105 protein-coding genes, 4 tRNA genes and 3 pseudogenes (2 of these 112 cut by a window edge) are annotated in these 114095 nt (G+C 64.8%); 80 read left to right on the forward strand and 32 right to left on the reverse strand.

Annotated features, from left to right (window positions below; all coding sequences use genetic code 11):
* The 3 genes from CXK94_RS14870 to CXK94_RS14880 form a co-directional block, all read right to left on the reverse strand.
* Positions 1-503: the 5' portion of a hypothetical protein gene (locus tag CXK94_RS14870; RefSeq protein WP_102894947.1), read on the reverse strand. It extends 445 nt beyond the left edge of the window; only the first 503 of its 948 coding nucleotides appear in the window; it begins with the start codon at positions 501-503; the stop codon falls past the left edge of the window.
* 9 nt (positions 504-512) lie between these two features.
* Positions 513-2228, reverse strand: a complete 1716-nt coding sequence (locus tag CXK94_RS14875) for a proline--tRNA ligase (protein ID WP_102894948.1) — start codon at positions 2226-2228, stop codon at positions 513-515.
* Positions 2229-2390: 162 nt separating this feature from the next.
* On the reverse strand, positions 2391-3644 hold the full coding sequence (locus CXK94_RS14880) for an OprD family porin (protein ID WP_102894949.1): 1254 nt from the start codon (positions 3642-3644) through the stop codon (positions 2391-2393).
* Positions 3645-4080: 436 nt separating this feature from the next.
* Between CXK94_RS14880 and CXK94_RS14885 the strand changes: the two genes are divergently transcribed.
* Both CXK94_RS14885 and CXK94_RS14890 read left to right on the forward strand, forming a co-directional pair.
* Complete coding sequence (locus CXK94_RS14885; RefSeq protein WP_037038293.1) at positions 4081-4503, forward strand: HIT family protein; 423 nt, start codon at positions 4081-4083, stop codon at positions 4501-4503.
* Between the two features lie 2 nt (positions 4504-4505).
* The gene (locus CXK94_RS14890; RefSeq protein WP_037038294.1) at positions 4506-4712 is read left to right on the forward strand and encodes a SlyX family protein; all 207 of its coding nucleotides are present in this window, start codon (positions 4506-4508) and stop codon (positions 4710-4712) included.
* A gap of 306 nt (positions 4713-5018) precedes the next feature.
* On the opposite strand, the gene CXK94_RS22800 is transcribed toward CXK94_RS14890, so the two are convergent.
* Together CXK94_RS22800 and CXK94_RS14900 are read right to left on the reverse strand one after the other, a co-directional pair.
* Positions 5019-5624, reverse strand: a complete 606-nt coding sequence (locus CXK94_RS22800; protein WP_102894950.1) for a cold-shock protein — start codon at positions 5622-5624, stop codon at positions 5019-5021.
* A gap of 277 nt (positions 5625-5901) precedes the next feature.
* Positions 5902-6372, reverse strand: a complete 471-nt coding sequence (locus CXK94_RS14900) for a Dps family protein (protein ID WP_037038296.1) — start codon at positions 6370-6372, stop codon at positions 5902-5904.
* Positions 6373-6765: 393 nt separating this feature from the next.
* Here CXK94_RS14900 and aspS point away from each other — a divergent pair, with 393 nt between their 5' ends.
* The 17 genes from aspS to nadA all read left to right on the forward strand — a co-directional run bounded on the left by aspS (position 6766) and on the right by nadA (position 21899).
* Positions 6766-8541, forward strand: a complete 1776-nt coding sequence (gene aspS, locus CXK94_RS14905; protein WP_102895035.1) for an aspartate--tRNA ligase — start codon at positions 6766-6768, stop codon at positions 8539-8541.
* Positions 8542-8702: 161 nt separating this feature from the next.
* The gene (locus CXK94_RS14910; protein WP_037038297.1) at positions 8703-9452 is read left to right on the forward strand and encodes a YebC/PmpR family DNA-binding transcriptional regulator; all 750 of its coding nucleotides are present in this window, start codon (positions 8703-8705) and stop codon (positions 9450-9452) included.
* 161 nt (positions 9453-9613) lie between these two features.
* A complete protein-coding gene (gene ruvC / locus CXK94_RS14915) occupies positions 9614-10138 on the forward strand; it encodes a crossover junction endodeoxyribonuclease RuvC (RefSeq protein ID WP_037038299.1) in 525 nt (174 codons plus the stop codon).
* A gap of 174 nt (positions 10139-10312) precedes the next feature.
* Positions 10313-10918, forward strand: coding sequence for a Holliday junction branch migration protein RuvA (gene ruvA, locus CXK94_RS14920; protein ID WP_037038301.1), 606 nt, complete (start codon positions 10313-10315; stop codon positions 10916-10918).
* 3 nt (positions 10919-10921) lie between these two features.
* Entirely contained in the window at positions 10922-11974 is a 1053-nt protein-coding gene (ruvB, locus tag CXK94_RS14925; protein WP_037038303.1) for a Holliday junction branch migration DNA helicase RuvB, read from the forward strand.
* A 51-nt stretch (positions 11975-12025) separates the two neighbouring features.
* Positions 12026-12469 (forward strand): tol-pal system-associated acyl-CoA thioesterase, encoded by a 444-nt coding sequence (ybgC, locus tag CXK94_RS14930; protein ID WP_037038304.1) that lies wholly within the window; start codon positions 12026-12028, stop codon positions 12467-12469.
* 2 nt (positions 12470-12471) lie between these two features.
* Positions 12472-13164 (forward strand): protein TolQ, encoded by a 693-nt coding sequence (gene tolQ / locus CXK94_RS14935; protein ID WP_102894951.1) that lies wholly within the window; start codon positions 12472-12474, stop codon positions 13162-13164.
* Between the two features lie 11 nt (positions 13165-13175).
* The gene (gene tolR, locus CXK94_RS14940) at positions 13176-13616 is read left to right on the forward strand and encodes a protein TolR (RefSeq protein ID WP_037038306.1); all 441 of its coding nucleotides are present in this window, start codon (positions 13176-13178) and stop codon (positions 13614-13616) included.
* Positions 13616-14590 carry a cell envelope integrity protein TolA gene (gene tolA, locus CXK94_RS14945; RefSeq protein WP_037038307.1) on the forward strand — a complete coding sequence of 325 codons (975 nt, stop codon included), beginning with the start codon at positions 13616-13618 and terminating at the stop codon, positions 14588-14590. Before tolR ends, tolA begins: the two co-directional genes overlap by 1 nt.
* Entirely contained in the window at positions 14587-15888 is a 1302-nt protein-coding gene (gene tolB, locus CXK94_RS14950) for a Tol-Pal system beta propeller repeat protein TolB (RefSeq protein ID WP_102894952.1), read from the forward strand. The genes tolA and tolB overlap by 4 nt, the downstream gene beginning before the upstream one ends.
* 48 nt (positions 15889-15936) lie before the next feature.
* Positions 15937-16440, forward strand: coding sequence for a peptidoglycan-associated lipoprotein Pal (gene pal / locus CXK94_RS14955; protein WP_011913905.1), 504 nt, complete (start codon positions 15937-15939; stop codon positions 16438-16440).
* A gap of 6 nt (positions 16441-16446) precedes the next feature.
* Positions 16447-17253 (forward strand): tol-pal system protein YbgF, encoded by an 807-nt coding sequence (ybgF, locus tag CXK94_RS14960; protein ID WP_037038308.1) that lies wholly within the window; start codon positions 16447-16449, stop codon positions 17251-17253.
* Between the two features lie 119 nt (positions 17254-17372).
* A complete protein-coding gene (gene queE, locus CXK94_RS14965) occupies positions 17373-18020 on the forward strand; it encodes a 7-carboxy-7-deazaguanine synthase QueE (RefSeq protein ID WP_037038309.1) in 648 nt (215 codons plus the stop codon).
* Positions 18021-18077: 57 nt separating this feature from the next.
* Entirely contained in the window at positions 18078-18752 is a 675-nt protein-coding gene (gene queC / locus CXK94_RS14970) for a 7-cyano-7-deazaguanine synthase QueC (protein ID WP_037038310.1), read from the forward strand.
* A gap of 70 nt (positions 18753-18822) precedes the next feature.
* A tRNA-Lys gene (locus CXK94_RS14975) sits at positions 18823-18898 on the forward strand.
* Positions 18899-19098: 200 nt separating this feature from the next.
* A complete protein-coding gene (locus CXK94_RS14980) occupies positions 19099-20598 on the forward strand; it encodes an acetyl-CoA hydrolase/transferase family protein (RefSeq protein WP_037038311.1) in 1500 nt (499 codons plus the stop codon).
* A 242-nt stretch (positions 20599-20840) separates the two neighbouring features.
* On the forward strand, positions 20841-21899 hold the full coding sequence (nadA, locus tag CXK94_RS14985) for a quinolinate synthase NadA (protein ID WP_102894953.1): 1059 nt from the start codon (positions 20841-20843) through the stop codon (positions 21897-21899).
* A 76-nt stretch (positions 21900-21975) separates the two neighbouring features.
* On the opposite strand, the gene CXK94_RS14990 is transcribed toward nadA, so the two are convergent.
* The gene (locus tag CXK94_RS14990; RefSeq protein WP_102894954.1) at positions 21976-23406 is read right to left on the reverse strand and encodes a M48 family metalloprotease; all 1431 of its coding nucleotides are present in this window, start codon (positions 23404-23406) and stop codon (positions 21976-21978) included.
* 108 nt (positions 23407-23514) lie between these two features.
* Between CXK94_RS14990 and CXK94_RS14995 the strand changes: the two genes are divergently transcribed.
* Together CXK94_RS14995 and CXK94_RS15000 are read left to right on the forward strand one after the other, a co-directional pair.
* On the forward strand, positions 23515-23766 hold the full coding sequence (locus CXK94_RS14995; protein ID WP_102894955.1) for a sulfurtransferase TusA family protein: 252 nt from the start codon (positions 23515-23517) through the stop codon (positions 23764-23766).
* A gap of 18 nt (positions 23767-23784) precedes the next feature.
* Positions 23785-24852 (forward strand): AI-2E family transporter, encoded by a 1068-nt coding sequence (locus CXK94_RS15000; protein WP_102894956.1) that lies wholly within the window; start codon positions 23785-23787, stop codon positions 24850-24852.
* A gap of 43 nt (positions 24853-24895) precedes the next feature.
* Here the strand turns inward: CXK94_RS15000 and CXK94_RS15005 are convergent, their stop codons facing one another.
* Both CXK94_RS15005 and CXK94_RS15010 read right to left on the reverse strand, forming a co-directional pair.
* Positions 24896-25369: a peroxiredoxin gene (locus tag CXK94_RS15005; protein WP_102894957.1), complete on the reverse strand. Its 474-nt coding sequence runs from the start codon at positions 25367-25369 to the stop codon at positions 24896-24898.
* Positions 25370-25387: 18 nt separating this feature from the next.
* A complete protein-coding gene (locus CXK94_RS15010) occupies positions 25388-25948 on the reverse strand; it encodes a glycine cleavage system protein R (protein ID WP_037038315.1) in 561 nt (186 codons plus the stop codon).
* A gap of 230 nt (positions 25949-26178) precedes the next feature.
* On the opposite strand from CXK94_RS15010, the gene dapA reads away from it, so the two are divergent.
* From dapA to CXK94_RS15030, 4 genes are all read left to right on the forward strand, one after another.
* Positions 26179-27057: a 4-hydroxy-tetrahydrodipicolinate synthase gene (gene dapA / locus CXK94_RS15015; protein WP_037038316.1), complete on the forward strand. Its 879-nt coding sequence runs from the start codon at positions 26179-26181 to the stop codon at positions 27055-27057.
* Between the two features lie 16 nt (positions 27058-27073).
* Positions 27074-28174, forward strand: coding sequence for an outer membrane protein assembly factor BamC (gene bamC / locus CXK94_RS15020; RefSeq protein ID WP_102894958.1), 1101 nt, complete (start codon positions 27074-27076; stop codon positions 28172-28174).
* Positions 28175-28266: 92 nt separating this feature from the next.
* Positions 28267-29136, forward strand: a complete 870-nt coding sequence (locus tag CXK94_RS15025; protein ID WP_102894959.1) for a phosphoribosylaminoimidazolesuccinocarboxamide synthase — start codon at positions 28267-28269, stop codon at positions 29134-29136.
* Between the two features lie 92 nt (positions 29137-29228).
* Positions 29229-29318: transfer RNA gene (locus CXK94_RS15030), tRNA-Ser, on the forward strand.
* Between the two features lie 147 nt (positions 29319-29465).
* On the opposite strand, the gene CXK94_RS15035 is transcribed toward CXK94_RS15030, so the two are convergent.
* Positions 29466-30107: an HD domain-containing protein gene (locus tag CXK94_RS15035; RefSeq protein WP_102894960.1), complete on the reverse strand. Its 642-nt coding sequence runs from the start codon at positions 30105-30107 to the stop codon at positions 29466-29468.
* Positions 30108-30220: 113 nt separating this feature from the next.
* Here CXK94_RS15035 and CXK94_RS15040 point away from each other — a divergent pair, with 113 nt between their 5' ends.
* The gene (locus CXK94_RS15040) at positions 30221-31207 is read left to right on the forward strand and encodes a GlxA family transcriptional regulator (protein ID WP_102894961.1); all 987 of its coding nucleotides are present in this window, start codon (positions 30221-30223) and stop codon (positions 31205-31207) included.
* Between the two features lie 138 nt (positions 31208-31345).
* Here CXK94_RS15040 and CXK94_RS15045 read toward each other — a convergent pair whose 3' ends face one another.
* Positions 31346-31798 carry a carboxymuconolactone decarboxylase family protein gene (locus CXK94_RS15045; protein WP_037038321.1) on the reverse strand — a complete coding sequence of 151 codons (453 nt, stop codon included), beginning with the start codon at positions 31796-31798 and terminating at the stop codon, positions 31346-31348.
* A gap of 27 nt (positions 31799-31825) precedes the next feature.
* Positions 31826-32107: a cupin domain-containing protein gene (locus CXK94_RS22660; protein WP_336436166.1), complete on the reverse strand. Its 282-nt coding sequence runs from the start codon at positions 32105-32107 to the stop codon at positions 31826-31828.
* 239 nt (positions 32108-32346) lie between these two features.
* Here CXK94_RS22660 and CXK94_RS22665 point away from each other — a divergent pair, with 239 nt between their 5' ends.
* Entirely contained in the window at positions 32347-32571 is a 225-nt protein-coding gene (locus CXK94_RS22665; RefSeq protein WP_256046045.1) for a LysR family transcriptional regulator, read from the forward strand.
* Positions 32564-33265: a LysR substrate-binding domain-containing protein gene (locus CXK94_RS15055; protein ID WP_256046044.1), complete on the forward strand. Its 702-nt coding sequence runs from the start codon at positions 32564-32566 to the stop codon at positions 33263-33265. Before CXK94_RS22665 ends, CXK94_RS15055 begins: the two co-directional genes overlap by 8 nt.
* Before the next feature lie 175 nt (positions 33266-33440).
* On the opposite strand, the gene CXK94_RS15060 is transcribed toward CXK94_RS15055, so the two are convergent.
* The 5 genes and pseudogenes from CXK94_RS15060 to CXK94_RS15075 all read right to left on the reverse strand — a co-directional run bounded on the left by CXK94_RS15060 (position 33441) and on the right by CXK94_RS15075 (position 36130).
* Positions 33441-33986 carry a carboxymuconolactone decarboxylase family protein gene (locus CXK94_RS15060; RefSeq protein ID WP_102894962.1) on the reverse strand — a complete coding sequence of 182 codons (546 nt, stop codon included), beginning with the start codon at positions 33984-33986 and terminating at the stop codon, positions 33441-33443.
* A gap of 187 nt (positions 33987-34173) precedes the next feature.
* The gene (locus tag CXK94_RS22670; RefSeq protein WP_256046042.1) at positions 34174-34482 is read right to left on the reverse strand and encodes a nitroreductase family protein; all 309 of its coding nucleotides are present in this window, start codon (positions 34480-34482) and stop codon (positions 34174-34176) included.
* A 139-nt stretch (positions 34483-34621) separates the two neighbouring features.
* Positions 34622-34801: pseudogene (locus CXK94_RS22675) on the reverse strand (nitroreductase family protein); the annotation flags it as partial.
* Positions 34802-34911: 110 nt separating this feature from the next.
* Positions 34912-35442 carry a cytochrome P460 family protein gene (locus CXK94_RS15070; protein WP_256046041.1) on the reverse strand — a complete coding sequence of 177 codons (531 nt, stop codon included), beginning with the start codon at positions 35440-35442 and terminating at the stop codon, positions 34912-34914.
* A 91-nt stretch (positions 35443-35533) separates the two neighbouring features.
* Positions 35534-36130 carry a cytochrome P460 family protein gene (locus CXK94_RS15075; protein WP_102894964.1) on the reverse strand — a complete coding sequence of 199 codons (597 nt, stop codon included), beginning with the start codon at positions 36128-36130 and terminating at the stop codon, positions 35534-35536.
* A gap of 181 nt (positions 36131-36311) precedes the next feature.
* Here CXK94_RS15075 and CXK94_RS15080 point away from each other — a divergent pair, with 181 nt between their 5' ends.
* From CXK94_RS15080 to CXK94_RS15205, 25 genes are all read left to right on the forward strand, one after another.
* A complete protein-coding gene (locus tag CXK94_RS15080) occupies positions 36312-37286 on the forward strand; it encodes an AraC family transcriptional regulator (RefSeq protein WP_102894965.1) in 975 nt (324 codons plus the stop codon).
* 292 nt (positions 37287-37578) lie between these two features.
* The gene (gene mhpB, locus CXK94_RS15085; RefSeq protein WP_037040644.1) at positions 37579-38529 is read left to right on the forward strand and encodes a 3-carboxyethylcatechol 2,3-dioxygenase; all 951 of its coding nucleotides are present in this window, start codon (positions 37579-37581) and stop codon (positions 38527-38529) included.
* A 16-nt stretch (positions 38530-38545) separates the two neighbouring features.
* Entirely contained in the window at positions 38546-39403 is an 858-nt protein-coding gene (locus CXK94_RS15090) for an alpha/beta fold hydrolase (protein WP_102894966.1), read from the forward strand.
* Positions 39404-39757: 354 nt separating this feature from the next.
* Positions 39758-40552 carry a 2-keto-4-pentenoate hydratase gene (mhpD, locus tag CXK94_RS15095; RefSeq protein ID WP_037040649.1) on the forward strand — a complete coding sequence of 265 codons (795 nt, stop codon included), beginning with the start codon at positions 39758-39760 and terminating at the stop codon, positions 40550-40552.
* A gap of 30 nt (positions 40553-40582) precedes the next feature.
* A complete protein-coding gene (locus tag CXK94_RS15100) occupies positions 40583-41524 on the forward strand; it encodes an acetaldehyde dehydrogenase (acetylating) (RefSeq protein ID WP_037040651.1) in 942 nt (313 codons plus the stop codon).
* Positions 41525-41534: 10 nt separating this feature from the next.
* Positions 41535-42551, forward strand: coding sequence for a 4-hydroxy-2-oxovalerate aldolase (dmpG, locus tag CXK94_RS15105; protein WP_102895036.1), 1017 nt, complete (start codon positions 41535-41537; stop codon positions 42549-42551).
* 98 nt (positions 42552-42649) lie between these two features.
* Entirely contained in the window at positions 42650-44617 is a 1968-nt protein-coding gene (locus CXK94_RS15110; protein ID WP_102894967.1) for a methyl-accepting chemotaxis protein, read from the forward strand.
* A 276-nt stretch (positions 44618-44893) separates the two neighbouring features.
* Positions 44894-45934: a WD40/YVTN/BNR-like repeat-containing protein gene (locus CXK94_RS15120; RefSeq protein ID WP_256046040.1), complete on the forward strand. Its 1041-nt coding sequence runs from the start codon at positions 44894-44896 to the stop codon at positions 45932-45934.
* A gap of 35 nt (positions 45935-45969) precedes the next feature.
* On the forward strand, positions 45970-48345 hold the full coding sequence (locus tag CXK94_RS15125; protein WP_102894970.1) for an efflux RND transporter permease subunit: 2376 nt from the start codon (positions 45970-45972) through the stop codon (positions 48343-48345).
* A gap of 65 nt (positions 48346-48410) precedes the next feature.
* Positions 48411-49994: a DUF1302 family protein gene (locus CXK94_RS15130; protein ID WP_102894971.1), complete on the forward strand. Its 1584-nt coding sequence runs from the start codon at positions 48411-48413 to the stop codon at positions 49992-49994.
* Positions 49995-50014: 20 nt separating this feature from the next.
* Positions 50015-51286: a DUF1329 domain-containing protein gene (locus tag CXK94_RS15135; RefSeq protein ID WP_102894972.1), complete on the forward strand. Its 1272-nt coding sequence runs from the start codon at positions 50015-50017 to the stop codon at positions 51284-51286.
* Positions 51287-51434: 148 nt separating this feature from the next.
* Positions 51435-52541 (forward strand): alcohol dehydrogenase catalytic domain-containing protein, encoded by a 1107-nt coding sequence (locus tag CXK94_RS15140; RefSeq protein WP_180984430.1) that lies wholly within the window; start codon positions 51435-51437, stop codon positions 52539-52541.
* Positions 52542-52600: 59 nt separating this feature from the next.
* Complete coding sequence (locus tag CXK94_RS15145) at positions 52601-53140, forward strand: cupin domain-containing protein (RefSeq protein ID WP_102894974.1); 540 nt, start codon at positions 52601-52603, stop codon at positions 53138-53140.
* A 442-nt stretch (positions 53141-53582) separates the two neighbouring features.
* Entirely contained in the window at positions 53583-54581 is a 999-nt protein-coding gene (locus tag CXK94_RS15150) for an AraC family transcriptional regulator (protein WP_102895037.1), read from the forward strand.
* 148 nt (positions 54582-54729) lie between these two features.
* Positions 54730-56064: a Rieske 2Fe-2S domain-containing protein gene (locus CXK94_RS15155; protein ID WP_102894975.1), complete on the forward strand. Its 1335-nt coding sequence runs from the start codon at positions 54730-54732 to the stop codon at positions 56062-56064.
* 53 nt (positions 56065-56117) lie between these two features.
* Positions 56118-56978 (forward strand): alpha/beta fold hydrolase, encoded by an 861-nt coding sequence (locus tag CXK94_RS15160; protein ID WP_037040660.1) that lies wholly within the window; start codon positions 56118-56120, stop codon positions 56976-56978.
* Complete coding sequence (locus tag CXK94_RS15165; protein WP_256046038.1) at positions 56975-58384, forward strand: amidase; 1410 nt, start codon at positions 56975-56977, stop codon at positions 58382-58384. Before CXK94_RS15160 ends, CXK94_RS15165 begins: the two co-directional genes overlap by 4 nt.
* A 451-nt stretch (positions 58385-58835) precedes the next feature.
* Positions 58836-59864 carry an FAD-binding oxidoreductase gene (locus tag CXK94_RS15170; RefSeq protein WP_102894977.1) on the forward strand — a complete coding sequence of 343 codons (1029 nt, stop codon included), beginning with the start codon at positions 58836-58838 and terminating at the stop codon, positions 59862-59864.
* 10 nt (positions 59865-59874) lie between these two features.
* On the forward strand, positions 59875-61197 hold the full coding sequence (locus CXK94_RS15175) for a M20 family metallopeptidase (protein WP_037040671.1): 1323 nt from the start codon (positions 59875-59877) through the stop codon (positions 61195-61197).
* Positions 61198-61207: 10 nt separating this feature from the next.
* Positions 61208-61957 (forward strand): aspartate/glutamate racemase family protein, encoded by a 750-nt coding sequence (locus tag CXK94_RS15180; RefSeq protein WP_102894978.1) that lies wholly within the window; start codon positions 61208-61210, stop codon positions 61955-61957.
* A gap of 7 nt (positions 61958-61964) precedes the next feature.
* A complete protein-coding gene (gene iaaH, locus CXK94_RS15185) occupies positions 61965-63416 on the forward strand; it encodes an indoleacetamide hydrolase (RefSeq protein ID WP_256046036.1) in 1452 nt (483 codons plus the stop codon).
* An 18-nt stretch (positions 63417-63434) separates the two neighbouring features.
* Positions 63435-64193, forward strand: coding sequence for an SDR family NAD(P)-dependent oxidoreductase (locus CXK94_RS15190; protein WP_037040675.1), 759 nt, complete (start codon positions 63435-63437; stop codon positions 64191-64193).
* 38 nt (positions 64194-64231) lie between these two features.
* Positions 64232-65191: a VOC family protein gene (locus CXK94_RS15195; protein ID WP_102894980.1), complete on the forward strand. Its 960-nt coding sequence runs from the start codon at positions 64232-64234 to the stop codon at positions 65189-65191.
* On the forward strand, positions 65188-66036 hold the full coding sequence (locus CXK94_RS15200) for an alpha/beta fold hydrolase (RefSeq protein WP_102894981.1): 849 nt from the start codon (positions 65188-65190) through the stop codon (positions 66034-66036). Before CXK94_RS15195 ends, CXK94_RS15200 begins: the two co-directional genes overlap by 4 nt.
* 2 nt (positions 66037-66038) lie before the next feature.
* Entirely contained in the window at positions 66039-66482 is a 444-nt protein-coding gene (locus CXK94_RS15205; RefSeq protein ID WP_102894982.1) for a lipocalin-like domain-containing protein, read from the forward strand.
* A 63-nt stretch (positions 66483-66545) separates the two neighbouring features.
* On the opposite strand, the pseudogene CXK94_RS15210 reads toward CXK94_RS15205, so the two are convergent.
* A pseudogene (locus tag CXK94_RS15210) lies at positions 66546-66931 on the reverse strand (LysR substrate-binding domain-containing protein).
* 63 nt (positions 66932-66994) lie between these two features.
* Complete coding sequence (gene aceE / locus CXK94_RS15215) at positions 66995-69640, reverse strand: pyruvate dehydrogenase (acetyl-transferring), homodimeric type (RefSeq protein ID WP_102894983.1); 2646 nt, start codon at positions 69638-69640, stop codon at positions 66995-66997.
* Between the two features lie 309 nt (positions 69641-69949).
* Here aceE and CXK94_RS15220 point away from each other — a divergent pair.
* The 9 genes and pseudogenes from CXK94_RS15220 to pcaD form a co-directional block, all read left to right on the forward strand.
* A pseudogene (locus CXK94_RS15220) lies at positions 69950-70157 on the forward strand (pirin family protein); the annotation flags it as partial.
* Between the two features lie 218 nt (positions 70158-70375).
* Entirely contained in the window at positions 70376-71002 is a 627-nt protein-coding gene (gene ycaC, locus CXK94_RS15225; protein WP_102894984.1) for an isochorismate family cysteine hydrolase YcaC, read from the forward strand.
* Positions 71003-71145: 143 nt separating this feature from the next.
* A complete protein-coding gene (locus tag CXK94_RS15230; protein WP_037040702.1) occupies positions 71146-71709 on the forward strand; it encodes an NADPH-dependent FMN reductase in 564 nt (187 codons plus the stop codon).
* Positions 71710-71728: 19 nt separating this feature from the next.
* On the forward strand, positions 71729-72673 hold the full coding sequence (locus CXK94_RS15235; RefSeq protein WP_102894985.1) for a pirin family protein: 945 nt from the start codon (positions 71729-71731) through the stop codon (positions 72671-72673).
* Positions 72674-72939: 266 nt separating this feature from the next.
* Positions 72940-73335 (forward strand): CBS domain-containing protein, encoded by a 396-nt coding sequence (locus tag CXK94_RS15240; protein WP_256046035.1) that lies wholly within the window; start codon positions 72940-72942, stop codon positions 73333-73335.
* Between the two features lie 197 nt (positions 73336-73532).
* Positions 73533-74390 (forward strand): CoA transferase subunit A, encoded by an 858-nt coding sequence (locus CXK94_RS15245; protein ID WP_102894986.1) that lies wholly within the window; start codon positions 73533-73535, stop codon positions 74388-74390.
* On the forward strand, positions 74387-75169 hold the full coding sequence (locus tag CXK94_RS15250) for a CoA-transferase subunit beta (protein ID WP_102894987.1): 783 nt from the start codon (positions 74387-74389) through the stop codon (positions 75167-75169). Before CXK94_RS15245 ends, CXK94_RS15250 begins: the two co-directional genes overlap by 4 nt.
* On the forward strand, positions 75166-76371 hold the full coding sequence (pcaF, locus tag CXK94_RS15255) for a 3-oxoadipyl-CoA thiolase (RefSeq protein ID WP_037040731.1): 1206 nt from the start codon (positions 75166-75168) through the stop codon (positions 76369-76371). The genes CXK94_RS15250 and pcaF overlap by 4 nt, the downstream gene beginning before the upstream one ends.
* 174 nt (positions 76372-76545) lie before the next feature.
* Complete coding sequence (gene pcaD / locus CXK94_RS15260; protein WP_037040734.1) at positions 76546-77349, forward strand: 3-oxoadipate enol-lactonase; 804 nt, start codon at positions 76546-76548, stop codon at positions 77347-77349.
* On the opposite strand, the gene CXK94_RS15265 is transcribed toward pcaD, so the two are convergent.
* From CXK94_RS15265 to CXK94_RS15275, 3 genes are read right to left on the reverse strand one after another with little or no spacing between them, the layout of a single operon-like run.
* Complete coding sequence (locus CXK94_RS15265) at positions 77326-77661, reverse strand: DUF3325 domain-containing protein (protein ID WP_102894988.1); 336 nt, start codon at positions 77659-77661, stop codon at positions 77326-77328. The two genes, pcaD and CXK94_RS15265, sit on opposite strands and share 24 nt — an antisense overlap.
* 1 nt (position 77662) lies before the next feature.
* The gene (locus CXK94_RS15270) at positions 77663-79225 is read right to left on the reverse strand and encodes a PepSY-associated TM helix domain-containing protein (protein WP_102894989.1); all 1563 of its coding nucleotides are present in this window, start codon (positions 79223-79225) and stop codon (positions 77663-77665) included.
* Entirely contained in the window at positions 79222-79524 is a 303-nt protein-coding gene (locus CXK94_RS15275; protein ID WP_051497194.1) for a hypothetical protein, read from the reverse strand. The genes CXK94_RS15270 and CXK94_RS15275 overlap by 4 nt, the downstream gene beginning before the upstream one ends.
* 274 nt (positions 79525-79798) lie before the next feature.
* Here CXK94_RS15275 and CXK94_RS15280 point away from each other — a divergent pair, with 274 nt between their 5' ends.
* A complete protein-coding gene (locus CXK94_RS15280) occupies positions 79799-82165 on the forward strand; it encodes a DNA polymerase II (protein ID WP_102894990.1) in 2367 nt (788 codons plus the stop codon).
* Positions 82166-82421: 256 nt separating this feature from the next.
* On the opposite strand, the gene CXK94_RS15285 is transcribed toward CXK94_RS15280, so the two are convergent.
* From CXK94_RS15285 to CXK94_RS15300, 4 genes are all read right to left on the reverse strand, one after another.
* On the reverse strand, positions 82422-83972 hold the full coding sequence (locus tag CXK94_RS15285; RefSeq protein ID WP_102894991.1) for a phospholipase D family protein: 1551 nt from the start codon (positions 83970-83972) through the stop codon (positions 82422-82424).
* Between the two features lie 72 nt (positions 83973-84044).
* The gene (locus tag CXK94_RS15290; RefSeq protein WP_037044464.1) at positions 84045-84389 is read right to left on the reverse strand and encodes a YdbL family protein; all 345 of its coding nucleotides are present in this window, start codon (positions 84387-84389) and stop codon (positions 84045-84047) included.
* Between the two features lie 8 nt (positions 84390-84397).
* On the reverse strand, positions 84398-84589 hold the full coding sequence (locus CXK94_RS15295; protein WP_037044466.1) for a YnbE family lipoprotein: 192 nt from the start codon (positions 84587-84589) through the stop codon (positions 84398-84400).
* A 30-nt stretch (positions 84590-84619) separates the two neighbouring features.
* Positions 84620-87181: a YdbH domain-containing protein gene (locus CXK94_RS15300; RefSeq protein ID WP_102894992.1), complete on the reverse strand. Its 2562-nt coding sequence runs from the start codon at positions 87179-87181 to the stop codon at positions 84620-84622.
* Between the two features lie 559 nt (positions 87182-87740).
* Between CXK94_RS15300 and CXK94_RS15305 the strand changes: the two genes are divergently transcribed.
* Together CXK94_RS15305 and rmuC are read left to right on the forward strand one after the other, a co-directional pair.
* Entirely contained in the window at positions 87741-88088 is a 348-nt protein-coding gene (locus CXK94_RS15305) for a sel1 repeat family protein (protein ID WP_102895038.1), read from the forward strand.
* A 73-nt stretch (positions 88089-88161) separates the two neighbouring features.
* Positions 88162-89667 (forward strand): DNA recombination protein RmuC, encoded by a 1506-nt coding sequence (gene rmuC, locus CXK94_RS15310; protein ID WP_102894993.1) that lies wholly within the window; start codon positions 88162-88164, stop codon positions 89665-89667.
* Positions 89668-89849: 182 nt separating this feature from the next.
* Here the strand turns inward: rmuC and CXK94_RS15315 are convergent, their stop codons facing one another.
* Together CXK94_RS15315 and CXK94_RS15320 are read right to left on the reverse strand one after the other, a co-directional pair.
* Positions 89850-91097 (reverse strand): MgtC/SapB family protein, encoded by a 1248-nt coding sequence (locus tag CXK94_RS15315; RefSeq protein ID WP_102894994.1) that lies wholly within the window; start codon positions 91095-91097, stop codon positions 89850-89852.
* A gap of 786 nt (positions 91098-91883) precedes the next feature.
* Positions 91884-95351 (reverse strand): hybrid sensor histidine kinase/response regulator, encoded by a 3468-nt coding sequence (locus tag CXK94_RS15320; protein ID WP_102894995.1) that lies wholly within the window; start codon positions 95349-95351, stop codon positions 91884-91886.
* A gap of 254 nt (positions 95352-95605) precedes the next feature.
* Between CXK94_RS15320 and CXK94_RS15325 the strand changes: the two genes are divergently transcribed.
* The 4 genes from CXK94_RS15325 to CXK94_RS15340 all read left to right on the forward strand — a co-directional run bounded on the left by CXK94_RS15325 (position 95606) and on the right by CXK94_RS15340 (position 98926).
* Positions 95606-96166, forward strand: a complete 561-nt coding sequence (locus CXK94_RS15325; RefSeq protein ID WP_102894996.1) for a GNAT family N-acetyltransferase — start codon at positions 95606-95608, stop codon at positions 96164-96166.
* A gap of 312 nt (positions 96167-96478) precedes the next feature.
* Positions 96479-97195 (forward strand): AzlC family ABC transporter permease, encoded by a 717-nt coding sequence (locus tag CXK94_RS15330; RefSeq protein ID WP_102894997.1) that lies wholly within the window; start codon positions 96479-96481, stop codon positions 97193-97195.
* Positions 97192-97518: an AzlD domain-containing protein gene (locus CXK94_RS15335; protein ID WP_037044482.1), complete on the forward strand. Its 327-nt coding sequence runs from the start codon at positions 97192-97194 to the stop codon at positions 97516-97518. Before CXK94_RS15330 ends, CXK94_RS15335 begins: the two co-directional genes overlap by 4 nt.
* A gap of 52 nt (positions 97519-97570) precedes the next feature.
* Positions 97571-98926 (forward strand): acyltransferase, encoded by a 1356-nt coding sequence (locus tag CXK94_RS15340; protein ID WP_037044485.1) that lies wholly within the window; start codon positions 97571-97573, stop codon positions 98924-98926.
* 242 nt (positions 98927-99168) lie between these two features.
* Here CXK94_RS15340 and rdgC read toward each other — a convergent pair whose 3' ends face one another.
* A complete protein-coding gene (gene rdgC / locus CXK94_RS15345) occupies positions 99169-100089 on the reverse strand; it encodes a recombination-associated protein RdgC (RefSeq protein WP_037044488.1) in 921 nt (306 codons plus the stop codon).
* Between the two features lie 213 nt (positions 100090-100302).
* Between rdgC and CXK94_RS15350 the strand changes: the two genes are divergently transcribed.
* Together CXK94_RS15350 and CXK94_RS15355 are read left to right on the forward strand one after the other, a co-directional pair.
* Positions 100303-100378 (forward strand) — tRNA-Val (locus tag CXK94_RS15350).
* 13 nt (positions 100379-100391) lie between these two features.
* A tRNA-Asp gene (locus tag CXK94_RS15355) sits at positions 100392-100468 on the forward strand.
* A 92-nt stretch (positions 100469-100560) separates the two neighbouring features.
* Here the strand turns inward: CXK94_RS15355 and CXK94_RS22680 are convergent.
* Both CXK94_RS22680 and CXK94_RS15365 read right to left on the reverse strand, forming a co-directional pair.
* Positions 100561-100899: a hypothetical protein gene (locus tag CXK94_RS22680; protein WP_256046295.1), complete on the reverse strand. Its 339-nt coding sequence runs from the start codon at positions 100897-100899 to the stop codon at positions 100561-100563.
* 2 nt (positions 100900-100901) lie between these two features.
* Entirely contained in the window at positions 100902-101462 is a 561-nt protein-coding gene (locus CXK94_RS15365) for a DUF2478 domain-containing protein (protein ID WP_037044494.1), read from the reverse strand.
* Positions 101463-101792: 330 nt separating this feature from the next.
* On the opposite strand from CXK94_RS15365, the gene CXK94_RS15370 reads away from it, so the two are divergent.
* Positions 101793-102533 (forward strand): FKBP-type peptidyl-prolyl cis-trans isomerase, encoded by a 741-nt coding sequence (locus tag CXK94_RS15370; RefSeq protein WP_037044497.1) that lies wholly within the window; start codon positions 101793-101795, stop codon positions 102531-102533.
* A gap of 76 nt (positions 102534-102609) precedes the next feature.
* On the opposite strand, the gene bfr is transcribed toward CXK94_RS15370, so the two are convergent.
* Both bfr and CXK94_RS15385 read right to left on the reverse strand, forming a co-directional pair.
* The gene (bfr, locus tag CXK94_RS15375; RefSeq protein WP_037044500.1) at positions 102610-103080 is read right to left on the reverse strand and encodes a bacterioferritin; all 471 of its coding nucleotides are present in this window, start codon (positions 103078-103080) and stop codon (positions 102610-102612) included.
* Between the two features lie 1037 nt (positions 103081-104117).
* Complete coding sequence (locus CXK94_RS15385) at positions 104118-104336, reverse strand: bacterioferritin-associated ferredoxin (RefSeq protein ID WP_102894998.1); 219 nt, start codon at positions 104334-104336, stop codon at positions 104118-104120.
* Between the two features lie 178 nt (positions 104337-104514).
* Between CXK94_RS15385 and CXK94_RS15390 the strand changes: the two genes are divergently transcribed.
* The 8 genes from CXK94_RS15390 to lysS all read left to right on the forward strand — a co-directional run.
* The gene (locus CXK94_RS15390) at positions 104515-105678 is read left to right on the forward strand and encodes a GGDEF domain-containing protein (RefSeq protein WP_102894999.1); all 1164 of its coding nucleotides are present in this window, start codon (positions 104515-104517) and stop codon (positions 105676-105678) included.
* 74 nt (positions 105679-105752) lie between these two features.
* Entirely contained in the window at positions 105753-106292 is a 540-nt protein-coding gene (locus tag CXK94_RS15395) for a YaeQ family protein (protein ID WP_037040513.1), read from the forward strand.
* A 34-nt stretch (positions 106293-106326) separates the two neighbouring features.
* Positions 106327-108042 (forward strand): single-stranded-DNA-specific exonuclease RecJ, encoded by a 1716-nt coding sequence (gene recJ / locus CXK94_RS15400; protein ID WP_102895000.1) that lies wholly within the window; start codon positions 106327-106329, stop codon positions 108040-108042.
* Positions 108043-108170: 128 nt separating this feature from the next.
* The gene (locus CXK94_RS15405) at positions 108171-110264 is read left to right on the forward strand and encodes a molybdopterin oxidoreductase family protein (RefSeq protein ID WP_102895001.1); all 2094 of its coding nucleotides are present in this window, start codon (positions 108171-108173) and stop codon (positions 110262-110264) included.
* A 93-nt stretch (positions 110265-110357) separates the two neighbouring features.
* Entirely contained in the window at positions 110358-111467 is a 1110-nt protein-coding gene (locus CXK94_RS15410) for an NADH:flavin oxidoreductase/NADH oxidase (protein WP_037040517.1), read from the forward strand.
* Positions 111468-111494: 27 nt separating this feature from the next.
* The gene (locus CXK94_RS15415; protein ID WP_102895002.1) at positions 111495-112217 is read left to right on the forward strand and encodes a tellurite resistance TerB family protein; all 723 of its coding nucleotides are present in this window, start codon (positions 111495-111497) and stop codon (positions 112215-112217) included.
* A gap of 132 nt (positions 112218-112349) precedes the next feature.
* Positions 112350-113445, forward strand: a protein-coding gene (gene prfB, locus CXK94_RS15420) for a peptide chain release factor 2 (protein ID WP_102895003.1) whose coding sequence is annotated in 2 segments (ribosomal slippage) — positions 112350-112421 and positions 112423-113445 — 1095 coding nt in all. Because the reading frame shifts where the segments join, the coding sequence is not laid out codon by codon here.
* Positions 113446-113507: 62 nt separating this feature from the next.
* Positions 113508-114095 carry the beginning of a lysine--tRNA ligase gene (lysS, locus tag CXK94_RS15425; protein ID WP_037040519.1) on the forward strand. Its footprint extends 915 nt past the window's final position, so the window shows 588 of its 1503 coding nt (coding positions 1-588); its start codon is at positions 113508-113510; the stop codon falls past the right edge of the window.

A 114095-nucleotide genomic window follows, 5' to 3' on the forward strand; every position in this document is an offset into this window, starting at 1 on the left:
GAGTATTCGAGTCTCGCATCCCGACGCTGCTCGTCGAGGCTGGCAAGGTTTTGCTGGGAGCGGCCGTTGGATTCGACATTCATGAACGGGTTGATGCCGGCGAAGCCGTAACTGATCCAGTCGCGCGTGGCGCTCTCCGGTATGTTGCCGAGCATCACCACGTTGAGCACGTTGGCGCCGATTCCGGCGACCACCGCGACCACGCCCAGGGGGATTTCATACAGCTCGCGCCAGGGCTGGTAGGGGGTGTAGCGATCATAGCGACGGGTGACCTCGAAATCGGTGACTTCGAAGGTCTTCTGTTCCTGAACCCGAATGCGGCGCTGGGGCAGTTCCAGTACCTGCGGCTCACCGAGCTCGATGCGCAGGCTGTGGTCGAGCAACGTACGTTCGGTGCGCGCCTCGTATTCGCTGCGTTGCGGCAGGTGGTTGGCGCAGCCGCCAAGAAGAAGCGCCGCGCAAAGCGCGGCGCCGGTTGAAGCGACTACATGTCGGTTGAGCATGATTTCCGGTCAGCGATGAACACGCGAATTGATGAAGGGCAGAATGTCGGCAGCGGCGACGGCCTGTGGCTGGGCGTCTCGACGGTGCTTGTACTCCAGGGTGCCGTCGGCCAGCCCGCGATCGCTGATGACGATGCGGTGCGGAATGCCGATCAGCTCCATGTCGGCGAATTTGACGCCCGGACTGGTCTTCTTGTCACGGTCATCGAGCAGGACTTCATAGCCGGCTGCGATGAGCTCGGCATACAGCTTGTCGGTCGCCTCGCGAACCGCTTCGGTCTCGTACTTCATCGGGACCAGCGCGATCTGGAAGGGCGCCAGGGCGTCCGGCCAGAGAATGCCGCGTTCGTCGTAGTTCTGCTCGATGGCGGCGGCGACCACGCGGGACACGCCGATGCCGTAGCAGCCCATGATCAGCGTCACCGGCTTGCCGTTCTCGCCCATCACCTGGCAGTTCATGGCTTCGCTGTACTTGGTGCCGAGCTGGAAGATGTGCCCGACTTCGATGCCGCGCTTGATCACCAGGCTGCCCTGGCCGTCCGGGCTCGGGTCGCCGGCGACGACGTTGCGCAGATCGGCGACCTGCGGCAACGGCAGGTCGCGCTCCCAGTTCAGGCCGAAGTAGTGCTTGTCGTCGATGTTGGCGCCGGCGCTGAAATCGCTCATCAGGGCGACCGAGCGATCGATGACGCAGGGAATCGGCAGGTTCAGCGGCCCCAGCGAGCCGGGACCCGCGCCGATCGCGGCGCGAATTTGCGCATCGGAGGCGAATGCCAGCGGGCTGGCGACCTGTTCCAGGTTGGCGGCCTTGATCTCGTTCAGCTCATGGTCGCCACGCACGATCAGGGCGACCAGCTGGCCTTCCTCGACGCCCTGTACCACCAGCGTCTTGATGGTCTTCTCGATCGGCAGGCCGAACTGCTCGACCAGCTCGATGATGGTCTTGGCGTTCGGCGTGTCGACCAGGCGCAGCTCTTCGCTGGCGGCCGCACGCTCGCGCTCGCGCGGGATGGCCTCGGCCTTCTCGATGTTGGCGGCATAGTCGGAGCTGTCGCTGAAGGCGATATCGTCTTCACCGGACTCGGCCAGCACGTGGAATTCATGGGAGCCGGTGCCGCCGATGGAGCCGGTGTCGGCCTGCACCGGGCGGAAGCCCAGGCCCAGGCGGGTGAAGATATTGCAGTACGCCGTGTGCATGCGGTCGTAGGTTTCCTGCAGCGACGCCTGGGAAAGGTGGAAGGAGTAGGCGTCCTTCATCAGGAATTCGCGCCCACGCATCAGGCCGAAGCGCGGACGGATCTCGTCGCGGAACTTGGTCTGGATCTGGTAGAAGTTGATCGGCAGCTGCTTGTAGCTGTTCAGCTCGTTGCGCGCCAGGTCGGTAATGACCTCTTCGTGGGTCGGGCCGACACAGAATTCGCGATCATGGCGGTCCTTCAGGCGCAGCAGCTCGGGGCCGTACTGCTCCCAGCGGCCGGACTCCTGCCACAGTTCGGCCGGCTGAATGGCCGGCATCAATACTTCCAGGGCGCCGGCCTTGTTCATCTCCTCGCGGACGATGGCCTCGGCCTTGCGCAGGGCGCGCAGCCCCATCGGCATCCAGGTATACAGACCGGAAGCCAGCTTGCGAATCATCCCGGCACGCAGCATCAACTGGTGACTGATGACCACTGCATCGGATGGAGTTTCTTTGAGGGTCGAGAGCAGGAACTGACTGGTGCGCATGTGGCCGTTATGTCCTTGCAGAGGCTGGAATTTGGCTCGGCATTGTACGGCGCGCGGGGTGCGGCGTACAGGATGCGGGAAGGCGCTTGACAGGATGGTGAAACGAAAGAGCCCGGCTTGCGCCGGGCTCCGCCCTTGCATCGATACGTCTGGGCGCCTGGGTTACAGGATGCTCAGCGGGTATTCGATGAATGCGCGGATCTCGTTCAGGTCCGGGCTGTAGTAGTCACGCATGTCGCTGTTGGAGCGATAGATCGAGTTGCGCAGTTTCAGCGACAGGTCCTTCACCGGACCGCTCTGGACTACATACTGGATCTGGTTGAAGAACTCGCGTTCCTTGCCTTCGCCGGTGCCGGTATCGACATTGTCGCCGTAGACATAGGCGGTTTTCCAGAACAGCCCCGGAACGCCGTAGCCGCTGAAGTCCAGCTCGTAGCTGGCTTGCCAGGAGCGCTCGTCCTTGGAGTTGAAGTCGGAATAGTAGGAGTTGGCTACCCAGATGGAGCTGCCGCCATCGCCGATGTCATATTCATAGTTGCCGTCGCCGGTCACGCGCTGATGGGCGAGGATAAAGGCATGCGCGCCAACGGAGTACTTGGCCGACAGGCTCCAGATCGTGGTGTCCTGGGTCTCGCCAAAAGCTCGCTTGTCGTACTTGTTGTCGTAGATGTTGAAGTCGAAGGCAAGCGATTGATCACCGAAGGGCATTACGTAGTTAACGTTTGCATACTTCTTCTTGGCGATATCTTCGTTGTCGGCGTAATACAGCGAGGCGCTCAGATTGTCGGTGAAGGCATAGGTACCGCCGACAACATCGATGCTCTTGAGCGTCAGGTCGAGATAGTTGAGCGAGTCGCGGCTCGAGGACTGCATTGCACTATCGGCGGTGAAGCGGCCGGCGTTCAGTTCCAGGCCTTCGATCTCGTTGCTGGTGATCAGCGTGCCGGTGAAGGACTCGGGCAGCAGACGGGAGTCGTCATAGGCAAGAACCGGCAGCGACGGGAACTGGTTACCGTACTTGATCACGGTATTGGAGAACTGCACTTTTACCGCGGCGCCAGCCTGGGACAGGTCGCGTTCAGGGTCGCCATCGGAATCGCGCTCGAACATGGCGCCATAGGTGTGGCCACGGCCACCGTCGAGACGAACGCCAAGAATGCCGTAGGCATCGACACCTACGCCAACGGTGCCTTGGGTGAAGCCCGATTCGAAGGTGGTGATGAAGCCTTGACCCAGGCTCCTGGCATCTGCGGTGCCGTCCTTGTAATCGCGGTTGAAGTAGGTGGTGCGCAGCAGCAGATCAAGATTTGCGTCTTCGACGAAGCCCTTGGCTTCCGATTGCTGGCTGGCGAATGCCATTTGGGAGGTGCCCGCCGCTACGGCCAGGGCGATTACGCTCCACTTCATCACTTTCATTGGTGATTGCTCCTTTGGTTTTAAACGGTGCTTACTCTTTCGCCCGTGAGCGAAAAAGATGCAACTTCTTGGGTTCCGATCAGGCTTTTATCAGATAGAGAGCTGTGCTCAGCATAAAGCCACTCAGAGAATGTACTGTTTAGCTCTAGTCGTGCGCTAGAGCAAGCAGCGCTTTATCTGCTGTGGCGTTTTGAAGCCGTGTTCGCGAAGAACTCAGCAAGAAACGTACTCAAATTGAAAATAGCGTTTTTTGCGGGTTTCCCCAGGGTTTTGATCGGGCGAGCGCACTTGAATGGGGCGTGTGATCGGCTCTGCTGCGCTTCATTGGTGCGGCTGCCGGTGGGTTCTTGTCGCGCCGCAGGCATGGGGTATCCTTTCGTGATCGGGGCAGCGCTGCCTGCGCTGTTCGTATTTTTATGTCGAACGGGAGAGCCCTATGTTCGTTCTCGATTCACGCCTGGAGCAGGATACCTTGCCGCTGGGTGACTTTCCGCTCTGCCGGTTGCTGTTGATGAACGATGCGCAGTACCCCTGGTTCATCCTGGTGCCGCGGCGTGAGGAGGTCAGCGAGTTGTTTCAGCTCGATGCCGCGGATCAACAGGCCCTGTGGCGGGAAACCACCTCGCTGGCCGAGACGCTGAAGGACACCTTCGGTGCGGACAAGATGAACATCGCGACGCTCGGCAATGTAGTCGGGCAGTTGCATATGCATGTCATCGCCAGGCGTCGGAGCGATGCGGCATGGCCGGCGCCGGTCTGGGGCCGGCAGCCGGCGAAGCCTTATAGCGCCGAGCAAGTGGCGGCCATTCGGGAAAAGCTCAGGCTGGTACTGACCGATCACTTCCGTTTTGGAGAATGACTATGGATCTGGAGTCGCGTGTGGCCGATCTGGAGGCTCGTCTGGCGTTTCAGGACGATACGATCCAGACCTTGAACGACGTATTGGTCGACCAGCAGCGGGTCATCGAGCGCATGCAGTTGCAGATGGGCGCATTGGCCAGGCGCCAGGAGGAAATGCAGAGCACGCTGGATGCGGGCGAGGATGAGGCGCCGCCGCCGCATTATTGAGTGGCGGGGCCAAGGACTTGGACGGCGGGGTCGCGAACGCACAGGCTTGCCTGAAGCGCCTGGCTAACAGCCACTGTTCGAGCGGTCGGCGCTCTCGGGTAGCTGGCGCTGAGCGCAGCGAAGCCCAACAGGCACGGGTTTGGTGTGTTGGGCTTCGTCGCTTCGCTCCTCAACCCAACCTACGCCCGACCCAACCTGCGGCGCCGATGTAACAGGCAAATGCGGCATGGCCTTTTCGTAGGGTTCGCAATGCGCAGCGCCAGGCCTCGGCGCTGCGTGCTGTGCGTGGTGCGTCCTGCGGGTTGATCAGCGGCCAGGCTGCACGGGGATGACGTCCTCGGCCTGCAATCCCTTGTCGCGCATCATGATGGTGAATTCCACGCGCTGGCCTTCGACCAGTACGCGGTGCCCCTCGCCGCGAATGGCGCGAAAGTGTACGAACACATCGTCGCCGCTATCCCGCGAGATGAAGCCGAATCCTTTCGAGGTGTTGAACCATTTCACCGTGCCGGTCTCGCGACCGACGCTGGACGGCGTGCTTGCGCGCGTCCGCGCCGCGGGTTGCCCGCCGCTGACCTGGATCGTGGCCAGGTGCAGCAGTACCGCGACGAAGGCGAGCAGCAGGCTGGCCAGGGTGGCTGGTTGGCCGGCGATTTCCGGCAGCGGGGCGAGCAGGACGGCAGCCTGGAGTACGACTGCGAGTACCAGTAGCAAGGACACCGCGACGATTACCGGGCGGGTGCGGGCGTCAGCCAGCTGGGCGGAAGGGATGAACTGGGCATTCAGCAAACCGAGCATCAGCAGGCACAGGGCTTCGGGTTGTAGCAGGAGCGGCAGGCCGCCGCGCAGACTGGGTACAAATGACAACAGCAGGGCGATGGCGCCCGCCAGGACATGGACAATCTTAAGCATTCTTATAGGACTCACGGTTGATAACACGACAGGAAAAGCGGCAGTTACCGGAGCCTCGTGGTGGAGGGCTCGCCAGGCAGGAGCGAACACTGTCTGGCGAATCGCTGGCCCGGACTGCAGCGCGGCGTATTTAACAGCAAAGGGCGGGGCTGCTCAAATCAACGCCTGTGGCTGAAGGTGCCTTGGCGGCCGGGGCGGGAGCGGTTCGTCGCGGGGTGGCGTTGGTCGCGGGCAGGGCGGGGCGCTCGAGTGCGCCCCGTCCATCTTGCTCGACTGCTCAGGCGGCCAGCAGGCTGCGCAGCATCCAGGCGGTTTTTTCGTGGCTTTGCATGCGCTGGGTCAGCAGGTCCGCGGTCGGCTCGTCGCTGGTCTTGTCCAGCAGCGGGAAGATGCCGCGGGCGGTGCGCACGACCGCTTCCTGGCCTTCGACCAGCAGCTTGATCATTTCTTCGGCGGCAGGAACGCCTTCTTCTTCCTTGATCGAGGACAGGCGGGCATAGGCGGAGTAGGTGCCCGGTGCCGGGAACCCCAGGGCGCGGATGCGTTCGGCGATGTCGTCCACCGCCACTGCCAGTTCGGTGTACTGCGTCTCGAACATGGTGTGCAGGGTGTTGAACATCGGGCCGGTGACGTTCCAGTGGAAATTGTGGGTCTTCAGGTACAGGGTGTAGGTGTCGGCGAGCAGGCGGGACAGGCCTTCGGCGATGGCTGCGCGGTCCTGTTCGGCGATGCCGATGTTGATTTCCATGTGTTCTCTCCTGATGGGCTGGTGCGTAGGTCTGTTTCGCCGCGGGCGAAACGTCAACAGACCCGCTAGTTATGCCAGAAAAACGCCCCGCGTTGTGAAGCGATGCGGCCCCTGGGCTTGATATTCGTCAATAGGGAGGCGTGCCCTCGGGCAGAGTTCAATCATCGGCCCATGGTCAATCGCCTGATCGGCCGGGTCGACGGCTGCGCCGTGACGATTATGCGGATATAATCCCGCCCTTGTGCCCGGTGGCTCGACAGTCATGCTGCAGAGTCCGGCGGCATGGCGGGCAGCGACTGAATGCCCCGCGCGCGCAGGCACGGCTACGGTGCCGTCTGTCTGTCGCGGCTCGAGCGCCCCAACGAATTCAAGATACGAGAAGCGAACACCACCATGATGCGCAGCCACTATTGCGGCCAACTGAACGAAAGCCTGGACGGCCAGGAAATCACTCTTTGCGGCTGGGTCCATCGCCGTCGTGACCACGGCGGGGTGATCTTCCTCGATGTACGCGATCGTGAAGGCCTGGCCCAGGTGGTCTTCGACCCGGATCGCGCCGAGACCTTCGCCGCTGCCGACCGCGTGCGCAGCGAATACGTGATCAAGGTGACCGGCAAGGTGCGCCTGCGCCCCGCCGGTGCGGTCAACCCGAACATGGCGTCTGGTGCCATCGAGGTGCTGGGCTACGAGCTGGAAGTGTTGAACGATGCGGAAACCCCGCCGTTCCCGCTCAACGAATACAGCGATGTGGGTGAGGAAACCCGCCTGCGCTATCGCTTCATCGACCTGCGCCGCCCGGAGATGGCCGAGAAGCTCAAGCTGCGCTCGCGCATCACCGCCAGCATCCGCCGCTACCTGGACGAGAACGGTTTCCTCGACGTGGAAACGCCGATCCTCGGCCGCCCGACTCCCGAAGGTGCGCGTGACTACCTGGTGCCCAGCCGCACCCATGCCGGCAACTTCTTCGCCCTGCCGCAATCGCCGCAACTGTTCAAGCAGCTGCTGATGGTGGCCGGCTTCGACCGCTACTACCAGATCGCCAAGTGTTTCCGCGACGAAGATCTGCGTGCCGATCGCCAGCCGGAATTCACCCAGATCGACATCGAGACCAGCTTCCTCGACGAGGCGGACATCATCGGTATCACCGAAGGCATGATCCGCAAGCTGTTCAAGGAAGTGCTGGGCCTGGAGTTCGGCGAGTTCCCGCACATGCCGTTCGACGAGGCCATGCGCCGCTACGGCTCGGACAAGCCGGACCTGCGCATCCCGCTGGAGCTGGTTGACGTTGCCGACCAGCTGAATGCGGTCGAATTCAAGGTCTTCAGCGGTCCGGCCAACGATCCGAAGGGCCGCGTCGCCGCCCTGCGCGTACCGGGCGCGGCGAGCATGCCGCGCAGCCAGATCGACGACTACACCAAGTTCGTCGGCATCTACGGCGCCAAGGGGCTGGCCTACATCAAGGTCAACGAGCGCGCCAAGGGTGTCGAGGGCCTGCAGTCGCCGATCGTCAAGTTCATCCCCGAGGACAACCTCAGCGTGATCCTCGATCGCGTCGGCGCGGTGGACGGCGACATCGTGTTCTTCGGCGCCGACAAGGCGAAGATCGTGTCCGAGGCGCTGGGCGCGCTGCGCATCAAGCTCGGCCATGACCTCAAGCTGCTGACCTGCGACTGGGCGCCGCTGTGGGTGGTCGACTTCCCGATGTTCGAAGAGAACGACGACGGTTCGCTGAGTGCGCTGCACCACCCGTTCACCGCGCCCAAGTGCTCCCCGCAGGCGCTGGAGGCCGACCCGGCCGCCGCGCTCTCGCGCGCCTACGACATGGTGCTCAACGGCACCGAACTGGGTGGCGGTTCCATCCGTATCCACCGCAAGGAAATGCAGCAGGCGGTGTTCCGCATCCTCGGCATCGACGAGGCGGAACAGGAAGAGAAGTTCGGCTTCCTCCTCGATGCGCTGAAATACGGTGCGCCGCCGCACGGTGGCCTGGCCTTCGGCCTGGATCGCCTGGTGATGCTGATGACCGGCGCGCAGTCGATCCGCGAAGTGATCGCCTTCCCGAAAACCCAGAGCGCCGCGGACGTGATGACCCAGGCGCCGGGTGCGGTGGACAACAAGGCATTGCGCGAGCTGCACATCCGTCTGCGCGAGCAGCCCAAGGCGGAGTAAGCGCTATCCGGAGCCCGGTTCGGCCGGGCTCCTTCGCCTCGCGGCGCTGCTGCGTCGGGGCGAAACATGGCGATACCCGGGGTTGGGGCGCTGCCTCGGCCATGGTCGCAGGAGTTGCGGCCGGGTATCGGTCTTCGATCAGATAAGAAGTGGAGTGAGTTATGGCTGGTCATTCCAAATGGGCCAATATCAAGCACCGCAAGGAGCGCCAGGATGCCAAGCGGGGCAAGATTTTCACCAAGTTGATCCGCGAACTGACCGTGGCCGCCAAGCATGGCGGCGGCATTCCGGCGGACAACCCGCGTCTGCGCCTGGCCGTGGACAAGGCGCTGACCGCCAACATGACCCGTGACACCATCGACCGCGCCATCGCCCGCGGTGCCGGTTCCAGCGATGCCGACAACATGGTCGAGCTGAGCTACGAGGGCTACGCCCCCAGCGGCGTGGCGATCATCGTCGAGGCCATGACCGACAACCGCAACCGTACCGCCGCCGAAGTGCGCCATGCCTTCAGCAAGCATGGCGGCAACCTCGGTACCGATGGTTCGGTGGCCTACATGTTCGACCGCAAGGGGCAGATCAGCTATGCCCCGGGCGTCGACGAGGATGCGTTGATGGAGGCTGCGCTGGAGGCGGGAGCCGACGATGTGGTCAGCCAGGACGACGGTTCGGTCGAGATCTATACCAGCTTCGCCGATTTCCTCGCGGTCAACGAGGCGCTGACCGAAGCGGGGTTCAAGGGCGACGAGGCCGAGGTGGCGATGGTCCCGTCGATCGCGGCACCGATCACCGATGTCGAGACGGCACAGAAGGTGCTGCGCCTGATCGATGCGCTGGAAGATCTGGACGACGTGCAGAACGTCTACCACAACGCCGAGATTTCCGACGAGATCATGCAGCAACTGGGCTGAGCCGTCGGATGTTGAAAAGACCGGGAGTCGCCTGTGCGCTTCCGGTTTTTTTATGGCGCCGAATGGGTCGCTCATGGCGCATCATGTGACGGCGCCGGTGGCGTTGCGGGTGGCGCCTCCGTATACTCGCTCACTGGATAAATAGACAGCACGGCCACGGCATGACGCTGATTTTGGGAATCGACCCCGGCTCGCGGATCACCGGCTATGGCGTGGTGCGCGATACCGGCCGCGGTTGCGAGTACGTCGCCTCCGGCTGCATTCGCACCGGCAGCGGCGAATTGGCCGAGCGGCTGCAGGCGGTGTTCTGCGGCGTCAGTGAAGTGATTCGGAGCTACGGCCCGGTGACCATGGGTATCGAGCAGGTGTTCATGGCGCGCAACGCCGATTCGGCGCTCAAGCTCGGCCAGGCGCGAGGCGCCGCCATCGTCGCCGGTGCCGAGGCGGGCCTGCAGATCGCCGAGTACACCGCCACCCAAGTCAAGCAGGCCATCGCCGGCACGGGCGGCGCGGACAAGCAGCAGGTGCAGATGATGGTCATGCACCTGCTCAAGCTGGTGCAGAAACCGCAGATCGACGCCTCCGATGCCCTGGCCATCGCCCTGTGCCATGCGCATCACCGGCAGAGCCTGATCCCTCATGGGCTGGTCGGCGCCAAGCGGCGCGGCGGGCGTCTGCGGCTGTAGTCGTCATCGTCCGCCATGGGCCGCACGTTGGACGCGGGATCACATGTAGGCGCGGGCCATGCCCGCGATTCGCGCGCATGGCGCGCTCCTACGAAGTAATCTCTGCCTTCCGAAGGCGGAAACAATTCGATTGGCCGGGAGCAGGGGCTTCGCGGTCGTGGAGGAAGCGGGACTGTGATCGGACGTTTGCGTGGCACCCTGGCGGAGAAGCAGCCGCCGCACCTGATCCTTGATGTGAACGGCGTCGGCTACGAAGTCGAGGTGCCGATGACGACGCTCTATCGTCTGCCCGTCGCAGGCGAGCCGGTGACCCTGCATACCCATCTGGTGGTGCGCGAGGATGCACAGCTGCTCTATGGCTTCTTCGAGAAGCGCGAGCGCGAACTGTTTCGCGAGTTGATCCGCCTCAACGGGGTGGGGCCGAAGCTGGCGCTGGCGCTGATGTCCGGGCTCGAAGTGGACGAGCTGGTGCGCTGCGTACAAGCCCAGGACACCTCGGTGCTGGTCAAGATCCCGGGCGTCGGCAAGAAGACCGCCGAGCGCCTGCTGGTCGAACTCAAGGACCGCTTCAAGGCCTGGGAAAGCATGCCGGCCATTGCCACCTTCGTCGTGGAACCCAACAGCAAAACGGCAGTCTCAAGCGCCGAGAACGATGCGGTCAGCGCGCTGATCTCCCTGGGCTTCAAGCCGCAGGAGGCCAGCCGCGCGGTATCCGCCATACAGGAAGACGGTTTGAGCAGTGAAGAATTGATCCGCCGAGCCCTCAAGGGCATGGTGTAAGGCATGATCGAAGCCGATCGTCTTGTCACCGCCAGCAGTCGCGACCGCGACGAACAGCTGGACCGTGCCATCCGCCCGCTGAAGCTGGCCGACTACATCGGCCAGCCGGTCGTGCGCGAGCAGATGGACCTGTTCATTCGCGCCGCCAAGGGCCGCGGCGAGGCGCTCGACCACACCCTGATCTTCGGCCCGCCCGGGCTCGGCAAGACCACCCTGGCGAACATCATCGCCGAGGAAATGGGGGTGTCGATCAAGAGCACCTCGGGGCCGGTGCTCGAGCGTCCGGGCGATCTCGCCGCCTTGCTGACCAATCTCGAGGCCGGCGACGTGCTGTTCGTCGACGAGATCCATCGCCTCTCGCCGATCGTCGAGGAAGTGCTGTATCCGGCGATGGAGGACTTCCAGCTGGACATCATGATCGGCGAGGGGCCGGCGGCGCGCTCGATCAAGCTCGACCTGCCGCCGTTCACCCTGGTCGGGGCGACCACCCGCGCCGGCATGCTGACCAACCCGCTGCGCGACCGTTTCGGCATCGTCCAGCGCCTGGAGTTCTACTCCACCGAGGACCTGGCGAGCATCGTCAGCCGCTCCGCCGGCATCCTCGGGCTGCCCACCGAGCCCGAGGGCGCCTTCGAGATCGCGCGGCGTGCGCGCGGCACGCCGCGGATCGCCAACCGCCTGCTGCGGCGGGTGCGGGATTTCGCCGAAGTGCGTGGCAAGGGCGAGATCACCCGGCAGATCGCCGACCTGGCCTTGAACATGCTGGACGTCGACGAGCGTGGCTTCGATCATCAGGATCGTCGTCTGCTGCTGACGCTGATCGAGAAGTTCGATGGCGGGCCGGTGGGCGTCGACAGCCTGGCGGCGGCGATCAGCGAGGAGCGACATACCATCGAGGACGTGCTCGAGCCCTACCTGATCCAGCAGGGCTACATCATGCGCACCCCGCGTGGGCGCGTGGTGACGCGGCATGCCTATCTGCATTTCGGTCTGAACCTGCCGAAGCGCATGAACGATGCCCCGATGCCGGACCTGTTCGGCGACGACATGGTTTGAAGAAAATTTTGTTCTCTTACCCGATTGGCATTTACAGGGCCGAGCACTAGTATGCGCGCGCAAGCCGGAGCTGAAATCTTCACCCACCGCTGTCGAGTCTATTACGAGGACACCGATGCGGGCGGCATTGTCTACTACGTCAACTACCTCAAATTCATGGAGCGAGCTCGTACCGAGCGGTTGCGCAGCCTGGGATTCGCCCAGTCGCAGCTGGCCGGCGAGGACTTGCTGTTCGTCGTGCATTCATGCCAGGCGCGCTACTTCGCGCCGGCGCGCCTGGACGACGAGTTGCTGGTGAGCGCCGAGGTGGTCGAGCTGAGTCGTGCCAGCCTGCGTTTTCGTCAGCAGGTTCGCCGCGCGGTGGATGACGTGTTGCTGTGTGAAGGGCAGGTGCTGGTGGCCTGCGTGCGTGCCGAAAGTTTGAAACCCCGAGCCATTCCCGAAGCGCTGCGCACAGCCTTCGCCGGCGCGGGTCTATCCCCTGCAGGAGAGTGAGCGTGGAAGCCAACGTCGACCATATGTCCATGTGGAGCCTGATCAGCAACGCCAGCTTCGTGGTGCAGCTGGTCATGCTGATCCTCGTCGCCGCATCGGTGACCTCGTGGATTCTGATTTTTCAGCGCGGCAACATGCTGCGCGCCGCGAAGCGGTCGCTGGATGCGTTCGAGGAGCGTTTCTGGTCGGGCATCGACCTGTCCAAGCTCTATCGCCAGGCTGGCAGCAATCCGGACCCGGATTCGGGGGTCGAGCAGATCTTCCGTGCCGGGTTCAAGGAGTTCTCCCGCCTGCGCCAACAGGCGGGCGTCGATCCCGATGCGGTGATGGATGGCGTCAACCGTGCCATGCGCGTGGCCATCTCGCGCGAGGAGGAGAAGCTCGAGCAGAGCCTGCCGTTCCTCGCCACCGTCGGTTCCACCAGTCCCTACATCGGCCTGTTCGGCACCGTCTGGGGGATCATGAACTCCTTCCGCGGGCTGGCCCAGGTCCAGCAGGCGACCCTGGCGACCGTCGCCCCCGGTATCGCCGAGGCCCTGATCGCTACCGCGATCGGCCTGTTCGCCGCGATTCCCGCGGTCATCGCCTATAACCGCTTCGCAGCGCGTGGCGAGATGCTCATCGGTCGCTACTACACCTTCGCCGACGAGTTCCAGGCCATCCTTCATCGCAAAGTCCACACCACCGAAGACTGAGGCCCACGGCCATGGCCAGAATCCGCAACAGACGCAAGCCCGTCGCCGAGATGAACGTGGTGCCCTACATCGACGTGATGCTGGTGCTGCTGGTGATCTTCATGGTGACGGCGCCGATGCTCAACCAGGGCGTCAAGGTCGACCTGCCCAAGGTCAGCAGCGAGGTCCTGCCGCAGGACAACGACAAGCAGGTGCTGACCATCTCCATCAAGGCCGACAAGACCTACTACTGGAACGTCGGCAGCGAAGTGGATACCGAGAGCAAGGGTAACGAAGCCGTCGCGCTGGAAGACATGACCCGGGCGGTGGTGGCGATCATGCGCCAGCGGCCGGATACCCAGGTGTTCATCCGCGGCGACAAGGCCGTGGACTATGGCTCGGTCATGGCGGCCATGGGCGGCCTGCAGAGTGCCGGCGTGGGCAACGTCGGCCTGATCACCGAGGCCCCTTGATGCAGCAGCGTGAGTCGTCGCCTTCGCAGAGCTACTTCTGGCCGACCGTGCTGGCGGTCGGCCTGCACGTCATCATCTTCGGCATGCTCTTCGTCAGCTTCGCCATGACGCCCGAGCTGCCGCCGTCCAAGCCGATCGTGCAGGCTACGCTGTATCAGTTGAAGTCGCAGAGCCAGGCGACCACGCAGACCAACCAGAAGATCGCCGGCGAGGCCAAGAAGACCGCCGCCAAGCAGTTCGAAACCGAACAGATGGAGCAGCGCAAGCAGGAGCAGGAGAAGCAGGCGGCGGCCAGGGCTGCGGAACAAAAGAAAGCCGAGGAGGCTCGAAAGGCCGAAGCGGCGAAAGCGGCGGCCGAAAAGGCGGCTGCGGCGAAGAAGGCTGAAGAGGCCAAGAAGGTCGAACAGCAGAAGCAGGCCGAAATCGCCAAGAAGAAAGCTGCAGAAGAGGCGGCCAAGAAGAAGGCGGCCGAAGAGGCCAAGCGCAAAGCGGCGGAGGAAGCCAAGAAGAAAGCGGCGGCGGAGGCTGCGAAGAAAAAGGCGGCCGAAGAGGCGAAGAAGAAGGCCGCTGCCGAAGCGGCGCGCAAGGCGGCGGAAGACAAGAAGGCCCAGGCGCTCGCCGAACTGCTGTCCGACACCACCGAGCGCCAGCAAGCGATGGCCGACACCCAGGGCGACCAGGTGGCCGGCAACTTCGACGACCTGATCCGCCTGCGTGCGGCAGAGGGCTGGACCCGGCCGCCATCGGCGCGCAACAACATGACGGTTCAGCTCCAGGTCAACATGCTTCCGGATGGCACCATCACCAACGTCAGCGTCTCGAGATCGAGCGGTGACGTGCCATTCGACAACTCTGCGGTAGCCGCAGTGAAGAACATCGGACGGCTGACGGAAATGCAGGGGCTCAGTCCCCAGGAATTCCAGCCCTATCGGTCATTCAAAATGACATTTACGCCTGAGGACCTAGCGTTGTGATCAACTCCCTTCGAGGTTTACTTGTCCTGCTCTGCTGCCTGCTGGGAACGGCTGTGGCACAGGAGAAAAACATCGTCGTCACCAGCGGCGCCGACCGGGCCATCCCCATCGCCGTGGTGCCCTTCGGCTGGCAGGGCGGCACCGTGCTGCCCGAGGACATGGCCGAGATCGTCGGCAATGACCTGCGCAACTCCGGCATCTTCCAGCCGATACCGCGGCAGAACATGATCAGCATGCCGACCCGCGGCAGCGAGATCATCTACCGCGACTGGAAGGCGCTGGGCGCCCAGTACGTGATGGTGGGCAACATCGAGCCGGCCGGTGGCCGCCTGCAGGTGCGCTACGAGGTGTTCAACGTCGCCACCGAGCAGCAGGTCATGAGCGGCACCGTCGGCGGCAGCCAGGACCAGCTGCGCGACATGGCGCACTACGCGGCGGACCAGTCGTTCGAGAAGCTCACCGGCATCAAGGGGGCGTTTTCCACTCGCCTGCTGTACGTCACCGCCGAACGTCTGGGCGGCACGAATACCCGCTATACCCTGCAGCGTTCCGATTACGACGGTGCCCGCGCGGTGACCCTGTTGCAGTCGCGCGAGCCGATTCTCTCGCCGCGCTATTCGCCGGATGGCCGTCGCATCGCCTATGTCTCGTTCGAGCAGAAGCGCCCACGTATCTTCATCCAGCACATCGACACCGGCCGGCGTGAGCAGATCACCAATTTCGAGGGGCTGAACGGTGCGCCGGCATTCTCGCCGGACGGCAATCGCCTAGCCTTCGTGCTGTCCAAGGACGGCAACCCGGAGGTCTACGTGATGGATCTCGGCTCGCGGCAGATGCAGCGCCTGACCAATCACTACGCCATCGACACCGAACCCTTCTGGGGCGCCGACGGTCAGACCATCTATTACACTTCCGACCGGGCCGGCAAGCCGCAGGTCTACAAGCAGCGGCTGGGCAGCAATGCGGCGGAGCGTGTGACCTTCGTCGGCAACTACAATGCCAACCCGAAGCTGTCGGCCGATGAAAAGACGCTGGTGATGATCCATCGCCAGGATGGCTACACCAATTTCAAGGTTGCCGCGCAGGACCTGCAGCGCGGCAACCTGCGGATACTTTCGGATACCAGTCTGGATGAGTCGCCCACTGTCGCGCCTAATGGCACCATGCTAATCTACGCCACCCGCCAGCAGGGCCGGGGAGTCTTGATGCTCGTGTCCATCAACGGACGCGTTAGGCTCCCGCTTCCTACAGCTCAAGGCGAAGTCCGAGAGCCGTCCTGGTCCCCTTACCTGAACTGATGCGGTATCAACGCTTTTTTAACCAAAACACACCTGGGGTTGTTACAGATGGAAATGCTGAAATTCGGTAAGTTCACCGCTCTGGCTCTGGCCATGGCTGTTGCTGTCGGTTGTTCCTCCAAGGGCGGCGACGATTCGGGCGAAGGTTCGGGCGCGATCGATCCGAATGCCGGTTACGGTGCCGATTCGGGCGCCATCGACGGCAGCATGAGCGAAGAAGCCGCTCTGCGCGCCATCACCACCTTCTACTTCGAGTACGACAGCTCCGACCTGAAGCCGGAAGCCATGCGCGCTCTGGACGTCCACGCCAAGGACCTGAAAGGCAACGGCGCTCGCGTCGTGCTGGAAGGCCACACCGACGAGCGTGGTACCCGCGAATACAACATGGCTCTGGGCGAGCGTCGTTCCAAGGCCGTTCAGCGCTACCTGGTCCTGCAGGGCGTTTCCCCGGCTCAGCTGGAACTGGTTTCCTACGGCGAAGAGCGTCCGGTCGCCATGGGCAACGACGAGCAGTCCTGGGCCCAGAACCGTCGCGTCGAACTGCGTAAGTAATTCGTCATGCGCAAGTACCGTCACGCTCTGACTTTCACAGTACTCGGTCTGCCGCTCGCCGCGGTGGCTCAAGTGCCGGTTGTGGATTACGAACAGGGTGCCGCCAGTGGCGGCTCCGGTTATTCCACGGCCGCGCCGAGTGGTGACGGTGCCTATGCCGGAGGTGGAGCTGCTGCTCCGTCTTCGGCGCAGGGCATGCTCTTCCTGCAGCTGCAGCAGATGCAGGAAGAGATCGCGCAGCTGCGCGGCATGCTCGAGGAACAGCAGAATCAGATCCAGCGCCTGCAACAGGAGGGGCTGGAACGCTATCAGGATATCGATCGACGTCTGTCGAGCGGAGCGGCCGGTGTGAACCAGGCGGCGCCTGCACCCACGCCCAGCACGGCTGGTGCCGGGGCTCCGGCGGCCAGTCAGGCCCAGGCCGGGAGCCAGGCGGGTGATCCTGAGCAGGAGAAACTGTACTACGATGCCGCCTTCGATCTGATCAAGGCGAAGGATTTCGACAAGGCGAGCCAGGCATTCGCGGCTTTCCTGCGCAAGTATCCCAATAGCCAGTATGCCGGCAACGCCCAGTACTGGCTGGGTGAGGTGAATCTGGCCAAGGGCGACCTGCAAGGTGCCGGGCAGGCATTCGCCAGGGTCAGCCAGGCCTATCCGCAGCACAGCAAGGTGCCGGATTCGCTCTACAAGCTGGCCGATGTCGAGCTGCGGCTTGGCAATCGTGACAAGGCCCAGGGGATTTTGCGCCAGGTCATTGCGCAATACCCGAATACTTCGGCCGCACAACTGGCACAGCGTCAACTCAATCGCTGACGACAACGGCGTATACGGATGAAACCCGCCCATCGAGCGGGTTTTTTCGTTTAGAATCGCCACCCTTTTTCCCGCAACGGAGGCGGATGGCCTGTTTAGCCGTCACGCCCGTGGCTGATATGCACCAGACCCTGCGAATTACCGAGATTTTCTACTCGCTGCAGGGGGAAACACGTACCAGTGGCCTGCCCACCGTGTTCGTACGCCTGACCGGCTGCCCCCTGCGCTGTCAATATTGCGATACCGCCTACGCCTTCAGTGGCGGAGAGTTGATGTCGCTCGACGCGATCATCGAGCGCGTCGCCGCCTGCAATCCCCGCTATGTCTGCGTCACCGGCGGCGAGCCGCTGGCCCAGCCGAACTGCCTGCCGTTGCTGCGGCGGCTGTGCGATGCCGGATACGAGGTGTCGCTGGAGACCAGCGGGGCGCTCGACATTTCCGCCGTGGACGAGCGGGTCAGCCGGGTGCTGGACCTGAAGACGCCGGGCTCGGCCGAGGTGCAGCGCAATCGCTACGAGAACATCGCTTCCCTGACGTCCAACGACCAAGTGAAGTTCGTCATCTGCTCCCGCGAGGATTACGACTGGGCCGTCTCCAAGCTGATCGAGTATCGCCTGGACCGGCGGGCCGGTGAGGTGCTGTTCTCGCCCAGCCATGGCCAGGTGGACGTGCGGGCGCTGGCGGACTGGATCGTCGCGGACAACCTGCCGGTGCGCCTGCAGCTGCAGTTGCACAAGATCATCTGGAACGATGCGCCGGGACATTGAGTCGTTCAGCTCCGGCCGGTTTCATCCGGGCGCAGCATTCGTTGTGAGGATCGCCAAATGAATGAGAAGAAAGCCGTCATCCTGTTGTCCGGTGGGCTCGATTCGGCCACGGTCGTGGCCATTGCGCGGGACCAGGGGTATCGCTGCTACAGCATGAGCTTCGACTACGGGCAGCGGCATCGGGCCGAGTTGCAGGCCGCCGAGCGGGTTGCCCGGCAGCTGGGCGTGGTCGAGCACAAGGTCATAGGGCTCAACCTGAACGGCATCGGCGGATCGGCGCTGACCGACGACAGCATCGACGTGCCGGAAGCACCCAGCGAAGGGATTCCGGTGACCTACGTGCCGGCGCGCAACACCGTGTTCCTCTCGCTGGCGCTGGGTTGGGCCGAGGTGCTCGGCGCGCGGGACATCTTCATCGGTGTCAACGCGGTCGACTATTCGGGCTATCCGGATTGCCGTCCCGAGTTCGTCGAGGCGTTCGAGCGCATGGCCAATCTGGCGACCAAGGCCGGGGTCGAGGGGCGGGGCTTCCATATCCAGGCGCCGTTGCAGAGCCTGAGCAAGGCACAGATCGTCCAGGCTGGGGTGCGCTTGGGGGTTGATTACGCAATCACGGTGTCCTGCTACCAGGCGGACGAGGATGGACGGGCCTGCGGCAAGTGCGACAGCTGCCGCCTGCGTGCGGCGGGTTTCGCCGAGGCCGGGGTGGCCGACCCGACCCGTTATCGCTGAAGGCGGGCTAAATCTTTTTTAAAAAAAACTTTGATTTCATCAATCAAATCAGTATCATGCGCCCCGCATCGGGTCGTTAGCTCAGTTGGTAGAGCAGTTGGCTTTTAACCAATTGGTCGTAGGTTCGAATCCTACACGACCCACCATATTCTCTTCGTGAGAAACGAAAAGCCGGATATCCAGCAGGGTATCCGGCTTTTTTCATATCCGCAGTCTTGAATTGGATAGTCTGACTACCTTGGTCGGTTATAAGCGGCATATTTCACTACGACCTTAGTAGATGGGCCAAGCCTTTTTAAACGTAATAGACTGCGGCCTTCCGATACTCCGTTGGTTCGAGGCTCAAATGTCTTATTCTGATCGCATCCGCTTGTCCTCTCTGCAGAGCAAGGTCATGAGCGCCCACGAGGCCGCTACCTTTATTCGCGACGGCATGACCGTCGGCATGAGCGGCTTCACCCGTGCAGGCGAAGCCAAGGCAGTGCCCCTCGCGCTGATCGACCGTGCAAAGGACGAGAAGCTGCAGATCAGCCTGGTCACCGGCGCCAGCCTGGGTAACGACCTGGACGGGAAAATGGCCTCTGCCGGCCTGCTGGCCCGCCGCATGCCGTTCCAGGCCGATCCGGTTCTGCGCAAGGCCATCAACCAAGGCGAGGTCATGTTCATCGACCAGCACCTGTCGCACACCGTCGAGCAGATGCGCAACCACCAGATCAAGCGTCCGGACGTCACCATCATCGAAGCCCTGTGCATCACCGAGCAGGGGCACATCGTCCCCACCACGTCGGTGGGCAACTCGGCGAACCTGGCCATGTTTGCCGATCAGGTGATCATCGAGCTGAACATGGCGCACCACCTGAACCTGGAGGGTCTGCACGACATCTACTTCCCGGGCGAGCGTCCGAACCGTGGTCCGATCCCGCTGACCAAGGTCGACGACCGCATCGGCACCGCGGCCATTCCGGTCGATCCGGCCAAGATCGCCGCGATCGTCATCACCGAGCAGCCGGATTCCTATTCCACCGTCACCCCGCCGGATGAAGAGACCCAGGCCATCGCCAATCACCTGGTCGAGTTCTTCAAGAACGAAGTGGCGGCCGGTCGCATGGCCAAGAACCTCGGCCCGATGCAGGTCGGTATCGGCAATATCGCCAACGCCGTGATGTGCGGCCTGATCGATTCGCCGTTCGAAGATCTGGTGATGTACTCCGAAGTGCTGCAGGACTGCACCTTCGAACTGATCGACGCCGGCAAGATGAAGTTTGCCTCCGGTTGCTCCATCACCCTGTCCGAGCGTTGCAACGATCGCGTGTTCGGCAACCTGGAGAAGTACAAGGACAAGCTGGTGCTGCGTCCGCAGGAGATCTCCAACCATCCGGAACTGGTGCGCCGTCTCGGCATCATCGGCATCAACACCGCGCTGGAGTTCGACATCTACGGCAACGTCAACTCCACCCACGTGGGCGGCACCAAGATGATGAATGGCATTGGTGGTTCGGGCGATTTCGCACGCAACGCGCACCTGGCCATCTTCGTGACCAAGTCGATCGCCAAGGGCGGCAACATTTCCAGCGTCGTGCCGATGGTCGCCCATGTCGACCATACCGAGCATGACGTGGAGATCCTGGTTACCGAGCAGGGCCTGGCCGACCTGCGTGGCCTGGCTCCGCGTGAGCGCGCACGCGTCATCATCGACAACTGCGTGCACCCGTCCTACCGCGACGCGCTGAACCGCTATTTCGACGCCGCCTGCGAGAAGGGCGGTCAGACTCCGCACCTGCTGCGCGAAGCGATGGAGTGGCACATCAATCTGGAAGAACGTGGTCACATGCTCAAGGGCGACTGACCCAAACGAACCGCCGGCTGATGCCGGCGGTTTTTTTTTGAGGCCAAAAAACGCTGCCTCGCTCTTTCTATACCCGCTTTCCCTTTTGCAGACGCTTCGGCTAGTATTCGTGCCCCCTTGTAACGGCCGGGCAGCGAGCCTGCATCCCCGCATCTCCCTGTTCCTCGCCTCGTCCGAGCGACCCGATTGACCGGGTTATACTCGGCGCATCATGCAAACACGTGCTGGCAGGACCCGCGACCATGACGCAGATACCCGAACGCATTCTTGTGCAGGCTCACCTGGCGGCCAAGCAACCCAAGCCGTTGACGCCCGAGCAGGAAGCGCAATTGCGCCACGACATCGCCGCCGAACTGAAGCGGCAGAATGCTGTGCTGGTGGCGCATTACTACACCGATCCGGTGATCCAGGCGCTGGCCGAGGAAACCGGCGGTTGTGTCTCGGACTCGCTCGAGATGGCGCGTTTCGGCAACGAGCATGCGGCGCAGACCGTAGTGGTCGCCGGTGTCAAATTCATGGGCGAGACGGCGAAGATCCTCAATCCGGAAAAGCGCATCCTGATGCCGACGCTCGAGGCGACCTGCTCGCTCGACCTGGGCTGCCCGGTGGAGGAGTTCTCCGCCTTCTGCGACCAGTACCCGGAGCGTACCGTGGTGGTCTATGCCAATACCTCGGCGGCGGTCAAGGCGCGCGCGGACTGGGTGGTGACCTCCAGTTGTGCGCTGGAGATCGTGGAAAGCCTGATGGATAACGGCGAGAAGATCATCTGGGCGCCGGACAAGCATCTGGGCACCTATGTGCAGCGCGAGACCGGGGCCGACATGCTGCTCTGGGATGGCGCCTGCATCGTCCATGAGGAATTCAAGGCCAAGCAACTGGCCGACATGAAGGCCCTGTATCCGGACGCGGCGATCCTGGTGCACCCGGAATCCCCCGAGGCGGTCATCGAACTGGCCGATGCGGTGGGTTCCACCAGTCAGTTGATCAAGGCCGCGCAAACGCTGCCGCACCAGACGTTCATCGTCGCGACCGATCGTGGCATCTTCTACAAGATGCAGCAGCTCTGCCCGGAGAAGACCTTCGTCGAAGCGCCGACCGCCGGCCAGGGGGCGACCTGTCGTAGCTGCGCGCATTGCCCGTGGATGGCGATGAATACGCTGGAGCGTACCCTGGAATGCCTGCGCACCGGCAGCAACGAGATCTTCGTCGATCCGGCGCTCGTACCGCGTGCGGTCAAGCCGCTCAAGCGCATGCTCGACTTTACCCATGCGGCGCGGCTCAAGCAGGCCGGCAACGCCTGATCGGGGCGCTAGAAAAGCGGGGCGGGTCTATCCCGCCCTTTTTCGTTTCGCTGCAAGCGTATGAGCGATTTCGACCTCAGCGCAGCATTTCATCGACCATGCGTTTTTCGTCGGTCAGCTGTTTCTGACGAGCATCGATGCGGGATGCGAGCTGGAAATTACTGGCACGACGCTTGGCGAGGCCAAGCTGTTCGATTGCCTGGTCGTAATCGCCCACCAATGCGAAATACTCCGCGCGCGCCTGGTGCAGGCCGACGATGTTGCCGCTGAGTCCGCGTACCTCGGCCACCTGATACCAGATGTCCGGGTCCTTGCTCCGCTGTTCGACCAGGCGGTCGAGTTCGCGTTCGGCCTGCTGTGTCTGGCCCTGTTTCATCGACAGGTCGATCTGCATCTGCCGCACCGGATAGTTGCCCGGATAGAGTTGCAGCATTCGCTGCAGGCGGGCATCCGCCTGCTGCAGGCGATTGGAGGTTATGTCCAGTTCGATCTGCGCCAGGTTGTAGATCAGGTCGTCCGGCTCCTTGGCGAGCAGCGGCTCCAGGCTGCTACGCGCCTCCTCGAGCTGGCCGCCCTTGATCTGGGCCAGCGCCAGGCCGTAGCGGGCGGCATCGAGCCCGGGGTTCTCGTTGAGCATGGCGCGGAAGCGCTTGGCGCCGACGCCGGGCGTGCTTTCGAATTTCAACTGCGTGCGCGCCCGTATCAGCTGGTAGCGCAGGCTGTCCTGGGCGCCGCCCGCGGGGTACTGTTCGGCGCGGTTGGTGGTGTCGGCGATGCGCGACTCGCTTACCGGGTGGGTGAGGAGGAATTCCGGCGGCTTCTGGTCGTAGCGGTACTGGCGCAACAGACGCCCGAACATGGAGGGCATCGCGCGCGGGTCGTAGCCGGCTTTTTCCAGGTTGACGATGCCGATGCGATCGGCTTCCTGTTCGTTCTGCCGCGAAAAACGCCGCTGAGCCTGGATGGCGGCGGCCTGGCTGGAGACGATCGCGGCGATGCCGGCATCGCCGGCTCCGGCTGCCGCTGCGACGACACCGGCGAGCATGGCCGCCATCATCGGGATCTGCATGCGCTGCTGGGCTTCGAGCCCGCGGGCGAAATGGCGCTGCGAGAGGTGCGCCAGTTCGTGGGCCAGTACCGAGGCGTATTCGGCTTCGGTCTGGGCGTGGATGAACAGGCCTCCGTTGACCCCGATGATCCCGCCTGGCGCGGCGAAGGCATTGAGTTGCGGGCTATCGAGCAGCACGAACTCGAGGCGGCGGTCCTGCAGCTGGCTGGTCTCGGCGAGACGATACACGCTGCTCTCGACATAGTCCTTGAGCAGCGGATCGGAAAGCTGTTGCACCTGTCCGCGCAACAGGCTCAGCCAGGCCCGCCCGAGCTGGTGCTCCTGTTCCGGTGAGACGATGCCGGAGCTCGAATCGCCCAGCGACGGCAGGTCGTCGGGCAGTGCAGGTTGGGCGATCAGGCAGGCGAGCGTCAGCAGGGTAGGGCGCAGGAATTTCATCCAGACAAGCTCATGAACGTGAGGACGCTACTGTAGCCTTGACCTTGACCGGCTGGCCAGAGGCCCTCTGTGCTAGGTATCCTGCGTGACTTTTCTGCGGAGACGACCATGACTGACGTGCCCCCCGGCAATATCGAGTGCGATGCCGAGCTGGATGCTGTCGGGCTCGATTGCCCGATGCCCCTGCTCAAGGCCAAGTTGGAGCTCAATCGCCTGGCCAGCGGTGCGGTACTCAAGGTCATGGCCAGTGATCCGGGCTCGCAACGCGATTTTCGCAGCTTCGCCAAGCTGGCCGGTCATGCGTTGCTGCATGAAGAGGTCGAGGACGGCATTTATCGTTACTGGCTACGCAAAGCCTGATTCGTTTCGAGGGGTTTCATGCTCAAGGTCCTGCGCGGTTGGGTGCATCGCTACTTCTCCGATGAAGAGGCGGTCGTGCTCGCGGTCCTGTTGTTCCTGGCATTCGCCGCGGTCCTGACGCTCGGCAACATGCTGGCGCCGGTGCTGGCCGGTCTGGTGCTGGCGTTTCTCATGCAGGGGCTGGTGGGGTTGCTCGAGCGTCTGCGGGTGCCGCATCTGCTGGCGGTCTGGCTGGTTTTCCTGATGTTCATCGGGGTGCTGGTGGTGTGCATCCTGTTCATCGTGCCGCTGCTCTGGCAGCAGGTGCTGACGCTGTTCAACGAGCTGCCGCGCATGCTGGTGGAATGGCAGTCCCTGTTGCTGCTGTTGCCGGAGCGCTATCCGCAGCTGGTCAACGAGGACCAGGTGCTGCGCGGGATCGACTTCATGCGCGGGGAGATCGGCCGCTATGGCCAGGTCATGCTGACGTCGTCGCTGTCTAGCCTGCCGCTGTTGATCGGGTTGATGATCTACCTGGTGCTGGTGCCGATCCTGGTGTTCTTCTTCCTCAAGGATCGCCAGCAGATCAGTGACTGGATCAAGGGCTACCTGCCCCGCGAGCGCGGCCTGATCACCCAGGTCTCCCAGGAAATGAACCTGCAGATTGCCAACTACATTCGCGGCAAGGCCATCGAGATACTGATCTGCGCCGTGGTGTCCTACGTGGTGTTCGCGGCGCTGGGGCTGAATTACGCCGCGCTGATGGCCATGCTGGTCGGCGTATCGGTGGTGGTGCCCTACATCGGCGCCACCGTGGTGACCATTCCCATCGCGCTGATCGCCTTGTTCCAGTGGGGTGTGGGCGACCAGTTCATCTACCTGATGGTCGCCTACACGATCATCCAGGCGCTCGATGGCAACGTGCTGGTGCCGCTGCTGTTCTCCGAGGCGGTGAACCTGCATCCGGTGGCGATCATCTGCGCGGTGCTGCTGTTCGGCGGGCTCTGGGGCTTCTGGGGCGTGTTCTTCGCGATCCCGCTGGCAACCCTGTTCAAGGCCGTGCTTTATGCCTGGCCGCGCAATGCGCCGCCGGCGCTGCCGGAGTGAGTCTGTAGAAAGAAAGGGGCCGGCTGATGCCGGCCCTTGTCGTTCAACCCTGGTTCAATGCCTGCGCGGCCTGTAGCACCGCTTCGACATGGCCGGGCACCTTGACGCCGCGCCACTGCTGGCGCAGCACGCCGTTGCGGTCGATGAGGAAGGTGCTGCGGTCGACCCCCAGGTATTCCTTGCCGTAGAGCTTCTTCAGCTTGATCACGTCGAACAGCTGGCAGAGCTGCTCGTCCTTGTCGCTGATCAGCTCGAACGGGAAGCCTTGTTTGGCGCGGAAATTCTCGTGGGTCTTGAGGCTGTCGCGCGACACGCCGAAGACCAGGGTGTTGGCCGCGAGAAAGGCCTGGTGCTGGTCGCGAAAACCCTGGCCCTCGGTGGTGCAGCCCGGGGTGTTGTCCTTCGGGTAGAAGTACAGCACCACCTGCTTGCCGACGAGCGACTCGAGGCTGACCTGCTGGCCGCTGGTGGCCTGGGCCTGGAAGGGCGGGACGGGCTGGTCGAGTTCGACGGCCATATGGACTCCTTGTAGGTCTTACGGATTCTGCGGACGCCAGGGTTCGATCAATGCGTCGAGGTTCAGCGCGTCGGCGAAATCGAGGAACTGGTCGCGCAGCCAGCTGATCTGGGTGCCGGCGGGGAGGGTGACCGTCAGGGTGGCATTGAGCATGGTGCCGCCGGTCTGGGGCGCCTGGTAAGTGTCGCAGGTCAGGCTTTCCAGCTCGACACGGTGGTCGATGAAGAACTGGCACAGTTCGTTGAGGATGTCCGGGCGGTACGCCGCGCTGACGTAGGCTACATAGGGCAGCGCCTGCGGGCGGCTTTCCAGCGCCTCGCTGCGCACCACGTTGGCGGTGAAGGCGTGCTTCTTGGCCAGCCCGGGCAGCGCGGTCTCCATGCGGGCCAGCGCATCCCAGCTGCCGGCGACTTCCAGGACCAGCGCACTGCACTCGCCATGGCGCGTCAGCCGGGTGCTGACTACGGCGCAGCGGTTCTCGTTGGCGGCCCGGCAGAGCACGTTGGTCAGCTCCATGGGGTTGGCGCCGAGGGCGCTGATGACGAGAAATTGTTCGCGGGGTACGGGCGGGGTGGACATGCAGCATTCCTGGCGGTGGTGAATCGGTCGGCCAGCCAAGCCGAAAACGGCTAAGGGTAGCGAAAAGCGCGCCACGAGGGAATGTGTATCGGCAAATGAGCGGCACCGCTCCGTTGCGTGCCCGGGCATGGCGGCCGGCGTTGCGCGCCGTGTTTGCAGGCCACTCGCAAAGCGCCTGGGAGCCTTGTACCATTACGGCTCTTTTAATTATTCCGGCAGGAGTGGTTTGCATGATTGCGGGCAGTATAGTGGCGCTGGTCACGCCCATGGATGCGCAGGGCGGCCTGGACTGGGACAGCCTGAGCAAGCTGGTGGATTTCCATTTGCAGGAAGGCACCCATGCAATCGTTGCTGTCGGGACCACGGGTGAATCGGCCACGCTGAGTGTCGCCGAACACATCGAGGTGATCCGGCGGGTCGTCGACCAGGTCAACGGTCGCATCCCGGTGATCGCCGGTACCGGCGCCAACTCCACCAGCGAGGCCGTCGAGCTGACCGAGAACGCCAAGTCCGCCGGCGCCGATGCCTGCCTGCTGGTGACACCGTACTACAACAAACCGACCCAGGAAGGCCTGTACCTGCACTTCAAGCACATCGCCGAAGCCGTGGCGATCCCGCAGATCCTCTACAACGTGCCTGGGCGTACCGTATGCGACATGCTGCCGGATACGGTCGAGCGGCTGTCGAAGGTGCCGAACATCATCGGCATCAAGGAAGCCACCGGCGACCTCAAGCGCGGCCAGGAAGTGCTGGATCGCGTCAGCAAGGATTTCCTCGTCTATTCCGGTGACGATCCGACTGCCGTCGAACTGATGCTGATGGGCGGCAAGGGCAATATCTCGGTGACCGCCAACGTCGCGCCGCGCGCGATGAGCGACCTCTGCAAGGCCGCGATGGCCGGTGACGCCGAGACGGCGCGCGCCATCAACGAGCGTCTGATGCCACTGCACCGCGCCCTGTTCCTCGAAGCCAACCCGATTCCGGTCAAGTGGGCGCTGCACGAGATGGGCCTGATGGGCAACGGCATCCGCTTGCCGCTGACCTGGTTGAGCCAGAGCTTCCAGGAACCGCTACGCCAGGCAATGCGCCAAACCGGTGTGCTGGCTTAATAACAAAGGAATACGCATGAAGCGACTGGCCGGACTCTCGACCCTTGCTCTGATCATCTCTGCCACCAGCGGTTGCGGCTGGCTATGGGGCGAAGACGGATACTTCCGCGATCGCGGAAGCGACTATCTCTCGGCGCGCCAGGTCGCGCCGATGCAGGTGGCGGTCGAGGGCGAGATCCGTCCGCTCGACCCGCTGCTACCGATTCCGCAGCAGGTCGCCGACAGCACCGTCAGCGGCGAGTATGAAGTGCCGCGCCCCCAGCGTTTGCAGGTCGCGGCCGATATCAGCGATTTCAGCATCCAGACCTCTGGCGATTCTCGCTGGCTGGTCGCGCAGCATACGCCTTCGCAAGTATGGAATGCGGCACGGCAATTCTTCACCGACAATGGTTTCAGCCTTGCCGAAGAGCGTCCGCAGACAGGCGAATTCAGCACCGCCTGGCAGCGCAGCGAGCAGCTCGACCAGGCCCTGGTGCGCAACCTGGGCATCCAGGACAGTGAAACCCGCGTGCGCGTACGCGTCGAGCCGGGCGTGCAGCGCAACACCAGCGAGATCTTCCTGGTCAGCGTCAAGCGTCCTGCCGGCAGCACCACCGACGTGGCCTGGCCGGAAACCTCCAGCAACAAGGAACTCGATCGCGTGCTGCTCGACGAGCTGCAGGCCAGCCTGAACCGCAGTGCCCAGGCAGGCGGTTCCGTATCGCTGCTGGCCGAGCGTGATTTCGACGCGCCGAGCCGGGTCAGCCTGATCGAAGACGGCAACGGCAACCCGGTGTTGCAGCTCGATAGCGATTTCGATCGTGCCTGGTCCAGCATCGGCCGTGCCCTGCAGGCCAGCGATGTACGGGTCGACGACCTGGATCGCAGCCTGGGCGTGTATTACGTCAACCTGGCCGAGGGCGCCGTGAATGCGGACGACAAGCCTGGCTTCTTCGCCCGGCTGTTCGGCGGTGCGCCGGACAAGGACGAGATCGAGGCGCGCGCCGAGCGCTATCAGCTTCGCCTGACACGCGCCGCCGACAGCATCCAGGTGACGCTGGACAAGAGCATCGATAGCGTCGCGCCGGCCGATGTCGCCCGCCGCGTGCTCAACCTGATCAAGGACAATCTGGGCTGAGTGAACCGCAGCCCATGCTCCGATCCAATAGGCGAAACCCCGGGTTTCGCCTGTTTCGTTTCTGATGACCTGCTAACTGCGGAAATTGCCCCATGACCACTCCCACCGCCCTCAGCCTGAAGAAAATCTACTCGGGCAAGGTTCGCGACCTCTACGAGATCGACGAAAAACGCATGCTCATGGTCGCCACCGATCGCCTTTCGGCGTTCGACGTGATCCTCGCCGAGCCGATTCCGGAGAAGGGCAAGATCCTCACCGCCATCTCCAACTTCTGGTTCGACAAGCTCAAGGACCTGGTGCCCAACCATTTCACCGGTGACAGGGTCGAGGACGTGGTGCCGGCTGCCGAACTGCCGCTGGTCGAAGGACGAGCGGTGGTGGCCAAGCGCCTCAAGCCGGTCGCGGTGGAGGCCATCGTGCGCGGTTACATCGCCGGTTCGGGCTGGAAGGAATACCAGAAGAGCGGCACCGTTTGCGGCATCCAGTTGCCGGCCGGGTTGAAGGAGGCGGCCAAGCTGCCGCAACCGATCTTCACCCCGTCGACCAAGGCGGCCGTCGGCGATCACGACGAGAACATCTCCTTCGAGCAGTGCGAAGCCATCGTCGGCAAGGAACTGGCGGCCAAGGTGCGCGACGTCTCCATCGCGCTGTACAGCGCGGCGGTCGAATACGCCGCCACCCGCGGCATCATCATCGCCGACACCAAGTTCGAGTTCGGCCTCGACGAAGACGGCACCCTGACCTTGATGGACGAGGTGCTGACGCCCGATTCGAGCCGCTTCTGGCCGGCCGACAGCTACGAAGAGGGCAAGAACCCGCCGAGCTTCGACAAGCAGTTCGTCCGCGACTGGCTGGAGTCCACCGGCTGGAACAAGCAGCCACCCGCGCCCGCGGTGCCCGCTGACGTCGCGCAGAAGACCGCCGACAAATACCGCGAGGCGCTGAGCCGCCTGACCACCTGAATGACCGGTGGCTGCAACATGCTGAAAAGCTGAAAAAATGTATGCGGTTGGGGTTCGACAAAGCCCGCTGAACTGCTATCATGCGCGCCGCTGGAGAGATGCCGGAGTGGCCGAACGGGACGGATTCGAAATCCGTTGTACCCTCGCGGGTACCTAGGGTTCAAATCCCTATCTCTCCGCCATTACATGAAACACGAAGCCCCTGATTTCAAAGCAGAGATCAGGGGCTTCGTCGTTTCTGGGTGGGCACTAACCCTCTCCGCCTATTCCGAGGTGACGGCTGAGATCGGTCAACGCCAGATATCGATACCCAAGCCTGTGTCGCCTTTTCAGCCCTTCCAGGCCGACGCGCGGATCACGCTGCAGAAGTTGCCTCGGTGGAAATGCGGTTCCTTGTCGTGAATCACATCGGCCTTCACGTTACCGAATGTGGTTTCGGGCTTGTGCCTGATGCCGTCGTAGAAGGCCTGGATAATGTCCTCCTTGAAATGCTTGGTACGTGGATGTACGCGCACCACGGCTTCACGGTCGATATCGACGAAGCTGTCGTAACGAATGCCGAGCACGTCCATTTCCACCCCTGCCGTCAGCAAGGCGATCTCAGATGCCATGAACTCGGGGATGCCAGGGGTCGTATGCAGGGCGATGGCGGTCCAGACCTTCTCGACCTCGCGCTCGCCTATGCCGCGGCTGCGCAGGAAATCGGCAGCCGCATTGGCACCATCGACTTCGAAACGCTTGTCATGGCTGCTGTGCGCATGGGTCAACCCCATGTCGTGGAACATGGCGCCGGCATAGAGCAGCTCCGGGTCGTAGCGCAACCCGCGTTGCCGACCCGCCAGCGAGGCCCAGTAATAGACGCGACTGGAGTGATGGAACAGCAACGGTGATTCGGTATCGCGTACCAGCTCGGTGATTTCATGGGCCAGCTTGCTATCGGGAATGGTGATGTCGCCAAGAGTGAAGTGCATGGTCGACTCCTGTTCGGTGGAGGGGTTGTCTCGAGTTTATGGAGGCAGCAGAATGTCCTCAATCATCGTTAAGCGACGAAATGAGCCATTTGCGAACATTCCGGACGTCCGCCATGCCTGCATCACGAAATATCGGTCTCCTGGGTATCGAAGGGGTCCAGTTGCTGGACATATCGGGCCCGCTCGACGTCTTCGCCGAAGCCAACGTGCAAGCCGGCGCCGAGATCTATCACCTGCATGTGGTAGCGCTGCGACGTGGTCCAGTGCGGGCGTCATCAGGCGCGAGACTGTTGCCGGACATCGTGATCGAGGACGATCCGAAAGCAGCGCGCTTGCCCAGGTTCCACACGTTACTGGTTGCCGGTGCGCCGCATGTGGGCGACGCTACAGCCGAACCGCTGGTGCTCGATTGGATCCGGCGAACGGCCCCTTTGGCTCGGCGCTTCGGCTCGGTCTGCAGCGGCGCATTCCTTCTAGCGGAGGCCGGCTTGCTCGATGGCCATCGCATCACGACCCACTGGGCTGTGGCCGACGCACTGGCGGCACGCTATCCCGAGGTGAAGGTGGACGCCGATGCAATCCATGTACGCGACGGCAAGCTGCACACGGCGGCGGGTGTCACCGCGGGGATGGACCTGGCGCTGGCGCTCGTCGAGGAAGATCTTGGCCGTGACATCGCTCTCAAGGTCGCCAGCCAACTGGTGATGTACTTCAAGCGCCCCGGCGGCCAGGCGCAGTTCAGCCGACGTGAAGCCCCCGCGGCAGCGAATCGCTCAGCATTGCAGGAACTGCAGCGCTGGGTCGCGGCGCATCCAGCGCAATCGCACGATGTACAGAGCCTGGCGGCGCGGATCGGTGTCAGCCCGCGTCACCTGTCGCGACTCTTTCGCGACGAGGTGGGCGTAACGCCTGCAAGCTGGGTAGAAGCGGCGCGAGTCTCGGCGGCGAGGCTCTTGCTCGAAGAGGGAAACCTCGCACCCAAGCAGGTGGCAGGGGCGTGCGGCTTTTCCAGCGTCGATACCTTGCGACGGGCATTCATGCGCGTCGTGGGAGTAACGCCGGCGGAGTATCGCAAGCAATATGCCTCGGCGCTGGAGTGAGGGATGCCACTGCTCGGCACTGAACTGCCCGACCCAGTGGAATTCGGGGCGTGCGGTATGATGGCCGCGACGGTTGCGGCCGAACCGTCGCTATCCGCCCAGAAGCTGCTATTGGCCAAGCGGTCGTGATCTCCCGGTTCAGGCAATGGCAGCCGCCGGCGTGTTGCGGAAACTGATCGCCATGCGGTTATAGGCATTCATCAAGCTAACCGCGATCGTCAGGTCCACCAATTCTTTCTCGCTGAACGCTGCCCTCGCTGCCTGGTAGTCCGCGTCGGGAACGCCCGTGGCAGAAACGCGTGTCACCGTCTCCGCCCAGGCGAGCGCTGCGCGTTCCTGCGTAGTGAACAGCTCTCCGGCTTCGCTCCAGGCCTGGACCAGCGCGATCTTCTCGACTTTCACGCCCTTGTTCAGCAAATCTCGTGTGTGCATGTCGAGGCAATAGGCGCAGTTATTGATTTGCGATATGCGCAGGTACATCAGTTCCACCAACTCGCCCGGCAAACCGCTTTGGAGAACGTAGCCATATACCCCGGCGAGGGCCTTCGCACCGCCCGGTGCAACTTGGTTGTAGTCGATTCGTTGTGTCATTTTCGGTTCCTTGTTCGATCCTGTGAGTCACTTCGTCGGCGTGGTCAGTTCTTTGTCTTCGGTGTCGACGACGAACACGGCCAATAACTTTGCCGGTTCTGTTTTGCTCGCATTGCGGCTGATGGAATGGCTCGCACCCGGCGGCTCCGACCAACTCTGCCCCGTGTTGTAAATGCGTGGCTTGCCGTCGTTGACCTTCGATTCGATAGAGCCGGCCACCACATAGGCATAGATATAGGCCGACTTGGCGTGAACGTGCGAAACGAGGCACTGCCTGGGGGGTATACGACCTCTACTGCTATCAGGGATTTTCCGGGGAGATTAGGGATGGTCTCCTCGAAGTTGGGGATGACCTCATCTAGAGATTGATCCGCCAATGAGGGGTGGCGCAGGCGAATGCCGCGATAGCACATAGTGCTGCAGTGAAGCCATTGGCTCGTTTGGTCATGGACATTGTCCTCTGGGAGGGGGCAGGGCGACTTTAATAGGGCATATTTTCCGGATAAAGTATTTGGAATAGTTTTTTCTTTACGAGTTTTCGGATAATCATGGCGCTCGATCGCTTGGAGGCTATGCGCGCTTTTTGTCGCATCGTCGAGGTAGGCAGCTTCAACAAGGCTGCGGAATCGCTGGGCTTGGCCACCACGACGGTTTCAGGCCAGGTCCAGTCGTTGGAGAAGCTTTTGGGGATCAAACTGCTGCACCGCAGTACCCGCAAGGTTTCGCCTACGACCGAAGGCGCTGCGTACTATGCGCGCGCGGAATGTGATTGACGAGGTAGACGAGCTGGAGGCGTCGGTCTCGCAAAGCCATAACCTTGTCAGGGGGCGGGTTGCGGTCGAAATGCCTTCGCCGGTCGGCATCTTTCTGGTTATTCCCGCGTTGCCCGATTTCGCGGCGAAGTTTCCGGAAATCCGGCTTGATATCGGTTGCAGTGAACGCGTCGTCGGATTAGCGGAAGAAGGCATCGACTGTGCGATCAGGGGCGGGACGTTGGTCGATCTTGATCTGGTATCCAGAGCTATTGGGCAGATGCGATTTTGCTTCTGCGCATCTCCCTCATACCTGGCAACGGCACCTCTGCTCAATCATCCTGGCGACCTGACGCAGCATCGGCATCTGGGATTCAAGTTCCCCGGAACGGGTAGGCGCTTCATTCCAACCTTAACGCGTGGGAATGAAAGCTTCACACTCGACCAGACTCCCTATATGTATTTCAACAATGGCAGCGCAGTTACCGCCGCTGCCGTGGCAGGTCTTGGCATTGCATACTTGCCCAGGGCCGAAATCGAGCATCAACTCCAGGCTGGTGATCTTGTCGAGATTTTTGGCGACTGGCATATGGCAAGCATGCCTATTTCGATCGTTTATCCGTCGACCAGGCATATATCGGCCAAAGTCCGCGCATTCGCCGATTGGATCGCGCTATTGATGGAGTCCGATCCGTTGTGGCGTTTGGACGGATAAGACAGCTAGGCATTTGAGGGCAGGATTCAAGCGGTAGTCGAACCGGCCATGTTTTCCTGATAGGCGCATTACGAAAAAAGCCCAGGCGTGTTCAGGCCCGGGCTACGGTATTGCGTTCGCATCGGATGATATGTGCCAGGACCATTCGGAGATGGTCGATGCGACGGTGTAGGGTTCAGACCGAACCCGCTGGCGCAACGGCAGGAAAGTCCTTCTCGGGATCAAACACGTTATTGAAAAAGTTCGTCAGGGAGTACATGGCCACCAGCGCGACGATCTCCATGACGTTCGCATCCGTGTAGCCGGCATCGCGGACGGCTTTCAGATCGGCATCACCGATCTGGCCGCGGGTCTCGATGATTGTGCGCGCGAACTGGACGGCGGCGTCCCGCTTCGGGTCGCTGGCATGGCCCGTCCGGGCGAGAATGATTTCATCGGCCGGCAGCTTGGCCATATGCTCGGCAGTAAAGCTGTGAACCATCAGGCAGTAGTTGCAGCCATTCACTTCGGACACGGCGAGGCCGATACTGTCACGCGTCTTCACGTCGAGCGCCTTGCTCAGTGAGCCGAGCAGGGTGGTCCATGCGTTGAACGCAATCGGGCTCGCCGCGAAGGTCGCCATCATATTTGGGGTGAACCCGATGTTCTTGGTGAACATATCGAGGGTCGGTTTCGAATCAGCCGGAATCTGTTCCGGTTTCAGCGCTGCAGCTCTTGGCATCGTAGTCTCCGTAAGTTACGGGTTTTCTAAGTAGGGGAAGTCCACGTCGGGAGCGTTCCTCGGCTTATCTCGCATCCAGGTCGTGGGGCGAGGCTGATCAGGCCGTCAAGCGGGAAATATCTGGTGGTTGTCTTCCCCTTGGCTGCCGTCTGCTCGTTCGCCGCGATCATTGCTGCGGTGACACCGCCTAGATCAAGTCCAACACCTCGGCCACCGGGCGGCGCGGCTTCTGCAGCCAGTTCCCCGGACGCTCCGCTCCTACGGACAGCAGCATGACCGGCACCTCGTTCTCGGCCAGGCCGAACTCGCGGTGCACTGCTTCGGCATCGAACCCGATCATCGGTGTCGAGCCCAGGCCCAGCGAGCGGGCCGCATAGATCATCGCTGCCGCGCCGAAGGTGCCGGTGCGTACTGCCTCGTCGCGCTGACGCTGCGGGTATTCCATGTACAGCTGTCTCGCGGGGATTTCCCATTCCGGCACCATCGCTGCTGGCATGACGCCTGCTTCGACCAATGGAGCAAGACGTTCCGGTATTACGCTGGAATCGGCCAGCTGGCCGCAAACGATGAAGGTAAATCGGCGGCTGGTTCCAAGCGATCGGGCTCAGCCGAGCTTTGGCAGCGGCCGTGCGCACGGCGATGAAGCGCCAGTTCTGCAAGTGGAAGGATGTCGGTGCGGCGGTACCGATTCGCACCAGTTCGCGAATCTGGTCGTCGCTCAAGGTGGCAGCGGGGTCGTAATACTTGGCGGCGCTTCGGCTCAAGATACATTCGATGACGGCGTTGATCTGGGGGGCTCCATTGGTCATGGTCATTCCTCTGGGCGAACGGATCGATTACTTCGTAAGGGTCTCCAGTGGGCAGGCGTCGCCCGAGCTTGAGCGCGTGTCCGATATTGCTGCGGAGCGGAGATCCCGTGTCCGGTTTATCGGCTCAGGGGTGGATAGCCATGGGTGTAGATCCAGTCTGACGCTTGTGCCGGCACGTGACAGGACTGACAGTCCTTCCTGTAGTCCGTGGATGTGGTCCTCATGGGATCAGCCGCATCGAACCAGGCCCAGCCCCAACCGTCGCCCCACAGCTTGTTTGCGGGGTATCGGCCGATGTCGTCTTTCACCATGACGAACCAGCCAGCGCGGGTGCCGGCACTGCTTACCGTTCCGGTTGTCATGGGTTGGGTGGTCGTCTTGAACACTTCCTTCACGAGGATGGTGCCATCGGGAAAGTGCCCGGCCTTGCGGTATGCGTCGATGGTTCCGGGAGATGCATAGACCACGTGCATCTCCTTTGAGCCCGGGCCTGCGTCTGCGGCCACCGCCCAGGTACCCAGCATCTGATAAGCGGTCTGATAGTCGGCAGGGACTTTTATATTTCCCTTGTCGTCGACAACGGTTGCAGTCGTTTCGTAGGGTGTGCGCATATCACTCTGCCCGTAGGCAGTGACGATGACCATCATGGACAATCCTGCCAGCGCGACGCCTAGGGCACCGACTATTCTCATGGCACAGTTCCTCGTGTTGGTTGACCGATGACGTTTGCTGACGATTTCACTTGTCAAGCAGCGGGTAGAACTGTGTCCAGACATCATCTTTCTTGGCGCTCGCCATGTGGCAGAACGCGCACTCTTCTTTGGGTTTCGCCTTGGCCGTTGCTGCCTTCGGCTCATGGTGATTGAAGTTGAAGTAACCCCAGCCGCCGGTATCGGCATAGCGCTTGGAGTCTTTGACAGTCACGTCGGCGCCATTCAACTTCCCTGGGAAATAGCCGCGTCCGGAGGCTTCGGTGCGCGATCCATCCGGGTTCTCGCCCGGGATGGTCAGCTGCAGTTCCTTGAAGAAGATCGTTCCCTCCGGGAACTCACCGGTTTTCTTGTAGATTTCGTACGAGCCGGGCTCGATATAGACGTTGTGGAATTCCGGGAAGTTGGCCTTCCCGTCGTTGAGTCCGTTGGGCGTAAGCGGTGAGCCGACGAAGATCCACTCATTGAAATTCTTCGGCAAAAGCAACTCGCCTGATTTCGTGTATTCGGGAAGATAGCGTTCTCTTGCCTGTGCGTTGCCATTATCGGATGGCGACTGGGCGTGTGCGGTTGTCATGGCAAGAGCGCTGGAAATCGCGGTGGCAATCAGTAAGGGAGTACGCATTGGCTTTCTCCTTTCTTCCACGAATAGTTGGAGTTTCATCGTAGTTTTGTATGCGTACTTTTTGGTCTCGAATTGGTTCTGATTCGTCCAGAATTTTTAATCGTATTTGTCGAATTGCATTCATGTTTGGGGTGCTTTCATAATCGTCCTTCTCTTGTTCTGGTCGCTTGAATAATCGCTCATGTCCGAATCGCCCTTATCCGCGCATGTGATCCTGGATCAATTGCTAGCTGTTCTTGATATCGGCGTAACCCATTTCACGGTTTGCGATATACGTAACGGTTGGGGAATGCGCTTCGATTCCTGCAAGACGGCGAGTTTGCATTACTGCCTGGAGGGTGCTGGCACACTGGCGGTTCATGGCGGACCGCCTATTCAACTCGAGCCACACAGTTTCGTACTTCTGCCACCTGGGGTTGCTTACCACCTTGAAAGCGCCTCGATAAAACCGGTGCGGCTTGAATACCGGGCGCGCGTGTGCGGGGTGTCGTCACAGGAATCCGTGCCAACGCTAATCGCCGGCGAAGGCCTGCAAGGCATTACTACGGCGTGCGGTGAGCTTCGTATCGGATTGGCTGGTGGGGTGGATCCTTTCGGCTCACTGGGAAAGCCATTGGTAGTGCACTTTGGCGGCAGCGGCGGATTGCGAGACCAGTTTGTCATGTTGTTGGCTGAGTCGGCCCGGCCAGGCGTCGGCTCGCGTGTTCTGACCGAGGCATTGCTCAAGCAATGCCTGGTACTGGCGCTGCGGCGCTGGATTGAGCGTGATCCCTCGCCATTACCCTGGTTGGCTGCCATGGCGGATACACGACTAAGCCGTGCTTTACTCGCTATTTTTGAGCAGCCTGCCGTCGCCTATACGGTAGACAGTCTCGCGCTGATTGCAGGGATGAGTCGTTCGGCGTTTGCTGCCGCATTCCAGCGCGCCTTCGGGCAATCGCCGATGAGTCTGGTCAAACTGGTGAGGTTGCGTCGTGCCAGTGAGTTATTGATCACGACAGCACTTCCAGTCGCCGAGGTCGCCAAGCGAGCCGGATTTTCCAGCAGAAGTAATTTCTCTCTGGCGTTTAGCCAACTTTACGGCATGGACCCCAGTGGCTTTCGCCGTACGTTTTCGGTGATAGGAAAAAATAGTGGTTTCGAAAAGAGCACGTAGTCGTCGCCAGAACATCGGAAGTTCACCTTCCCGCATAACCAGCCGGTAACGGCGTCATCATCGGTGCTGGCGCTGCTGGTTCTGCTGCCTGCAGAGTCGTTGCCCGAATCCGCGATGTAGCGTTCTCGCGGCGCATCTGGCGTGAACGTACCGATGCATTTCAAAAGCGTTTTATGCGCTTTACGGATAAAGCGCGCCCTCATGGGAGTGCTCGCCGGTAGTGCCTTTTCTACGCTTGGACCCAACGAGCGGCCCGGACTGTTGCCGGGCCGGGATTGACTGGGTACGAGACATGACCGTCTATCTGCATTGCCTATCCCATACCCCGCTCATGGGGCACGTGGACCCCGCCCCGGCGGTACTCGACGAGGTCGATGGCGTCATCGCCGCGGCACGCCAGCGTATCGCTGCGTTCGACCCGGAGTTGGTGATCCTCTTCAGCCCTGACCACTACAACGGCTTTTTCTACGATGTCATGCCGTCGTTCTGCATCGGCATGGCGGCCCACGCCATCGGCGATTTCGGCACTCTCGCCGGAGCGCTGCTGGTACCGCAGGAGCTTGCCGAAAACTGTGCAGCGTCCGTGCTGGACGCCGGGGTGGACAGCGCCGTGTCCTATCGCATGCAGCTCGACCACGGGGCCGCGCAGCCGCTGGAGATGCTGGTGGGTGGCCTGCGCAACGTGCCGGTGATCCCGGTCTTCATCAATTCGCTGGCGACCCCGCTGCCGAGTTTCCAGCGGGCCCGCCTGCTGGGCGAGGCGATCGGGCGCTGGGCAGGCACGCTGGGCAAGCGTGTCCTGCTGCTCGGTTCCGGAGGCTTGTCGCATCAGCCGCCGGTGCCGGAGCTGGCCAAGGTCGAAGGCCTTATGGCGGACCGGCTCAAGGGCAGTGGCCGGCATCTGCCGGCCGATGAGCGCGAAGCACGTACGCAGCGGGTGATTCTCGCGGCGCAGCGGTTCGCCGAAGACCAGCAGTCGCTGCATCCCCTCAATCCCGACTGGGATCAGCACTTCATCACCCTGTTGGAGCAGGGGCGCCTGGGCGAGCTGGATGCCATGAGCAACGCCGAATTGTCGGCCTTGGCGGGCAAGTCCACGCATGAGATCAAGACCTGGGTGGCGGCCTTCGCTGCCTTGTCGATGTATGGCCCTTACCAGACCAGCGACCGTTATTACCGCCCGGTTCCCGAGTGGATTGCCGGTTTCGGCTCGCTGAGCGCGAGTCGGGTCGAGCCAGATTGAAACCGGGAGATATGCCATGAGTCAGTACAGCGAAACCGCCACCAGCCGCTTTGCCCGCATCGAGGATCAGGGCGTCGACCTGAACGTCCATTATCACGACTGCGGCGAGGGCGGCGAGGTGGTGGTGATGCTCCACGGCTCCGGCCCCGGGGCCAGTGGCTGGTCCAACTTCAGTCGCAACGTGGAGCCCCTGGTCGCGGCCGGATTCCGCGTGCTGTTGATGGACTGCCCCGGCTGGAGCAAGAGCGACAGCATCGTCTGCAGCGAATCGCGTTCGGCGCTCAATGCGCGCGTGCTCAAGGGGCTGCTGGATCAATTGGCGATTTCCCGCGCGCATCTGATCGGCAACTCCATGGGTGGCCACAGCGCCGTGGCCTTTGCGCTGGCCTATCCGCAACACATCGACCGCCTGGTGCTGATGGGTGGCGGAACCGGCGGCGCAAGCCCATTCGTGCCGATGCCGACCGAAGGCATCAAGCTGCTGCAGAAGGTGTATCGCGAGCCGACGCGGGAAAATCTGCAGCAGATGATGGACATCTTCGTCTACGACACCCGCGACCTGACGCCGGAACTGATTGCCGGGCGTCTGGAGAACATTCTTCTGCGCCGCGACCATCTGGAGAATTTCACCCAGAGCCTGGCCGTGAATCCGCGCCAGTTCCCCGATGTTTCCATGCGCCTGGGCGAGATCGCCGCGCCAACGCTGGTGATCTGGGGGCGGAACGATCGTTTCGTGCCCATGGATACCGGGTTGCGCCTGGTCGCCGGCATCCCCAACAGCGAACTGCATGTATTCAACAATTGCGGCCACTGGGTGCAGTGGGAGCATGCCGAGCGCTTCAACCGCCTGGTGGCGGATTTCCTCGGCAACTGATCCGGCACCCGATGCCAGCGGGCCGGTGCCGCTCTCGGAAAGAACTCATGGTTCTGTCCCAACTGCGTGTTGCTCGAAGTGTCGAGCTGTTCCGAACGTCCGTAGGAGCGGGCCGTGCCCGCCAAGCTTTGCGCGCCGGAATATTCGCGGGCATGGCCCGCTCCTACAGGGATACGTCTATCCACAACGGCCAACTCGGGCAGGCTCCAACTTATTGCGCTGGCGGGATAACGCCGTAGCTGGCGGGAGCGCCGCCGGCGGCGAGCGTTTCCTAGCATCGGCATCAACAGGTTTCGCGTCTCCGGCGGTCGGGCTTGCCTGCTGCGGGAGCGATGCGGTGAACACGAGGTGAATATGAGCGTGACCCAGGACATTCTCGAACAATTGGCTGCGGCCCTGCGCGCGGCCGAGTGTAGCGGCGAGGCGATCACGCCGCTGCGTGAGCGCATAGGGGAGGATGCCGGCGAGGCGGCCTATGCCATTCAGCGCCTGAACGTGGCCCATGCCGAGGCCGCCGGCCGGCGCGTGGTGGGCCGCAAGATCGGCCTGACCAACCCCAAGGTGCAGGCACAGCTGGGCGTGGACCAGCCGGATTTCGGCACCCTGTTCGCCGACATGTGCTATGGCGACAACGAGACCGTGCCCTTCGGTCGGGTGATGCAGCCGAAGATCGAGGCCGAGATCGCGCTGATCCTGCACCGCGACCTGCCCCGGGCCGATACCACCTTCGCCGAGCTGCTGGAGGCCACCGGTTGGGTCCTGCCGTCATTGGAGATCGTCGGTTCGCGGGTACAGGGCTGGAATATCCGTTTCGTCGATACCGTGGCCGACAACGCTTCCAGCGGCTGCTTCGTGCTGGGGGGGCCGGCGTTGCCGGTAGCGGGCGTCGATCTGCGCAAGGCGAGCATGAGCATGACCCGCAACGGCGAGCTGGTCTGCACCGGTAGCGGCGCCGAATGCCTGGGGCATCCGCTCAACGCCGCCGTCTGGCTGGCACGCACCATGGCCCGCCTGGGCCAGCCGCTGCGCGCCGGCGACATCGTACTCACCGGTGCCCTGGGACCGATGGTCGGGGTTAATCCGGGTGATCGTTTCGAGGCTGTGATCGAGGGCGTCGGCCAGGTCGCAGCGACTTTCTCCGCCGAGTGATCGGCAAGCCCTACAGCAAAGAGCATCTTCATGAACAAACTCAAGGTTGCCATCGTCGGTTCCGGCAATATCGGCACCGACCTGATGATCAAGATCATGCGCCATGGCCGGCACCTGGAAATGGCTGCCATGGTCGGTATCGATCCCGACTCCGACGGCCTGGCCCGGGCGCAGCGCCTGGGCGTGGCCACCACCCACGAAGGCGTGGAAGGCCTGGCGCGGCTGGAGGTGTTCGCGGACATCGACTTCGTCTTCGATGCGACCTCCGCCTCGGCTCACGTGAAGAACGATGCCTTCCTGCGCGCGATCAAGCCGGGCATCCGCCTGATCGACCTGACGCCGGCGGCCATCGGCCCGTACTGCGTGCCGGTGGTCAACGGCGAGGCACACGTCGACCGGCTCAACGTCAACATGGTCACCTGCGGTGGCCAGGCGACCATCCCGATGGTCGCCGCGGTGTCCCGCGTGGCCAGGGTGCACTACGCCGAGATCGTCGCCTCCATCGCCTCGAAGTCGGCAGGCCCAGGCACCCGCGCCAACATCGACGAATTCACCGAGACCACCTCCAAGGCCATCGAAGTGATCGGGGGGGCGGCCAAGGGCAAGGCGATCATCGTCATGAACCCGGCCGAGCCCCCGCTGATCATGCGCGACACCGTGTTCGTGCTGTCCGAGGCGGTCGACCAGGCGGCGGTCGAGGCTTCCATCGAGGAGATGGCCAGGGCGGTACAGGCCTACGTGCCGGGCTATCGCCTGAAGCAGAAGGTGCAATTCGACGTGATTCCCGAGTGCGCGCCGCTGAACATCCCGGGCCATGGGCGCTTTTCCGGCCTGAAGACCTCCGTGTTCCTCGAAGTGGAGGGCGCGGCCCACTACCTGCCAGCCTATGCCGGCAACCTCGACATCATGACCTCTGCCGGCCTGGCCACCGCCGAGCGGATGGCCGCACGAATGCTGAATGCCGAGGGCTAAGGACATGAGCATGACCGACAAGAAACTCTACATTTCCGACGTGACCCTACGCGATGGCAGCCATGCGATCCGCCACCAGTACTCGATCCGGAACGTGCAGGACATCGCCCGTGCGCTGGACGAGGCGAAGGTGGATTCCATCGAAGTGACCCATGGCGATGGCCTGCAGGGCTCGAGCTTCAACTACGGTTTCGGCGCCCATTCGGACCTCGAATGGATCGAGGCGGCGGCCGACGTGGTCCGGCACGCCCGGCTGACCGTCCTGCTGTTGCCGGGTATCGGCACCGTGCACGACCTCAAGGCCGCCTATGACGCCGGCGCGCGTTCGGTACGCGTGGCCACCCACTGTACCGAGGCCGACGTTTCCAGGCAGCACATCGAATATGCCCGCAACCTGGGCATGGACACCGTGGGCTTTCTGATGATGAGCCACATGATCCCGGCCGAGGCACTGGCTCGCCAGGGCAAGCTGATGGAGGACTACGGCGCCCAGTGCGTCTACATGGCCGATTCCGGCGGGGCGATGAACATGAACGACGTGCGCGATCGCATGCGCGCGTTCAAGGCGGTGCTGAACCCGGAAACCCAGACCGGCATGCACGCGCATCACAACCTGAGCCTGGGCGTGGCCAACTCCATCGTCGCGGTGGAAGAGGGCTGCGACCGCATCGATGCGAGCCTGGCCGGCATGGGCGCCGGGGCCGGCAACGCGCCGCTGGAAGTGTTCATCGCCGCCGCCGAGCGCCTGGGCTGGAACCACGGCACCGACCTGTATCGCCTGATGGATGCGGCCGACGACCTGGTGCGTCCGCTGCAGGACCGCCCGGTGCGAGTCGATCGCGAGACGCTGGGGCTCGGTTATGCCGGTGTGTACTCCAGCTTCCTGCGCCACGCCGAAGTCGCGGCCGCCAAGTACGGGCTCAAGACGCTCGACATCCTGGTCGAGCTGGGCAGGCGCCGCATGGTCGGCGGGCAGGAAGACATGATCGTCGATGTCGCGTTGGACCTGCTCGAGCAGCGGTCCTGACGAGATGCTCCTTTACGCCGTGCTTGCACGGCGTTTTTTTATTTTCCGTGACTTGCCGGGCCCGCCGCGAGCCGGTCGATTCGGACGAGGTGCTGTTGATGCTGTCCAACCTGTCGATGAAGAACAAGCTGCTCTTCACCGTCCTGCCGCTGATGCTGCTGATCTATCTGGCGACCGTGCTGCTGGTCTACTACTCCGGCAAGTCTTCGACGGAAGCGCTGGCCGAGGTGGCTGTGAATGCCGTCGCCCGACAACAGGCGGCGGAAATCTCCAAGTCTTTCGACGCCTCGCTGCACGCCCTGCGCAATACTGCCGGATTGCTGGGTAGCGAGATGATCGACGGGGAATTGCCGGACCGGCGTATTGCCGACCAGATCGCCGAATCCCTGCTTCGGTCCCAGGATTCCGCCTCGGCAGTATGGTGGGTGCCGCGACAGGGCGGGACGGACCGCAGCGTCCTCTGGCTGCGCAGCGGCGAGCACCTGCATCCGGGCCTGGAGCCACAGCGCGAAGCGCTTCTGGCGCGGATGGGGCAGGCCGGCCCGGCCAGCGTACAGGTCATCCCCCTGCTGGCACTGGACGACCGCCAGGTCATCGGGTTGCTGATGCCCGTGCTGGCGGGGCAACAGGTGGTGGGCACCCTGGGCGTCGGCCTGGATGTCGTCCAACTGCAGCAGCAGGTAGCGGCTTTGCGGCCACTGGATGTGGGCGTGGCGGCGCTGATCGCCAGCGACAACACGCTGGTGGCACATCCCGATCCTGGCCGGGTGGGCAAACGGCAACAGGACACCGAAGGCGACTTTCTTGGCGATTACTTCGAGGTGGTGATCGAGTCGGTCCGCAAGGGCCAGGGCATGACCCTGCGCTTCGATTCGCCGGCCATGTCCGAAGAGGTCTTCATGCTGGTGACGCCGGTGGCGATCGGTGCTGACGTCACGCCCTGGTCGCTGGGGCTGGCGCTACCGAGTTCCGCATTGCTCGGTGGAGTGAAGACCCTGGCCCTGCAGTTGATCCTGCTCGGGATCTTCGCATCGCTGGTGCTTGCGATCACCGTGGTGCTGTTGGGCCGGGCCCTGGCCCGGCCGCTGCAGCGGGTGGTGGAGGCCGTGCACGAGCTGGCCACCGGCGACGCCGATCTCTGCGCGCGCCTGCCGATACGCGGGGACGATGAGCTGACCAATCTTGCCCGCGAGTTCAACCGGTTCCTGGAGACGTTGTGGGAACTGGTGCGTGAAATCAACGGTACCAGCCAGGCCGTGCAAGGCATCTCGACGGAGCTGCATGCCCAAAGCCGAAGCGCGGAACGCTCGGTCGATGCACAGCGTGACGAGGTCGGCCAACTGGCCACGGCCATGCAGGAGATGGCCGCGACCGTCGATGAGGTCGCCGGCAATGCCGGGCAGGCAGCCGTCGCCACGGGGGAGGGCGATCAGGCGGTCGCATTGGGCCAGGAGAAGGTCTCCGGGCTGGTGGCAGCGATCCATGACGATGCCGACACGCTGGAGCACGTCTCGACCCTGGCGGCCCAGCTGGGCGAGGCCAGCCAGTCCATCGGCACCATCGTCGCGGTGATCAGCGACATCGCCGACCAGACCAATCTGCTTGCCCTCAATGCCTCCATCGAGTCGGCGCGGGCGGGCGAGCAGGGCAGGGGCTTCGCGGTGGTTGCCGATGAGGTACGGGCGCTGGCGCGGCGGACCCATTCGTCCACCGAGGAGGTCCGCGCCAGCATCCATCTCATCCAGGAGCGCACCGCCCGTGTCGTGGATATCATCGAGCAGAGCCGGCGCAGTTCGCTGGATAACATAGCCAGTGCCCGGCAAGCCAGCGAGGCACTGGAGAGCATCTCCCGGATCATGGCCAAGCTGCGCGGCATGAGTCAGCAGATCGCCACCGCCACGCAGCAACAGGCCGCCACCAGCGACCTGCTTTCACGCAGCCTCGTGAGCATCGCCGATTCCGCCGAACGCTCGTCCCAGAGCGCCGGGGCGGTCAGCCAGCGCAGCGACGGCCTGGAAGCCAGCGCAACGCGCCTGAACGCCCTGGTGAGCCGCTTCCGGCTCTGACGCCTCCCGGCCGGCGGCCGCGCATCCTCTGCGCGGGGCGTGGTGTCGTCGTCATTCGGTTATTTATCAATAACCAATTGAAATATAAGTATTTTTTGCGTGGCAATCGGAAGATTGCCGCGCTGCCGCCATGCTCGAAACTTGATCAGGATCATTAACCTGCACTGGGGGGATAACCCGAGCAGTCCACGGATAGTCCCCCGCGGGTACGGAGACCTAATGTCACGTTGCCTCGCCGCAGATTTCCCGGCGGCGACCAACGTGTGGATCAGTCTCATGTCGAACCTCGTTACTCGCGAACTCAGCATTGCGCAGGCGGCTACTCCGACGCCCGCTGCACGGTTGCTGAAACTCTTCATGGCGGTACTGCCGTGGATGATCATCGCCACCTTGCTCTGGGCTGGCATCTTCATTCGTCCCCAGCCGGTGGGCAGCACCATCGACCCGGCGCCGCTGGAAAGCCGTGACCAGTTCTATGGGCTGGCCCAGCTACCCGGTGGCGAGCTGCTTGCCGCGGGTAGCTACGGCAAGATCCTCAGGATCGCGCAGGACGGCAGCACCAGCCGTCTGCCCAGCGGCACCCGCCATACGCTGCAGGACATCGCCGCATGGGACGCCAGGCATGCCGTGGCTGTCGGCAATGGCGGCGTGGTGCTCTACAGCCGCGACGGCGGCGCCAGCTGGCAGCGGGCCGGCGACGTCCCGCGCTCCGAGATCGCCAACAAGCTCAATCGCGTACGTATCGGCGCCGATGGCCTGGCCATCGCCAGTGGCGAGATGGGCGCGTTGCTGATCAGCCGGGACTATGGCGTGACCTGGCAACGCCTGCGCGAAGAAGAAGACGTGGCCTGGAACGACGTGGCGATCCTCGACGACGGCCGCCTGGTACTGGTCGGCGAGTTCGGCCGGATCGTGCTCGGCGACCTGGATGGGCAGGCCTGGCACGACATCGACGGCGGCACTGGCGCCTCGCTTATGGCGGTGGCTTTCCGCGATGCCCGCAACGGCATGGCCGTCGGCCTGGAAGGCACGGTCCTGGAAACCAGCGACGGCGGCCAGAGCTGGGAGGCCCATGACGTTGGGCTCGCCGAGCACCTGTTCGACGTGGCCTGGCTGGCCGAGCAGCGGCGCTGGTTCGTCACCGGCGCCCTGGGCCGCTGGGCTCTCGGCGACGGCGGGCAATGGCAGGCCGGCAACCTGGATGAGCGCAACCTGTCCTGGCACGTGAGAGCGCTGCCGGTAGCCGGTGGCCTCTGGCTCGCCGGTGCGGACATCGGCCATTGGGATGGCCGGCGCTGGTCGCAGCTCAAGCCCTGAACCCCTCATTTGCCTAACAAAGCGAGAGCATTTCAATGATCGATCGGATAGCCGCGTTCTGTATCCGGCGCAGCGTTTGGGTGGCCAGCGCTCTGCTGCTCATGACCCTGGTGCTGGGCTGGTCCGCCCTGCATATCGAGGTGCGCACTGTCTTCGAGGACATGCTGCCCTCGCGCCACGAATACGTGCAGACGCACGAGAAGTTCAAGGACACCTTCGGCGGTTCGAACATGGTCACCATCATGTTCGAGGTGGACGAGGGCGACATCTTCCAGAAGCCGGTCCTGGAGAAGGTGCGCGAAGTGACCATGGGGCTGCGCGAGGTCTCGGCGGTCAACCCCTACCAGATCACCTCGCTGGCGTCGAAGAAGCTCAAGGAAGTCCGCGCCTCCACCACCGGCATCGTCAGCCTGCCGCTGATGTGGCCGGACCTGCCGGAGACCGCCGCGCAGATGCAGGAGCTGAGGCAGGCGGTGCTGCGTAACCCCCTGGTCTACGGCCCCTACGTATCCAAGGACCTGCAGGCGACGCTCGTCACCGTCGACTTCATCGACGAGCAGGTCGAGTACGGCAAGGTGTTCCATGAGATTCGCAGCCTGATCGACCGTGTCGACGACGGCAGCGTGAACATCCGCGTGGTCGGCGACCCGATCCTGTACGGATGGGTAGGCCACTATCTGCCGGAGACCTTCCAGCTGGTCTGCGCGGCGCTGCTGGTCACCCTGGTGATGCTGTTCATTCTGCTGCGCACCTGGCGCGGCGTGATGCTGCCGTTGCTGGCGGGGCTGGTCAGTGCCTCCTGGGCGCTGGGTATCTGCCACCTGCTGGACATCCATTTCGAGCCGCTGGTGATCGTGGTCGCCATGCTCATCACCTCCCGCGCCGTGTCCCATTCGGTGCAGATCGTCAATCGCTTCGACGACGAGCTGGAACTGTTGCCGGCCAATGCCGATACCTCGCGCACTGCGGCCAGGGTGGCGCTGGCGGACCTGTTCCGTCCCGGCATGCTGGGTGTGATCGCCGATGCGGCATGCATGGCGGTGGTGGCCCTGAGCCCGATCCCGATGCTGCAGAAGCTCACCGTGCTGGCCTGCGTCTGGGTGATGACGCTGACCGTGAGCGCGGTGATCCTGACGCCGGTCATGCTGTCGTTCATTCGCCGTCCGCACGGCATGGTGCATCCGCTCAACTGTATCCCGCTGCTGAACCGGGTGCTGGATCTGGCCACGGCCGTCAGCCTGTCGCGTGCGCGCTACGTTGTCCTTGGCGGCGGCTTTCTGCTGGTGGTCGGCGCCGGCTTCTACTCGCTGAACCTGAAGATCGGCGATGCCAACCCGGGGTCGCCGATCCTCTGGCCGGAATCGACCTACAACGTCGATGCGGACGCGATCAACAACCGCTTCGAGGGCGTGGACCGCATGTTCGTGGTGCTCGGCGAGGACGGCAACCGCGGCCTGATGAAGACCAGCGAAGCGCTGCAGGCGATGAACAGCTTCCAACGCTTCATCGAGGCACAGCCGGAAGTGGGGGGCTCCGTCTCCCTGGCCGACGTGCTGCCGCAGGTCAACCTCAGCCTGCGCGAAGGCAACCCGCGCTACCTCGAACTGGGCGACAGCAGCGCCATCAACGGCAGCCTGGTGGCCATGCTCGATTCGGTATCCGAACCCGGCGACATCTCGCGCTTCGCCGACGAGCAGTACGCCAACGGCGCGGTGACCCTGATGTTCCGCGACCGCCAGGGCGAGACCATCCGCACCGCGGTTGCACGCATCAAGGAGTTCATCGCCCAGAACCCGCTTGACGACGGCGAGTGGCAACTGGCCGGCAGCCTGATCGGCGTGATGGCTGCGGTCAACGAGATCATCCTGGCCAGCCAGGTCGAAGCGATCGCCCTGGCCCTGCTGGTGCTGGCGCTGATCTGCACCGCGGTGTACCGCTCCTCCATCGCCGGCATGGTGTTCATGGTGCCGGTGATCATCTCCAACATGCTGACCTTCGCCTTCATGACCTGGCAGGGCATCGGCATGAACATCAATACCGTGCCGGTAGCCGCCCTGGGGATCGGGCTGGGGGTGGATTACGCCTTCTACATCTCCGACCGGGTCAAGGAAGAGATCGCCATCGGCAAGAGCCCGGAGGAGGCCATCCGCATCGCGCTGCACACCGCCGGCATGGGGGTGATCGTGACGGCGAGCGTGCTGGTCTTCGCCACCCTGCTGTGGTGGGCGTCGTCGCTGCGCTTCCAGGCCGAGATGGGCCTGCTGATGGCGATCTGGCTGTCCGTGTCCGCCTTCAGCGCACTGTTCGTGATGCCGGCGCTGCTCTACGTGTTCCGCCCGCGCTTCGTCTTCGGCGAGCGCACTCGGGCAGCGGTCGCCGTTGGCAACGATTCGGCGCTCCAGATGGCTTGAGACGTAACAAGAACAACAACCACAACCCGATCAATCACTGCCGCAAACCCTGGGGAGAACATCCAATGCACACACTCATCCGTGGCGAACTACCGCGGTCCGCATTCGGCAAGCTGGCCCTGGCCGTCGCACTCGGCGTGGCGAGCACGCCGGTGCTGGCCGACACCTTCAGCTACGACGGCTACCTGCGCCAGGAAATGTCCTGGAACATGAAGAACTGGGAGGACACGCCCGATTACGACGATCGCGGCAAGCTGTCGATGTCCCGCAGCACCGTGCGCCTGAACATGCAATGGCGTCCGAGCGACGCCTTCTCCGTGGTCGCCAAGCTGCGCGGCGTGCGCGAGATCGAGACCAACTTCCTCGAGCACCTGGAGGAGATGGGCGCCAACAACTACCACGAGGCCGATGGCCGCGGCGACATCACCGATCTCTACAACAAGACCGACATCCGCGAACTGTACGTGGACTTCCCCATGGGCGAGCGCACCTGGGTACGCCTCGGCAAGCAGCAGATCGCCTGGGGCGAGACCGATTTCTTCGCCGCCAACGACCTGGTGCACGGCTTCGACAACACCTGGCGTTCGTTCCTCGAACCGGCCAACGAGGAGCTGCGCAAGACCAACATCATGGCCAAGTTCAACATCGACGTGCCGGAGCTCAACGGCGGCATCGAGACGTTCATCCGCCCCGGCCTGGACGCGAAAAGGGACATCGGCGGCACCGAGATCGACATCTATGGCGGGCGCTGGTCCAGCCAGCCCTATGCCGGCGTCGATTTCCGCAATGTCGACCCCTACAACTACAACCACGACGAGGGCGACCGCCACGACATCACCGGCGGCATCCGCTGGAATGGCCTGTGGGGCGATACCAACTACTCGCTGTCGTACCTGAAGACCTACTACAACGCCCCGATCCTCAACGCCTCCGACAACCAGGCGCTGATCGGCCGGCCCGACCTGCCGAGCGGAGCGCTCAACGGCGAGCGGACCCGTGGCGTGGCCGGCGAGGTCATCTACCCGATCGTCGACATCTTCGGCGTCACCGCCAGCAGCTATTCCGCGGCAACCGACGCCGTGTTCAGCACCGAGATGGCCTACATCAAGGACGCGCCGTACAACATCGCCCTGGACAACCCGACCATCATGAGCCAGCTGGTGGCGCCCGGTTTCGATGGCTGGGTCAAGAAGGACGTGGTCGCGCTGATGCTGCGCATGGACAAGAACCTGGCCTTCACCCAGAACCTGCTGGGCACCGAGAAGCCGATGTTCTTCTCGGTGCAGCTGTTCGACAAGTGGGTGCAGAACTACGACGAGGACGACAACCTGCTGTACAGCGTCGGCTGGGGCGGCAAGGTCAAGGAACACACGGTCATGGGCACCGCGATCTTCGACATGAGCTACGCCAACGGCCGTATCCGCCCGAACCTGGTGGTCGGCTCCGACCTGAGCAACGGCGGCGGCTTCGCCATCCCCTCGGTGACCTTCGAACTGAGCAGCAAGCTGCGCTGGAAGGTCGAGTACGACCTGTTCTGGGACGACGGCCATTACGAGAACAGCGATACCCCGCTGACCGACAACACCACGCTGTTCGGCTACCTGCACAACCGCGACCAGCTGTACACCAGCCTGACCTACTTGTTCTGAGCCCAAACGGAGACCACGAGATGACCCATTTCCGTCATGCGTTGCGTACCCCTCTGCTGGCCGGCCTGATCGCCGCCGGCGGTTTCATCGGTATTGGCAATGCCGCCGAGGTGCCGGCCGGCACCGTGATCACGGCCGCCAACATCGACCAGTTGAAGGACCAGACCTTCGAGGGCCACAGCATTGCCAGCCTGCTGACCGAGAAGCTGGAGTGGCGTATCCGCAACAGCGGCATGCAGATGCCGCTGGCGGCGTCCAAGGAAGTTCCGCTCGACCCGCGTTGGGTCGAAGCCTCCCAGGCCAACGCCGGCAAGACTTCGATCAACCGGGAAGCCTGTCGCGTCGACGGCTGGGGTGCCGGCGCACCCTTCCCGGAGATCGACGAGAAGGACCCGCAGGCCGCCGAGAAGATCCTCTGGAACTGGCACCTGGGCCAGCTGGTGGGTGACGTGTCGCAGGTTCCGGGCTACACCCAGCTGCTGGTCGATGGCAAGAAAGGAGTGCATGCCGAGCCGGTGGCCGAGTTCACCCGCTACACCATGAAGGGCCGGCTGACCGGTGACAGCACGGTGGAGGGCGACGGCAGCGAGCGTGGCCGCCAGCTGCTGTACTTCAAGTCGCCCTCGGACATGAAGGGCCTGGGGACCTACACCGTCATGTACGACTCGGACAAGGTGAACAGCGTCTGGGCCTACATTCCCGCCGTGCGCCGCGTGCGCCAGCTCTCCGGTGGCGCCTGGATGGACCCGGTGGGCTCCTCCGACCAACTGCAGGACGACCTGGAGATCTTCAACGCGCGTCCCTGCTGGTATCCCGAGTACCGCCTGCTGGGCAAGCGCAACATCCTGGCGGTGACTGCGAGCAAGCAGGGCGCCGATATCTGGAACAAGGACGGCAAGAGCTTCGCCGAGCGCTACCCGGTGATGGATCCGAACCCGCCGTACTGGAACATGACCGGCAACAGCTACGAAGTGCGTGAAGTCTACGTGGTGGAGGCCATCACGCCGTCGATCCACCCGTACAGCAAGAAGGTGCTGTACATCGATACCCAGTACCCGCGCATCCACTACGGCGAGGCCTACAACCGCAAGGGCGAGTTCTGGAAGTTCATGGAATTCCATTCCTATTCCAACCCGGCCGACGGCGACATCCGCACCACCGTGGGGGCGGTGATCGATTTCCAGCGCAACCACGCGACGATTTCGCTGATCGACACCAGCACCTGGCGCACCAACTTCGACGCCAAGGCCTCGGACTTCTCCCTGCAGGCGCTGCAGGCGGCGGGCCGCTGAGGCCCGGCTTCACCACCTTGTGTGCCGGCCCGGCCCCGTGAGGGGCGGGCCTTTCGCGTGACGCATCCGTCCTGGCTGCGCATAACCAGAAAAACAACAAGACAGGATCGACCGCTTCGTATCGGAGCCGCGATCCGAGGAGTGCCCCGTGTCCATGATGCAAGCAGCTCGTCTGCACGAGATCGGTGGTCGTTTCGTCGTCGACGAGATCCCGATACCCAGCCCCGGCCCCCACGACGTACTGGTCAAGGTTGCCGCCAGCGGGATCATCCCCAACCTGAAGAACGTCACCACCCATTTCCCCGAGTGGTATCCCTTCCTGCCGCTGCCCAGGTTGCCAGCCATCTTCGGCCTGGATTCGGCCGGTACCGTGGCCGCCGTGGGCACCCACGTCACCGCGTTCAAACCCGGCGATCGCGTCTACGTCAATCCCGGCGTAGGTTGCGGCGAGTGCCGTCACTGCCGCGAGGGCAACGCACCGCGCTGCGAGTCCTACACCTTCACCGGCTACTTCGGTTTCGGTCCCGGTTCGCAGCAGGTCTTCGAACGCTATCCGTACGCGGGCTACAGCCAGTACATGACCGCCCACGTGCACAGCCTGGTGCGCCTGCCGGATTGCCTGGGCTTCGCCGCCGCCACCCGCTTCGGCTACCTGGGCACTGCCTATTCGGCCATCCGCAAGGCGGCGCTGCGCCCGGCGCAGAACATCCTGATCCTCGGGGCCAGCGGCACCCTGGGCGTGGGGGCGGCCCTGCTGGCCCTGGCCTTCGGCGCCGCCCGCGTACTGGTGGTGGCGCGCGATGCCCTGGCGCTGGAGCGCCTGAAGGCGCTGGACCCGCGCCGTGTGGTGCCGATCCGCATCGGCGAAGGCCGCATCGCCGAGCAAGTCCGGGCATTGCTGCCGGCGGGCGTCGATTGCATGCTCGATACCCTTGGCGCCAAGGCACCCACCGAGCTATCCGTCGATGCCATGCAGGCGGTCGCCCGCGGCGGTCGCATCGTGCAGATTGGTGGCGTGGCCGGCCCCATTCCCATCGATCCGCATCCTTTCATGTGCGCCCAGCTGCAGTACCTCGGCTCGCTGTGGTTCACCACCAGCGAAGGCGAAGAGATGGCCAGCATGATGGAGTCGGGGATCCTCGACCTGTCCATTCTGGAAAATCGCCCGTATCCACTGGAGAAGCTCAACGAGGCGCTGGACGAGATCCAGGCCGAAGGCAACGGCTTCAGCAACTTCCACATTCTTCATCGGTGAGATGAGTGACGCCGCCGGTACCGCATTCCGTTGGCGCTGGCGGCCACGAGGAGAACAGGATGAAAGCACAACGCGTCGTCACCGGGCACGATGCCCGGGGCCGCTCGCGGATCGTCAGCGCCGGTGCGATTCCCGGTGACGAACCGTTCAGCAACGTTCCGGGCTTCAGTGCCGCGATGTTCTGGAAAACCGAAGCCGCGCCGCAGGTCGGCAATGTGCAGCCCGATCCGCCGGCCCGGCCTACTTCCGTCCTGCCCGGGCCGGGCGGCACCTGCGCAATGCTGGTGACCTTCCCGCCGGAGCCGGAGGTACTGCCCAGCGAAGAGCGGCTGCAGGCGGCAGGGGCGGAAATGGCCGCCCGGCTGCCCGGCCTGGCCGAGCTGTTCGAGCCGGACGCACCGGGTTTCCATCGCACCGACAGCATCGACTACGGCGTGCTCCTGGAAGGGGAGCTGACGCTCGTCCTCGACGAAGGTGAAACCACCGTGGTGAGAGCAGGCGATGTGCTGGTGCAGATGGGTACCCGCCACGCCTGGCGTAACACCGGTAACACTCCGGCCCGGATGATGTTCGTGATGGTGCACGCGAAACGCGTGTGAGACGTGGGCCCTGGCCGAGCTGGAAGACGGCTCCCTGCCGTCTCCGGTTCTTTCCATTGTCATTCATAACAAGGACATGTCGTCTCATCCGACGCTGATCGACACCGAACGGGAGGAAATACCTCCGGCCCATCGCACGGCGCTGCGATGGGCCATGAAGATAGGCATGCTTAATGCTTGATCAGGACTGTGGTCACGACGAACCGAACACTCATTGCCCTGGAGCGGCTGGTGTTCAGGCCGAAGGGAAGGATTACCGCACCATCGGCAGATGACCACGCTATGCCTTGCACTGAACCGGAGCACCTGAAAGGACGCTTTGGCCCGCGTCGGTTCAGCTAGCGATTGCAATAACAAGAATGATCCCGGGCACGACTCGGGATCGCATAAGAATCGTGCAAATCGATCTGGTTGCCTGGCCAGACCGAAGAGGGTCATGCAAATGGAACAGTTGAGTTTCCGTCCGGTTACACCGCCAGAAACCGTGCTGGCGCGTTATGAGCTTTGTCGTACCCATGACCTGGAAGAGGCTCGCCAGTGGGGTGAGAAGATCTTCTGCGAGAACCGCCTGTGCGCCGTGGATAGCAAGGGCGCGGTCAACACCCGCATCTACTACCGGCGTATCGGCAGCATCGGCATAGGCCGCATGAGTTACGGCGGTGCGGTGACAATCAGGCCGGATGTGATGGAGAACTTCGCCCTGGTGCAGATGCCCATCCGCGGGGAGGAGCGAATCGAGGTCGGCTCGCAGCGCGTAGTGTGCAACCCGCACATGGGCTCCGTGCTCAACAGCCATACCCCCACGTTGATCAACCACGCGTCCAATACCGAGAAGCTGATCATCCGCATCGATCGTAGCCTTCTCGAGCGGCATTGCCAGCAATTGCTGGGGCGTACGCTGCGGAACCAGATCGAGTTCGACTCCAGCATGCCGTTGAACACCGTGGCCGGTGCGCGCTGGCTGCGGATGGTGGGGTGGGTCTACGACTGCGTGTCGCAGGATGATGAAATCCCGCCGCTGATGGTCGCGCAGCTGGAGAGTGGCCTGGTCAGCCTGCTGCTGGCCAACCAGCCGCATACCTATTCGGCCGAACTGGCGTCAGAGGGGCCGTCGCTGGCGCCGTCCTTCGTCAAGCGGGTCGAGCGCTACATCGAGGAACAGGCCCACGAGCCGATCTCCATCGTCGACATGGCCGAGCATGCCGGCGTCAGCAGCCGCTCGCTGTTCACCGGGTTCCGCCGCTACCGCAATACTTCGCCCATGCTCTACCTGAAGGAAATCCGCCTGCGTCGGGTCAACGAAGAGCTCAAGCGGCTGGCGCCCGGTGGCGATACCGTGACGGCCGTGGCCTTCCGCTGGGGCTTCAGCCACCTCGGGCACTTCACCACCGACTACAAGCGTCGCTTCGGCGAGAGCCCCTCCGAGACCCTGGCGCACTGAGCGTGCCGGGGCGTTCGGCAATTCGCATCTTTTGGCACTGACGGGATAAGCCCAACGGTTTCGGGAGCGTCAGCGCGGACATGGCTTCTTAGGATGACTGAAAAGCGCCACATGGGGTGGCGTCTTTCCTGACAACCAGGGGGTAATCATGTCCGAGCAGCCTATCGTCCGGCGCCGTGTGGTAAAGCACGGCATCAGCGATGCCCGCGCCAACAACGCCAAGACCCAGAGCCAGTACCAGCCCTACAAGGATGCTGCCTGGGGCTTCATCAACCACTGGTACCCGGCCCTGTTCAGCAAGGAGCTGCCCGAGGACCAGGTCGAAGGCCTCATGATCTGCGGCGTGCCGCTGGTGCTGCGCCGGGTCAACGGCAAGGTCTACTGTCTCAAGGATCAGTGCCTGCACCGTGGCGTACGCCTGTCAGAGAAGCCCATGTGCTTCAACAAGAGCACCATTTCCTGCTGGTACCACGGGTTCACCTTCGATCTGCAGAGCGGTGACCTGGTCACCATCGTCGCCAATCCGGACGACAAGCTGGTGGGAACCACCGGCATCACCACCTACCCGGTGCACGAAGTCAACGGCATGATCTTCGTCTTCGTGCGCGAGGACGACTTCCCCGACGAGGACGTCCCGCCGCTGTCCCACGACCTGCCGTTCCGTTTCCCGGAGAACAGCGAGCGCTTCCCGCACCCGCTGTGGCCATCCTCGCCGAGCGTGATGGACGACAATGCCCAGATCCGCGGCATGCACCGTACCGGCTACGGCAACTGGCGCATCGCCTGCGAGAACGGCTTCGACAACGCCCACATCCTGGTGCACAAGGACAATGCCATCGTCCATGCCAAGGACTGGGTGCTGCCGCTGGGCATCCTGCCGACCGCCGACGACTGCATCAGCGTGGTCGAGGACGAGGACGGCCCGAAAGGCCTGATGCAGTGGCTGTTCACCGACAAATGGCAGCCGATCCTGGAGAACGGCCCTCTGGGGTTGAAGGTGGAAGGCCTGAATGGTCGCTTCTACCGCACTTCGGTGGTCCTGCCGGGGGTGCTGATGGTGGAGAACTGGCCGGAAGAGCATGTGGTGCAGTACGAGTGGTACGTGCCGATCACCGACGATACCCACGAGTACTGGGAAATCCTGGTACGCGTGTGCCCGACCGAAGAAGACGTGAAGAAATTCGACTATCGCTACAAGTACATGTACGAGCCGCTGTGCCTGCACGGCTTCAACGACTGCGACCTGTACGCCCGCGAAGCCATGCAGAACTTCTACTCCGACGGTACCGGCTGGGACGAGGAGCAACTGGTGGCCACCGACGTCTCGCCGATCACCTGGCGCAAGATGGCGTCGCGCTGGAATCGCGGCATCGCCAAGCCGGGGCGCGGCGTGGCCGGCGCCCGCAAGGACACCAGCCTGATCTTCAAGGACACCGCCGACGGCCACCGTCCGGGCTACAGGGTCCGCAAGATCGAAGAGTGATGCCTTCGGGCCGGCCTCGACCGGGGCTGGCCCGCCTGTTTCAGGAATCCGTTATGTCGTACTTAACCCCAAGCGACAGCCAGTTCGTCGCGGTTGACGGCGTGCGCCTGCATTACCAGGTGCTGGGCCGGGACACCGGACGGCTGCCGATCTTATTCACCCATGGCGGTGGGCCGGGCAGCACGGCCTGGAGCAACTTTCGCCTCAGTGCCGGCGCGTTCGCGGCCGATCACCGGTGCTACTTCGTCGATTTGCCGCAGTTCGGACGCTCCGCCATGGTCCCGGTGCAGGGCCCGCTGTTCGGCTGGCACGCCAGTAAGCTGCTGGGGCTGATGGATGCCCTGGGCATCGCCCGCGCGCACCTGATCAACCAGTCCTTCGGCGGTTGCGTCGCGCTGCGCCTGGCCGTGGACCATCCGCAGCGGGTCGGGCGGCTGGTCACCATAGGCTCGCAGCCCGTGGACCAGGGGGCGATGGCGCCGCTGCCGCTGTTCAGCAAGCATGCCGCGACGCTGATGAGCGACTACTACCTGGCCGATGGCGGGCCGACGCCGGACAAGCTGCGCCGGCTGCTGCAGCGCTACGAACTGCACGACGACAGCCGCCTGGACGAGGAAAACCTGCGCCTGCGTTTCGAGGCCAGCGACAACCCGGACTACATCCGCCTGCTGCAGACGCCCGGCGCCTTCGGCGAGTGGGAGAACCTGCTGCCGGAGCTGCATCGGGTACGGGCGCCGACCCTGATGTGCTGGGGGCTGCATGACTGGTTCGGCAGCATCGATGTGCCGATGATGATGCTCAACCGCCTGCCCGGGGCGCAGCTCCACGTATTCGGCAACGCCGCCCACCATCTGCAGAGCGAATGCCCGGACGAGTTCAACGCCCTGGCCATTAGCTTCATCGGAGCCGCATGATGAACCTGCCCAGCGATCTGCATTACCTGGAGATGCATGAACTGTCGCTGCTGATCCGCAGCCGCAAGATCTCCCCCGTGGAAGTCACCGAGGCCCAGCTGGCGCGAATCGACGCGCTCGACGGCACGCTGCACAGCTACGCCCGGGTGACCGCCGAACTGGCCCTGGAACAGGCCCGGCAGGCCGAGCGGGAACTGGCCGGCGGCCTCTGCCGCAGCCCTTTGCACGGCATCCCGCTGGCCTTCAAGGATCTGTTGGACACCGCCGGCGTGGTCACCGCGGCGGGCATGCCGCTGCATGGCCAGCGCATCCCGCGGCAGGATGCCACCGTGGTCGCCCGCCTGCGCGAGGCCGGCGTGGTGATGCTCGGCAAGTTGCAGATGACCGAGGGCGCGTTCGCCATCCATCACCCCGACATCCTGGCGCCGGTCAATCCCTGGGGCGCCGATCATTGGGTCGGTGCCTCGTCCAGCGGCTGCGGGGTGGCCACGGCGGCAGGGCTCTGCTACGGCTCGCTGGGCAGCGATACCGGTGGTTCGATCCGCTTTCCCTGCGCGGCCAACGGCCTCACCGGGCTCAAGCCGACCTGGGGGCGTGTCAGCCGCTTCGGTGCCTTCGAGATGGCCGCCAGCCTGGACCATATCGGGCCGGTCACCCGCAGCGCGCGGGACGCGCTGTTCCTGCTCTCGACCATCGCCGGCCACGATCCGCTGGACCCGACCTCGTTGCCCAGCGTGTGCCTGGAAATCCCGGGCATCGACGACAGCTTCCGCGGCTTGCGCGTGGGAATCGATGAGCGCTGGCTCAGCGATGGCGTCGACGAGGAGATCCAGCAGGCCTTGCAGCAGGTCATGCAACTGATCGCCGGCGCTGGTGGCCAGTTGCGAAGAATCCACATGCCGGACGCCCGCGCCGTGAGCGGCAACTGGGAAATGCACTGCGGCGTACAGACCGCCGTGGCCCACGCCGGCACCTATCCGGCGCGCGCGGGCGAATACGGTCCGGCCCTGAGCCGGCTGATCGAGGGTGGTCGTGCCCTGAGCGGCATGGATTACCAGCGCATCCTGCTGGCGGCCCAGCGTTTCACCGGCGAAGTGGACGCCTTGATGAACGAGCTGGACGTCGTGCTGGCGCCGGTGCAGCCCTACGCCGCGCCGACCCATGAGCAGCTCGCCAATCTGGCGCTGGACCCGGAGGCCAACCGCCGCCTGATCCAGTTCACCTCGCCATTCAATGTCAGTGGCCATCCATGCCTGAGCCTGCCCATCGGGCTGACCGCCGGCGGCCTGCCCATCGGCGGCCAGTTCATCGCCCGCAAGGGCGGCGAAGCGCTGCTCTGCCGCGCCGGCATGGCGCTGCAGAAAGTGAGCGACTGGCATCGGTTGCGTCCGCAGAGCTTCGGCTGAGAGGAAACCTTTCGGATAGCTATGCCCCAATTCCGACTTGCTCGATGTGCGGCTGCATGCCGAGCCGCCGTAGGAGCGGGCAACGTTCATTCGCAACGGTTAGCAGGGACAGAACCTTTCGGGGTGCGTAGGCGCTTGCGGGTGGAGTGGCGAGCCCTATCTGTGATTCGGTTGCTTTTCACGGGCGGATAGCTATGCCCGTTCTTTCCGGCGTCTGCGTTCCCTGTGGCGCGGCGTAGGCCTGTGCAGGGGCTTTTCCAGGCCGTCGGCATTGGTGCTTTCGCAACTTAATTTGCACTTTCGGGATAACGGCGTAGCCCATGGGAGCGCAGTCGCACCCTGTCGCTTCCTAACATCCGGCACAAGGCCAGCCCGTCCGGGGCGCTGGTGGATTGCACCCCACACGCTTCAGCCCGGCTTCAAGCAAGTCCCGATTCCGGTGGATTCCGATATGAATGAACAACTGCATCACGTCACCCTCAACTTCGCCGATGGCGTTACCCACAGCTTCAGCGTGCCACGGGGCGCCAACATCCTCGAAGCGGCGATCGCGGCTGAAATGCCGGTGCTCTACCAGTGCCGCTCCGGCGGTTGCTCGAGCTGCATCTGCACATTGAGCGAAGGCGAGGCGGTTACCCAGCCGGGTGCCAGCTCCTCGCTGCTGGGCAGTGAGTACGAGGCCGGCCAGCGCTTGCTGTGCGTTTCCCAGGTCAACTCGGACTGCACCTTCAACCTTGGCTACGGCAGCGAGGTGGGCTCCTGCGCGGCGCAGGAAGTCCATGCCTTCATCGACTCCGTGGAGCGCATCGCCAGCAATGTGGTGAAGCTGACCCTGGAGCTTGCCGACGGGGAGTGGATGGAGTTCCGCCCCGGCCAGTTCATGCAGATCGTGGTGCCCAGCCTGGGGGTGCTGCGCAGCTACTCGCCGTCGAGCACCCAGGTCGATTTGCCGAAGATGGAATTCCTCATCCGTCTGCTGCCGGGCGGCGCCATGTCCGATTTTCTCGCGAACGTGGCCGAGCGGGATCAGGTCCTCACCCTCAGCGGACCATATGGTGCGTTCTTCCTGCGCGAAGAACATAAGCGCGCACCGCATATCTTCGTCGCGGGTGGCACCGGGCTGGCACCGATTCTGTCGATGATCGACACCCTGCGACAAGGCAGCGGGCGCAAGCCGCGGATGCTGCTGAGCTTCGGTTGCGCCGTGCCCGAGGCGCTGTTCTCCCTGGAAGACATCGAGCTGCGCAAGCAATGGCTGCCGACCCTGGAAACCCGCATCTGCGTCGACCGCGAGGCCAGCGACGGCCTGCATCCGGGCAGCCCGGTCAGCGCCTTGCGTGAAGACGACGTGATCAGCCCGGACACCGTCGCCTACCTGTGCGGCCCGCAGCCGATGATCGATGCCGCCACCCAGCGCCTGACCGCGCTGGGCGTGAAACCCGAAAACATCTTCGCCGAGCAGTTCGTTGCCAGCCACTGAGGAGCCGCGCATGAAACCTACAACTTCGCTTCCGCTCACCTCTGAGCAAAGCCAGTGGTACGAACTGGCCCGCGCCAAGCTCGATCCCCAGCGTCTGCAGAAGCTGCTGTTCCAGCTGACCAACATTCACAGCCCCACCGGCGCTACCCGCGAGGCCAGCGAGTTCATGCGCCGGCACATGCAGTCGATCGGCATGAAGGCGCGCTACTACCCGATGAACGACCTTACCGGCAATGCGCTGGGCGAGTTCAGGGGCAGTGGCGGCGGGGCGACCGTGTTGCTCTATGCGCCGATCGATACTCACCTGGATCGCACACCGGGTGAGGAGATTCTCACCGGCGATGGCGAGGAAGCCGACCTGCAGCCGTATGCGCAGATGGTCGACGACTGGGTGTTCGGCCTCGGCTCGTCGAACCCCAAGGCGATGATCGCCACCTTGACCGAGGTGGCCACCGCGCTGATCGAGGCCGGTGTCCCGCTCAAGGGCGATCTGCTGCTGGGAGTGGCCGACGGCGGCATGCCGGTGGATATCGGTGCGCGCCATGCCGGGATGTCCAACGGCGTGATTCACATGCTCAACCGCGGCATGTATCCGGACTTCGCCATCATCATGAAGCCGTGGAACTGGGTCTACCACGAGGAACCGGGCATGGCCTGGTTCAAGCTCAAGGTCAAGGGCACCCTCGGTTATGCCGGCGTCCCCCATGGTATCCCGGGCTTCCGTAGCTCCGTGGTGCCGGCTGCGACAGTGATCCAGGAGCTGCAGCAGTGGATCCTGCAGTACACCGACCGCAACACCAGCGGCGTGATCCAGCCTCATGGCTGGATCGCCGGCGTGCGCGGCGGCCAGGTCGAGCGCCCGGCGTTCCCCAGCGCGGTCACCGAAATTTTCTTCGATGTACGCGTCAATCCGCGCGTAAGCCCGGCCAGCGTCAAGGCGCAGTTCGCCGAGTTCGTTGCCGATCTGAATGCACGCTTCCCGGACCTGGATCTGGACTGGGAGCAGTACGGCTCGGCACCGGGCGGCACCACCGATCCAGAGAACTGGATCATCCAGTCGTGCAAGCGCGGTTGGGAGTTCATCGAGCAACGCCCCCATGGCGAACCGGACATGCTCGCCGGCCAGACCGACGGCGCGGCGCTGCGTCGCTACGGTGTCCCCACCGCCCGCATCGGCTGGCCGTGGCCCGCGACTGGTGCACCGCTGCCGGTGGCCGAGGGGCTGGGCGGCATGGGCGCGACCTACATCCCGGACCTGATGCCCTGCGCGGAAAAGATCCTCTACGCGCTGATCGACACCCTGAGCCGGCCGCGCCATGAAATGGGCCTGTAAGGAGCCGCCGATGAGCAAGCGAATCAAGATGATCTTCCCGGTTCCGATGAGCGAAGCCACAAGGCCGTTGGTGGAATCCCAGTTGCCCGTCGCGATGTTGCGCCCGGATATCGAGGTCAGCTTCGTCGGCGCCGGCCAGGTGATGACCTTGGCCGACAGCTACTACGACATGGCGCTGATGGAACTGGCCGTGATCGAAGCCGGCATCAAGGCCGAGGAAGAGGGCTTCGACGCGGTGTGCATCAACACCGTCAGCGACTCCGGCCTGGCCGCGCTGCGCTCGCGGCTGTCGATCCCGGTGCTGGCCCCCGGCATCGCCGCGTTCCATACCGCCGCCATGCTCGGCCATACGTTCAGCATCCTGACCATGTGGCCACGCTGGTTTCCGCTGTACCGCAAGACTCTCAAGGAATACGGGCTGGAGTCGCGCCTGGCGTCGGTCCGCTCGATCGATGTTCGTCCGGATACCGAGGCGCTGCTGCAGGGCAAGGAGGAGTTCGTCTTCGGCAAGCTGCTCGAGGCCGGCCGGCGCGCCATCGAGGAAGACGGCGCCGACGTCATCGTGCTCGGCTCGACCACCATGCACCAGTCCCACGCCTACCTGGCCGAGCACCTGCCGGTGCCGGTGCTCAATCCGGGCGTGATCGCCTACAAGCAGTGCGAACTGCTGCTCGACCTTGGCCTGTGCCACAGCAAGGTCGCCTTTCCCAGCCCCGAGCTGAACAAGGACGGGGCTTTCGTGAGCCAGGGCCGTGCATAGGAGAGCCATGATGAAAATGTTCGAATCGGCAGCGGCCCACGCCCTCAGCGACCTGACCATCGCCGAGGCGATGACGGCCTTCCGCGACGGTGTGCTGAGCAGTACCGAGCTGGTGGAGGCCTGCCTGGAGCGCTGTGACGATGGCAGGGAACTGAACGTATACGTGACCCTCGACCGCGCCGGGGCGCTGGCGGCCGCCGGGGCCGCCGATGCCGCGCGCAGGGCCGGTGAGCCGCTCAAGCCGTTGAGCGGGATTCCCATCGTCATCAAGGACAACATCCACTGCGCCGGCTTGCCTTGTACGGCCGGCTCGCCGGCCTTCGCCGATTTCGTCCCGGCGGAGGATGCGCCCACCGTGCGCACGCTGCGCGAGGCCGGCGCGATCATCCTCGGCAAGACCAACATGCATGAGCTGGCGTTCGGCGCCACTGGCTACAACGGCGCATTCAACACCGGGCGGGAAGTGGGGGTGCGCAACCCCTACGACAGCACCCGCATCGCCGGCGGTTCGTCATCGGGCAGCGCCGCCGCGCTCGGTGCGCGCATGGCGCTGGCGGCGCTGGGCACCGATACCGGTGGTTCGATGCGCATTCCGCCGGCGCTCAACGGTTGCGCCTCGCTGCGTCCCAGCCAAGGTCGCTACAGCGACCAGGGCGTGATCCCGATCGCCCGCAGCCGCGACACCGTCGGGCCCATGGCCCTGTGCATGGCCGACGTGGCGCTGCTCGATGGCTTGATCACTGGCGATCATGCCCTGCCGTCGATCACCCTCGAGGGGCTCCGCTTCGGCATCCCCGCCGAATGCTGGCGCAACCTGGATGACGACACCCAGGAGCAGGCCCATGCCGCGCTGGACAAGCTCCGTGCCCATGGTGTCCAGCTGGTGCCCATCGAGGATGCCGGCCTGCTGGCGCTCAACGAGCCGGTGGGCTTCAGCGTGGTGATCCACGAGGCTTACGACTGCATGGTCGAGTACCTGCATGCGTATGGCCACGGCATGACCATCGAGCAGGTCGCCGAGAAGCTGCACAGTCCCGATGTGCGTTACATCTACGAGAACTGGGTGCTGCCTCGCAGGATTCCGGCCGCAGACCAGCTGGTGGCTTCGGGGCCGCTGTACCACGCCGCGCAGAACGGTGGCCGCCAGGCGCTGCGCGAACGCTATCAGGATCTGTTCGAATCCCTTCGCCTCGACGGATTGCTGTTTCCGACGACCGCCGTGGTTGCTCCGCTCGCGCAGGAAGAGGTCAACCAGCCGGCGAGTTTCGAGCGCCTGATCCAGAACACCGAACCGGCTGCCAGCGCGGGATTGCCCTGCATCCAGGTGCCGGCGGGCCTCGGCACGCGCAGTGGCCTGCCGGTGGGCATGGAACTCGACGGTCCGCTGGGCAGCGATCGCCGCCTGCTGGCGATCGGGCAGTTGCTGGAAAGCATTTTTGGCCGCGTAGCGCGGGCGTGAGATGAGAGGAGAAACCTGATGAGACGCAATGACGGTTGGCGCGACAAGGTGGTGATCGTGACCGGTGGCGCCAGTGGCATGGGGCGGGACGTATGCCTGGCGCTGGCGGCCGAGGGGGCGTGTCTGGTGATCGGCAATCGTAACGCCGAAGCCGGCCAGGCATTGCTGCGGCAAATCCGTGCCGGCGGCGGCCAGGCGCTGTTCCTGCCGACCGACGTGTCACGGCCGGAGGACTGCGAGGCACTGGTGGCGCTGGCCATGGACAGCCATGGCCGGCTCGACGGCGCATTCAACAACGCTGGCCTGCAGCGGGCCTTCAACGCGATCCACGCGACGCCGATCGCCGATCTCAGCGAGGTCATCGACATCAATCTCAAGGGCATGCTGTACATGATGAAGTACGAGACGGCCGCCATGCTCGCCAGCGGCGGCGGTTCGATCGTCAACAACGCTTCGATCTTCGGCCTCAAGGCGATGCCCGAGACGGCTTATTACGTCGCCTCCAAGCACGGCATCGTCGGTGCGACGCGCGCCGTGGCACTGGACTACGCCAGCCAGGGCATCCGCGTCAACGCGGTATGCCCCGGCCCGGTCAAGACGCCCAGCTTCGACCGCGTCACCGGCGGTGACGACCATCTGTACGACAACGGCGTACCCATGCGCCGCATAGGGCAGCCGGAAGAGATAACCGCGGCAGTGCTCTGGCTGCTGTCCGACCAGGCTTCCTACGTCACCGGTACGACGCTCTCGGTGGATGGCGGCATGGCAGCGCAATAGTGCTCGCGTTTCAGGGGTGATCACAGGAGAACAACAAGATGATCAACGCACTGAGCTATGTGGTGGTGCAGACGCCGCATCTCGAGGCCTGGATGGAGCAGGCGCGCGACCACATCGGCCTGCAGGTCGAGGTCGTCCGTCCTGGAGCATGCGTGCGCCTGCGCGCCGATGAGAAGGTGCAGCGCCTGCTGGTCAGCCGGACCGAAGGTGAGGCCAGCATGGGCATGGGCTTCGAGGCGGCGGATGCGGCCGATGCCGAGCGCATCCGCATTGCCCTGGAGGCCGGCGGCTACGCGACCACACCGGCCTCGGCCGAGGAACTGGCGTTGCGCGGGGTTGCCGGCATGTTTCATTTCCGCGACCCCGACGGCGTGACGATCGAGGTGTGCCACGGCCTGGCGGATGCCGCCAGTCCCTTCGTTGCGGGGCGCCCGCTGGGCGGATTCCGCACCGGCGACATGGGCCTGGGGCACGTCGCGCTCATCACCGAGCACTTCGACGAACTCAGTCATCTTTACCGCAACATCTTCGGCTTCAAGGTCAGCGACTACACCCATGCGCCGTTTCGCGTGGAGTTCCTGCACTGCAATCCGCGCCACCACACCATGGGGCTGGCCCATACCGGCGGGCCGGCGAAGATCTACCACCTGATGCTCGAATACAACGATTTCGACGACGTTGGCCGCGCCTACGACGTGGCGCTGACCAACCCCGACAGCATTGGCGTGACCCTGGGCCGCCATATCAACGACCACGTCACCTCGTTCTACCTGAAGAACCCGGATGGCTGGATGTTCGAGCTAGGCTGGGCCAGCCGCACCGTCGGGCCGGACTGGGAAGTCGAGGAACTGCAGGGCATGAGCCTGTGGGGCCACGACCGTACCTGGCTGCCGGAGCACAAGCGCGAAGAAGCCCGGCAGATCCTCAAGCGCCTGGCCGCCCAGGGTGTGCGCGCCCCGGTCGTTACCACCTCTCAAACCGCTAAGGGCAAACAATGACCACCACCGCTTCCCCGGAAATCGCCAACAGCCTGCGGATTGGCGAATGCACCCTCAACTATCACGACCAGGGCCAGGGCGACGCCATCCTCCTGATCCATGGTTCCGGCCCTGGCGTCACCGCCTGGGCCAACTGGCGTGGCGTGATTCCTGCGCTGTCCCGGAACGCCCGCGTCATCGCCCCGGACATGCTGGGCTTCGGCTATACCACCTGCCCCGGCGACTGGAAGCTGGATCCCACGGCCTGGGTGCGGTCGCTGGTGGGCCTGCTCGATGCACTGGACGTCCCGCAGGTATCCATCGTGGGCAATTCCTTCGGCGGGGCGATTGCGCTGGCCTTCGCCAAGGCGTATCCGCAACGCGTTCGGCGCCTGGTGCTGATGGGCGCCGCGGGGCTGCCGTTCCCCATCACCGAGGGGCTGGAAAAGGTCTGGGGTTACCAGCCATCGCTGCAGGCGATGCGTGAGCTGATGGAAGTGTTCGCCTACGACCACGGGCTGATCAACGACGATCTGGTGCGGATGCGCTACGAGGCCAGTATCCGCGACGACGTGCAGACGCGCTTCGCCCAGCTGTTCCCGGCGCCTCGCCAGCAGGGGGTGGAAATGCTCGCCCTGGCCGAGGACGCGCTGCGTGCACTGCCGCATGAGACCCTGCTGGTCCACGGCCGTGACGACAAGGTGATTCCCCTGGAAGTCTCCGAGCGCATGTTGCGCTTGATCCCCCACGCCCAGCTGCATGTGTTCGGCGAATGCGGCCACTGGGTGCAGATCGAAAAAGCCCCGGCCTTCGTCCGCCTGCTCACTGACTTTCTCATCGACCCGCCATCCTGCAACGGAGCATGAACATGAATCGCGAAACCATAAAAGGCCGCTGGAACATCCTGGCCTGGGAGCAACTCTACGACGATGGCCGCGTGGTACTGCCCATGGGGTCCGAGCTGGAAGGCTTCATTGAATACTCCGACTTCGGCATGTTCTGCGTCGTCTCGCGCATGGATCGCCCGGCATTCGCCAGCGGAGGCCAATGGTCGGCCAGCGATGCCGAGAAGGCGGCGGCCTACGGCAGCTACCTGACGTATGCAGGAGACTACGACGTCGACGGCAATACCATCACGCATAAGGTACGCCACAGCCTCTTCCCCGACTGGGTAGGCGGCGAGCAGCGCCGTAGCGCCGAGCTGGAAGGCGACGTCCTCGCGCTGACGGCTCGGCTTGAGGTGGGCACAAGCGAAGCGCGGACTGCACGGCTGCTCTGGCGGCGAGCGGGGGCCCCGTGCTGCGCTCAGTGACTGCGCAAAGCCCTCCGCCGGAAGGGCGGAGCGGTGTCTCGTCCTCATCGGTAGCCTGAAAGGCTATTGCCTGATGTGCTCCGCCAGGAAGTCGATCAGCGTCCTCACCGAAGGCAGCAGGCCCCGGCGGGACGGGAAGACGGCGTGGACGATTCCGCTGCGGGGCACCCATTGCGGGATGATGTCCACCAGCCGGCCCTGTTCCAGGTCCTGATCGACGACCATCAGCGGCAACTGCACGATGCCTACGCCGTGCAACGCGGCCCCCAGTCCAGGCTCGGCAGGTTGCCGAGATCGGCCGGCACCAGCGGCAGGTCGAGGCCTTTCAGGAAATCCGCACTCGCCACCAGGCGCTGCGGGCTCTGCGCCAGGCTGCGCATCACCAGGCCGCTGTCTTCCAGCGGCGGGAAGCGCACGCGCAGCGCCAGGTCCAGCCCTTCGCCGAGCACATCGACCCGCCGGTTGGCCGTTCGCCGGTACGTGCGGCATCGGCTCGCTCATCGCTGCCGCCTTCAGCAGTCCAGCGGGTTGCGTTTTTCAGGATCGATGCCGAACCTGGCGATGGCCTCGGCCACGACCGTGGCTCCGATCTCGCCGCGGTCGACCAGGGCTTCCAGGGCGGTCAGGACGATCCAGTAGCGGTCCACCTCGAAGAAGTGACGCAGTTTCCTGCGGGTGTCGCTGCGGCCGAAACCGTCGGTGCCGAGGACCTTGTATTCCTTGCTCGGCACCCACTGGCGCACCTGCTCGGCGAACAGCTTCATGTAGTCGGTGCTGGCCACCACCGGGCCCTTGCGCCCGCCCAGGCACTGCTCGATGTAAGTCAGCCGCGGCGGCTGTTCCGGGTGCAGGCGGTTGTGGCGTTCGACCGCCAGGCCATCGCGGCGCAGTTCGTTGAAGCTGGTGACGCTCCAGACGTCGGCGCCGATGTTGAATTCCTCGCTGAGGATCTTCGCCGCCTCGCGCACTTCGCGCAGGAGGGTGCCCGAGCCCAGTAGCTGGACGTGGTGCACCGCTTCCTTCTTGTCCTCTTCGAGCAGGTACATGCCCTTGATGATGCCGTTCTCGACACCGCGCGGCAGGGCGGGTTGCTGGTAGGTCTCGTTCATCACGGTGATGTAGTAGAAGACCTGTTGCTGCTCCTCGAGCATCTGGCGGATGCCCTCGCGGATGATCACCGCCAGCTCGTAGCCATAGGCGGGGTCGTAGCTGCGGCAGTTGGGGATCACCGCGGCGAGGATGTGGCTGTGGCCGTCCTCGTGCTGCAGGCCTTCGCCGTTGAGGGTGGTGCGCCCCGCGGTGCCGCCGATCAGGAAGCCGCGGGCGCGGCTGTCGCCGGCGGCCCAGGCCAGGTCGCCGACCCTTTGCAGGCCGAACATCGAATAGAAGATGTAGAACGGCAGCATCGGCTGGTTGTGGTTGGAGTAGGCGGTGCCGGCAGCGATGAAGGAACTCATGGCGCCGGCCTCGTTGATGCCTTCCTCGAGGATCTGGCCCTGCTTGTCCTCGCGGTAGAACATCACCTGTTCCTTGTCGACGGGTTCGTAGAGCTGGCCGACCGAGGAGTAGATGCCGAGCTGGCGGAACATGCCTTCCATGCCGAAGGTGCGTGCCTCGTCGGGGATGATCGGCACGATGCGGCTGCCCAGGTCCTTGTCCTTGACCAGTTGCGTGAGGATGCGCACGAAGGCCATGGTGGTGGAGATTTCACGCTCGCCCGAGCCGTCGAGGATGGCCTTGAGGGTATCCAGCGGCGGGGTGGGGATGCTGAAGCTGTTGGCGCGGCGTTGCGGCATGAAGCCGCCGAGGGCGGCGCGGCGCTGCTGCAGGTACTTGAATTCGGGGCTGTCTTCGGCGAAACGCACGAAGGGCGGGTTTTCCAGGTCGGCATCGCCGACCGGGATGCTGAAGCGGTCGCGGAACAGCTTCAGGCTTTCGATATCGACCTTCTTGACGTTGTGGGCGATGTTCTTCGCCTCGCCCGCGCCGGTGCCGTAGCCCTTCACCGTCTTGGCCAGGATCACCGTGGGCTGGCCGCTGTGGTTGACCGCCTGGTGGTAGGCGGCATAGACCTTGTAGGGGTCGTGGCCGCCGCGGTTGAGCTTCCAGATCTCGTCGTCGGAGAGGTCCTTGACCATCTCGCGGAGTTCCGGGCTGTTGAAGAAGTGCTCGCGGACGTAGGCGCCGTCCTTGGCCTTGTAGTTCTGGTATTCGCCGTCGACCACCTCGTCCATGCGCCGCTGCAGTGCGCCGCTGCTGTCCTTGGCCAGCAGCGGGTCCCAGAGGCGGCCCCAGACCACCTTGTTGACGTTCCACCGGGCGCCGCGAAACACGCCTTCCAGCTCCTGGATGATCTTGCCGTTGCCGCGCACCGGACCGTCGAGGCGCTGCAGGTTGCAGTTGACTACGAAGATCAGGTTGTCGAGCTTCTCGCGGCCGGCCAGGGCGATGGCGCCCAGCGCTTCGGGTTCATCGCACTCGCCATCGCCGAGGAAGCACCAGACCTTCTGCTTGCCGGCGGGGATGAAGCCGCGGCTTTCCAGGTACTTCATGAAGCGCGCCTGGTAGATCGCCTGGATCGGGCCGAGGCCCATGGACACGGTGGGGAACTGCCAGAAGTCCGGCATCAGCCAGGGGTGCGGGTAGGAGGACAGGCCCTTGCCGTCGACCTCCTGACGGAAGTTGTTCAACTGCTCTTCGCTGATGCGACCTTCGAGGAAGGCGCGGGCATAGATGCCGGGGGCGATCGGCCCCTGGATGAAGATCAGGTCGCCGCCGTGCTCTTCGGTGGGCGCCTGGAAGAAATGGTTGAAGCCGACGTCGTAGAGGGTGGCCGAGGAGGCGAAGGTCGAGATGTGCCCGCCCAGGTCCGGATCCTGCCGGTTGGCGCGTATCACCATGGCCATCGCATTCCAGCGGATCAGCGAGCGGATGCGGCGCTCCATGAGCAGGTCGCCGGGCATGTGCGCCTCGCGGGTGGGCGGAATCGTGTTGCGGTACGGCGTGGTGATGGCGTAGGGCAATTGGGTGCCGCTGCGGCTGGCCAGCTCGCCCAGCCGGGTCAGCAGGTAGTGCACCCGCTCTTCGCCTTCGCGCTCGAGGACGGATTCGAGGGCATCCAGCCATTCCTGGGTTTCGACGGGATCGAGGTCTTGCATGACGGGCTCCTCATGTTTGGCCCCACCGGCACGGGGCGGGTGTCATCGTCTGTGCTCGCCGTCCGGGCCGAACGGCGTTCGTATGCCGGTAAGACGCCAGGCGCACCATGGAAACCGGCACCAACCCAGATTGGCTGTGCCGCCGGGCAGCCATGCCCGGTTGGCGTGCTGTCAGCGGCAGCCCCTGTTTTTACCACCGGCGAAGCGGCTTTGGTGTTCACGAAATGGAACACTGAGGGCGATAAATTGGGGCTACCGGCGGTGCCGTTGCGCAACTAGCGTTACTGCCATTGGCTTCAGGAGCTCCGCATGAAGAAGATCCTTGGCGTCTACACCAGCCCTCGGCCCCACTGGGTGGGTGACGGCTTCCCGGTTCGCACGCTGTTTTCCTATGACAGCTTAGGTAAGCACGTGAGCCCTTTCCTGCTGCTCGACTTCGCCAGCCTCATGTTTCATCCCCGCAGCCCGGCGCAGGGGAGTAGGCGAGCATCCGCACCGCGGTTTCGAGAGGGTGACCGCCCAGCAGTGGTCGCTTCGGCCGGATGGCTAACTGACGGTCGGTTTCGGCCAGGTTGCTGGCTGGTTTGACTACTCTTCACGGTGGACGTGTGAGGGGCGCGGTTCGACCGCCATGGCCGGGATGGCGCCGCGATGCAACAACCGCTTAGCAGTACACAGTGATCCCCCAGCTCCGCCCATCTGGGCGGAGCATCAACCCAAGCAAGGAGATTCACCATGTCCTTCCAATACAAGCGTCTGGACAAGAACGACGCCGCCGTACTGCTGGTCGACCACCAGACCGGCCTGCTCTCCCTGGTGCGGGATATCGAGCCCGACAAGTTCAAGAACAACGTGCTGGCCCTGGGCGACCTGGCCAAGTACTTCAAGCTGCCGACCGTCCTCACCACCAGTTTCGAGAACGGCCCCAACGGCCCGCTGGTGCCCGAGCTCAAGGAGCAGTTCCCCGACGCGCCCTACATCGCCCGTCCCGGCAACATCAACGCCTGGGACAACGAGGATTTCGTCAACGCGGTCAAGGCCACCGGCAAGAAGCAGCTGATCATCGCCGGCGTGGTCACCGAGGTGTGCGTGGCCTTCCCGGCGCTGTCCGCGCTGGAAGAGGGCTTCGAGGTCTTCGTGGTCGCCGATGCCTCCGGCACCTTCAACGAGATCACCCGTGACGCCGCCTGGCGCCGCATGGAGGCCGCCGGTGCCCAACTGATGACCTGGTTCGGCGTGGCCTGCGAACTGCACCGCGACTGGCGCAACGACATCGAGGGCCTGGCCGAGCTGTTCTCCAACCACATCCCGGATTACCGCAACCTCATCAACAGCTACAACACACTGACCGCGGGCAAGTGAGCCGCTGATCCCTGGCGACCATGCCAGCGGGCGTGGCCGCTGGGCCGGCCGCTTCGATACTGGCGACAGGATGCGCGGCCGCATGTCCGGTGGCGAAGGTACCGGCACTCGCCAGTCAACCGATCGAACGAGGAGGAGCGGACATGGCCAACGCACCCCAGATCAAGGTATTGGGTATCTCCGGCAGCTTGCGACGCGGGTCCTTCAATACCGCGGCGTTGCGGGAGGCCATGCGCCTGGCGCCCGCGGGCATGCTCATCGAACTGGCCGACATCGGCGAGATCCCGCTCTACGACGAAGATGTCTACGCGCAGGGCTTTCCGCCCGCGGTCGAGCGCCTGCGCGAACAGATCCGCGCCGCCGACGCGCTGCTGATCGCCACCCCGGAATACAACTATTCGGTGCCGGGCGTGCTGAAGAACACCATCGACTGGGTTTCGCGCCCGCCCGAGCAACCCTTCGCCGGCAAGCCCGTCGCCCTGCTGGGCGCCAGTGCCGGCCGCTTCGGCACGGCGCGGGCCCAGTACCACCTGCGGCAGAGCATGGTGTTCCTCGACATGCGTCCGCTCAACCGGCCCGAACTGATGATCGGCACTGCCCAGAAGCTGTTCGACGAACAGGGCCACCTGACCGACGAGGCGACCCGCGAGTACCTGCGTGGCCTGCTCGTGGCACTCCAGGCCTGGACCCTGGAACACAGGAAATGACCCGGATGGAGACCGAGCGATGAGTACCCACGAAACCCGCTGTGAGCTGACTTCTTCCTACGATTGCCCGGTGACGAACGGCGCGCGGGCCATCCAGCGGATCACTTCGCGCAGCGCCGAGATCGGCGGCGGCATCTCGGTCAGCCGGCTGCTGCCCTCGCGGCAGCGGCGCATGGTCGGGGCCTGGTGCTTCCTCGACCATGCCGGCCCGGCGGTGTTCGAGTCCGGCGCTGGCATGCGGGTCGGGCCGCATCCGCATATCGGCCTGCAGACCTTCACCTGGATGATCGAAGGCGAGGTGCTGCATCGCGACAGCCTCGGCAATGCCCAGGTGATCCGCCCCGGCCAGGTGAACCTGATGACCGCCGGCCATGGCATCGCCCATACCGAGGAATCCATGCCCGGCGAAGGCCGGCTTCACGCCGTGCAGCTGTGGATCGCCCTGCCGGCCGCCGAGCGCGATCGCCCGCCGGCATTCGAGCACCATGCCGAGCTGCCCCGCTGGCAGGCCGACGGTTTCGGCTTCACCCTGCTCGCCGGACGTTGCGGCCCGCACCAGGCGCCCGCCAGGACCTTCTCGCCGCTGCTGGGCATCGACCTGGCCGCCTTGGCGGCCGCGCACACCCGGCTGGCGCTCGAGCCGGGCTTCGAATACTGCGTCCTGCCGCTGGTCGGCGAGTGGCGGATCAACGGCGAGGCCTTCGCCGAGAACGAACTGGCCTATCTCGGCCGCGGCCTGCCGTCGCTCGAACTGGAAGCCCCGGCCGGCGCGCGGGGCATCCTGCTGGGCGGCGTGCCGTTCAGCGAGGAGATCTTCATCTGGTGGAACTTCGTCGGCCACAGCAAGGCCGAGATTGCCGCCGCCCAGCGGGACTGGGAGGAGGGCAGCGCCCGGTTCGCCGAGGTGGCCGGCTTCGACGGCCCGCGGCTGGTTGCGCCGACGTTGCCCTGGCGTGTGGCGTGATGCGCGCAGCGGAGCACCAGGGCAAATAGCCGCCTGTTCGAGGAGATTGCCGGGCCGCGGTCGTGTCATCGCCGATGTCCGATCGACGGCGGTGCATCCGTCCGGCACTCGCCCGGCTCGCCCGAACGTCGCCGATGGCAGCGAGTCCACCGGTGTGCCTCTTCATGAAAGAGACGTCGAGGTGATGCCTATGAACCGCTGAAGTGACTCACCTGAAAAGGCGCCTTTTCGGCGTCGGGAGATCGTATATGAAAGTCGCAGAATGCATGACCCGCGAAGTCAGGATGGTACGGCCGGAAACCACGATTCAGGATGCCGCAAGGATGATGGCCGATAACGACGTCGGCTCGCTGCCGGTGAGCGATGGCGAGCGGCTGATTGGCATGGTCACCGATCGCGATATCGTTACGCGAGCCGTCTGTACCGGGAAAGGCCCCAACACCTCTGTCCGCGACGTCATGACCGATGAGGTCAAGTACTGCTTCGATGATCAGGACCTGCAGGAAGTCGCCAGTAACATGGGCGACATCCAGTTGCACCGCCTGCCGGTGGTCAACCGCGACAAGCGCCTGGTGGGCATCATTGCGCTCGCCGACGTTGCCGTCGCCGCCAACGACCAGACGGCCGGCCGGGCGGTTTCGGGTATTTCGCGGGCCGTTTGATGGCCCCTGGCCCTGGCGGAGCCTGCCGCGCGCCAGGGCCAGGCGTGCAGTTCGTGCTGCGGTTGCCGTCTGCAGCTTTGGTTCGATAATCGAACGGTGATGCGATTATCGGATTGTTCCGCTCCGTGCCGCTGTTTAGTGTTCGGTCCAGGCGCGAATGCGTTCGTGCATCCGGATTCCCACACGAGACAACAACAATGGCCGAGCTTCTTTCCCTCCACGAGGCAATCGATCGCTTCGTCGACGATGGCGACAGCGTTGCCCTCGAAGGCTTCACCCATCTGATTCCCACCGCCGCCGCGCACGAAATCATTCGCCAGGGCAAGAAGGACCTGACCCTGGTGCGCATGACCCCGGACCTGGTCTACGACCTGCTGATCGGCGCCGGTTGCGCCAGGAAGCTGATCTTCTCCTGGGGCGGCAACCCGGGGGTCGGCTCGCTGCATCGTCTGCGCGACGCGGTGGAAAAGCAGTGGCCGCGGCCGCTGGAAATCGAGGAGCACAGCCATGCCGACCTGGCCAATGCCTATGTCGCCGGCGCTTCCGGCCTGCCGTTCGCCGTGCTGCGCGCCTATGCCGGCTCGGACCTGCCGAAGGTCAACCCGTTGATCAGGTCGGTCACTTGCCCGTTCACCGGCGAGACGCTGGCGGCGGTGCCCAGCGTGCGCCCGGACGTCACCGTGATCCACGCGCAGAAGGCCGACCGCAAGGGCAACGTGCTGATCCAGGGCATCCTCGGCGTGCAGAAGGAGGCCGCCCTGGCGGCCAGGCGCTGCATCGTCACCGTCGAGGAAATCGTCGACGAGCTCGATGCGCCGATGAACGCCTGCGTGCTGCCGAGCTGGGCGCTGACCGCCGTCTGCCGGGTGCCGGGCGGCGCGCATCCGTCCTATGCCCATGGCTACTACGAACGTGACAACCGCTTCTACCAGCAATGGGACCCCATCGCCCGCGACCGCGACGCCTTCAGCGCATGGCTCGACGAATTCATTCGCGGCACCGCGGACTTTTCCGCGTTCCAGGCCAAGCTGGCCGCGCAGCAGGAGGCCCAGTGATGACCTACACCACCAACGAAATGATGACGGTGGCCGCCTCGCGCCGCCTCGGCAACGGCAGCGTCTGCTTCGTCGGCATCGGCCTGCCGTCCAAGGCCGCCAACCTGGCGCGCCTGACCCATGCGCCGGACGTCGTGCTGATCTACGAATCCGGTCCGATCGGCGCCAAGCCGTCGGTGCTGCCGCTGTCCATCGGCGACGGCGAGCTGGCCGAGACCGCCGACAGCGTGGTGCCCACCGCCGAGATCTTCCGCTACTGGCTGCAGGGCGGGCGCATCGACGTGGGCTTTCTCGGCGCCGCGCAGGTCGACCGCTACGGCAATATCAACACCACGGTGATCGGCGACTATCACCAACCGAAAGTTCGCTTGCCAGGGGCGGGTGGCGCACCGGAAATTGCCGGTTCGGCGAAGCAGGTGCTGATCATCCTCAGGCAGTCGCAGCGCACCTTCGTCGACCGGCTGGCGTTCATCACCTCGGTCGGTTTCGGCGAGGGCGGCGACCACCGCCAGCAGCTGGGGCTGCCGGGCGAGGGGCCGGTCGGCATCATCACCGACCTGTGCATCATGGAGCCGGAGGCGGGTACCCACGAGTTCGTGGTGACCTCGCTGCACCCGGGCGTGAGTCGCGAGCAGGTGATCGAGAACACCGGCTGGGCTGTCCGCTTCGCCGACGGACTCGGCGAGACGGCGCCGCCTACCGCCGCCGAACTGGCGGCCTTGCGCGCCCTGGAGGCCCGTACGGCCGCCGCCCATGGACAATCTGGAGGTGACGAGTGACCCGCGAAGTATTCATCTGCGATGCCGTACGCACACCCATCGGCCGCTTCGGCGGCGCCCTGGCCGCGGTGCGTGCCGACGACCTGGCCGCCACGCCGATCCGGGCGCTGCTGCAGCGCAATCCCGCGCTCGATCCCGCCGCGATCGAAGACGTCTTCATGGGCTGCGCCAACCAGGCCGGCGAGGACAATCGCAACGTCGCGCGCATGGCCGCGCTGCTGGCCGGCTTGCCGGAAAGCGTGCCGGGCGTGACCCTCAATCGCCTGTGCGCCTCCGGCATGGATGCGGTGGGCAGCGCCTTCCGTGCCATCGCCTGCGGCGAGATCGAACTGGCCATCGCCGGCGGCGTCGAGTCCATGACCCGTGCGCCCTACGTGCTGGGCAAGGCCGACGCGGCATTCGGCCGTAGCCAGAAGATCGAGGACACCACCATCGGCTGGCGCTTCGTCAACCCGCGGATGAAGGAACTGTACGGCGTCGACTCGATGCCGCAGACCGCCGACAACGTCGCCGAGGAGCACCGCGTCAGCCGCGCGGACCAGGACGCCTTCGCCCTGCGCAGCCAGCAGCGCGCCGGCAAGGCGCAGGCAGCGGGCTTCTTCACCGAGGAAATCGTCCCGGTGGCGATCGCGGGCCGCAAGGGCGACACCCTCGTCGATAGCGACGAGCATCCGCGCCCGGACACCACCGCCGAGGCACTGGCGAAACTCAAGCCGGTCAACGGCCCGGACAAGAGCGTCACCGCCGGCAACGCCTCGGGCGTCAACGACGGTGCGGCGGCGATGATCCTGGCCTCGGCCGAGGCGGTGCGCCAGTACGGCCTCACGCCACGCGCCAGGGTGCTCGGCATGGCCAGCGCCGGCGTCGCGCCGCGCGTGATGGGCTACGGGCCGGTGCCGGCGGTGCGCAAGCTGTGCGAGCGGCTGAACCTCGCGGTGAGCGACTTCGACGTGATCGAACTCAACGAAGCCTTCGCCGCCCAGGCCCTGGCCGTCACCCGTGACCTGGGCCTGCCCGACGACAGCCCGCGAGTGAATCCCAACGGCGGCGCCATCGCCCTCGGCCATCCGCTGGGCATGAGCGGCGCGCGGCTGGTGATGACCTGCGTGCATGCGCTGGAGAAGTCCGGCGGCAGGCTCGGCCTGGCGACCCTGTGCGTCGGGGTGGGCCAGGGGCTGGCACTGGCGGTCGAAAGGGTATGAGGCGGGCGAAGCCCAGCATGTCACCAACGCGTCATGCCCGTGCCTGTTGGGCTTCGCTGCGCTCAGCGCCAACCTACCCACGGACGCCCGATCATCGACCGTGGCACCGAGCCAGACATCCCGCGGTCTCCTGCGCTTCCGGGTTCCTTCATTCGAACGCATAAGGACTTTTTCATGCCTACCGTAAAACTCGCCGATGGCGAGCTGAACTACCGTCTCGATGGCCCGGCCGATGCGCCGCTGCTGGTGTTGTCCAACTCGCTGGGTACCTCGCTGGGCATGTGGGACACCCAGGTTCCCGCCTTCAGCGAGCATTTCCGTCTGTTGCGCTATGACAGCCGCGGCCATGGCGACTCCTTGGTCACGCCGGGGTCCTACACCATCGACCAGCTCGGCGGCGACGTGCTGGCGTTGGTCGATGCGCTGGGGATCGAGCGTTTCGCCTTCTGCGGCCTGTCCATGGGCGGCCTGACCGGCCAGTGGCTGGGGATCCACGCCGGCGAGCGGCTGACGCGGCTGGTGCTGTGCAACACCGGGGCGAAGATCGGCACCGACGCGATCTGGAACGAGCGCATCGCAAGCGTCGTACAGGGCGGCGAGCAGGCCATGCGCGACATGCGCGCAGCCTCTGCCGCACGCTGGTTCACCCCGGGCTTCGCCGCGCGGCAACCGGAGCAGGTGCAGCGCCTGACCCGGATGATCGCCACGACCTCGCCGCAAGGCTATGCCGCCAGCTGCGCCGCCGTGCGCGATGCCGACCACCGCGAGCGATTGGGCGTCATCGGGGTGCCGACGCTGATCGTCTGTGGTGTCCACGATCCGGTGACCACGCCGGAGCATGGCCGCTTCATGCAGCAGCGCATCGCCGGGGCACGACTGCTCGAGCTAGAGGCGGCGCACCTGTCGAACGTGGAGGCCGGCGATGCCTTCACCCGGCCGGTGCTCGACTTCCTGCTACACGCCGGCGTAGACGCATAGCCAGGCCAGGCCGCCGGCGGCCGGTAGCCAGAGCGCCAGGCGCGGCGCATAGGGCAGGAGCATGAGCAGCGCCAGCCCGCCGAGGGCGATCAGCCCGAACCAGGCGACCACGGCCATGCCGCCCGGCCAGACGCGGCTGGCCGCGTAGCCGGCGAGGATCAGCAGGCCGGCGCCGAGCGGGCGGCACAGGCGCCGGCCGGCCGCTGGCAGGCGTGGGTTGGCGAGCTGTTTCCAGTGGCGCTCCATGCCCAGGCAGAGGCCGAGCATGCCGGCATAGGCCAGCAGCGGGGCGGCGAGCAATGCAAGGTTCATCTCAATTGGCCTCCAGCAGGGGCTTGGCCGCGCGCCGTGGCGGGCGTTCCTGGGGCGGCTGGCCGACTTTCCAGCTGGCCCAGGCCAGCAGCGCGCCGAGTGCCACCGCACTGGCCTCCAGCCAGAAATGGCTGCCCTGGACCGTACTGCCCAGGTTCAGCAACGGCAGGCCGAGGCATAGCGCCGCCGCCAGGCCGAGCTGTTCGCGCCAGGCCCGCATCCGGGGGCGGACGATGGCATGGCCGAGGGTCGCCAGCCAGGCCAGGAAGAACACCCGCAGTTCCCAGCCACTGCGTTGCGCCAGCTCCACCGGCAACAGGTGGTTGGCCCAGAGCAGCGTCACGCAGGCTACCGCCAGGCCGGCCATCACGCAGACGTTGAGCGGCTCGGCGGTACGGTACAGCAGGGCACCGATGGCACCCTCGGCTGCGTGGCGGCGACGGCGCTTGACGGTGAACAGCACCAGCCCCGTGGCGATCATCGCGCAGCTCACCAGGCCACAGAGGAAATACAGCCAGCGCATCGGATAACCACCGAACTGGGCGAAGTGCAGGCCGGCCATGACGCCCTGGGTCAGCTGGCTGGGGCGGCTTTGCCTCGGCATGCGCAATACCGCGCCAGTCACGCCGTCGAACTGCATGCCCAGGCCCTTGCTCAGCTCGATGCGGTTGCCGAGCAGCGGGTGCAGCTCGATGCGCGCATCGCTGCGGCCGGGATTCTGGATCGACAGGCCGGCGACCGGCCCGATGATGCGCTCGGCCTCGGCCAGCAGCGGTCCCAGTGCCGTCAGCGCCGCCGGCTCGCTGGCCAGGCGCTCGCTGCGCGCTGCGGATGCCGCCTGCCGGTCCGGCCCGGCCTGCTGCTCGGCCGGTGTGCCGCGCAGTTCGCGCAAGAGGGCATCGCGATCGCCATCGAACAGTGCATCCATCGCCGCCGGCATATAGATGAGGTAGAAGATCACCAGGCCGGTATAGCTGATCATCAGGTGGAACGGCAGCAACAGCACGCCGCTGGCGTTGTGCGCGTCGAGCCAGGAACGCTGGCCCTTGGCCGGGCGGAAGGTGAAGAACTCCTTGAAGATCTTCTTGTGGATGACGATGCCGCCGATCAGCGTCACCAGCATCGCCATCGCCGCCAGGCCGACGATCCAGATGCCGATGTTGCGCGGCATCTCGAGGGTGAAGTGGAAGCGGAAGAAGAAACCACCTCCGGCCGTTTCGCGCACCTCGAGGGGCTTGCCGCTGTGCGGATCGAGATACTGGCCGCCGCCACGTCGCTGCTCGCCGGCGGATACGCTCAGGCCCGGCGAGCGCTCGGTGGGCAGGCCGATGTTCCAGCTGCTGGCGCCGGGGTGTTCGGCCGCCAGGTAGTCGAGTGCGCGCTGCGCGGCTTCGGCCTGGTCGATGGCCCGGGTCGGCAACTCCGGATGCATCCAGGCGTCGATCTCCTTGTCGAACACCGCCAGGGTGCCGGTGAGGAAGATGGCGAACAGCAGCCAGCCGAAGATCAGCCCGCTCCAGGTATGCAGCCAGGACAGCGATTGGGTGAGGGTTTTTGGCTTCATCCCAGCTTCTCCAGCAGCTGCGGCCAGAAGCCGATGGCCGCCAACGGCAGTGCGCTGAGGACGCCGATCAGCACCCGGCGCAGGGAGCGGGCCGAGAAGGCCCAGAGGATGAACAGCAGGTAGATGACGAACGAGAGCAGCGTGGCCACCACTGCCGCATCGACGCGCGCCATGGGCAACAGCCGCGCCAGGGCGGCGGTGAAACCGTAGCTGAAGGCGTACCCACCGAAAATGGCCAGCGCGGTCCGTGCCGCGATCTCCGGTGTCCGGCTTCGGTCAGGTGGGGCGAGTCGGGTCATGCCGCTTTCTCTGCAATGAATGTATGGCTCAGATAGCACGAAGCCCGATGCCGGCTGGCATCAGGCTCGTCGCGCGTCGTTCGGAAGTCCACCGCCAGGCCCGCGACCAGCGAGCTGCACGAATAGGCTCCAATTGCAAATGCGAATGATTGTACACGCGTTGCGCGTGCTTGACGCATTGCGCGGCGAATCTCTTCGCCGACAGCGCAGGCCGACCGCGCCTGGTGGCCGCAGTGCCGGTAGAATCCCAGGCTACGCCCAGACAGAGACTGCGATGTTGGACCTACCCCGGGGTTTCATTCTGACCCGGCATTGGCGCGATACCCCCGACGGCACGGAAGTGAGCTTCTGGCTGGCGACCGATGCGGGTGCCCGTTGCATTCGCCTGCCCCGGCAGCTCTCGGTCGCCTTCATCCCCGAGGAACAGCGCGCCATGGCCGAGGCCCTGTTGCGCCGCGAGCGCGACGCCGAGCTGCGCCCGCTGGCGCTGCGCGACTTCCGCCACCGCCCGGTGCTGGGCCTGTATTGCCGGCAACACCGTCGCTTGCTGGACTGCACCCGGTTGCTGCGTAGCGGCGGGGTGGATGTGTACGAGGCCGATATCCGTCCACCGGAGCGCTACCTGATGGAGCGCTTCATCACCGCCCCGGTGCGCTTCGATGGCATCCCGGGCGAAGGCGCCATGCTGGCCGACGTGCAATTGAAACCGGCGCCGGACTACCGACCCGTGCTCAGGCTGGTTTCGCTGGACATCGAGACCAATGCCTATGGCGATCTCTATTCCATCGCCCTGGAAGGCTGCGGCGAGCGGCAGGTGTACATGCTCGGGCCGGCGACCGGGGAAGGTGCCGCGCTCGATTTCCGCCTCGATTACTGCCAGACGCGCGCCGAGTTGCTCGAGCGGCTGAACGACTGGCTGGCCCGCCACGACCCGGATGCGATCATCGGCTGGAACCTGGTGCAGTTCGATCTGCGCGTGCTGCGCGAGCATGCCCTGCGCCTGCAGGTGCCGTTGCGCCTGGGACGCGACGGCGCGGAGATGGAATGGCGCGAGCATGGCAGCCGCCGCAACCATTTCTTCGCCGCGGCGGCGGGACGGCTGATCATCGACGGCATCGAGGCGCTGCGCTCGGCGACCTGGAGCTTCCCTTCGTTCAGCCTGGAGAACGTCGCGCAGACCCTGCTCGGCGAGGGCAAGGCGATCGACAACCCCTACCAGCGCATGGCGGAGATCGACCGCATGTTCGCCGAGGACAAGCCGGCCCTGGCCCGCTACAACCTCAAGGACTGCGAACTGGTGACGCGCATCTTCGCCAGCACCGAACTGCTCACCTTCCTGTTGGAGCGGGCGACCGTCACCGGCCTGCCGGCCGACCGCAGCGGCGGTTCGGTGGCCGCGTTCGAGCACCTGTACCTGCCGTTGATGCATCGCCAGGGTTTCGTCGCGCCGAACCTGGGCGAGCGCCAGCCGGAAGCCAGCCCCGGTGGCTTCGTGATGGATTCGCAGCCCGGCCTGTACGAATCGGTGCTGGTGCTCGACTACAAGAGCCTGTACCCCTCGATCATCCGTACCTTTCTCATCGACCCGGTGGGGCTGATCGAAGGGTTGCGCCAGCCGGTGGATGGCGACGCGGTGCCGGGTTTTCGCGGGGCGCGCTTCTCGCGCACCCGGCACTGCCTGCCAGCGATCGTCGAGCGCGTCTGGCAGGGGCGCGAGGCGGCCAAGCGCGAGCACGACAAGCCGCTCGCGCAGGCGCTGAAGATCATCATGAACGCCTTCTACGGCGTGCTCGGCTCCAGCGGCTGCCGTTTCTTCGACCCGCGCCTGGCCTCGTCCATCACCCTGCGCGGCCACGAGATCATGCGCCGTACCCGGGAACTGATCGAGGCGCAGGGGCACGTGGTCATCTACGGCGATACCGATTCCACCTTCGTCTGGTTGCGCCGCGCGCATGCCGACGAGGAGGCCGCGAGCATCGGCCGCGAGCTGGTGCGGCACATCAACGACTGGTGGCGTGAACATCTGCGGCGCGAGCTCGGCCTGGACAGTGCGCTGGAGCTGCAGTTCGAAACCCATTTCCGCCGCTTCCTGATGCCCACCATCCGTGGCGCCGAGGAAGGCAGCAAGAAGCGCTACGCCGGGCTGGTCACCCTGCCGGACGGCAGCGATGGCATGGTCTTCAAGGGCCTGGAAACGGTGCGTACCGACTGGTCGCCGCTGGCCCAGCGCTTCCAGCAGGAGCTGTACCAGCGCATCTTCCACCGACAGCCGTACCAGGATTACGTGCGCGACTACGTGCGCCGCACCCTGGCGGGCGAACTCGACGAGCTGCTGGTCTATCGCAAGCGCCTGCGTCGCCGGCTGGACGACTACCAGCGCAACGTCCCGCCGCACGTGCGCGCGGCGCGCCTGGCCGATGAGTACAACGACCGCCAGGGCCGGCCGCGGCAGTACCAGAACGGTGGCTGGATCAGCTACCTGATCACCGTCGCCGGGCCCGAGCCGCTGGAGAACCGGCGTGCCGCGATCGACTACGACCATTACGTGAGCCGGCAGCTGCAGCCGGTGGCGGATGCGATCCTGCCGTTCGTGGGCGACGATTTTTCATCGCTGGTCGACGGGCAGCTCGGGCTGTTCTGATTGGGCTCGGGTGGGGGCGATCGCCGGCAAGCCGGCTCCTACGGGGACGTGCCGGCGCGGGCGCTTGTGTAGGAGCGAGCTTGCTCGCGATCGGCTTGCGCCTGGCCCGGTGGAAAACGCTTCGCGGTTTTCCACCCTACGTGGGTGTTGCGCTGCGAATGTGATCGCCGGCAAGCCGGCTCCTACAGGGGTGTGTCGGCGCGTGTGCATGTGTAGGAGCGAGCTTGCTCGCGATCGGGCTTCATGCGGCGCACGCCTATAGCAGCCATTCGATCGGCAACCAGGAGAGCAGCGTCACGCTCGCGCGTTTCCAGAGGCTGACCTCGGGCTCGCTGTCGTGCCGGACGCTGGTGCCGTCGCGCCGTTCCAGCCAGTAGAGCCGGCCCTGTTCGGACAGGCGGACCTCGTAGGAGGCGGCGGGTATCTGCTCGTCGAACATCGACTCGATCCGGGCGGCGAGCTGCGGGCTGTCGATGATGAAGCCCAGTTCGGTGTTCAGGTTCGCCGAACGTGGGTCGAAGTTGAACGAGCCGACGAAGACCCGCTTGCGATCCACGGAGAAGGTCTTGGCGTGCAGGCTGGAGCCGGAGCTGCCGAACGGCCCGGCCTTGTCCTTCGGTGCGCCGTTCTCGGCCAGCCGGCGCAGCTCGTAGAGCACGATGCCCGCCCGCAACAGGTCCTTGCGCCGCTTGGCGTAGCCGGCGTGCACGGCGGCTACGTCGGTGGCATCCAGCGAGTTGGTCAGGATGCGGACCTTTACGCCGTTGCCCGCCAGCGCGGCGAATGCGGCGGTGCCGGTCGCGGTGGGCACGAAGTAGGGCGAGACCAGTTCGACGTCGGTGCTCGGCTCGCCGAGAATCTTGCCCAACTGATGGGTCAGCAGGCCGTCGCCGGAGGCGAGGCCGAGCCCCTTGGCCGGGTCGTCGCTGACCATGCGCGTGTTCGCCCACTCGAATCCCAGTTCCCCCGCGAGCAGGGCACGGATAAAGGCGGACTCGCGCAGCGCGGCGACGTAGCGGCCGGCGGCCGGGTTGCTTTCGATGATCGAGGCCTCGGCCGACAGCTCGTCCAGCGCCGCCGGGCTCGCGTCGGGCAGGATGCCGGCCAGCGGGTAGGCGGAGTCGCTGGCCCAGTAGCGATCGAAGTCGCGTGAGACGTCCTCGACCACCGGGCCCACGGCCAACACGTCGAGGTCGGCGAAGAGCACGCCCTCGCCGGCGGCGAAGTACTCGTCGCCGACGTTGCGCCCGCCGACGATGGTGGCCTGGCTGTCGGCGGTGAAGGACTTGTTGTGCATGCGCCGGTTGGCGCGGGAGAAGTCGCTGACGTAGCCGATGGCCTTCGGCCGGCGTACCACGAAGGGGTTGAACAGGCGCACCTCGATCAGCGGGTGCGCGTCGAGCGTCGCCAGCTTGCGGTCGAGGCCAGCGGTGCCGTTGTCGTCCAGCAGCAGGCGGACTCTGACGCCGCGATCGGCGGCATCGTGCAGCGCTTCGAGCAGCAGGGTGCCGGTGAGGTCGTTGCGCCAGATGTAGTACTGCACGTCCAGGGTACGTTCCGCGGCCTGGGCCAGCAGGACCCGGGCGGCGAAGGCGTCGTGTGGGTCGTCCAGCGGATGGATGCCGCTGCGGCCCGGATGGGCATCGACCTGCGGTACGATGGCCCGGCCCAGTGGCGTATCGGCCGTTTCCGCGGGGCTGGGTGCGCTGGAGAGCGTGCGGCCTTCCAGCGGGGGCAGGCTGCAGCCGGACAGCAACGCGGCGCAGAACGCGACGAGCCAGCGCGTGGCGAAGCGATCAGGATGCATCGGGGGCGATGTGCTTGATGCGGGAGCCTGCGGCCAGGAACCGCCTGGCCGTCGATCGTTCGCAGGACCGGCTCATTTCCTGACCCAGTTGCCGTTCAACTGGATGATCTGCCCGGCCGGTGTCTTCTCGATGGCCTTCTTGCCGGCGATGGCTTCGACGTCGCCGACGCTGATGCCGTTCTGCTTGGCCACGCGATGGTATTCGGCGCGGCGCGCCTGGTTGATCTGGCTGGCGATCTCCTCGGCGTCGCCGCTGGATTTGACCACGCCGAGATAACCGTCGGGTTTCTCGCCGAGCAGGCCGCTGGCCTTGGCGGCGCCCAGGGCGGACATGGCTTCGTTGAGCGTCATGGCGGCGGCGGGCAGGCTCAGGCAGAGCGCCAGCAGCAGGCTTCCCAGTTTCAGGTAGGTTCTCATGGCTTTCCTCAGAACAGTCCGCTGTCTTCGTTGATGATCGAGTCGAGCTGCTTGTCCACCCGGATGTAGATTTCGTGCTCGATCTTCACGTTCAGGTTGATGTTGATCGGCTCGTTCGGCACAGCCAGTTCCACCCGCGGCGTGCAGGCGCCGACGAGCAGGGCCGGCAGCAGGATGATCAGCGATTGGCGCAACCGCATGGCGGTCTCTCCTTTTGTCTTGAACGGTTCTTACCGGAGACGTTCCTGTACCCGACGTTGAATGGTTTCGCTCACCCGGTCGCTCAGTTGCAAGCTGGTCAGCAGCGCCGGGATGTCCTCTTCGAGGTTGATCGAGAAGTTGATCGGACGTCCGCCCTCCAGCGCCGGGTTACGGCCGTTCAGGCGCAGGCCGAGGTTCAGTTTGCCGTTCTCATCATAGCGGACGTCACTGCTCAGCAGGTCGTAGTGAAAGTCGTGCAGCGCTTCGGCGACGATCTTCATCGCCGGGTTGGCCTGGCCCAGCGCCTCGATCTTCGGCGAGCGAAAGCGCAGCACGCCGCCGGGCGCCCGGGCTGCGAGATTACCCCGGTCCACGCTGAGCCCCTGTGCGCTGCGGCGCAGTTCGAACTGGCCGTCGATGATGCCGCTGCCGCTCAGGCCTTCGGCCGGGTAGGCGGCCAGCAGCTGCGGCAATTGCACGCCTTGCAGGTGGACGTCGAGCCGCTGCTGCGTGGCGGCCAGGTCGAGGCTCGTCGCATCCAGCCAGAGCCTGCCGCCGAGGATGCCGGTCTCGGCGGTCTGCCAGCTCAGTCGGCCTTGCGCCGGCCGGTCGAGGCCGGCGTGGTACTGGCCGCGCAGCAGCAGCGGGCCGAAGGTGAAGCCGGGATTGAGCTGCGCCAGCCGCAGCTCGGTCATGTCGATTTGCAGGCGATTGCGTTGCAGGCTGGCGGCCAGGCGCGCATCGAGGCCGGCCAGTTCGCTGCGGTCGAAGATGCCGGCCAGGCCCCTGGCGTCCAGGGTGAGGCTCGCCGAGGGGGCGCCGTTGCCGCTTGGCAGGCTCAGTCGGCCGCTGCCTTGCAGGCGCCCACTGGTGAGTTCGAGCAGCGCCGGCCAGGCCGTGAGGCTGCGGGCGAGCGGGTTGCCGGCGCGCAGGAAGGTTTCCGGCAGCCTGCCGCTGACCTCGAGCGGGCCGGCCCATGGCTTGGCGAGGTTGATGGCCAGGGCCAGGCCGGCATCGTTGTTCAAGGGGCCGGCTGCGCTCAGCTGGCCGGGATCGGCCTGCAACTGGCCGCTCCAGTGCCAGCCCTGGGGGTGCAGCTGCGGATGCTGCAGGCGGCCGATGCGCAGTTCGGCCGGGCCCTGCACGGCCCAGACGGCCGGCCGCGTCTGGCCCAGTTCGGCCTGCAGGCGCAGTCGCGACGGCTCGGCGCGAAGCTGGCTGGCCGAGAGTTCTGCGCTCGCCAGGCTGGCGAGGCCGATGTGCGAGCCGGTTTGCAGCTGCAGCTGGACGCGCTCGGGAGCAACCTGGCCGGTGAAATTCAGGCGGGCATCCAGATCGCGCAGGGCCAGGGTGTCCAGTTGCAGGCGGGCACTGCGCAACTGCAGGCGCGCCTGTTCGATGTCCAGCGCATAGGGCGCCGCCGTGGCCAGCTGCAGGCGTGCCCGCAATTCGCTCGTGCTGGCGCCCTGGCTGCCCAGGTGTAGTTGCAAGGGGAGGCGGCCGTTGCCCGCGTCGCCGTCGGTGGGTTCGATCTTCAGATGCAGCTGCTCGGGCCGCAGCGCTGGCGGCAGGGCGGCGAGCAGCGTCGGCTCCGGCCGCAATTGCAGGTCGGCCTGCAGTTCGGTCGGCAGCCACAGGCTGTCCTGCCCGCGCGCGGCGAGGTCGAGCCGTCCCTGCAACTGGCCGATGCCGACGAGCGGCCAGAATGCCGGCAGCTGTGCCGACAGGCGCAGTTCGCCGGCGATGGCGCGCCAGTCGAGCGTGGCGTCGAGCTGCTGCGGCAGCTCCAGTGCCCAGCCGGCGCCCAGGCGCATCTCTTCCGGCAAGTCCGGCAGCGGGATCGGCGCGTAGCTCAGCCAGTCGCCGAGCCAGTCCAGCAGCCAGGGCGCTTCGGGCAGGCTACCCATGGCCAGGGTGCCGCTCCAGTGCCGTGCTTTGTCCGCGTGACTTAGCTGGCTGCGCGATTCCAGGCGGCGCTGGTCGTCGATCGACAGTTCCAGTTCGAGCTGGGTGGTCGGGCCGTCGCGTTCGGCGCTGGCGCGGAGGGAAAGCCGATGTTCGTTGCGCTGCAGATCCAGGCGCGCGCTCAGGGGGAGCAGCGGCTCGCCGGCATGCTGCAGCCGCAACGCACCCCGTTCGTCGCAGCGCCCCTTGGCGCAGGGCAGGTTGAGCTGCAGCGCCGCGATTTCCAACTGCTTCGGCAGCAGGGTTGCCCAGCGTGCATGGCGCTGCCAGTCCAGCGGGGCTTCGGGGGCGCGCTCGGGAGTCTTTGGCGGCGAATGCCAGTCGAGGGAAAGTTGGGTGATCTGTAGTGAGCGTGCAGGCAACGGTTGTAAAAGGCTGGCGATTTCAAGCTGCAGGTCGTGGGCTTCGAGCGCCAGCCGGGTTCCTTCGCGATCTTCCTGCGCATAGCGCAATCGTTGTAGCGATAGCCCGTGGCTGGACAGCTGCAGCCCCTGCCAATCGAGCTGCACGATGCCCTGTTCGCGCTTGAAGGATTCCCAGCGGGACCAGGCGTAGCCACCCGCCGCCATGGCCAGTACCAGCAATATCAGGAGCGCTCGCAGCAGCAGGCTCGGCCGTTTCGTCATAACCGCTACCAAGGGATGAAGGCCTACAGCATAGCCGCACATGAGCCTTGGGCGATTGCGCTCCAGGGTGGGGCGAGGGCCGACCGCGACGTGGGCCGGAAGTTCCGGTTTCGCGGCCCCGAGAATCGCTGCAGCCCTTGATCCAAGCCGCTTCGAGCGCTGTGCGCCGAACTTGTGCACATTTGCGCAACGGCTCTGTCAAGGGCTTATGACAAACAGCCGCAAATCACATTGCCGCATAGATCTTTATTAAGCGATTGAAAAATAAGAACTTTTTCCGTTGGTGAAAAAAGCGCCAGTTTAAGCGCAGCCCCCATGTCACGTGGGATAGGGGAATTTGTATGCTGATTGTCCACTGAGTTATCCACAGCTTCTGTGGATTAATTTTCGCTGTGATCCGGATCTAATTTTTTCGGCTTTGACAAGACTTTCACTCTCGAAAAAAAGGTGTAGAGTGCGCGGCCTTATTCATTCAGCCCCACTGATGTGTATGAGAATGCGCACCCCGACCTCCGCTTCCTTGGCCGCCTCCACTTCCGCCTCGCGTCTACCGCTGCGCATGGCCTTGTGGCTGCTCGACAGTCAGCACCTGGGACGCAATCAGGGCGTCAAGCGCATCGCCGGGCGGTTGCTCAAGCAACCGGCGCGTGAGGGTGTGGTCGAGGCGCAGAGCCGGCTGGGGCGCCTGCTCTGCTGCGAGTGCGCCAGCCAGCGGGACCGGCGCATCGGCCTCGAACTGCTGCGCCAGGCTGCCCGTGCCGGCGATTGCCAGGCGCAGCTGGAGCTTGGCCGCCTGTATTGCCAGCCGCAGCACCACGAGCCGGCCAAGGCGCGGCTCTGGCTCGAGCAGGCCGCCGCGCAGGGTTCCCAGGAGGCCGCCGGCTTCCTGCAACAGGTCAAGCGCTGAGCGCACCGTCTCCGTCGCCTGACCGTCTCCCCGCCGCTCGCTATACTGCCCGGCAATCTCGCCGGAGCCTTTCATGTCCCTCGATCCTCTTTATCTGCTGGCCGGCCTGGCGATCGCCTGTACCGTGCTGGCGGCGCTGAGTCTTTACCTGCAGCGCCGCCTTGCCCGCCGCGAGGCGGAACAGGTTCTGCTCGACGAGCGGCTCAGGCAGGCCGGGCTGGCCCAGGAAGGCCTGGACGCCCAGCTGGATGGCTGTCGTGTCGAGCTGGCGGAGCTGAATGGCATCAAGACCGCGCAGCAGGCCGAGCTTGCGGCATTGCGTCGCGAGGCCGAGCTGCTGCGCGCGCAGCGTATGGAAAGCCAGGAGAGCATCGCCGACCTGCAAGCCGAACGGGATGCCCAGCAGGCCGAGCTGCGCCGCCTGAGCGCCGCCCACGCGGCGGTCGATGCCGAGCTGCGCGAGCAGCAGCACACGCATCAGCAGCGTCTGGAGGACCTGCAGGCCGCGCGCGATGAGCTGCGTGCGCAGTTCGCCGAACTTGCCGGCAAGATATTCGACGAGCGCGAGCAGCGCTTCAGCGAATCCAGCCACGAGCGCCTGGGGCAGTTGCTCGAGCCGCTGAAGGAGCGCATCCAGGCGTTCGAGAAGCGCGTCGAGGAGAGCTATCAGAACGAAGCGCGCGAGCGCTTTTCCCTGGCGCGCGAACTGGAGCGGCTGCAGCAGTTGAACCAGCGTCTCGGCGACGAGGCCACCAACCTCACGCGGGCGCTGCAGGGACAGAAGACCCAGGGCAACTGGGGCGAGCTGGTGCTCGAGCGGGTGCTGGAGCATGCCGGGCTGGAGAAGGGCCGTGAGTACCATACCCAGGTCAGCCTGAAGAGTGCCGACGGCGAGCGTTTCCAGCCGGACGTGCTGATCCGCCTGCCCGGTGACAAGCAGGTGGTGGTGGATGCCAAGGTCAGCCTGACGGCCTACCAGGCGCTGACCTGCGCCGAGGACGAAGGCAGCCGCGCGCTGGCGCTCAAGCAGCACGTGCAGTCGCTGCGCAGCCATCTGAAGGGGCTGTCGCTCAAGGACTACCAGCGCCTGGAGGGGTTGCAGAGCCTGGACTTCGTGCTGCTGTTCGTGCCCATCGAGGCTGCCTTCGCGGCGGCGCTGCAGGCCGATCCCGACTTGTTCCAGGAGGCCTACGGCCGGCATATCGTGATCGTCAGTCCGACCACGCTGCTGGCGACGCTGCGCGTGATCGACAGCCTCTGGCGGCAGGAGCGGCAGAGCCAGAATGCCCGCGAGATCGCCGAGAAGGCCGGTGCGCTGTATGACAAGTTCGTGGCCTTCATCCAGGATCTCGACGAGATCGGCAACCGCCTGCAGCAGCTGGATCGCGCCTATCTATCGGCGCGCAACAAGCTCAGCGACGGCCGGGGCAACCTGGTCGGGCGTGCCGAGCAGCTCAAGTCGCTGGGCGCGCGGGCGAGCAAGCGCCTGCCCGGCGACTGGCTGGAGCGGGCAGGGGCGGACCTGATGGACGAACTGCCCCCTCGCGGCGATACGGGCCAAGGGCTGTCAAAGGCCTGAAGCTTGAAAAGCATCGCCCCGAGGGCGGGCCTCCCACAAAAGCAGGCTGAGCACACCGCCCCCCTGTGGGAGGCGCGACCTCGCGGCGATGCAGGCCGAAGGACTGCCCAAAACCTGGAGCCTGAAAAGCTCGCCCTGGATCAAGCCCGCTATAAAGCGGCAGGCAATCGGGTTCTTGCCCTTCAGCGCAGCAGCAGAACCGCGAGGCCGACGAGCAACCCGCTGGCCATGACCGGCAGCGTGCGCAGGGCCAGTTCGCGGCCGCCGATCATGGCGATCAGCATGCCCTTGACCAGGCTGTTGCTGAGTGCGGCGAGGAAAATACCGCGCACGGCCACCTCGTGGCTCAGTTCACCCTGGGCATTGTTGGCCAGCGACAGGGTGATCGCATCCACGTCGGTCAGCCCCGAGAGCAGCGAAACCAGATAGATGCCGACATCGCCGAGCCAGCGTCGCGCGCCTTCCACCAGCAGCAGGATGATCACCAGCAGCGCGGCGAAGCGCAGTGCCGGACCCAGCTCGAAGGGGTTCTTCAGTGGTGGCTCCGCCGGATCTTCGGGCTGGCGCGCGGCACGCAGGTAGTACAGGAGCGCGCCGGCGGCGTAGACGGCGCCCGCGCACGCGAGGGGGACGACGAGGCCGGGAAGCAGCGCCGGATTGACCAGCCCGACCTCCAGCAGTATCCGCGGGAACATCAACGCCGAAGTGGCCAGCAGGCCCGCCGCCAGCGCCGGGCGCAGCGCCGCCGACTTCAGGCGGGCGAGGGTCATGGTCATCGCGGTGGAGGAGACGATGCCGCCGAGCAGGGCGGTGGCCATCAGGCCATGGCGGGTGCCGAGGATGCGGATCGCCACATAGGCGGCGAAGCCGATGCCGGCGATCAGTACGACCATCATCCAGGTGGTATAGGGATTGAGCGCCTGCCAGGGGCCATAGCCCTGGTCCGGCAGCGCCGGCAGCAGGACCACCGAGATGAACAGCATCTTCAGCGCGCCGCCCAGTTCGACTTCGCTGAGCCGCTGCAGGGCCTGGTGCAGGCGCGCTTTCAGGCTCAGCAGCAACGCCACCACGATGGCGCAGGCCGCGGCCAGCTGCCGGCTCTCGGCGACGGCCAGGCTGCCGAGGAGGAAGGTCAGCAGCAATGCGACCTCGGTGGTCATGCCGTGGTCGCCGCTGCTGCGGGCATCGATCACATAGCCGGCGGTCACCAGCAAGGCCAGCATGGCGAACATCGTGGCCCAGGCGAGGGCGCCGAGATGGGCAACACTGAGGGTCGCGAGACCGCCGAACAGGCCGACCAGGCCAAAGGTGCGGATGCCGGCTACCAGTTCCTGGCCGACGCTGTCGCGACCGCTCCAGCTGCGCTCGGTGCCGATCAGCAGGCCGACGCCGAGTGCCGTGGCGAGGTTGAGGAGGAATTCCAGGGTCATTGGCCACCATGCTGGAGGGTGCAGTTGGCCATCAGTGTAACTGCCTCTCGGAGCGTGGGTTTGCTTGGGCGCAAGCTATTCGTGCCTGGATCTTCGTGGGGGGATACCGGACTGGCAAGTTTGAGTGTGTTGAATGAAAGTTTTGCTTTCATGGGGCGTTTAGCGAGTTGCTTGAGAGATTGGTTTCGCCCTGCTGGGCGACTCACTTTTTTCAGTCGCGAAAAAAGTAAGCAAAAACGCTTGCCCCTGCATCCGGCCCTGCGCTTCGCGCGGGGTCCGTTCGCTCCATCGCCGCTCCAGGGGCACGCCGCGAAGGGACGTCCCTGTCCCTTCGCGTCTCTCGCGGCGTCCATGCCGCTCAACCCCCTACGCAACGATTCCGCTCACCCTCCTGAAGGGGCGTTGGGCGTCGCCTGATGGTTCGTGCAGAAAGAAAAAGCCAAGGCAAAGCAAACATCAACGATCTTCCAGGCAACTCGGACGCCGTTCCCGTCAGGAGGCCGAGTGGAGGTGTCGCGCAGGGGGACGCAAGGCATGGACGCCGAGCGAGGAACGAAGGACGGGGCTGCCGAGGTAGGGATGTCGTGACGGCCCCCGGAGCGGCATCGGAAGGAGGGAAGTCTGGTCGCGCAGCGGACAGACCCTCGGCCGGGGACCGAAACCAGAAGTGTCAGCTCACTCGGTAAGCGCCCTGATCACCGAGGCGCAAGCCCAAACCAAATGGCAGCATCACCCAAACTTGCCAGTCCGGTATCAACACCCTCTGACCGATAACTCCCGAAGCCCTCATCTCAACGTCAGATGACGACTCATCAACGCCCGCAACGCCGCGGGCTTGACCGGCTTGGCGAGGAAATCCAGCCCGCTGGCATGGATCGCCGCGACCAGTTCCGGCCGCGCATCGGCGCTGATCACCACCCCCGGTACCGGCTCGCCCAGGCGGGCGCGCAGCCAGGCCATCAGGTCGGTGCCGGTCTGGCCGCCGTCGAGGTGGTAGTCGACCAGCACCAGTTGCGGGCGAATGTCCTCGGCCAGCAGGTTCTCGCAATCCTGGCGGTCGCGCGCCGTCCAGACCTGGCAGCCCCAGCGCGTGAGCAGGCTGTTCATGCCGATCAGGATGCTGTCCTCGTTGTCGATGCACAGCACCTGGGTGCCGGTCAGGGCGGAGTGTTGCGTCTCGCCCAGGCCGTTCGGCTTGCGTGGTTGACTGGTCTGCCGGGCGATCGGCACGGTCACGCTGAACACGCTGCCCTTGCCGAGCCAGGAGCGGACCTCCAACGGGTGTTCGAGCACGTGGCAGAGGCCGTCGGCGATTGCCAGGCCCAGGCCCAGGCCCTTCTCGGCGCGGGTCTGGTGGCTGTCCAGGCGCTTGAATTCCTCGAAGATCACTTTCAGCTTGTCCTGCGGAATGCCCGGGCCACGGTCCCAGACTTCCAGGCGCAGGGACTTGCCCTGCCGGCGCACGCCCAGCACCACCCGGCCCTTGGCGTAGCGGAAGGCATTGGTGAGGAAGTTCTGCAGCACGCGACGCAGCAGGCGCATGTCGCTGTCGACCCGCAGTTTGCTGCCGTGCACACGGAGGTCGATGCCCTGCTCGCGCGCCAGGGCGGTGAATTCCGTGCCCAGGGTGTCGAACAGCGTGGCCAGCGGGAAGGCGTTGCGTTCCGGGGTGATCCGCCCGCCTTCCAGGCGCGAGATGTCCAGCAGGTCGGTGATCAGGTCTTCGGCCGAACGGAGCGAGCTGTCCAGGTGCTGCACCAGTTCCTGAGTCTCCTTGGGGAGCCCGTTCTGTTGGTGGGCGAGCGCGGCGGAGAACAGCCGGGCGGCGTTCAGCGGTTGCATCAGGTCGTGGCTGACCGCGGCGAGGAAGCGGGTCTTCGACTGGTTCGCCGCCTCGGCAGTGCTCTTGGCCTCGATCAGTGCCTGGTTCAGTTGCGACAGCTCCTGGGTGCGTTCGCTGACGCGTTGTTCCAGGCCTTCGTTGGCGTCCTTCAGCGCGCGTTCGGCCTCGCGGTAGGCGGTGATGTCGCTGAAGCTCATGACGAAGCCGCCGCCGGGCATCGGGTTGCCGATCAGCTCGACCACCCGGCCGTTGGGGAACAGCCGCTCGGAGGTGTGCGCGCGGCCCTGGCGCATCCAGTACAGGCGCTTGGCCACGTGGGTATCCGGGTCGCCCGGGCCACACAGGCCGCGCTCGGCGTTGTAGCGGATGATGTCGGCGATCGGCCGGCCGATGTAGACCAGCCCGTCCGGATACTCGAAGAGTTCGAGGTAGCGGTGGTTCCAGGCCACCAGGCGCAGCGACTGGTCGACCACGCTGATGCCCTGGGTGATGTTCTCGATGGCGCCTTGCAGCAGCGCGCGGTTGAATTGCAGCACCTCCGAGGCTTCGCCGACGATGCGCACCACGTCGTCGACCTGCATGTCGCGGCCTTCCAGCGCGGCCTTGACCACCGCGCGGGTGGAGGAGGCGCCGAGCACGCCGGCGAGCAGGCGCTCGGTATGGGCGATCCACTGGCCGTCGGCCTGGTGCTTGGGCGAGAAGTCCTGGCCGTGGCGGCGGGCGAAGCGCTGGAAGCTGAGCTCGGCGCGTTCGGCACCGACGAAGCGCGAGGCCAGCGTCAGCAGGTCTTCGACGCGTACGGCGAGCAGGCGGCGGCTGCTGCTGGGCGAGGTGACTTCCTGGCCGATGAAGCGGCTGGCCTGCCAGTGTTCGGCGACGCGGGTCTGGGTCAGGATCGAGACCCAGAAGAACAGCGTGAAGTTGCCGGCCAGCGACAGCGTCACGCCGACGGTCAGCGCGCTGATGCCGAAGCCCAGGTGGTTGCCGTAGAGCCATTCCAGCCCGGGGAACATCTCCAGCGGCCAGCCGAGCAGCGGCAGGATCAGCGTGTAGAACCAGATGGCCGCGCCGGCGGCCAGCCCGGCGAAGACGCCGCGGCGATTGGCCTGTTTCCAATACAGCGCGCCGACCATCGCCGGCGCCAGCTGGGTGATGGCGGCGAAGGCGGTCTGGCCGATGGTCGCCAGGGAGGCGGTGGAGCCGAGCAGGCGGTAGCTGACGTAGGCCAGCAGCAGGATCAGCACGATGCTGATGCGGCGTACCGAGAGCATCCAGTGGCGAAAGGCCTCGAATGGGCGTTCGGCTTCCTGGCGGCGCAGCAGCCAGGGCAACAGCATGTCGTTGGAAACCATGGTCGACAGCGCCACGCTGGCGACGATCACCATGCCGGTCGCCGCCGAGGCGCCGCCGATGAAGGCGAGCATCGCCAGCCACGGGTGCTGCTCGGCCAGCGGCAGGCTGATGACGAAGGAGTCCGGGGTCACACCCTCGGGCAGCAGCATCTGCCCGGCGAGGGCGATCGGCACCACGAACACTGCGGCGAGTACCAGGTAGAGCGGGAATACCCAGCGCGCCAGGCGGAAGTCGCGCGGCTCGATGTTCTCCACCACGGTGACGTGGAACTGCCGCGGCAGGCAGACGATCGCCATCATCGCCACGGTGGTCTGCACCAGCATCGACGACCAGTTGACGGTCTCGCCCCAGTACTCGCTGAGCTCGGCGGCATCGTGCGCCTGGTTGAACAGGTCGCCGAAGCCGTTGTACAGGCCGTAGGTGATGAAGGCGCCGACGGCGAGGAAGGCCAGCAGCTTGACCAGCGATTCGAAGGCGATCGCCAGCACCATGCCGCGGTGGTGTTCGGTGACGTCCAGGTTGCGCGTACCGAAGAGGATGGTGAACAGCGCCAGCACGATCGAGACGATCAGCGCGGTGTCGCGCGTACCGGTGCCCGTGGCCTCGACATTGGTGCCGATCAGCACGTTCACGCCCAGCACGATGCCCTTGAGCTGCAGGGCGATATAGGGCACCACGGCGACCAGGCAGATCAGTGTCACCACCACCGCCAGCAGCTGCGACTTGCCGTAGCGGGCGGCGATGAAGTCGGCGATGGAGGTGATGTTCTCCTGCTTGCTGATCATGATCATCTTCTGCAGCACGTGCGGTGCGAACAGCAGCAGCAGGATCGGCCCGAGATAGATCGGCAGGAACGCCCAGAGCTGCTCGGCGGCCTGGCCCACCGCGCCGAAGAAGGTCCAGCTGGTGCACCAGACCGCCAGCGACAGGCTGTAGACCCAGGGACGCAGGCGTGGCGACATCGAATCGCGATTGCGATCGCCATAGAAGGCAATGGCGAACAGGATGGCCATGTAGACGAGGGCGACCGCAGCGATCAGCCCGCCGGACAGCGTCATGCAAACTCCAGATAACAAGGAAAAGCGGCAGGTCGGGTTCGGCCGGCATGAATATGCGAAGCACGAATGAAACCAGACCCGGCGACTCGTTAGTATGATGAATTCGCGAAGTTTCGCAGTATTAGTGCGCCCCGTGTTAAGGGCTGCGACCAAGGTCGCATGTGTCTAGAACGGGCTTGGCGGCAGGATCGCCAACCACCCGAGGGCACTTCCCGTAGCGCCGCTGGTCCGAACCCATCGGTAGGAGGTTTTTCATGTTCATGCCGCGTCCGGTCACCCTGCAGCGTGGCGCTTTGCGCCTGGACCCCCTGATGGAAGCCGACATTCCGGAACTGGTCGCCCTGGCCGAGCGCAACCGCGACGAGCTGGTCTATCTGAACGGTCCGCTACGCCCCGACTGGTATCGCCACGCCCTGGCCGAGCAGCGCGAGGGCCGGGCGGTGGCGTTCAGCCTGCGCGTCGCCGACCGGCTGGTCGGCACCACGCGTTTTGCCGACTTCATGCCCAGCCTGCCGGCTGCCGAGCTTGGCTGGACCTGGCTCGATCGGGGCGAGCATGGCAGTGGGCTGAACGCCTCGATCAAGTACCTGCTGCTGCGCCACGCATTCGAGGACTGGCAACTGGTGCGGCTGCAGTTGAAGACCGCGGCGAGCAACCTGCGCTCGCAACGGGCGATCGAGAAGCTCGGTGCCCAGCGCGAGGGGCTGCTGCGCAATCATCGGCGCCTGGCCGATGGCCGGCTCGACGACACCGTGCTCTACAGCATCACCGACCAGGAATGGCCGGCGATCAAGCAGCGGCTGGCGGCGAGCTGAGGCGGGGCTGGGACTTGAAGTTCAAAAGCATCGCCCCGGGGGCGGGCCTCCCACAAAAGCAGCCTGTGCACACCGAACCCTGTGGGCGCGCCCTCGCGGCGATTGAGGGCCGAAGGACTGCCAGAGACCCGAAGCGTGCCGCTCGAAAAGCATCATCCGTCCGCATCGCCTGGCGGGCCGACTTCGGTTAAGGTTTACGGTTTTCGCGGCGGCTGCTCGCCCGGTTCATCTGCCCGTCCCATCCTTGCGCTACGCTCGGGGCGTCGTGACGGCGGTGCATGATCCGTCGCGTGGTTGGCTCGAGGAATTCCGATGTCCCGCTCGCAAGAGTTCTTTCACGGTTGCCGCGACATCCTGCCGCTGGTGCTCGGCGCGATTCCGTTCGGCATCATCTTCGGCACCCTGGCTATCGGCGCCGGCCTTTCCGGCTGGCAGGCGATGGGCATGTCGGCCCTGGTGTTCGCCGGCTCGGCGCAGTTCATCGCGATTACCCTGCTGACCGGTGGCGTAGGCGCGCTGGTGGTGCTGCTGACCACCTTCGTGGTGAACCTGCGCCATGCGCTGTACAGCGCGGCGCTGCAGCCTTTCGTCCGCCATCTGCCGGGTGGCTGGCGCGGGCCGCTGGCCTTCTGGCTGACCGACGAGGCGTTCGCGGTGGTGCAGCATCGTTATGCCCGCGAGGATGATTCGCCGAACAAGCACTGGTTCTTCCTCGGCGCGGCGCTGACCATGTATTTGAACTGGCAGCTGTCGACGCTGGCCGGCATCGCCTTCGGCCAGGCCGTGCCGGACATCGCCAGCTGGGGCCTGGATTTCGCCATGATCGCGACCTTCATCGGCATCGCCGTGCCGATGATGCGTACCCGCCCGCAGGTGGCGTCGGCGGCGGTGGCCGGCGTCGTGGCGTTGCTGACCTGGGCGTTGCCGTACAAGCTCGGGCTGATCGCCGCGGCGCTGGCCGGCATCGTCGTCGGGGTCTGGCTCGAGCGGCAGGCCGAGGCCGTGGCCCGGGCAGCGGGGGAGCTATGAATACCTGGTTGCTCATCTTCGGCATGCTGGCGATCACCTTCCTGATCCGCTACAGCTTCTTCGCCTGGCCGGACCTGCGTTTTCCGCGGCTGGTGGAGCAGGGCCTGCATTACGTACCGGTGGCCGTGCTCACCGCCATCGTGGTGCCGGGCATGCTGATGCCGGGTGGCGAGTGGGCGCTGCGCTGGGACAATGCCTATCTGTTGGCGGGCATTCTGGCCATTGTCATCGCCGCCTTCAGTCGCAACCTGCTGGCGACCATCGCCGGCGGCCTGCTGAGCTTCTTCCTGTTGCGCTGGGCGTTCGGACAGTTGCCGCTATGAAGGGTCGCCGCCCGCCTGATTCCCGTCCCGAGTCACGGAGCGTACCGATTCGATGACCCAGCACTCGCAATTCCGCCTGCTCGGCAAGCGCCGCTTCCTGCCGTTCTTCTGCACCCAGTTGCTGGGTGCGTTCAACGACAACGTGTTCAAGCAGGCGCTGATCCTGGCGATCCTCTTCAAGCTCGGCAGCAGCGCCGACACGAGCCTGCTGATCAACCTCTGCGCCTTGCTGTTCATCCTGCCGTTCTTCCTGTTCTCCGCGCTGGGCGGGCAGTTCGGCGAGAAGTTCGAGAAGGCCTGGCTGATCCGCCGGGTCAAGTTCGCCGAGATCCTGATCATGCTCGCCGGGGCGGCCGGAATGCTGCTGGGCAGCCTGCCGCTGCTGCTGGTGGTGCTGTTCTGCATGGGCACGCAGTCGGCGCTGTTCGGCCCGGTGAAGTATTCGATCCTGCCGCAGCAGCTCGCCGAGGACGAGCTGGTCGGCGGCAACGCGCTGGTGGAGATGGGCACCTTCCTGGCGATCCTCGGCGGCACCATCGGCGCTGGTGTGCTGATGGCCAGCAGCGGCTATGCCGGCCTGGTGGCGGCCAGCGTGGTGTTGATCGCGCTGGCGGGCTATTTGTCCAGCCTTGCGATTCCCGCGGCGACCGCGGCGTTGCCGACGCTGCGGCTGGACTGGCACGTGCTGCGCCAGTCCTGGCGGATCATCAAGCTCGGCCTCGGCCAGGAGAAGGCGGTTTCGCGGGCGATGCTGGGCAATTCCTGGTTCTGGTTCCTCGGGGCGACCTACCTGACGCAGATTCCGGCCTTCTCGCGGGACCTGCTCAATGGCGACGAGAGCGTGGTGACGCTGATCCTCACGCTGTTCTCGGTGGGCATCGCGCTGGGTTCGCTGCTCTGCGAGCGGATGTCGCGGCACCATGTGGAGATCGGCCTGGTGCCGTTCGGCGCTCTCGGGCTGAGCCTGTTCGGCGTGCTGTTGTGGTGGCATGCCGGCGGCTTCCCGGCGGTTGCGGCGCCGCTGGACTGGCTGGCGCTGCTGGCCGAACCACGGGCCTGGTGGGTCCTCGCCGACATTCTCGGGCTCGGGGTGTTCGGCGGGCTCTATATCGTGCCGCTGTACGCGCTGATCCAGTCGCGCAGCGTGGTGCACGAACGCTCGCGGGTGGTGGCGGCGAACAATATCCTCAACGCACTGTTCATGGTCGTCTCGGCGCTGATCGCCATCGTCTTGCTGGTGCTGCTGAAGCTGGCGATCCCGCAGCTGTTCCTGGTCGTTTCGCTGATGACCGTGCTGGTGTGCGGGGCGCTGTTTCTCGACGTGCCGGAGTTCATCGAGCGTTTTCTGGTCTGGCTGCTGGGCGAGCCCCTGGGCGGAGCGCTGGCGGTGCGCCTGGGGGTTCGCTAGGGACCTGCAGCGCGGCGGGGAAATCGGGGTTCGGGCGTAATGCCGTTCAGGTCATCGATCCCGTTCACGCAGGATGCAGGATCATATGGTAGGAGCGCGCCACGCCCGCGATTCGCGCGCATGGCGCGCTCCTACGAAGAACGGGCTTGCGGCATTCAGCGTATCCCTGTGGGTTGCCCGGCCCGGAGCGATGCTTTTTGAAACTTGGCAGGCCCGTGGGCCTGCCATCGCCGCGGAACCGGTCAGATACCCTGCGGGATCTCTTCGCCGCCCAGCGCTTCGAACAGCGCCGGCAGGAATTCGCGGAAGGTCATCATCATCAGCAGGAAGCTGGCGTCCTGCTGGGCGAGGGCGTCGTCGCCGCCATCCTCTTCGGCCTGGTCCTGCAGCAGTTCTTCGAAACGCAGGCGCTTGATCACCGTCTTGTCGTCCAGCACGAAAGACAATTTATCCTGCCAGGCCAGGGAAAGCTGGGTGACTTGCTTGCCGGCCTCCAGGTGTTGCTGGATCTCGTCGCTGGTCAGGTCCTGGCGCTTGCAACGCACCACGCCGCCGTCCTCGTGGGTGTCGCGCAGCTCGCACTCGTCGAGCACGAAGAAGTCGTCGGCGGCCTTCTGCGTCTTGACCCAGTCGGTGAGGGTGGCGCTGGGGGCGATCTTCACCGTCAGCGGGCGCACCGGCAGCGAGCCGATGGCCTCGCGCAGGGTGGACAGCAGGTCCTCGGCCTTTTTCGGGCTGGCCGAGTTGACCAGGATCAGCCCGCGCTCGGCGTCGATCGCGGCGAAGGTCCCGGACTTGCGGATGAAGGCGCGCGGCAGGAAGGCCTGGATGATCTCGTCCTTGATCTGGTCGCGTTCCTTCTTGTAGACCTTGCGCATCTGCTCGGCCTCGATCTCGTCGACCTTTTCCTTCAGTGCATCCTTGACCACGCTACCGGGCAGGATGCGTTCTTCCTTGCGCGTGGCGATCAGCAGGAAGCCCTGGCTGACATGCACCAGCGGCGCGTCCTCGCCCTTGCCGAACGGTGCGACGAAACCATAGGTGCTCAACTCCTGGCTGGCGCAGGGGCGGGCAGGTTTGGTGGCCAGTGCAGCTTCGAGTGTCTCGGGATCGAAAGGAACGTGCTGGGTGAGACGGTAGACGAGCAGGTTGCGAAACCACATGGCGGGGTAAATCTCCGGAAAGCAAAGCGCACATTATTCCTTCCCGTGGTTCGCAGGCCAACCCTGGCGGCCGGTGCCGCCGACGGAAAAGGGAAAAACGCCCGTAAACGAAGGGTTTTCCTAAGTCTTTGGAACTCCTGCAATTTTTTTTTCAAAAGGGGGTTGCCAAGGTCGGGAAGCCTCTCTAGAATGCGCCCCACTTCGAGAGCAAACGGGTGATTAGCTCAGCTGGGAGAGCATCTGCCTTACAAGCAGAGGGTCGGCGGTTCGATCCCGTCATCACCCACCACTCGAGGTTAAGCGCAGCGGTAGTTCAGTCGGTTAGAATACCGGCCTGTCACGCCGGGGGTCGCGGGTTCGAGTCCCGTCCGCTGCGCCATATTCGCTTCCTGGGTCCACTGAACGCCCGGAAGCATCGAGAAAGCGGCCTATGGCCGCTTTTTTCGTTTTCGGCATTTCTCTTCTTCTATTTCACGTTCTCGCGCAATCGAGCCGGTCGCTTTGTGCCCGAGTGGCTATGCCTGCTGTCAGGCTGTCGCGCGTCCGTGCTCGGTCAGGCTTTGTTGCGGCAGATGAACAACGGCAGCTCGCCCTGCAGATGGTGCCGGGACCGCAGCCGACGTCCAGCAGGCTGCGGGCGCCATCGAGATTCATGCGGTGGACGAAGGCCTCGGCATAGACCCCGCCGAGGGCGCCGTGGCCCATGGCGGCGGCGCGCTTGTCCCAGTCGCTGGCCGGCTTCGGCGGGCGCTCGCTGCGTCGCAGGCGCTGGCGGTAGCGTTCGGCGAAGTCGATGTCATCGAGGCTCATGGTCATCCTTCCCGGATTCGGCCGTCAGTTGCAGTCGGGAGGCGAGTGGGCGTCTGGCCGGGCAGGCTGTAGGCCCAGGCGAGCAGGGCGCTTTCCCGCAGCGGCAGGAGGCAGTCCGGGTGGCCGGTGAAACGCTGCCAGTCGGCCTGGTATTGCGGGCTGACCAGGGTCAGGAGCGGGATACCCTCACTCATCAGTGCGAGCATTTCCTGGGCGAAGCCCCGGCCACTGGCCTCCTGTACGCCGAAGCGGTTGGTCAGCACCAGGTCGGGGCGTTCGCTCAGGGCTTCGCGCAGCACCGTGCTGGCCTGGGCCAGGCCGCCGGGATCGAGGCTGCAGGCGTGCGAGCCCGGGCCGAGGGCCTGGGAGATATCGAAGATGCGTCCGTCACGCAGATCGGCGATCTGCATCGGCAGCCGGCCGCCCGGGTCCTTGCCGCGTACGCTGACCAGTCCGCGTACTCGCCAGCCCTGCCGTTTCAACGTTCTGGCGAGCTCCAGCAGCAGCGCGTCGCCTTCGCCTCCGCCGGCATGCAATACGGCTGCAAAGGGCATGTCGTTCATATCGAGTCCTCCGTTCGGACGCCGAAGCCGATCCTGGCGGGCTGAAGTATGCCTTCCGCGCGCTTGCTCGGTCTGGCCGGGCATCATCCGCTGCGCTTCGACAGGATGCCGGCAGGTGGTGAACAGGGGCATTCATCAGCGCTACATTCATTTCTATATGGCGGCTGCGCCTTGACCCCAGTCAATCGCCAACGCTCTACATGATGCACTTCTTGTTGTGGCAGCTGTCTTCCTGTGCATGATGCGGGTTCGGTAGCCAGCGGTCATGTGCGCCTGCTAAGCTCCGGCACCGATTTGGATGCGTCCTACGACCTATATAAGGGAAACAGCATGAGACTGAGACATCATCGCTTGGCATCGGCAGTCGCTCTGGTTGGCCTGGTCCTGGCCGGCTGCGACTCGCAGACGAGCGTCAAGCTGGAAACTCCGGCGCAGAAGGCGTCCTATGGCATCGGCCTGAACATGGGCAAGAGCCTCGCGCAGGAGGGCATGGATGATCTCGATTCCAAGGCTGTAGCGCAGGGCATCGAGGACGCCATCGGCAAGCAGGAGCAGAAGCTCACCGACGAGGAGTTGATGGAGGCCTTCGCCTTCCTGCAGACCCGCGCCGAGGAGCGCATGGCCGAGATGAACGCCAAGGCGATCGAGTCGGGCAAGAAGTTCCTCGAGGAAAACGCCAAGCGTGAAGGCGTGAAGACCACCGAGTCTGGCCTACAGTACGAAGTGGTGAAGTCGGCCGAGGGTCGCCAGCCGACCGAGAACGACGTGGTCACCGTGCACTACGAGGGCAGCCTGACCGACGGCACCGTGTTCGACAGCTCGATCAAGCGCGGTAGCCCGATCGACCTGCCGGTCGGCGGCGTGATTCCGGGCTGGGTCGAAGGCCTGCAGCTGATGCACGTTGGCGAGAAGTTCAAGCTCTACATCCCGAGCGAGCTGGCCTATGGCGAGCAGAGCCCGAGCCCGCTGATCCCGGCCAACTCGGTGCTGGTGTTCGACCTGGAACTGCTGGGCATCAAGGGTGACGAAGCGCAGCAGCCTGAGGCCGAGGCGGCCGAGCAGCAGGAGTAAGCGGGTCGATTGCAGCCCGCCGAAAGAAAAACGCCCCGACTCGATCGGGGCGTTTTGTTTTCGGCCTTGGCTGGCCTCAGTCGTCCATGTGCGACTGCAGGTAGTTTTCCAGGCCTACCTGGTCGATCAGTCCCAGTTGGGTTTCCAGCCAGTCGATGTGCTCTTCCTCGGACTCGAGGATGTCTTCCAGCAATTCGCGGCTGCCATAGTCGCCAACGCTCTCGCAGTAGGCGATAGCGACCTTCAGGTCCTGCAGGCCGCTCTGTTCCAGCTTGAGGTCGCACTCGAGCATCTCGCGCGTGTTCTCGCCGATCAGCAGCTTGCCGAGGTCCTGCAGGTTCGGCAGGCCTTCGAGGAAGAGGATGCGCTTGATCAGTTTGTCGGCATGCTTCATCTCGTCGATGGATTCGTCGTATTCGTGCTTGCCGAGTTTGCCCAGGCCCCAGTCCTCGTACATGCGCGCATGCAGAAAGTACTGGTTGATGGCCACCAGTTCGTTGCCGAGGATCTTGTTGAGGTGCTGAATGACCAGCTTGTCGCCTTTCATCTGTTCGCCCTGCCCGGGAAGCCGTGGTGATTGATTCAGTCTGGCCATGTGGGGACGGCCTGTCAAACCTAAGTCATTGAATGCAAAAGGGTAAAGCTGACTGAGAATGGTTTAGTTCCGCATCGGTCGGCAATCGCATGATTTACAGGCAAAAAAAAGGTTCATCGCGCTTTCTTGGGAAAGCAAGGATTGACACCGGACTGGCAAGGTTGGGTGTGTTGAATGAAAGTTTTGCTTTCATGGCGGTTGGCGAGTTGCTTGGAAGCTTGGTTTCGCCCTGCTGGGCGACTCACTTTTTTCAGTCGCGAAAAAAGTAAGCAAAAACGCTTGCCCCTGCATCCGGCCCTGCGCTTCGCTCCGGGTCCGTTCTCTCCATCGCCGCTCCAGGGGCACGCCGCGAAGGGACGTCCCTGTCCCTTCGCGTCTCTCGCGGCGTCCATGCCGCTCAACCCCTTCCACGACGATTCCGCTCACCCTCCTGAAGGGGCGTTGGGTGTCGCCTGATGGTTCGTGCAGAAAGAAAAAGCCAAGGCAAAGCAAACATCAACGATCTTCCAGGCAGCTCTGACTCCATTCCCCGTCAGGAGGCCGAGTGGAGGTGTCGCGCAGGGGGGGCGCGAGGCATGGATGCCGAGCGAGGAGCGATGGACGGGGCCGCCGAGGTAGGGACGTCCCATCGTGACGGCCCCCGGAGCGGCACCGGAAGGAGGGAAGTCTGGCCGCGTAGCGGACAGACCCGGATGTCGGGTGCCCTTCTTCTTTGGTTACGTTCTCGGCAAGCAACGAGATACGGAGCGTAGCGGAGTAACAGCCGCAGGCTGGCCCGAAGGGCGAGCGAAGCGAGTCAAGTGACTCGGCCGGGGCCGAAACCAGAAGCGTCAGCACACTCGGTAAGCGCCCTGATCACCGAGGCGCAAGCCCAAACCAAATGGCAGCAACACCCAATCTTGCCAGTCCGATGTCAAGCAGCCTGTCCCCATGAAATGCGAAGAACCAAAAAAAAGCCGGGCAGGGCCCGGCCGTATGGATTCAGCCTGTCAGGCGTGAGCGAAGCTTGCGGGGTAGGCGAGAGACGCCTGGGCATTCTGTATGTCGCTGAGCGTCTGTCGAACGACCTGCTTGGCGACGCAAGCGCATTTTCCGCATTGACTGGCCACGCCGGTCGTTTCACGGACTTCACGGTAGCTGCAGCAGCCTTCATAGATGGCCTCGCGGAGCTGACCGTCGGTGACGCCCTGGCAAAGACAGACGTACATAAGCACTACCCGTTGAGTTCCTTGACGTTTTGGATGCTAATCTGAATGAGAATAATTGTCAAAGATGCTTCGTCGGGTCGCGTGGCATATTCTCTATATGGCTAGCGATGATGGCATGTGGCCATAATTCACGCGTAAACTGTGCGCTCTTTTTTTCTTCTCCCAATAGAGCTGCGTCATGCAGTTGAGCATTCCTACCCTGACGCTGGTGGATATCTACGTGCTGCTCTTGCTCGGCACGCTGATGTTCTTTGCCTGGCGTAGCGGGCGACGGGACCCGACGCTCGGCTATACCTCCTTGATGCTGCTGCTCGGTGGTATCTCGACGGTGCTGGGGTGTCTGCGTGGCATGGGAATCGATGCCGTGCCCATCGTTCTCGGCAATGTCGCCCTGCAACTCGCCCTGGCCATGAACTGGACGGCGATGCGGGTGTTCGCCGGGCGGCCTGCTCATTTGCCTGGGATCGTTGCCGGCGCGCTGCTGTGGAGCGCCCTGTGCCTGGTGCCATGGTTCTATCAGTCGTTACCGGCCCGGTTGCTGCTCGCGTCGGCGCTGACGATCGGCTACACCGCGCTGGCCGTTTTCGAGTTGTGGCGAAGCCGGCATCTGATAGCCGTGTCACTGCGCCCGGCGTTGGCGCTGATGCTGTTCCATATGGGGTTCTACCTGCTGCGCATGGCGGTGGATCGCGGCCAGCCTTTCGCCGATCCGGAGCAGATGAGCTTCTTCGCGTTCCTGATCTTCGAGACCTTGCTCTACGCCATTGGCATCTCCTTCGTCACCCTGGCCATGGTCCGCGAACGCGCCGAGCTGCAGTATCGACAGGCCTCTCTCAGCGATCCGCTCACCGGTATCGGCAACCGGCGTTCGTTCATCGAGGCGGGGCAGGCGCTGCTGCGGCGCTCCGATGCCGGCGGCCAGCCGGTGACCCTGCTGCTGTGCGATCTGGACTTCTTCAAGCGGCTCAACGACACCTTCGGTCACCAGGCCGGCGACCGTGCGCTGGTCGGCTTCGGCCAGGTGATCGCGCAGCGGATGCGCCGCCGGGACGTCTTCGGGCGGATCGGTGGCGAAGAATTCGCCTGCCTGCTGGCCGATGCCGATGCGGCGATTGGTCTGGATGTGGCCGAGCGCATCCGTGGCGAATGTGCGGCGGTGCCTTTCGTCGAGCAGGGGCGGCTGAGCGTCAGCATCGGCGTGGCGACCACTGCCTCGGCGGGCTACGACCTCGACGAGCTGCTGGCCCAGGCGGATCGGGCGTTGTATGCCGCCAAGGCGGCCGGCCGCGACTGTACGCGGGTGGTCGGCGGCGATGGCGAGGCGCATGCCAGGGCCTGTTGAGTTTCACCTCGGTCGCGCCCGGGCCTGTGCTTTGCGTTAGACTGCCTGCCTTTTTTCGACCAAGAAGCCCGCCCATGGCCCTGCAAGCCACACCGTACAAAGTCGAACTCAATCTCACCGATCTGGATCGCGGGGTCTACGACAACCTGCGCTTCACCGTGGCCCGTCATCCCTCCGAGACCGAGGAACGGCTGGGCGTGCGGCTGATCGCCTATGCGCTCTGGTACAGCGAGCAGCTGGCTTTCGGTCGCGGCCTGTCGGACGTCGACGAGCCGGCGCTGTGGGAAAAGAGCCTGGACGGCCGCGTCCTGCACTGGATCGAGGTCGGCCAGCCGGACGCCGAGCGGCTGACCTGGTGCTCGCGGCGTGCCGAACGCGTCAGCCTGCTGGCCTACGGCAATCTGCGGGTCTGGCAGGGCAAGGTGGTGGAGGCGGTGAAGGGGTTGAAGAACCTTTCCATCGCCGCCGTCGACTCCGAATCCCTGGCCGCGCTGGTCAAGGACCTGCCGCGCAGCCTGCAATGGGGCGTGATGATCAGCGACGGTACGCTGTTCATCACCGACGAACGCGGCCAGTTCGAGGTTTCCCTGCAGTGGCTGCTCGGCGAACGCTGAGTTCCGTTTCATCCGATTTGCCGGCCGAGTGAACATGCGCATAGAACCCCGTCCATTGCCTGCGACACTGCCCGACCTGGGCGATCTGCCGCCGCTGCTCACGCGCCTGTACGCCGCCCGTGGCGTGCTCTCGGCGGCCGAGCTGGACAAGGGCCTGGCGCGGCTGATCCCCTACGACCGGCTCAAGGGCATCGATACCGCGGTGGCGCTGCTGGTCGAGGCGCTGGAGAAGCGCCAGCGCATCCTCTTTGTCGGCGATTTCGATGCCGATGGCGCCACGGCGAGCACGGTCGGCGTGCTTGGCCTGCGCCAGCTGGGTGCGGCGCACGTCGACTACCTGGTGCCCAACCGTTTCGAATACGGCTACGGGCTGACCCCGGAAATCGTCGCCGTGGCGCTGCAGCGCGAGCCCGACCTGCTGGTTACCGTGGACAACGGCATCTCCAGCGTCGACGGCGTGGCAGCGGCCAGGGCCGCCGGGCTCAAGGTGCTGGTAACCGACCATCACCTGCCGGGCCACGAACTGCCGGCGGCCGATGCCATTGTCAACCCGAACCAGCCGGAATGCGCCTTCCCCAGCAAGTGCATCGCCGGGGTCGGGGTCATCTTCTACGTGCTGCTGGCCCTGCGCGCGCGGCTGCGCGACCTCGGCTGGTTCGCCCGTCAGGGCTGGGCCGAGCCGAATCTGGCCGAGCTGCTCGACCTGGTGGCGCTGGGCAGCGTCGCCGACGTGGTGCCGCTGGATGCCAACAACCGCATCCTCGTCCATCAGGGCCTGGCGCGGATTCGCGCGGGGCGGGCTCGGCCGGGGCTGCGGGCGATCCTCGAGGTGGCCGGGCGCGACCACCGGCGCATCACCTCCACCGACCTGGGCTTCATCCTCGGCCCGCGGCTGAACGCGGCCGGCCGACTGGATGACATGTCGCTGGGCATCGAATGCCTGCTCTGCGAGGACGAGGCACTGGCGCGCGACATGGCGACCCAGCTCGACCAGCTCAACCAGGACCGCAAGAGCATCGAGCAGGGCATGCAGCGCGAGGCGCTGGCCCAGCTCAAGGACCTGCCGCTGGAGGACCTGCCGTTCGGCCTGTGCCTGTTCGAGCCGGACTGGCACCAGGGCGTGATCGGCATCCTCGCCTCGCGCCTCAAGGAGCGCTACCACCGCCCGACCATCGCCTTCGCCGATGCTGGCGACGGGTTGCTCAAAGGGTCGGCGCGCTCGGTGCCGGGCTTTCATATCCGCGATGCGCTGGATGCGGTCGCCGCCAAGCATCCCGGCCTGATCAGCAAGTTCGGCGGGCACGCCATGGCGGCCGGGCTGTCACTGCCGCAGGCCAACTTCGGCGCCTTCGCCGCGGCCTTCGATGCCGAGGTGCGCCGCCAGCTGTGCGAGGACGACCTCACCGGGCGGCTGCTGAGCGACGGCCAGCTCAGCGTCGAGGAATTCCACCTGGAGCTGGCGCGCGCGCTGCGCAATGCCGGGCCCTGGGGCCAGCATTTCCCCGAGCCGATGTTCCATGGCGTGTTCCAGTTGGTGCAGCAGCGTATCGTCGGCGAACGCCATCTGAAGCTGGTGCTCAGGAGCGAATGCGGCTCGCTGACCCTGGACGGCATCGCCTTCAACATCGACCGCGAGATCTGGCCGAACCCGACGGTGCGCTGGGCGGAGCTGGCCTACAAGCTGGACGTCAACGAGTACCGCGGCCAGGAAAGCGTGCAGCTGATGGTGGCGCATATCGCCCCGCGCTGACCTGTTCGTGCCGGCCGACGATAGGCCGGCTGAATCGGCTGGCATTTCCCGGCGGGACGTTCGATTGTTGCCCGCCGTCGTGGCGCCTAGAGTGGCAGGACAACAACAGCGCCATGCGGGAAGCCGAAATGAGCGACACGACCGTCCACCACCGTGCCTGTCACCTGTGCGAAGCCATCTGCGGCCTGACCATCCAGACCGAAGGCGAGCGCATCCTCTCGATCAAGGGTGATCCCCTTGACAGCTTCAGCCGTGGCCATATCTGTCCGAAGGCGGTGGCGCTGCAGGACATCCAGAATGACCCCGATCGCCTGCGCCAGCCGATGCGCCGTTGCGGCGACGAATGGCAGGCGATTGGCTGGGACGAGGCCTTCGAGCTGGTTGCCGAGCGCTTGGCCGACATTCGCGAGCGCCACGGCGCCAATGCGGTGGCCATCTACCAGGGCAACCCGAGCGTGCACAACTACGGGCTGATGACCCATAGCAACTATTTCCTCGGGTTGCTGAAGACGCGCAATCGCTTCTCGGCCACTTCGGTCGACCAGCTGCCGCACCATCTGACCAGCCACCTGATGTACGGTCATGGCTTGCTGCTGCCGGTGCCGGACATCGATCACACCGATTTCATGTTGATCCTCGGCGGCAACCCACTGGCCTCCAACGGCAGCATCATGACCGTGCCCGACGTGGAGAAACGGCTGAAGGCGATCCGCGCCCGCGGCGGCAAGCTGGTGGTGGTCGATCCGCGGCGCAGCGAGACCGCCGCGATCGCCGATCAGCACCTGTTCGTGCGTCCCGGACAGGACGCGGCGCTGTTGTTCGGTCTGCTCAACACCCTTTTTGAAGAAGGCCTGACGCGTGCCAGCGAACTGCCGCTGGACGGCATCGAGGAGGTGCGCACGGCAATCGCCGCCTTCAGCGCCGAAGCGATGAGTGCCCGCTGCGGGGTTCCGGCCGAGCAGATCCGCCAGCTGGCGCGGGATTTCGCCGCGGCGGACAAGGCCGTCTGCTACGGACGCATGGGCGTCTCGACCCAGGCCTTCGGCACGCTCTGCCAGTGGCTGGTGCAACTGATCAACCTGGTCACCGGCAATCTCGACCGGGTCGGCGGCGCGCTGTGCACCGAACCCGCGGTGGACCTGGTGGAAACCACCACGGGCGGACATTTCGCCGCCTGGCGCAGCCGGGTGTCGCAATTGCCGGAGTACGGTGGCGAACTGCCGGTGGCGGCGCTGGCCGAGGAGATGCTCGAGCCGGGAGAAGGGCAGGTGCGAGCGCTGATCACCGTGGCCGGCAACCCGGTGCTGTCCACGCCCAATGGACGCAAGCTGGAGCAGGCGCTGGATGGCCTGGCGTTCATGCTCAGCGTGGACTTCTACATCAACGAGACGACCCGCTACGCCGACCTCATCCTGCCGCCGACCGCGCCGCTGGAGCATGACCATTACGACGCGACGTTCAACCTGCTGGCGGTGCGCAACGTCACGCGCTTCAACCTGCCGCTGTTGCCCAAGCCCGAGGGCGCACTGCACGACTGGGAAATCTTCATCGGGCTGGCCAAGGCGTATTCGGCACGGGTCGGCGTCGAGCTCAAGCCGACCCTGCCGCCGCAGCAGATGATGGACCTGGCGCTGCGCCACGGGCCCTATGGCGACAAATCCGAGCGCAAGCTGAGCCTGGCGGCGCTGGAGGATTACCCCCACGGGCTGGACCTCGGGCCGCTCAAGCCGAACCTGGCGCGGCGCCTGAAGACCCCGAACAAGCGCATCCAGGCCGCGCCGGCGCTGATGCTGGAAGACCTGCAGCGCTTCGCCGCCGAACCACAGGCCAAGGGCGGCGAGCTGCTGCTGATCGGTCGCCGCCACGTGCGCAGCAACAATTCCTGGATGCACAACTATCAGCGTCTGGTGAAGGGCAAGCCGCGCCATCAACTGCTGATGCACCCGGCCGACATGGCAGCGCGCGCGCTGCAGGATGGCCAGCGCGTGCGGGTGCATTCGCGGGTCGGCGTGGTCGAGGTGGAGGCGCTGGCCAGCGAGGACATGATGCCCGGCGTGGTCAGCCTGCCGCACGGCTGGGGCCATGCCCGACCGGGTGTGCAGCTGGATATCGCGCAGCAGCAGCCCGGCGCCAGTTGCAACGACCTGACCGACGAGCGGGCGCTGGACGTCTCCGGCAATGCCGCGCTCAACGGCGTCGCGGTGCAGGTCAGCGCCGCCTGACGCGCAACTTCGCCAATCGCGGGCTGGGCATGCGCTCGGAAACGGTCTCTACTGAAGGCTGTCCAACCCGCATTCACGACAGTAGAGGCCGTCATGTCCCAGCTCTTCCAGCCGCTCACCCTGCGCCAACTTACCTTGCCCAACCGCATCACCGTGTCGCCGATGTGCCAGTACTCGGCCAAGGCCGGCATGGCCAACGACTGGCACCTGGTGCACCTGGGCAGTCGCGCCGTCGGTGGCGCCGGGCTGGTGATCATCGAGGCGACGGCGGTCAGCCCCGATGGGCGCATCTCGCCGGAAGACCTCGGCATCTGGTCCGACGAGCATGTCGAGCCGCTGCGGCGTATCACCCGTTTCATCGAGGCGCAGGGCTCGCTCGCCGGCGTGCAGCTGGCCCATGCCGGGCGCAAGGCCAGCACCTGGCGACCTTGGCTCGGCAAGCATGGCAGCGTACCGATCGCCGCTGGCGGCTGGACGCCGGTCGGCCCGTCCGCCATTGCCTTCTCGCCGGAGCACGCGGTGCCGACGGCGCTGGACGAGGCTGGCATCGCGGCCGTGGTGCAGGCTTTCGTCGAGGCGGCCGAGCGTTCGCTGGCGGCCGGTTTCAAGATCGCCGAGGTGCATGCGGCCCACGGCTACCTGCTGCATCAGTTCCTCTCGCCGCTGTCCAACCAGCGCCAGGATCGCTACGGCGGCTCGTTCGACAATCGCATCCGCCTGCTGCTGGAGGTGACGACTGCGGTACGTGCGGTCTGGCCCGAAGAGTTGCCGCTGTTCGTCCGGCTGTCGGCCACCGACTGGGTCGAGGATGGCTGGAACGCCGACGAAACCGTCGAGCTGGCGCGCCGGCTGAAGGAGATCGGCGTCGACCTGATCGATGTGTCCTCCGGTGGCACTGCGGCCAGTGCCGAAATTCCGGTCGGGCCCGGCTATCAGACCCAGTTCGCCGAGCGTGTGCGCAAGGAGGCGGGCATCGCCACCGGCACGGTGGGCATGATCACCGAGGCGGTGCAGGCCGAGCACATCCTGCGCACCGGGCAGGCCGACCTGATCCTGCTCGCCCGCGAACTGCTGCGCGACCCCTACTGGCCGCTGCATGCCGCCGAATACCTGCGCGACAACTCCGTGCCCTGGCCGGCGCAGTACGTGCGCGCCGCCCACCGCGATACGCCGATCCGCCAGGAAAGCGAGCCGCTCGACTGAGCTGCCTCCTCATCAATAGGTGCTTCGATGAAAACCAGTGGCCTTCTCGATCAATTGCTCAAGTCCGGCCAGGACCTGCTGCAAAAGCAGCCGTCGTCCACGGTCGGCGGCAAACCCACGGCGGGTAGCCTCGGCGATCTGCTTTCCGGTGCCGGCGGTGGGGTGCTCGGCAGCGCCTTGTCGGGAGCCGGGGGCCGTGCATTGGCCGCCGGCGCCATGGGCTTGCTGCTGGGCAACCGCAAGGTGCGCAAGCTCGGTGGCAAGGCGGTCACCTACGGCGGCCTGGCGGCGCTGGGCGTGCTCGCCTACAAGGCCTACAGCAACTGGCAGGCGCAGCAGGCCGATACGCCGCAACAGGCGCCGCAAACGCTCGATCGCCTGCCGCCGGCGCAGGTCGAGGAGCACAGCCAGGGCATCCTCGAGGCACTGGTGGCGGCGGCCAAGGCCGACGGCCACGTGGACGCACGCGAACGCCAGTTGATCGAGGCCGAACTGGCCAAGCTGACCGGCGACAGCGATCTGCGGCACTGGCTGGAGGCGGAACTGAACAAGCCGCTCGATCCGGCCGAAGTGGCTGGCGCCGCGAAGACGCCGGAAATGGCCGCCGAGATGTACCTGGCCAGCGTGCTGGTAGTCGACGAGGAGCATTTCATGGAGCGCGCCTACCTCGACGAACTGGCGCGTCGGCTGGCGCTCGATCCGCAGCTCAAGGCCGAGCTGGAAAGCCAGGTACGCGGCGTGACCGGCTGAGCCTCCCGGCCAGCAGGGCGATGCATCTGCGGTCCGATCGCCTGACGGCTCGTCCTGGCGGGCTGTCAGCGCGGGCCTGCTGCGTTATAATCGCCGGCTTTTCGAATCGTCCGATTGAGAGTGCCGACCACCATGGAAATCAACCCGATCCTCAACAGCATCAAGGATCTGTCCGAACGCACCCAGTCAATTCGGGGGTATCTTTGACTACGATCAGAAGCATGATCGTCTCGTCGAAGTAAACCGCGAACTCGAAGACCCGAACGTCTGGAACAACCCTGAATACGCCCAGAACCTGGGCCGCGAGCGTGCCACCCTGGCGCAGATCGTCGAGACCCTGGACGACCTGAACGGCGGCCTCGCCGACTCCCGCGACCTGCTCGACATGGCCGTCGAAGAGAACGACGAAGGCGCTGTGAACGACGTCGTCGTCGAAGTCGAGCGCCTGCGCGAGATCCTCGAGAAGCTCGAGTTCCGCCGCATGTTCAGTGGCGAGATGGACGCCAACAACTGCTACCTGGACATCCAGGCCGGCTCCGGCGGCACCGAGGCCCAGGACTGGGCCAACATGCTGCTGCGCATGTACCTGCGCTGGGCCGACAAGCACGGCTTCGATGCCGAGATCGTCGAACTGTCCGAGGGTGAAGTCGCCGGCATCAAGGGCGCCACCATCCATATCAAGGGCGAATATGCCTTCGGCTGGCTGCGTACCGAGATCGGCGTGCACCGCCTGGTGCGCAAGAGTCCATTCGACTCCGGCAACCGCCGCCACACCTCGTTCACCGCGGTGTTCGTCTCGCCGGAGATCGACGACAACATCGAGATCGAGATCAACCCGGCCGACCTGCGCATCGACACCTACCGCTCCTCCGGGGCCGGTGGCCAGCACGTCAACACCACCGACTCGGCGGTGCGTATCACCCACGTGCCGACCAATACCGTGGTGGCGTGCCAGAACGAGCGTTCCCAGCACGCCAACAAGGACACCGCCATGAAGATGCTGCGGGCCCGGTTGTACGAGCAGGAGATACAGAAACGCAACGCCGCCTCGCAGGCACTGGAAGACTCCAAGTCCGACATCGGCTGGGGCCACCAGATCCGCTCCTACGTGCTCGACCAGTCGCGCATCAAGGACCTGCGTACCGGCGTCGAGCGTAGCGACTGCGACAAGGTGCTGGACGGGGATCTAGACGAGTACCTCGAAGCCAGCCTCAAACAGGGACTCTGAGAGCAGCCGCAAGCCTCAAGCCGCAAGACCCCATTGAAACGATTTGACCGGGACGACCCGCAATGAGCGAACAACCGCTGAACCAGCACGCCATCCAAGAGGAAGAAAACAAGCTGATTGCCCAGCGCAAGGAAAAGCTTGCCGCCGTGCGCGAGCAGGGCAATGCCTTCCCCAATGACTTCCGTCGCGACAGCTATGCAGGCGACCTGCAGAAACAGTACGCCGAGAAGACCAAGGAGGAGCTGGAAGCGGCCGCCATCCCGGTCAAGGTCGCCGGACGCATCATGCTCAACCGTGGCGCGTTCATGGTCATCCAGGACATGAGCGGGCGCATCCAGGTCTACGTCGATCGCAAGACCCTGCCGGCCGAGCAGCTGGAGGCGGTCAAGCACTTCGACCTGGGCGACATCATCGCCGCCGAAGGCACCCTGGCACGCTCCGGCAAGGGCGACCTGTACGTCTACATGAGCAGCGTGCGCCTGCTGACCAAGTCGCTGCGCCCGTTGCCGGACAAGTTCCACGGCCTGACCGACACCGAGCAGCGCTACCGCCAGCGTTACGTCGACCTGATCATGAACGACGAAGTGCGCGAGACCTTCCGCGTGCGTTCCCAGGTCATTGCGCACATTCGCAAGTTCCTCGCCGAGCGT

The organism is Stutzerimonas stutzeri, assembly GCF_002890915.1.
Classification (GTDB): domain Bacteria; phylum Pseudomonadota; class Gammaproteobacteria; order Pseudomonadales; family Pseudomonadaceae; genus Stutzerimonas; species Stutzerimonas stutzeri_AF.

Bases quoted from the DNA above. Each gene is read 5' to 3' on its own strand.
- CXK94_RS14875 (WP_102894948.1), bottom strand. From the start codon at position 2,228: ATGCGCACCAGTCAGTTCCTGCTCTCGACCCTCAAAGAAACTCCATCC.
- CXK94_RS14880 (WP_102894949.1), bottom strand. From the start codon at position 3,644: ATGAAAGTGATGAAGTGGAGCGTAATCGCCCTGGCCGTAGCGGCGGGC.
- CXK94_RS14885 (WP_037038293.1), top strand. From the start codon at position 4,081: ATGTTCGTTCTCGATTCACGCCTGGAGCAGGATACCTTGCCGCTGGGT.
- CXK94_RS14890 (WP_037038294.1), top strand. From the start codon at position 4,506: ATGGATCTGGAGTCGCGTGTGGCCGATCTGGAGGCTCGTCTGGCGTTT.
- CXK94_RS22800 (WP_102894950.1), bottom strand. From the start codon at position 5,624: ATGCTTAAGATTGTCCATGTCCTGGCGGGCGCCATCGCCCTGCTGTTG.
- CXK94_RS14900 (WP_037038296.1), bottom strand. From the start codon at position 6,372: ATGGAAATCAACATCGGCATCGCCGAACAGGACCGCGCAGCCATCGCC.
- aspS (WP_102895035.1), top strand. From the start codon at position 6,766: ATGATGCGCAGCCACTATTGCGGCCAACTGAACGAAAGCCTGGACGGC.
- CXK94_RS14910 (WP_037038297.1), top strand. From the start codon at position 8,703: ATGGCTGGTCATTCCAAATGGGCCAATATCAAGCACCGCAAGGAGCGC.
- ruvC (WP_037038299.1), top strand. From the start codon at position 9,614: ATGACGCTGATTTTGGGAATCGACCCCGGCTCGCGGATCACCGGCTAT.
- ruvB (WP_037038303.1), top strand. From the start codon at position 10,922: ATGATCGAAGCCGATCGTCTTGTCACCGCCAGCAGTCGCGACCGCGAC.
- ybgC (WP_037038304.1), top strand. From the start codon at position 12,026: ATGCGCGCGCAAGCCGGAGCTGAAATCTTCACCCACCGCTGTCGAGTC.
- tolR (WP_037038306.1), top strand. From the start codon at position 13,176: ATGGCCAGAATCCGCAACAGACGCAAGCCCGTCGCCGAGATGAACGTG.
- tolA (WP_037038307.1), top strand. From the start codon at position 13,616: ATGCAGCAGCGTGAGTCGTCGCCTTCGCAGAGCTACTTCTGGCCGACC.
- pal (WP_011913905.1), top strand. From the start codon at position 15,937: ATGGAAATGCTGAAATTCGGTAAGTTCACCGCTCTGGCTCTGGCCATG.
- ybgF (WP_037038308.1), top strand. From the start codon at position 16,447: ATGCGCAAGTACCGTCACGCTCTGACTTTCACAGTACTCGGTCTGCCG.
- queE (WP_037038309.1), top strand. From the start codon at position 17,373: ATGCACCAGACCCTGCGAATTACCGAGATTTTCTACTCGCTGCAGGGG.
- queC (WP_037038310.1), top strand. From the start codon at position 18,078: ATGAATGAGAAGAAAGCCGTCATCCTGTTGTCCGGTGGGCTCGATTCG.
- CXK94_RS14980 (WP_037038311.1), top strand. From the start codon at position 19,099: ATGTCTTATTCTGATCGCATCCGCTTGTCCTCTCTGCAGAGCAAGGTC.
- nadA (WP_102894953.1), top strand. From the start codon at position 20,841: ATGACGCAGATACCCGAACGCATTCTTGTGCAGGCTCACCTGGCGGCC.
- CXK94_RS14990 (WP_102894954.1), bottom strand. From the start codon at position 23,406: ATGAAATTCCTGCGCCCTACCCTGCTGACGCTCGCCTGCCTGATCGCC.
- CXK94_RS14995 (WP_102894955.1), top strand. From the start codon at position 23,515: ATGACTGACGTGCCCCCCGGCAATATCGAGTGCGATGCCGAGCTGGAT.
- CXK94_RS15000 (WP_102894956.1), top strand. From the start codon at position 23,785: ATGCTCAAGGTCCTGCGCGGTTGGGTGCATCGCTACTTCTCCGATGAA.
- CXK94_RS15005 (WP_102894957.1), bottom strand. From the start codon at position 25,369: ATGGCCGTCGAACTCGACCAGCCCGTCCCGCCCTTCCAGGCCCAGGCC.
- CXK94_RS15010 (WP_037038315.1), bottom strand. From the start codon at position 25,948: ATGTCCACCCCGCCCGTACCCCGCGAACAATTTCTCGTCATCAGCGCC.
- dapA (WP_037038316.1), top strand. From the start codon at position 26,179: ATGATTGCGGGCAGTATAGTGGCGCTGGTCACGCCCATGGATGCGCAG.
- bamC (WP_102894958.1), top strand. From the start codon at position 27,074: ATGAAGCGACTGGCCGGACTCTCGACCCTTGCTCTGATCATCTCTGCC.
- CXK94_RS15025 (WP_102894959.1), top strand. From the start codon at position 28,267: ATGACCACTCCCACCGCCCTCAGCCTGAAGAAAATCTACTCGGGCAAG.
- CXK94_RS15035 (WP_102894960.1), bottom strand. From the start codon at position 30,107: ATGCACTTCACTCTTGGCGACATCACCATTCCCGATAGCAAGCTGGCC.
- CXK94_RS15040 (WP_102894961.1), top strand. From the start codon at position 30,221: ATGCCTGCATCACGAAATATCGGTCTCCTGGGTATCGAAGGGGTCCAG.
- CXK94_RS15045 (WP_037038321.1), bottom strand. From the start codon at position 31,798: ATGACACAACGAATCGACTACAACCAAGTTGCACCGGGCGGTGCGAAG.
- CXK94_RS22665 (WP_256046045.1), top strand. From the start codon at position 32,347: ATGGCGCTCGATCGCTTGGAGGCTATGCGCGCTTTTTGTCGCATCGTC.
- CXK94_RS15060 (WP_102894962.1), bottom strand. From the start codon at position 33,986: ATGCCAAGAGCTGCAGCGCTGAAACCGGAACAGATTCCGGCTGATTCG.
- CXK94_RS22670 (WP_256046042.1), bottom strand. From the start codon at position 34,482: ATGCCAGCAGCGATGGTGCCGGAATGGGAAATCCCCGCGAGACAGCTG.
- CXK94_RS15070 (WP_256046041.1), bottom strand. From the start codon at position 35,442: ATGATGGTCATCGTCACTGCCTACGGGCAGAGTGATATGCGCACACCC.
- CXK94_RS15075 (WP_102894964.1), bottom strand. From the start codon at position 36,130: ATGCGTACTCCCTTACTGATTGCCACCGCGATTTCCAGCGCTCTTGCC.
- CXK94_RS15080 (WP_102894965.1), top strand. From the start codon at position 36,312: ATGTCCGAATCGCCCTTATCCGCGCATGTGATCCTGGATCAATTGCTA.
- mhpB (WP_037040644.1), top strand. From the start codon at position 37,579: ATGACCGTCTATCTGCATTGCCTATCCCATACCCCGCTCATGGGGCAC.
- CXK94_RS15090 (WP_102894966.1), top strand. From the start codon at position 38,546: ATGAGTCAGTACAGCGAAACCGCCACCAGCCGCTTTGCCCGCATCGAG.
- mhpD (WP_037040649.1), top strand. From the start codon at position 39,758: ATGAGCGTGACCCAGGACATTCTCGAACAATTGGCTGCGGCCCTGCGC.
- CXK94_RS15100 (WP_037040651.1), top strand. From the start codon at position 40,583: ATGAACAAACTCAAGGTTGCCATCGTCGGTTCCGGCAATATCGGCACC.
- dmpG (WP_102895036.1), top strand. From the start codon at position 41,535: ATGACCGACAAGAAACTCTACATTTCCGACGTGACCCTACGCGATGGC.
- CXK94_RS15110 (WP_102894967.1), top strand. From the start codon at position 42,650: ATGCTGTCCAACCTGTCGATGAAGAACAAGCTGCTCTTCACCGTCCTG.
- CXK94_RS15120 (WP_256046040.1), top strand. From the start codon at position 44,894: ATGTCGAACCTCGTTACTCGCGAACTCAGCATTGCGCAGGCGGCTACT.
- CXK94_RS15125 (WP_102894970.1), top strand. From the start codon at position 45,970: ATGATCGATCGGATAGCCGCGTTCTGTATCCGGCGCAGCGTTTGGGTG.
- CXK94_RS15130 (WP_102894971.1), top strand. From the start codon at position 48,411: ATGCACACACTCATCCGTGGCGAACTACCGCGGTCCGCATTCGGCAAG.
- CXK94_RS15135 (WP_102894972.1), top strand. From the start codon at position 50,015: ATGACCCATTTCCGTCATGCGTTGCGTACCCCTCTGCTGGCCGGCCTG.
- CXK94_RS15145 (WP_102894974.1), top strand. From the start codon at position 52,601: ATGAAAGCACAACGCGTCGTCACCGGGCACGATGCCCGGGGCCGCTCG.
- CXK94_RS15150 (WP_102895037.1), top strand. From the start codon at position 53,583: ATGGAACAGTTGAGTTTCCGTCCGGTTACACCGCCAGAAACCGTGCTG.
- CXK94_RS15155 (WP_102894975.1), top strand. From the start codon at position 54,730: ATGTCCGAGCAGCCTATCGTCCGGCGCCGTGTGGTAAAGCACGGCATC.
- CXK94_RS15160 (WP_037040660.1), top strand. From the start codon at position 56,118: ATGTCGTACTTAACCCCAAGCGACAGCCAGTTCGTCGCGGTTGACGGC.
- CXK94_RS15165 (WP_256046038.1), top strand. From the start codon at position 56,975: ATGATGAACCTGCCCAGCGATCTGCATTACCTGGAGATGCATGAACTG.
- CXK94_RS15170 (WP_102894977.1), top strand. From the start codon at position 58,836: ATGAATGAACAACTGCATCACGTCACCCTCAACTTCGCCGATGGCGTT.
- CXK94_RS15175 (WP_037040671.1), top strand. From the start codon at position 59,875: ATGAAACCTACAACTTCGCTTCCGCTCACCTCTGAGCAAAGCCAGTGG.
- CXK94_RS15180 (WP_102894978.1), top strand. From the start codon at position 61,208: ATGAGCAAGCGAATCAAGATGATCTTCCCGGTTCCGATGAGCGAAGCC.
- iaaH (WP_256046036.1), top strand. From the start codon at position 61,965: ATGATGAAAATGTTCGAATCGGCAGCGGCCCACGCCCTCAGCGACCTG.
- CXK94_RS15190 (WP_037040675.1), top strand. From the start codon at position 63,435: ATGAGACGCAATGACGGTTGGCGCGACAAGGTGGTGATCGTGACCGGT.
- CXK94_RS15195 (WP_102894980.1), top strand. From the start codon at position 64,232: ATGATCAACGCACTGAGCTATGTGGTGGTGCAGACGCCGCATCTCGAG.
- CXK94_RS15200 (WP_102894981.1), top strand. From the start codon at position 65,188: ATGACCACCACCGCTTCCCCGGAAATCGCCAACAGCCTGCGGATTGGC.
- CXK94_RS15205 (WP_102894982.1), top strand. From the start codon at position 66,039: ATGAATCGCGAAACCATAAAAGGCCGCTGGAACATCCTGGCCTGGGAG.
- aceE (WP_102894983.1), bottom strand. From the start codon at position 69,640: ATGCAAGACCTCGATCCCGTCGAAACCCAGGAATGGCTGGATGCCCTC.
- ycaC (WP_102894984.1), top strand. From the start codon at position 70,376: ATGTCCTTCCAATACAAGCGTCTGGACAAGAACGACGCCGCCGTACTG.
- CXK94_RS15230 (WP_037040702.1), top strand. From the start codon at position 71,146: ATGGCCAACGCACCCCAGATCAAGGTATTGGGTATCTCCGGCAGCTTG.
- CXK94_RS15235 (WP_102894985.1), top strand. From the start codon at position 71,729: ATGAGTACCCACGAAACCCGCTGTGAGCTGACTTCTTCCTACGATTGC.
- CXK94_RS15240 (WP_256046035.1), top strand. From the start codon at position 72,940: ATGACCCGCGAAGTCAGGATGGTACGGCCGGAAACCACGATTCAGGAT.
- CXK94_RS15245 (WP_102894986.1), top strand. From the start codon at position 73,533: ATGGCCGAGCTTCTTTCCCTCCACGAGGCAATCGATCGCTTCGTCGAC.
- pcaD (WP_037040734.1), top strand. From the start codon at position 76,546: ATGCCTACCGTAAAACTCGCCGATGGCGAGCTGAACTACCGTCTCGAT.
- CXK94_RS15265 (WP_102894988.1), bottom strand. From the start codon at position 77,661: ATGAACCTTGCATTGCTCGCCGCCCCGCTGCTGGCCTATGCCGGCATG.
- CXK94_RS15270 (WP_102894989.1), bottom strand. From the start codon at position 79,225: ATGAAGCCAAAAACCCTCACCCAATCGCTGTCCTGGCTGCATACCTGG.
- CXK94_RS15275 (WP_051497194.1), bottom strand. From the start codon at position 79,524: ATGACCCGACTCGCCCCACCTGACCGAAGCCGGACACCGGAGATCGCG.
- CXK94_RS15280 (WP_102894990.1), top strand. From the start codon at position 79,799: ATGTTGGACCTACCCCGGGGTTTCATTCTGACCCGGCATTGGCGCGAT.
- CXK94_RS15285 (WP_102894991.1), bottom strand. From the start codon at position 83,972: ATGCATCCTGATCGCTTCGCCACGCGCTGGCTCGTCGCGTTCTGCGCC.
- CXK94_RS15290 (WP_037044464.1), bottom strand. From the start codon at position 84,389: ATGAGAACCTACCTGAAACTGGGAAGCCTGCTGCTGGCGCTCTGCCTG.
- CXK94_RS15295 (WP_037044466.1), bottom strand. From the start codon at position 84,589: ATGCGGTTGCGCCAATCGCTGATCATCCTGCTGCCGGCCCTGCTCGTC.
- CXK94_RS15300 (WP_102894992.1), bottom strand. From the start codon at position 87,181: ATGACGAAACGGCCGAGCCTGCTGCTGCGAGCGCTCCTGATATTGCTG.
- CXK94_RS15305 (WP_102895038.1), top strand. From the start codon at position 87,741: ATGGCCTTGTGGCTGCTCGACAGTCAGCACCTGGGACGCAATCAGGGC.
- rmuC (WP_102894993.1), top strand. From the start codon at position 88,162: ATGTCCCTCGATCCTCTTTATCTGCTGGCCGGCCTGGCGATCGCCTGT.
- CXK94_RS15315 (WP_102894994.1), bottom strand. From the start codon at position 91,097: ATGACCCTGGAATTCCTCCTCAACCTCGCCACGGCACTCGGCGTCGGC.
- CXK94_RS15320 (WP_102894995.1), bottom strand. From the start codon at position 95,351: ATGACGCTGTCCGGCGGGCTGATCGCTGCGGTCGCCCTCGTCTACATG.
- CXK94_RS15325 (WP_102894996.1), top strand. From the start codon at position 95,606: ATGTTCATGCCGCGTCCGGTCACCCTGCAGCGTGGCGCTTTGCGCCTG.
- CXK94_RS15330 (WP_102894997.1), top strand. From the start codon at position 96,479: ATGTCCCGCTCGCAAGAGTTCTTTCACGGTTGCCGCGACATCCTGCCG.
- CXK94_RS15335 (WP_037044482.1), top strand. From the start codon at position 97,192: ATGAATACCTGGTTGCTCATCTTCGGCATGCTGGCGATCACCTTCCTG.
- CXK94_RS15340 (WP_037044485.1), top strand. From the start codon at position 97,571: ATGACCCAGCACTCGCAATTCCGCCTGCTCGGCAAGCGCCGCTTCCTG.
- rdgC (WP_037044488.1), bottom strand. From the start codon at position 100,089: ATGTGGTTTCGCAACCTGCTCGTCTACCGTCTCACCCAGCACGTTCCT.
- CXK94_RS22680 (WP_256046295.1), bottom strand. From the start codon at position 100,899: ATGAGCCTCGATGACATCGACTTCGCCGAACGCTACCGCCAGCGCCTG.
- CXK94_RS15365 (WP_037044494.1), bottom strand. From the start codon at position 101,462: ATGAACGACATGCCCTTTGCAGCCGTATTGCATGCCGGCGGAGGCGAA.
- CXK94_RS15370 (WP_037044497.1), top strand. From the start codon at position 101,793: ATGAGACTGAGACATCATCGCTTGGCATCGGCAGTCGCTCTGGTTGGC.
- bfr (WP_037044500.1), bottom strand. From the start codon at position 103,080: ATGAAAGGCGACAAGCTGGTCATTCAGCACCTCAACAAGATCCTCGGC.
- CXK94_RS15385 (WP_102894998.1), bottom strand. From the start codon at position 104,336: ATGTACGTCTGTCTTTGCCAGGGCGTCACCGACGGTCAGCTCCGCGAG.
- CXK94_RS15390 (WP_102894999.1), top strand. From the start codon at position 104,515: ATGCAGTTGAGCATTCCTACCCTGACGCTGGTGGATATCTACGTGCTG.
- CXK94_RS15395 (WP_037040513.1), top strand. From the start codon at position 105,753: ATGGCCCTGCAAGCCACACCGTACAAAGTCGAACTCAATCTCACCGAT.
- recJ (WP_102895000.1), top strand. From the start codon at position 106,327: ATGCGCATAGAACCCCGTCCATTGCCTGCGACACTGCCCGACCTGGGC.
- CXK94_RS15405 (WP_102895001.1), top strand. From the start codon at position 108,171: ATGAGCGACACGACCGTCCACCACCGTGCCTGTCACCTGTGCGAAGCC.
- CXK94_RS15410 (WP_037040517.1), top strand. From the start codon at position 110,358: ATGTCCCAGCTCTTCCAGCCGCTCACCCTGCGCCAACTTACCTTGCCC.
- CXK94_RS15415 (WP_102895002.1), top strand. From the start codon at position 111,495: ATGAAAACCAGTGGCCTTCTCGATCAATTGCTCAAGTCCGGCCAGGAC.